Origin of the sequence: Ruegeria conchae (assembly GCF_000192475.1) — a bacterium.
GTDB classification, from domain to species: Bacteria; Pseudomonadota; Alphaproteobacteria; order Rhodobacterales; family Rhodobacteraceae; genus Ruegeria; species Ruegeria conchae.
This window is the reverse complement of sequence record NZ_AEYW01000007.1, coordinates 54703-167609: the sequence shown is the minus strand read 5'-3', so window position 1 is coordinate 167609 and position 112907 is coordinate 54703. Positions and strand designations below refer to the sequence as shown.

At 56.6% G+C, this 112907-nt stretch carries 116 protein-coding genes, 1 other RNA gene, 1 pseudogene and 1 riboswitch (2 of these 119 only partly in view); of the genes and pseudogenes, 50 read left to right on the top strand and 68 right to left on the bottom strand.

The genetic code is table 11. The features are described 5' to 3' along the window. The 3 genes from G7G_RS0109845 to G7G_RS0109835 all read right to left on the bottom strand — a co-directional run. Positions 1-416, bottom strand: partial view of a FixH family protein gene (locus tag G7G_RS0109845; RefSeq protein WP_010440969.1) — the 5' portion only. It extends 43 nt beyond the left edge of the window; only the first 416 of its 459 coding nucleotides appear in the window; it begins with the start codon at positions 414-416; its stop codon lies off the left edge, out of view. Between the two features lie 2 nt (positions 417-418). Next, positions 419-1846 carry a cytochrome c oxidase accessory protein CcoG gene (ccoG, locus tag G7G_RS0109840; protein WP_037321191.1) on the bottom strand — a complete coding sequence of 476 codons (1428 nt, stop codon included), beginning with the start codon at positions 1844-1846 and terminating at the stop codon, positions 419-421. A gap of 102 nt (positions 1847-1948) precedes the next feature. Then, complete coding sequence (locus G7G_RS0109835) at positions 1949-2824, bottom strand: LysR family transcriptional regulator (RefSeq protein ID WP_010440966.1); 876 nt, start codon at positions 2822-2824, stop codon at positions 1949-1951. Positions 2825-2924: 100 nt separating this feature from the next. Between G7G_RS0109835 and G7G_RS24380 the strand changes: the two genes are divergently transcribed. Beyond that, positions 2925-3083 (top strand): hypothetical protein, encoded by a 159-nt coding sequence (locus G7G_RS24380; protein ID WP_158005269.1) that lies wholly within the window; start codon positions 2925-2927, stop codon positions 3081-3083. Between the two features lie 152 nt (positions 3084-3235). Here the strand turns inward: G7G_RS24380 and ccoP are convergent, their stop codons facing one another. Genes ccoP through ccoN form a run of 4 tightly spaced genes read right to left on the bottom strand, consistent with a single transcriptional unit; the run spans position 3236 to position 6664 of the window. Continuing rightward, positions 3236-4099 carry a cytochrome-c oxidase, cbb3-type subunit III gene (gene ccoP, locus G7G_RS0109830; RefSeq protein WP_010440964.1) on the bottom strand — a complete coding sequence of 288 codons (864 nt, stop codon included), beginning with the start codon at positions 4097-4099 and terminating at the stop codon, positions 3236-3238. Next, entirely contained in the window at positions 4096-4302 is a 207-nt protein-coding gene (locus G7G_RS0109825; protein WP_010440962.1) for a CcoQ/FixQ family Cbb3-type cytochrome c oxidase assembly chaperone, read from the bottom strand. The genes ccoP and G7G_RS0109825 overlap by 4 nt, the downstream gene beginning before the upstream one ends. Before the next feature lie 11 nt (positions 4303-4313). Further along, entirely contained in the window at positions 4314-5042 is a 729-nt protein-coding gene (ccoO, locus tag G7G_RS0109820; RefSeq protein ID WP_010440960.1) for a cytochrome-c oxidase, cbb3-type subunit II, read from the bottom strand. Positions 5043-5056: 14 nt separating this feature from the next. Then, positions 5057-6664, bottom strand: a complete 1608-nt coding sequence (gene ccoN / locus G7G_RS0109815) for a cytochrome-c oxidase, cbb3-type subunit I (protein WP_010440957.1) — start codon at positions 6662-6664, stop codon at positions 5057-5059. A gap of 193 nt (positions 6665-6857) precedes the next feature. On the opposite strand from ccoN, the gene G7G_RS0109810 reads away from it, so the two are divergent. Next, positions 6858-7697 carry a universal stress protein gene (locus G7G_RS0109810; RefSeq protein ID WP_010440955.1) on the top strand — a complete coding sequence of 280 codons (840 nt, stop codon included), beginning with the start codon at positions 6858-6860 and terminating at the stop codon, positions 7695-7697. Between the two features lie 38 nt (positions 7698-7735). On the opposite strand, the gene G7G_RS0109805 is transcribed toward G7G_RS0109810, so the two are convergent. Continuing rightward, positions 7736-7990 (bottom strand): GlsB/YeaQ/YmgE family stress response membrane protein, encoded by a 255-nt coding sequence (locus tag G7G_RS0109805; protein ID WP_010440953.1) that lies wholly within the window; start codon positions 7988-7990, stop codon positions 7736-7738. Between the two features lie 45 nt (positions 7991-8035). Next, positions 8036-8779, bottom strand: coding sequence for a transcriptional regulator FnrL (fnrL, locus tag G7G_RS0109800; RefSeq protein ID WP_010440951.1), 744 nt, complete (start codon positions 8777-8779; stop codon positions 8036-8038). 61 nt (positions 8780-8840) lie between these two features. Here fnrL and hemN point away from each other — a divergent pair, with 61 nt between their 5' ends. Both hemN and G7G_RS0109790 read left to right on the top strand, forming a co-directional pair. Further along, entirely contained in the window at positions 8841-10196 is a 1356-nt protein-coding gene (hemN, locus tag G7G_RS0109795) for an oxygen-independent coproporphyrinogen III oxidase (protein ID WP_010440949.1), read from the top strand. 212 nt (positions 10197-10408) lie between these two features. After that, entirely contained in the window at positions 10409-12334 is a 1926-nt protein-coding gene (locus tag G7G_RS0109790; RefSeq protein WP_010440946.1) for an elongation factor G, read from the top strand. Between the two features lie 22 nt (positions 12335-12356). Here the strand turns inward: G7G_RS0109790 and G7G_RS0109785 are convergent, their stop codons facing one another. The 5 genes from G7G_RS0109785 to G7G_RS0109765 form a co-directional block, all read right to left on the bottom strand. Further along, complete coding sequence (locus tag G7G_RS0109785) at positions 12357-13934, bottom strand: ABC transporter ATP-binding protein (protein WP_010440943.1); 1578 nt, start codon at positions 13932-13934, stop codon at positions 12357-12359. Beyond that, the gene (locus tag G7G_RS0109780; RefSeq protein WP_010440942.1) at positions 13931-15037 is read right to left on the bottom strand and encodes an ABC transporter permease; all 1107 of its coding nucleotides are present in this window, start codon (positions 15035-15037) and stop codon (positions 13931-13933) included. The genes G7G_RS0109785 and G7G_RS0109780 overlap by 4 nt, the downstream gene beginning before the upstream one ends. Beyond that, positions 15038-16132, bottom strand: coding sequence for a microcin C ABC transporter permease YejB (locus G7G_RS0109775; RefSeq protein WP_010440940.1), 1095 nt, complete (start codon positions 16130-16132; stop codon positions 15038-15040). A gap of 1 nt (position 16133) precedes the next feature. Then, positions 16134-18041: an extracellular solute-binding protein gene (locus tag G7G_RS0109770; RefSeq protein ID WP_010440938.1), complete on the bottom strand. Its 1908-nt coding sequence runs from the start codon at positions 18039-18041 to the stop codon at positions 16134-16136. Between the two features lie 175 nt (positions 18042-18216). Beyond that, positions 18217-18726, bottom strand: coding sequence for a c-type cytochrome (locus G7G_RS0109765; RefSeq protein ID WP_029621890.1), 510 nt, complete (start codon positions 18724-18726; stop codon positions 18217-18219). A gap of 119 nt (positions 18727-18845) precedes the next feature. On the opposite strand from G7G_RS0109765, the gene G7G_RS0109760 reads away from it, so the two are divergent. Next, positions 18846-19679, top strand: coding sequence for a prephenate dehydratase (locus tag G7G_RS0109760; protein WP_010440934.1), 834 nt, complete (start codon positions 18846-18848; stop codon positions 19677-19679). A 13-nt stretch (positions 19680-19692) separates the two neighbouring features. On the opposite strand, the gene G7G_RS0109755 is transcribed toward G7G_RS0109760, so the two are convergent. Genes G7G_RS0109755 through nudC form a run of 4 tightly spaced genes read right to left on the bottom strand, consistent with a single transcriptional unit; the run spans position 19693 to position 22263 of the window. Continuing rightward, positions 19693-20235, bottom strand: a complete 543-nt coding sequence (locus tag G7G_RS0109755; RefSeq protein WP_010440932.1) for a chloramphenicol phosphotransferase CPT family protein — start codon at positions 20233-20235, stop codon at positions 19693-19695. Between the two features lie 37 nt (positions 20236-20272). Beyond that, positions 20273-20758 (bottom strand): GNAT family N-acetyltransferase, encoded by a 486-nt coding sequence (locus tag G7G_RS0109750; protein ID WP_010440930.1) that lies wholly within the window; start codon positions 20756-20758, stop codon positions 20273-20275. Between the two features lie 14 nt (positions 20759-20772). After that, a complete protein-coding gene (locus tag G7G_RS0109745; protein ID WP_010440928.1) occupies positions 20773-21240 on the bottom strand; it encodes an SRPBCC family protein in 468 nt (155 codons plus the stop codon). Positions 21241-21279: 39 nt separating this feature from the next. Continuing rightward, the gene (gene nudC, locus G7G_RS0109740; protein ID WP_010440927.1) at positions 21280-22263 is read right to left on the bottom strand and encodes an NAD(+) diphosphatase; all 984 of its coding nucleotides are present in this window, start codon (positions 22261-22263) and stop codon (positions 21280-21282) included. A gap of 137 nt (positions 22264-22400) precedes the next feature. Between nudC and G7G_RS0109735 the strand changes: the two genes are divergently transcribed. From G7G_RS0109735 to rsgA, 3 genes are all read left to right on the top strand, one after another. Beyond that, positions 22401-24317 (top strand): bifunctional 2',3'-cyclic-nucleotide 2'-phosphodiesterase/3'-nucleotidase, encoded by a 1917-nt coding sequence (locus G7G_RS0109735; RefSeq protein WP_375154075.1) that lies wholly within the window; start codon positions 22401-22403, stop codon positions 24315-24317. A gap of 39 nt (positions 24318-24356) precedes the next feature. Continuing rightward, positions 24357-24455, top strand: an RNA gene (gene ffs, locus G7G_RS23915) — signal recognition particle sRNA small type. A gap of 157 nt (positions 24456-24612) precedes the next feature. Continuing rightward, on the top strand, positions 24613-25641 hold the full coding sequence (gene rsgA, locus G7G_RS0109725) for a ribosome small subunit-dependent GTPase A (protein WP_010440921.1): 1029 nt from the start codon (positions 24613-24615) through the stop codon (positions 25639-25641). A gap of 34 nt (positions 25642-25675) precedes the next feature. On the opposite strand, the gene G7G_RS0109720 is transcribed toward rsgA, so the two are convergent. Beyond that, complete coding sequence (locus G7G_RS0109720; protein ID WP_010440919.1) at positions 25676-26533, bottom strand: alpha/beta hydrolase family protein; 858 nt, start codon at positions 26531-26533, stop codon at positions 25676-25678. A 121-nt stretch (positions 26534-26654) separates the two neighbouring features. Further along, positions 26655-26875: riboswitch (cobalamin riboswitch) on the top strand. Positions 26876-26962: 87 nt separating this feature from the next. Between G7G_RS0109720 and G7G_RS0109715 the strand changes: the two genes are divergently transcribed. Then, positions 26963-27370 carry a hypothetical protein gene (locus tag G7G_RS0109715; RefSeq protein WP_010440917.1) on the top strand — a complete coding sequence of 136 codons (408 nt, stop codon included), beginning with the start codon at positions 26963-26965 and terminating at the stop codon, positions 27368-27370. Between the two features lie 3 nt (positions 27371-27373). Here the strand turns inward: G7G_RS0109715 and G7G_RS0109710 are convergent, their stop codons facing one another. After that, positions 27374-27877, bottom strand: a complete 504-nt coding sequence (locus tag G7G_RS0109710) for a protein-tyrosine phosphatase family protein (RefSeq protein WP_010440915.1) — start codon at positions 27875-27877, stop codon at positions 27374-27376. 170 nt (positions 27878-28047) lie between these two features. Between G7G_RS0109710 and G7G_RS22890 the strand changes: the two are divergent. The 3 genes and pseudogenes from G7G_RS22890 (at position 28048) to recR (ending at position 31011) form a co-directional block, all read left to right on the top strand. After that, positions 28048-29807, top strand: a pseudogene (locus G7G_RS22890) (DNA polymerase III subunit gamma/tau). 201 nt (positions 29808-30008) lie between these two features. Then, positions 30009-30353, top strand: coding sequence for a YbaB/EbfC family nucleoid-associated protein (locus G7G_RS0109700; RefSeq protein ID WP_010440914.1), 345 nt, complete (start codon positions 30009-30011; stop codon positions 30351-30353). A 64-nt stretch (positions 30354-30417) separates the two neighbouring features. After that, complete coding sequence (gene recR / locus G7G_RS0109695) at positions 30418-31011, top strand: recombination mediator RecR (protein ID WP_010440911.1); 594 nt, start codon at positions 30418-30420, stop codon at positions 31009-31011. Between the two features lie 23 nt (positions 31012-31034). Here recR and G7G_RS0109690 read toward each other — a convergent pair whose 3' ends face one another. Then, the gene (locus G7G_RS0109690) at positions 31035-31517 is read right to left on the bottom strand and encodes an SRPBCC family protein (RefSeq protein ID WP_037321185.1); all 483 of its coding nucleotides are present in this window, start codon (positions 31515-31517) and stop codon (positions 31035-31037) included. 153 nt (positions 31518-31670) lie between these two features. Further along, positions 31671-31847, bottom strand: a complete 177-nt coding sequence (locus tag G7G_RS24660; RefSeq protein ID WP_010440907.1) for an ArsR/SmtB family transcription factor — start codon at positions 31845-31847, stop codon at positions 31671-31673. A 149-nt stretch (positions 31848-31996) separates the two neighbouring features. Between G7G_RS24660 and G7G_RS0109680 the strand changes: the two genes are divergently transcribed. Next, positions 31997-32485, top strand: coding sequence for a hypothetical protein (locus G7G_RS0109680; protein WP_010440905.1), 489 nt, complete (start codon positions 31997-31999; stop codon positions 32483-32485). On the opposite strand, the gene G7G_RS0109675 is transcribed toward G7G_RS0109680, so the two are convergent. Beyond that, positions 32482-33123, bottom strand: coding sequence for a ribonuclease T2 family protein (locus G7G_RS0109675; RefSeq protein ID WP_010440903.1), 642 nt, complete (start codon positions 33121-33123; stop codon positions 32482-32484). The two genes, G7G_RS0109680 and G7G_RS0109675, sit on opposite strands and share 4 nt — an antisense overlap. A gap of 130 nt (positions 33124-33253) precedes the next feature. Between G7G_RS0109675 and G7G_RS0109670 the strand changes: the two genes are divergently transcribed. Both G7G_RS0109670 and G7G_RS0109665 read left to right on the top strand, forming a co-directional pair. After that, on the top strand, positions 33254-34015 hold the full coding sequence (locus tag G7G_RS0109670; RefSeq protein ID WP_010440901.1) for a DUF1013 domain-containing protein: 762 nt from the start codon (positions 33254-33256) through the stop codon (positions 34013-34015). A gap of 54 nt (positions 34016-34069) precedes the next feature. Then, positions 34070-34459, top strand: coding sequence for a hypothetical protein (locus G7G_RS0109665; RefSeq protein ID WP_010440898.1), 390 nt, complete (start codon positions 34070-34072; stop codon positions 34457-34459). Between the two features lie 41 nt (positions 34460-34500). Here the strand turns inward: G7G_RS0109665 and G7G_RS0109660 are convergent, their stop codons facing one another. Next, positions 34501-35532, bottom strand: coding sequence for a permease (locus tag G7G_RS0109660; protein WP_010440895.1), 1032 nt, complete (start codon positions 35530-35532; stop codon positions 34501-34503). Beyond that, positions 35525-35833, bottom strand: coding sequence for an ArsR/SmtB family transcription factor (locus G7G_RS0109655; RefSeq protein WP_010440893.1), 309 nt, complete (start codon positions 35831-35833; stop codon positions 35525-35527). The genes G7G_RS0109660 and G7G_RS0109655 overlap by 8 nt, the downstream gene beginning before the upstream one ends. 125 nt (positions 35834-35958) lie before the next feature. Between G7G_RS0109655 and pdxR the strand changes: the two genes are divergently transcribed. From pdxR to G7G_RS0109630, 5 genes are all read left to right on the top strand, one after another. Then, entirely contained in the window at positions 35959-37419 is a 1461-nt protein-coding gene (gene pdxR / locus G7G_RS0109650) for a MocR-like pyridoxine biosynthesis transcription factor PdxR (protein WP_010440891.1), read from the top strand. Positions 37420-37543: 124 nt separating this feature from the next. Beyond that, a complete protein-coding gene (gene xsc, locus G7G_RS0109645) occupies positions 37544-39319 on the top strand; it encodes a sulfoacetaldehyde acetyltransferase (RefSeq protein WP_010440889.1) in 1776 nt (591 codons plus the stop codon). Positions 39320-39488: 169 nt separating this feature from the next. After that, positions 39489-42305 (top strand): molybdopterin oxidoreductase family protein, encoded by a 2817-nt coding sequence (locus G7G_RS0109640; protein WP_010440888.1) that lies wholly within the window; start codon positions 39489-39491, stop codon positions 42303-42305. Further along, positions 42302-43051 carry a 4Fe-4S dicluster domain-containing protein gene (locus G7G_RS0109635; protein ID WP_010440887.1) on the top strand — a complete coding sequence of 250 codons (750 nt, stop codon included), beginning with the start codon at positions 42302-42304 and terminating at the stop codon, positions 43049-43051. The genes G7G_RS0109640 and G7G_RS0109635 overlap by 4 nt, the downstream gene beginning before the upstream one ends. Beyond that, a complete protein-coding gene (locus G7G_RS0109630) occupies positions 43051-43938 on the top strand; it encodes a dimethyl sulfoxide reductase anchor subunit family protein (RefSeq protein ID WP_010440886.1) in 888 nt (295 codons plus the stop codon). The genes G7G_RS0109635 and G7G_RS0109630 overlap by 1 nt, the downstream gene beginning before the upstream one ends. A gap of 133 nt (positions 43939-44071) precedes the next feature. Here the strand turns inward: G7G_RS0109630 and dapA are convergent, their stop codons facing one another. Continuing rightward, positions 44072-44944 carry a 4-hydroxy-tetrahydrodipicolinate synthase gene (gene dapA / locus G7G_RS0109625; protein ID WP_010440885.1) on the bottom strand — a complete coding sequence of 291 codons (873 nt, stop codon included), beginning with the start codon at positions 44942-44944 and terminating at the stop codon, positions 44072-44074. Between the two features lie 122 nt (positions 44945-45066). On the opposite strand from dapA, the gene G7G_RS0109620 reads away from it, so the two are divergent. Continuing rightward, positions 45067-47040 carry a lytic transglycosylase domain-containing protein gene (locus G7G_RS0109620; protein ID WP_010440884.1) on the top strand — a complete coding sequence of 658 codons (1974 nt, stop codon included), beginning with the start codon at positions 45067-45069 and terminating at the stop codon, positions 47038-47040. Here G7G_RS0109620 and G7G_RS0109615 read toward each other — a convergent pair. Together G7G_RS0109615 and mnmC2 are read right to left on the bottom strand one after the other, a co-directional pair. After that, positions 47005-47883: a DMT family transporter gene (locus G7G_RS0109615; protein WP_010440883.1), complete on the bottom strand. Its 879-nt coding sequence runs from the start codon at positions 47881-47883 to the stop codon at positions 47005-47007. The genes G7G_RS0109620 and G7G_RS0109615 overlap by 36 nt on opposite strands. Then, positions 47880-48545, bottom strand: coding sequence for a tRNA (5-methylaminomethyl-2-thiouridine)(34)-methyltransferase MnmC2 (gene mnmC2, locus G7G_RS0109610; protein WP_010440882.1), 666 nt, complete (start codon positions 48543-48545; stop codon positions 47880-47882). Before mnmC2 ends, G7G_RS0109615 begins: the two co-directional genes overlap by 4 nt. A gap of 55 nt (positions 48546-48600) precedes the next feature. Here mnmC2 and G7G_RS0109605 point away from each other — a divergent pair, with 55 nt between their 5' ends. Both G7G_RS0109605 and G7G_RS0109600 read left to right on the top strand, forming a co-directional pair. After that, the gene (locus G7G_RS0109605; protein WP_010440881.1) at positions 48601-49635 is read left to right on the top strand and encodes an NAD(P)/FAD-dependent oxidoreductase; all 1035 of its coding nucleotides are present in this window, start codon (positions 48601-48603) and stop codon (positions 49633-49635) included. After that, on the top strand, positions 49632-50111 hold the full coding sequence (locus G7G_RS0109600) for a GNAT family N-acetyltransferase (RefSeq protein WP_010440880.1): 480 nt from the start codon (positions 49632-49634) through the stop codon (positions 50109-50111). The genes G7G_RS0109605 and G7G_RS0109600 overlap by 4 nt, the downstream gene beginning before the upstream one ends. 3 nt (positions 50112-50114) lie before the next feature. On the opposite strand, the gene G7G_RS0109595 is transcribed toward G7G_RS0109600, so the two are convergent. The 3 genes from G7G_RS0109595 to G7G_RS0109585 all read right to left on the bottom strand — a co-directional run bounded on the left by G7G_RS0109595 (position 50115) and on the right by G7G_RS0109585 (position 52236). Next, on the bottom strand, positions 50115-50657 hold the full coding sequence (locus G7G_RS0109595; RefSeq protein ID WP_010440878.1) for an NADPH-dependent FMN reductase: 543 nt from the start codon (positions 50655-50657) through the stop codon (positions 50115-50117). A 96-nt stretch (positions 50658-50753) separates the two neighbouring features. After that, complete coding sequence (locus G7G_RS0109590) at positions 50754-51425, bottom strand: YiaD family glycine zipper/OmpA-like lipoprotein (RefSeq protein WP_010440876.1); 672 nt, start codon at positions 51423-51425, stop codon at positions 50754-50756. A gap of 118 nt (positions 51426-51543) precedes the next feature. Continuing rightward, the gene (locus G7G_RS0109585) at positions 51544-52236 is read right to left on the bottom strand and encodes a helix-turn-helix transcriptional regulator (protein ID WP_010440874.1); all 693 of its coding nucleotides are present in this window, start codon (positions 52234-52236) and stop codon (positions 51544-51546) included. 104 nt (positions 52237-52340) lie between these two features. On the opposite strand from G7G_RS0109585, the gene G7G_RS0109580 reads away from it, so the two are divergent. After that, the gene (locus tag G7G_RS0109580) at positions 52341-52538 is read left to right on the top strand and encodes a hypothetical protein (RefSeq protein ID WP_010440872.1); all 198 of its coding nucleotides are present in this window, start codon (positions 52341-52343) and stop codon (positions 52536-52538) included. Here G7G_RS0109580 and G7G_RS0109575 read toward each other — a convergent pair. Beyond that, entirely contained in the window at positions 52535-53182 is a 648-nt protein-coding gene (locus G7G_RS0109575; RefSeq protein WP_010440870.1) for an RluA family pseudouridine synthase, read from the bottom strand. The two genes, G7G_RS0109580 and G7G_RS0109575, sit on opposite strands and share 4 nt — an antisense overlap. Before the next feature lie 97 nt (positions 53183-53279). Between G7G_RS0109575 and G7G_RS0109570 the strand changes: the two genes are divergently transcribed. After that, entirely contained in the window at positions 53280-53690 is a 411-nt protein-coding gene (locus G7G_RS0109570; RefSeq protein WP_010440868.1) for a nuclear transport factor 2 family protein, read from the top strand. A 77-nt stretch (positions 53691-53767) separates the two neighbouring features. Then, the gene (locus G7G_RS0109565) at positions 53768-54403 is read left to right on the top strand and encodes an SGNH/GDSL hydrolase family protein (RefSeq protein WP_238528780.1); all 636 of its coding nucleotides are present in this window, start codon (positions 53768-53770) and stop codon (positions 54401-54403) included. On the opposite strand, the gene rarD is transcribed toward G7G_RS0109565, so the two are convergent. The 9 genes from rarD to G7G_RS0109520 form a co-directional block, all read right to left on the bottom strand. Next, positions 54394-55299, bottom strand: a complete 906-nt coding sequence (gene rarD / locus G7G_RS0109560; RefSeq protein ID WP_010440863.1) for an EamA family transporter RarD — start codon at positions 55297-55299, stop codon at positions 54394-54396. The genes G7G_RS0109565 and rarD overlap by 10 nt on opposite strands. Before the next feature lie 160 nt (positions 55300-55459). Beyond that, positions 55460-57913: a GcvT family protein gene (locus G7G_RS0109555; RefSeq protein ID WP_010440862.1), complete on the bottom strand. Its 2454-nt coding sequence runs from the start codon at positions 57911-57913 to the stop codon at positions 55460-55462. A gap of 89 nt (positions 57914-58002) precedes the next feature. Then, the gene (locus G7G_RS0109550) at positions 58003-58983 is read right to left on the bottom strand and encodes a GlxA family transcriptional regulator (RefSeq protein ID WP_010440861.1); all 981 of its coding nucleotides are present in this window, start codon (positions 58981-58983) and stop codon (positions 58003-58005) included. A 9-nt stretch (positions 58984-58992) separates the two neighbouring features. Beyond that, the gene (locus tag G7G_RS0109545) at positions 58993-59886 is read right to left on the bottom strand and encodes a homocysteine S-methyltransferase family protein (RefSeq protein ID WP_010440859.1); all 894 of its coding nucleotides are present in this window, start codon (positions 59884-59886) and stop codon (positions 58993-58995) included. Between the two features lie 12 nt (positions 59887-59898). Beyond that, on the bottom strand, positions 59899-60945 hold the full coding sequence (locus G7G_RS0109540) for an alcohol dehydrogenase family protein (protein WP_010440857.1): 1047 nt from the start codon (positions 60943-60945) through the stop codon (positions 59899-59901). Between the two features lie 24 nt (positions 60946-60969). Then, entirely contained in the window at positions 60970-63417 is a 2448-nt protein-coding gene (locus G7G_RS0109535) for a GcvT family protein (protein ID WP_010440855.1), read from the bottom strand. A 15-nt stretch (positions 63418-63432) separates the two neighbouring features. Continuing rightward, positions 63433-63813: a GFA family protein gene (locus tag G7G_RS0109530; RefSeq protein ID WP_029621880.1), complete on the bottom strand. Its 381-nt coding sequence runs from the start codon at positions 63811-63813 to the stop codon at positions 63433-63435. A 4-nt stretch (positions 63814-63817) separates the two neighbouring features. Beyond that, positions 63818-64441, bottom strand: a complete 624-nt coding sequence (locus G7G_RS0109525) for a LysE family translocator (protein ID WP_010440850.1) — start codon at positions 64439-64441, stop codon at positions 63818-63820. Next, on the bottom strand, positions 64441-65010 hold the full coding sequence (locus G7G_RS0109520; RefSeq protein ID WP_010440848.1) for a helix-turn-helix domain-containing protein: 570 nt from the start codon (positions 65008-65010) through the stop codon (positions 64441-64443). Before G7G_RS0109520 ends, G7G_RS0109525 begins: the two co-directional genes overlap by 1 nt. A 117-nt stretch (positions 65011-65127) precedes the next feature. Between G7G_RS0109520 and G7G_RS22880 the strand changes: the two genes are divergently transcribed. Then, a complete protein-coding gene (locus G7G_RS22880; protein WP_010440845.1) occupies positions 65128-65412 on the top strand; it encodes a DUF1294 domain-containing protein in 285 nt (94 codons plus the stop codon). A gap of 10 nt (positions 65413-65422) precedes the next feature. Here the strand turns inward: G7G_RS22880 and G7G_RS0109510 are convergent, their stop codons facing one another. Further along, positions 65423-65875: a GAF domain-containing protein gene (locus G7G_RS0109510; protein ID WP_010440843.1), complete on the bottom strand. Its 453-nt coding sequence runs from the start codon at positions 65873-65875 to the stop codon at positions 65423-65425. Between the two features lie 75 nt (positions 65876-65950). Next, the gene (locus tag G7G_RS0109505) at positions 65951-67123 is read right to left on the bottom strand and encodes a thiolase family protein (protein WP_010440841.1); all 1173 of its coding nucleotides are present in this window, start codon (positions 67121-67123) and stop codon (positions 65951-65953) included. A 102-nt stretch (positions 67124-67225) separates the two neighbouring features. Here G7G_RS0109505 and G7G_RS0109500 point away from each other — a divergent pair, with 102 nt between their 5' ends. The 3 genes from G7G_RS0109500 (at position 67226) to G7G_RS0109490 (ending at position 69825) form a co-directional block, all read left to right on the top strand. Further along, positions 67226-67564 carry an STAS domain-containing protein gene (locus G7G_RS0109500; protein WP_010440839.1) on the top strand — a complete coding sequence of 113 codons (339 nt, stop codon included), beginning with the start codon at positions 67226-67228 and terminating at the stop codon, positions 67562-67564. A gap of 22 nt (positions 67565-67586) precedes the next feature. Next, on the top strand, positions 67587-68036 hold the full coding sequence (locus G7G_RS23910; RefSeq protein ID WP_010440837.1) for an ATP-binding protein: 450 nt from the start codon (positions 67587-67589) through the stop codon (positions 68034-68036). Positions 68037-68247: 211 nt separating this feature from the next. Next, positions 68248-69825: a gamma-glutamyltransferase family protein gene (locus tag G7G_RS0109490; protein WP_010440835.1), complete on the top strand. Its 1578-nt coding sequence runs from the start codon at positions 68248-68250 to the stop codon at positions 69823-69825. A 24-nt stretch (positions 69826-69849) separates the two neighbouring features. On the opposite strand, the gene hspQ is transcribed toward G7G_RS0109490, so the two are convergent. Beyond that, positions 69850-70176 (bottom strand): heat shock protein HspQ, encoded by a 327-nt coding sequence (gene hspQ, locus G7G_RS0109485; RefSeq protein WP_010440833.1) that lies wholly within the window; start codon positions 70174-70176, stop codon positions 69850-69852. An 80-nt stretch (positions 70177-70256) separates the two neighbouring features. On the opposite strand from hspQ, the gene G7G_RS0109480 reads away from it, so the two are divergent. Further along, positions 70257-71138 (top strand): AEC family transporter, encoded by an 882-nt coding sequence (locus tag G7G_RS0109480; protein ID WP_010440831.1) that lies wholly within the window; start codon positions 70257-70259, stop codon positions 71136-71138. A gap of 60 nt (positions 71139-71198) precedes the next feature. Continuing rightward, the gene (locus G7G_RS0109475) at positions 71199-71780 is read left to right on the top strand and encodes a transglycosylase SLT domain-containing protein (protein ID WP_010440829.1); all 582 of its coding nucleotides are present in this window, start codon (positions 71199-71201) and stop codon (positions 71778-71780) included. A 10-nt stretch (positions 71781-71790) separates the two neighbouring features. On the opposite strand, the gene G7G_RS0109470 is transcribed toward G7G_RS0109475, so the two are convergent. From G7G_RS0109470 to G7G_RS0109455, 4 genes are all read right to left on the bottom strand, one after another. Beyond that, the gene (locus G7G_RS0109470) at positions 71791-72387 is read right to left on the bottom strand and encodes a LolA family protein (protein WP_010440826.1); all 597 of its coding nucleotides are present in this window, start codon (positions 72385-72387) and stop codon (positions 71791-71793) included. 39 nt (positions 72388-72426) lie between these two features. After that, positions 72427-75318 (bottom strand): DNA translocase FtsK, encoded by a 2892-nt coding sequence (locus G7G_RS0109465; RefSeq protein ID WP_010440824.1) that lies wholly within the window; start codon positions 75316-75318, stop codon positions 72427-72429. A 14-nt stretch (positions 75319-75332) separates the two neighbouring features. Next, a complete protein-coding gene (locus G7G_RS0109460; protein WP_010440822.1) occupies positions 75333-76514 on the bottom strand; it encodes an aminotransferase class I/II-fold pyridoxal phosphate-dependent enzyme in 1182 nt (393 codons plus the stop codon). 108 nt (positions 76515-76622) lie between these two features. Beyond that, positions 76623-77951, bottom strand: a complete 1329-nt coding sequence (locus G7G_RS0109455) for an amidase (RefSeq protein WP_010440821.1) — start codon at positions 77949-77951, stop codon at positions 76623-76625. A gap of 87 nt (positions 77952-78038) precedes the next feature. On the opposite strand from G7G_RS0109455, the gene G7G_RS0109450 reads away from it, so the two are divergent. Beyond that, positions 78039-79265 (top strand): FAD-dependent monooxygenase, encoded by a 1227-nt coding sequence (locus G7G_RS0109450; RefSeq protein WP_010440819.1) that lies wholly within the window; start codon positions 78039-78041, stop codon positions 79263-79265. On the opposite strand, the gene G7G_RS0109445 is transcribed toward G7G_RS0109450, so the two are convergent. The 6 genes from G7G_RS0109445 to G7G_RS0109420 all read right to left on the bottom strand — a co-directional run bounded on the left by G7G_RS0109445 (position 79262) and on the right by G7G_RS0109420 (position 83363). Further along, a complete protein-coding gene (locus G7G_RS0109445; RefSeq protein WP_010440817.1) occupies positions 79262-79447 on the bottom strand; it encodes a Trm112 family protein in 186 nt (61 codons plus the stop codon). The genes G7G_RS0109450 and G7G_RS0109445 overlap by 4 nt on opposite strands. Continuing rightward, positions 79444-80085, bottom strand: coding sequence for an LON peptidase substrate-binding domain-containing protein (locus G7G_RS0109440; protein WP_010440815.1), 642 nt, complete (start codon positions 80083-80085; stop codon positions 79444-79446). Before G7G_RS0109440 ends, G7G_RS0109445 begins: the two co-directional genes overlap by 4 nt. A gap of 27 nt (positions 80086-80112) precedes the next feature. Then, complete coding sequence (locus G7G_RS0109435) at positions 80113-81030, bottom strand: thioredoxin family protein (protein WP_010440813.1); 918 nt, start codon at positions 81028-81030, stop codon at positions 80113-80115. 87 nt (positions 81031-81117) lie between these two features. Then, the gene (locus tag G7G_RS0109430) at positions 81118-81906 is read right to left on the bottom strand and encodes an exodeoxyribonuclease III (RefSeq protein WP_010440811.1); all 789 of its coding nucleotides are present in this window, start codon (positions 81904-81906) and stop codon (positions 81118-81120) included. 114 nt (positions 81907-82020) lie between these two features. Beyond that, complete coding sequence (locus G7G_RS0109425) at positions 82021-82512, bottom strand: GNAT family N-acetyltransferase (protein ID WP_010440809.1); 492 nt, start codon at positions 82510-82512, stop codon at positions 82021-82023. Positions 82513-82676: 164 nt separating this feature from the next. Further along, positions 82677-83363 (bottom strand): response regulator transcription factor, encoded by a 687-nt coding sequence (locus G7G_RS0109420; protein ID WP_008756096.1) that lies wholly within the window; start codon positions 83361-83363, stop codon positions 82677-82679. A 161-nt stretch (positions 83364-83524) separates the two neighbouring features. Here G7G_RS0109420 and ribA point away from each other — a divergent pair, with 161 nt between their 5' ends. Next, positions 83525-84619 (top strand): GTP cyclohydrolase II, encoded by a 1095-nt coding sequence (gene ribA / locus G7G_RS0109415; RefSeq protein WP_010440806.1) that lies wholly within the window; start codon positions 83525-83527, stop codon positions 84617-84619. Beyond that, a complete protein-coding gene (locus tag G7G_RS0109410) occupies positions 84616-85116 on the top strand; it encodes a L,D-transpeptidase family protein (RefSeq protein WP_029621876.1) in 501 nt (166 codons plus the stop codon). Before ribA ends, G7G_RS0109410 begins: the two co-directional genes overlap by 4 nt. On the opposite strand, the gene G7G_RS0109405 is transcribed toward G7G_RS0109410, so the two are convergent. Next, a complete protein-coding gene (locus G7G_RS0109405; RefSeq protein WP_010440803.1) occupies positions 85100-85759 on the bottom strand; it encodes a YggS family pyridoxal phosphate-dependent enzyme in 660 nt (219 codons plus the stop codon). The genes G7G_RS0109410 and G7G_RS0109405 overlap by 17 nt on opposite strands. 102 nt (positions 85760-85861) lie before the next feature. Continuing rightward, positions 85862-86869 carry a porin gene (locus G7G_RS0109400; protein ID WP_010440800.1) on the bottom strand — a complete coding sequence of 336 codons (1008 nt, stop codon included), beginning with the start codon at positions 86867-86869 and terminating at the stop codon, positions 85862-85864. Positions 86870-87151: 282 nt separating this feature from the next. Here G7G_RS0109400 and G7G_RS0109395 point away from each other — a divergent pair, with 282 nt between their 5' ends. From G7G_RS0109395 to holA, 4 genes are all read left to right on the top strand, one after another. After that, positions 87152-87640 carry a DUF3576 domain-containing protein gene (locus G7G_RS0109395; protein WP_010440798.1) on the top strand — a complete coding sequence of 163 codons (489 nt, stop codon included), beginning with the start codon at positions 87152-87154 and terminating at the stop codon, positions 87638-87640. 72 nt (positions 87641-87712) lie between these two features. After that, the gene (leuS, locus tag G7G_RS0109390) at positions 87713-90265 is read left to right on the top strand and encodes a leucine--tRNA ligase (RefSeq protein ID WP_010440797.1); all 2553 of its coding nucleotides are present in this window, start codon (positions 87713-87715) and stop codon (positions 90263-90265) included. Then, complete coding sequence (gene lptE / locus G7G_RS0109385; RefSeq protein WP_010440794.1) at positions 90252-90743, top strand: LPS assembly lipoprotein LptE; 492 nt, start codon at positions 90252-90254, stop codon at positions 90741-90743. Before leuS ends, lptE begins: the two co-directional genes overlap by 14 nt. After that, positions 90740-91768, top strand: a complete 1029-nt coding sequence (gene holA / locus G7G_RS0109380; protein WP_010440792.1) for a DNA polymerase III subunit delta — start codon at positions 90740-90742, stop codon at positions 91766-91768. Before lptE ends, holA begins: the two co-directional genes overlap by 4 nt. Positions 91769-91771: 3 nt before the next feature. Here the strand turns inward: holA and G7G_RS0109375 are convergent, their stop codons facing one another. Next, on the bottom strand, positions 91772-92950 hold the full coding sequence (locus tag G7G_RS0109375) for a TIGR03862 family flavoprotein (RefSeq protein WP_010440790.1): 1179 nt from the start codon (positions 92948-92950) through the stop codon (positions 91772-91774). 44 nt (positions 92951-92994) lie between these two features. Here G7G_RS0109375 and G7G_RS0109370 point away from each other — a divergent pair, with 44 nt between their 5' ends. Then, complete coding sequence (locus G7G_RS0109370; RefSeq protein ID WP_010440788.1) at positions 92995-93291, top strand: hypothetical protein; 297 nt, start codon at positions 92995-92997, stop codon at positions 93289-93291. Here the strand turns inward: G7G_RS0109370 and G7G_RS0109365 are convergent. From G7G_RS0109365 to G7G_RS0109355, 3 genes are read right to left on the bottom strand one after another with little or no spacing between them, the layout of a single operon-like run. Beyond that, complete coding sequence (locus G7G_RS0109365) at positions 93288-94022, bottom strand: VOC family protein (protein WP_238528779.1); 735 nt, start codon at positions 94020-94022, stop codon at positions 93288-93290. The genes G7G_RS0109370 and G7G_RS0109365 overlap by 4 nt on opposite strands. Before the next feature lie 2 nt (positions 94023-94024). Continuing rightward, a complete protein-coding gene (locus G7G_RS0109360) occupies positions 94025-94633 on the bottom strand; it encodes an enoyl-CoA hydratase/isomerase family protein (protein ID WP_010440785.1) in 609 nt (202 codons plus the stop codon). Further along, the gene (locus G7G_RS0109355) at positions 94630-95379 is read right to left on the bottom strand and encodes an SDR family oxidoreductase (protein WP_010440783.1); all 750 of its coding nucleotides are present in this window, start codon (positions 95377-95379) and stop codon (positions 94630-94632) included. Before G7G_RS0109355 ends, G7G_RS0109360 begins: the two co-directional genes overlap by 4 nt. A gap of 132 nt (positions 95380-95511) precedes the next feature. Here G7G_RS0109355 and G7G_RS0109350 point away from each other — a divergent pair, with 132 nt between their 5' ends. The 5 genes from G7G_RS0109350 (at position 95512) to lpxK (ending at position 101510) form a co-directional block, all read left to right on the top strand. Continuing rightward, on the top strand, positions 95512-97035 hold the full coding sequence (locus tag G7G_RS0109350; RefSeq protein WP_010440781.1) for a hypothetical protein: 1524 nt from the start codon (positions 95512-95514) through the stop codon (positions 97033-97035). Between the two features lie 124 nt (positions 97036-97159). Beyond that, positions 97160-98506: a TldD/PmbA family protein gene (locus G7G_RS0109345; RefSeq protein WP_010440779.1), complete on the top strand. Its 1347-nt coding sequence runs from the start codon at positions 97160-97162 to the stop codon at positions 98504-98506. Next, entirely contained in the window at positions 98493-99293 is an 801-nt protein-coding gene (locus G7G_RS0109340) for an inositol monophosphatase family protein (RefSeq protein WP_010440776.1), read from the top strand. Before G7G_RS0109345 ends, G7G_RS0109340 begins: the two co-directional genes overlap by 14 nt. Then, on the top strand, positions 99290-100525 hold the full coding sequence (locus tag G7G_RS0109335) for a 3-deoxy-D-manno-octulosonic acid transferase (RefSeq protein WP_037321171.1): 1236 nt from the start codon (positions 99290-99292) through the stop codon (positions 100523-100525). Before G7G_RS0109340 ends, G7G_RS0109335 begins: the two co-directional genes overlap by 4 nt. Further along, positions 100512-101510, top strand: coding sequence for a tetraacyldisaccharide 4'-kinase (gene lpxK / locus G7G_RS0109330; RefSeq protein WP_010440773.1), 999 nt, complete (start codon positions 100512-100514; stop codon positions 101508-101510). The genes G7G_RS0109335 and lpxK overlap by 14 nt, the downstream gene beginning before the upstream one ends. Before the next feature lie 38 nt (positions 101511-101548). On the opposite strand, the gene G7G_RS0109325 is transcribed toward lpxK, so the two are convergent. Continuing rightward, positions 101549-102214: a DsbA family protein gene (locus tag G7G_RS0109325; protein WP_010440771.1), complete on the bottom strand. Its 666-nt coding sequence runs from the start codon at positions 102212-102214 to the stop codon at positions 101549-101551. A 14-nt stretch (positions 102215-102228) separates the two neighbouring features. Beyond that, positions 102229-102735 carry a DUF721 domain-containing protein gene (locus G7G_RS0109320; protein WP_010440769.1) on the bottom strand — a complete coding sequence of 169 codons (507 nt, stop codon included), beginning with the start codon at positions 102733-102735 and terminating at the stop codon, positions 102229-102231. A 150-nt stretch (positions 102736-102885) separates the two neighbouring features. Here G7G_RS0109320 and G7G_RS0109315 point away from each other — a divergent pair, with 150 nt between their 5' ends. Both G7G_RS0109315 and G7G_RS0109310 read left to right on the top strand, forming a co-directional pair. Next, positions 102886-103872 carry an A/G-specific adenine glycosylase gene (locus tag G7G_RS0109315; protein ID WP_238528784.1) on the top strand — a complete coding sequence of 329 codons (987 nt, stop codon included), beginning with the start codon at positions 102886-102888 and terminating at the stop codon, positions 103870-103872. Positions 103873-103931: 59 nt separating this feature from the next. Continuing rightward, positions 103932-105068 (top strand): alkane 1-monooxygenase, encoded by a 1137-nt coding sequence (locus G7G_RS0109310; protein ID WP_010440765.1) that lies wholly within the window; start codon positions 103932-103934, stop codon positions 105066-105068. Positions 105069-105146: 78 nt separating this feature from the next. On the opposite strand, the gene G7G_RS0109305 is transcribed toward G7G_RS0109310, so the two are convergent. The 4 genes from G7G_RS0109305 to G7G_RS0109290 all read right to left on the bottom strand — a co-directional run bounded on the left by G7G_RS0109305 (position 105147) and on the right by G7G_RS0109290 (position 109091). Then, positions 105147-106535, bottom strand: coding sequence for an adenylate/guanylate cyclase domain-containing protein (locus tag G7G_RS0109305; protein ID WP_010440763.1), 1389 nt, complete (start codon positions 106533-106535; stop codon positions 105147-105149). Positions 106536-106674: 139 nt separating this feature from the next. Further along, positions 106675-107778, bottom strand: coding sequence for a site-specific DNA-methyltransferase (locus tag G7G_RS0109300; RefSeq protein WP_010440761.1), 1104 nt, complete (start codon positions 107776-107778; stop codon positions 106675-106677). A 105-nt stretch (positions 107779-107883) separates the two neighbouring features. Continuing rightward, positions 107884-108501, bottom strand: coding sequence for a ribonuclease HII (locus G7G_RS0109295; protein ID WP_029621872.1), 618 nt, complete (start codon positions 108499-108501; stop codon positions 107884-107886). 110 nt (positions 108502-108611) lie between these two features. Further along, on the bottom strand, positions 108612-109091 hold the full coding sequence (locus tag G7G_RS0109290) for a hypothetical protein (RefSeq protein ID WP_010440757.1): 480 nt from the start codon (positions 109089-109091) through the stop codon (positions 108612-108614). 176 nt (positions 109092-109267) lie between these two features. On the opposite strand from G7G_RS0109290, the gene G7G_RS0109285 reads away from it, so the two are divergent. The 3 genes from G7G_RS0109285 (at position 109268) to G7G_RS0109275 (ending at position 111878) form a co-directional block, all read left to right on the top strand. Beyond that, complete coding sequence (locus G7G_RS0109285; RefSeq protein WP_010440755.1) at positions 109268-109555, top strand: hypothetical protein; 288 nt, start codon at positions 109268-109270, stop codon at positions 109553-109555. Next, on the top strand, positions 109527-110228 hold the full coding sequence (locus tag G7G_RS0109280) for a winged helix-turn-helix domain-containing protein (protein ID WP_010440753.1): 702 nt from the start codon (positions 109527-109529) through the stop codon (positions 110226-110228). The genes G7G_RS0109285 and G7G_RS0109280 overlap by 29 nt, the downstream gene beginning before the upstream one ends. A gap of 90 nt (positions 110229-110318) precedes the next feature. Then, positions 110319-111878: a DUF427 domain-containing protein gene (locus tag G7G_RS0109275; protein WP_010440751.1), complete on the top strand. Its 1560-nt coding sequence runs from the start codon at positions 110319-110321 to the stop codon at positions 111876-111878. Between the two features lie 152 nt (positions 111879-112030). Here the strand turns inward: G7G_RS0109275 and G7G_RS0109270 are convergent, their stop codons facing one another. Beyond that, on the bottom strand, positions 112031-112828 hold the full coding sequence (locus G7G_RS0109270; protein WP_010440749.1) for a DUF1217 domain-containing protein: 798 nt from the start codon (positions 112826-112828) through the stop codon (positions 112031-112033). Next, a protein-coding gene (gene flbT, locus G7G_RS0109265) for a flagellar biosynthesis repressor FlbT (RefSeq protein ID WP_010440747.1) crosses the window boundary here: on the bottom strand, positions 112825-112907 show its 3' portion. 319 nt of this gene lie beyond the right edge of the window; the window shows 83 of its 402 coding nt (coding positions 320-402); its start codon lies beyond the right edge, outside the window; the stop codon is at positions 112825-112827. Before flbT ends, G7G_RS0109270 begins: the two co-directional genes overlap by 4 nt.

Below are 112907 nucleotides of genomic sequence, written 5' to 3'. Positions count from 1 at the left end.
CCGTCTTTCGCTTTTGCCACAAGGCGAATGTTCCAGTTACCTTTACCCAGCGCAGCTGGGGCGGCATAGGTGATGCCGTCAAAGGTGAAGTCAGGTGAGAAGTCATCTTTCACGTGGGTGGCGCGCCCGACGACGGCCTGCAATTCAGCCACCTCAACCGGTGAACCAGTCTGATCGGTGATGCGCAATACCAGCAATCCACCGACCAACTCAGCCTTGATATCCCAGCCCAGCGCCTGCTGTTCCTGCAAGCGTTCGTTGAACTCCTGGCTGGCAACATAGGAGTTCTTTACTTCCAACCCCGGGAACGTCTTTACCGCGCTGTAGGCCAGCACGAGGTTCACCGCGATGATCACGCCAAAGGCCGCGACAAATACCGCCAGTGCGTGTTTGCCAGTGAATTGACGCTCTGCCATTGTCAGTTTCCTCGCCCATTGAACGTGGTGTCTTTGTATGCGCGCTCACCACTTTCCAGATCTTCGACCCAGATGCGAACTGATGTGCTGTCAACCGCTGCGGGCCCGGTGTCTTTCGCTGCTGTAATATAAACGCGCGTCAATTGTGCCGTATCTGCCGTGACATTTACAGTGTCACCTTCGACGCCCTCGATTTCGACCTGCAGCGACGGATCACCGGCAAGCGACAGTTTAAAGGCCCGTTCCTCGCCATGCTTGTTACGCAGGCGTACGTCATAGGTATTGCGGATCGTACCATCGGAAAGGGTTACGAAAGTCGGGTTCCGTACCGGAGCCACAGTCAGGTCGATATCCGACCGGATGAACAGGGCGAAGAGCAAGGCGAAACCAACCAGCGACCACAAAGAGGTATAAAGGATCGTGCGCGGACGCAGGATGTGTTTCCACACATTCTTGGGCGGATGACCTTCGCGTTCACGCGTTTCGTCACTCAGCGCCATGTAATCGATCAGGCCACGTGGCTTGCCGATCTTGGCCATCATGTCGTCGCAGGCATCAATGCAAAGAGCGCAGGTGATGCATTCCAGCTGCTGACCGTCGCGGATATCGATCCCTACCGGACAGACATTGACGCAAGCCATACAATCGATGCAATCGCCCAGCTCGCTGTCAGCGGAGCGTTTGCCCTTGCCACGCGGTTCACCCCGCCATTCACGGTAGCCGACGACCAGGGTATCCTCGTCCATCATCGCGGCCTGAATGCGCGGCCATGGGCAGGCATAGATGCAGATTTGTTCGCGCGCGAAGCCTCCAAAGAAGAAGGTTGTACCAGTCAGGATCAGCATTGTCGTGTAAGCGACGGGATGCGCATTGCCGGTGACCAAATCACGCGCCAGTGTTGGGGCATCCGCAAAATAGAAAACCCACGCGCCGCCGGTTGCCAGCCCGATAAAGAACCAAACTAACCATTTGGTCAGTCGAAGACGCGCTTTGCGGAAATCCAGCTTCTTTTGGCGATGCAGGCGCAGACGCGCATTGCGGTCGCCTTCGATCCAGCGTTCAACAAGAATATAGAGGTCGGTCCACACAGTCTGAGGGCAAGCATATCCGCACCAAACCCGGCCCAACGCTGAGGTAAAAAGAAACAACCCCAATCCCGCCATAATCAAAAGCCCGGCAACGAAATAGAATTCGTGCGGCCAGATTTCGATCCAGAAGAAATAAAAACGTCGGTTCGCCAGATCGAGCAACACAGCCTGATCAGGAAGGCTTGGCCCTCGATCCCATCTGATCCACGGCGTTACATAGTAGATGCCCAGTGTCACCGCCATAATGATCCACTTAAGGTTCCGGAATGGACCGGATACCCGTCTTGGGAAAATTGGTTCTCTGGCGGCGTAAAGGCTGGGGGTCGGGTTGGAATCGCTCACAGGCTGGCTCCGGGACTGGCTCTTCTGAGTGTGCGTTCTTCCAGATCACAAGCATAGGGACTTTGACATGGGTCAAAACGCGCATCGTACAGATACCTTTTATCACGTTTCACGAGCTTGACGTCTAAGCCAGCCGGCAAAAGTTCTGACAGCAGGCCTAAGTGCCGAATTTGCCGTCACAATATGGTATCCGCGCGCATCGGGCTCAGCGTAGAGCTCCACAATGCGCCCAGCTTTGATGTCTTGCTCGACGAAATGTCGCACGGTCACCGTGACCCCCTGCCCGGCGCGCAAACCATCCAGAACCAGATTGCCAGGCAGCTGAGTCCGACCTGCACCGCGTTCTGGACCAACGCCGTGCTCGGCAAGCCAAGACGTTGCCTCGGTGGTGCCAACCTCTTCCAACCACGGCAGCTGCGCCAGCTCCGACGGGGTCAATGACGTCTTGCCCCCCAGAAGTTTCGGCGCGGCGACAATCACCACCGGCGATTGCAACAGCATTTCTGAATGTACCCCCGACCAACCTCCGGGGCCGTAGCGGATCGCAATGTCCACTCCGCCTGGGCGCAAATCAACCACTTCGGCGGACGGGTCGAGGATCAGATTCACCTCGGGGTGGGATTCGCGAAACACCGGAAGGCGTGGCATCAGCCATGAGGCCGCGAAAGAGGATGTCAGTGATACATGAACTGGGCGATCCAGGCCGGATCTGGCCAGATCGCCGACCGCAGCCTCGATCGCACCAAAGCCAAGTTGCAAGGCGCGGGCCAGATGCTCTCCGTCCGCTGTCAGCGTCAAGGCTTTGCCGCTGCGATCCAACAGGGCTGCGCCAAGATACTTTTCCAGCACGCGCAACTGCTGGCTAATGGCGGCATGACTGACGTTCAGCGCGGCCCCGGCTTCGACAACATTACGCTTCTCAGCAAAGGCAGCAAAAGCGCGCAGCGCGGCGAGTGGAGGAAGTTTGAGCCAATCCATATGTAATCCATACTTACATGTTGGAAAGGTTATTGAGTCGCATTTTCGGCATCAAAGGTCAATCTATTCGGCAGAAACAACGCCACATAGGAGGCAAGCCATGCTGACTGTATTTGCCCGATCTTTCATGAATGCGACCCGCATCGACGCTCCGCACATTCGAGAGGCTCCTAAGCCGGGTCTCCGTAAGCGCCGGTGGCTGCCCGAGAGTCATTGGTGGAGAGAAAGCCCGCGCGGGGTGGATCTGAACAACCTCTGATGGCGTCTTAGATCCCCACACTAGACCGCAGCCTGACGCGGCCCTATTGTTTGGAAAATCGGCACCGGCTGTTCTGGAAACGCGCGAACAGATTGAACAGCCGGTGCCTCAGCCTTCGGGCGGAATACCGCCCGGAGGTGTTCTTTTAGCCTCTACTGACCACCACCCAATTGGTGGACGTAGGACGTAACGGCGCGGATTTGCGCGTCAGTCAAACGATTTTCCCATGGGGGCATCACACCAAAGCGGCTGTAGGTGACCGTTTCAGTCAGAGCCTCTTCACTGCCACCATAAAGCCAGATCGCATCCGTCAGGTTTGGTGCACCTTGTGTGACGTCGCCTTTGCCATCCTCGCCGTGGCACGATGCACAGTTGTCCTCGAACACAACCTTGCCCGCCTGCGCCGCCGCATCGTCGGTCTGCGCATTTGTCAGAGACATGACGTATTGGACTACCTGAGTGATCTCGTCTTGCTCGAGGATCTCACCAAAGGCCGGCATCTCAGAATAGCGCGCATCGTCGCTTTCTTCGTTCCGGATACCATGGGCGATGGTGTACTCGATATCTTCGAGCGTACCACCCCACAGCCAGGCGTCATCCAGCAGGTTCGGGAAGCCCGGCGCGCCTTGCGCACCAGAGCCATGGCACTGCGCGCACCAGGTCCGGAACACGGCACCGCCAGAGTTCACAGCGTATTGCTGAAGCTCTGCATCCGCCGAAATCTGTTCCAGCGGTGTCTCCACCAGCTTGGCATTCCACGGCGCGTTCGCTTCTTCAAAAGCGACCATTTCTTGCTGCACCAGCTCGCGCGAAGACCAGCCCAATACACCGGCGGTTGCCGATTGAACCAGAGGCCACGCTGGATACATGATCGTATAGATCACGCCCCAGAGAATGGTCGCATAGAACGTCCACAGCCACCAACGCGGCATCGGGTTGTCGAACTCTTCGATACCGTCCCAGCTGTGACCTGTGGTATTCGGATCGCCCGGCTGTTTTTCAGGTGTTTTGCTCATTGCCGCGCCTCCTTGGATGTGGCGGGTTTGTCTTGCTGAGGGGCAGGGGCATCCACATGTCGGAACGGGATATTGGCCGTGTCCTTGTATTCCTTGCTGGCACCGGGGCGGAAAACCCAGATCACGATGCCCAGAAAGAACGTAAACAGCAGCAGCAGCATCCAGCTATCCGCAAACTGCCTTAGGAGAGTGTATTCTTCCATCTTATCCCTCCTTAGCGGCTTGCATCTGGCGTAAACGTCGAGAAGTCGACCAATGTACCCAGCATCTGCAGATAGGCGACCAACGCGTCAGTTTCCGTCAGTTCGGGCTGACCATCAAAGTTGCGCACGTTCACCTTGTCACCATAGCGCTCCAAAAGACCGTCGTAGTCGCTGTCCGGATCCGCCTGAGCACGGAAGTCTGCCAGCGCGTTCTCCAGCATCTCTTCAGTGTAAGGCGTGCCGACCATTGCGTTCGCGGCCATGACATCACCGATGTACTTACCGTCGATCTTGCGACGCTCGAGATAACCATACTTGGGCATCACCGATTCCGGGACCACCGATTGCGGATCACGCAGGTGATCAACTTGCCATTGATCCGAGTATCGGCCGCCGACGCGTGCCAGATCAGGTCCGGTACGCTTCGATCCCCACTGGAACGGATGGTCATACATCGACTCGGCCGCCAGAGAATAGTGGCCATAGCGTTCGACCTCGTCCCGCATCGGGCGGATCATTTGGCTGTGGCAGACATAGCATCCTTCTCGGATGTAGATGTCACGCCCCGCCAGTTCCAGAGGAGTGTAAGGGCGCATGCCCTCCACCTTCTCGATGGTGTTCTCAAGATAGAACAGAGGCGCGATTTGAACGATGCCACCGATAGTAACGACCAGGAAGCTGAAAATCAGCAGGAGAGTCGCGTTGGTCTCGAGGATCTTGTGTTTGTCGAGAATTGCCATTGCTCCGGCCCTCCTTATTCAGCCGGGACCGCGACGGTCAGGCTGGCCTCTTTGGCCGGTGCCTTCCGCACAGTCATCCACAGGTTGTAGCACATGATCAGCGAGCCAGCGAGGAACATCACCCCACCCAAACCACGTACGACGTACATTGGGAACTTGGCAGCCACGGTGTCAGCAAACGAATTCACCAGGAAGCCGTTGGCATCCACTTCACGCCACATCAGGCCTTCCATGATACCAGTGACCCACATCGACGCGGCGTAGAGCACGATACCGATTGTGGCGAGCCAGAAATGCCAGCTGACCATCTGCAGCGAATACAGGCGGTCCCGTTTCCACAGGACAGGCACCAGATAGTACAGCGCACCGAAGGTGATCATTCCGTTCCAGCCCAGCGCACCCGAGTGCACGTGACCAATAGTCCAGTCGGTGTAATGAGACAGGCTGTTCACAGCGCGGATCGACATCATCGGACCTTCGAAAGTGGACATGCCGTAGAAGCCGACTGAGATGACCATCATCCGGATCACAGGGTCTGTGCGCAGCTTGTCCCATGCGCCCGACAGGGTCATCAGACCGTTGATCATACCACCCCACGAAGGCATCCACAGGATCACCGAGAAAACCATGCCCAGCGTCGAGGCCCAATCCGGCAGCGCGGTATAGTGCAGGTGGTGCGGACCGGCCCAGATATACAGGAAGATCAGCGCCCAGAAGTGGATGATCGACAGTTTGTAGCTGAACACCGGACGCTCGGCTTGTTTCGGGATGAAGTAGTACATCATGCCCAGGAAGCCTGCGGTCAGGAAGAAGCCCACGGCGTTGTGGCCATACCACCATTGGATCATGGCGTCTTGGACACCTGACCAGACGATGACCGATTTCGAACCCCAGATGCTGACTGGAATGGTCATGTTATTGACCAGATGCAGCATGGCGACGGTCACGATGAATGCCAGATAGAACCAGTTGGCCACGTAGATGTGGGGTTCTTTCCGTTTGATGATTGTGCCCAGATAGACAGCCAGATAAGCAACCCAGACAACGGTCAGCCATAGGTCGACATACCATTCAGGCTCGGCGTATTCTTTCGACTGGGTTCCACCCAGCAAGTAACCGGTTGCGGCCAGAACGATAAACAGCTGATAGCCCCAGAACACGAACCAGGCCAGGTTTCCGCCCCACAGACGTGCGGCACTTGTGCGCTGTACGACATAGAACGAGGTTGCGATCAGCGCGTTACCACCAAAGGCGAAGATAACCGCCGACGTGTGTAATGGCCGCAAACGTCCAAAGTTCATATACCCTTGCGCCCATTCGAAGTTCAGCGACGGAAAGGCCAGCTGGAACGCAATGAAAGTCCCCGCAAGGAACCCGACCACACCCCAAAAGGCAGTTGCGATCACGCCATAGCGGATCACGCCATCCATATATTCCGCCGAGCGATCTACAAGAATATCTGGCTCATCGGTGTTTCTAAGCGTCCAAATGAACAATCCAGCAGCGATGATCATCACCAGAATTGCGTGCACCTGATACGCCAAATCCCGTGCATAATTGGACCCAATGGCTGCGAACAGCACAACCAGCCCAAGCACGATCAGCTTGATGTAATTTGACATATTGCGTCCCTTTGCCATGCCCCGCGCGATTCTTCATGCCACACGGAACCCTTTTGACTGCGTGTCGTAATGCAGTGATGCCAATTCTGCTGCTTTGATCTGTGTCAAGACAACCCCCTGTTTTCTGTGAGAGGTATTTTCCAGAGACAAACACACGTTCCGCATTAAGGAGCGCCGGAATAATGAGGTCGACATGGCATACAAATCCCTGCTTACGGTCATGACAGAAACCAAGATTTCCCAAACGGCTCTGGCACAGATGGTCGCCTTGGCCGACGGGCAAGACGCCCACGCCGAAGCGCTGTGCCTTGGGGTCGACCGCAGTCAGACCGGGTATTACTACGCCGGGGCCAATGCACTGATCCTGCAGGAAACCCTGAGTCGCGCAAATGCCGAGGCGGATGAAATCCTCAAATTTGCTCAGGACTATCTTGGCAAATCGGGGGTGCGTTGGTCGGCTGAAAATGGGGTAGCACAGATTGCCGATATTGGCCGACACGTCGCCCGCCGCGCCCGTTTTTCGGATCTTGTGATATTGCCGCGCCCATACGGAAAGGATCGCGACGCCGAGGCCGAACCGATTGTTGAGGCCGCCATGTTCGAAGGGCATGCCCCGGTATTGCTGGTACCGGATGAAATTGAGCCAATCTCCTCACCCAAAACCATAATGGTAGGCTGGAATGAAAGCATCGAAGCGATGCGCGCCATCCGCTGCGCCCTTCCCTTCCTGAAGCAGGCCGAGCTTACACGGATTGTCGTCATTGACCCGCCACGTCATGGGCCCGATCGCTCGGACCCTGGCGGGCTGTTGTCTCAAATGTTGGCGCGGCACGGTGTGAAATGCGAGATTGATGTGCTGAGCAAAACCATGACACGCGTTTCGGATATTCTTAATCGTCACGCCGCCGATACCGAGGCCGACATGATCGTAATGGGCGCCTACGGGCACTCGCGCTTTCGCGAGGCCATTCTGGGCGGTGCGACTCGGAACATGTTGGAACAATCCGAAGTGCCGGTCTTTCTGGCCCATTGATCAAATTGCAAAAACCGCCCTATCGGGGCGGTTTTTTCTCAAGCCTTGCGGATCAGGCCAATTAGGAACAGAAGAATCACTGCGCCGGCCGTCGCAAAGAAAATCGAAGAGAGCAGCCCACCACCGACGCCAAAGCCCAAAGCGGGAAAGATCGTGCCAGCCAAAAACGCGCCGACGACTCCGACGATGATGTTGCCGATCAGGCCGAACCCGCGTCCTTCCATGATCTTTCCGGACAGCCACCCGGCAATCGCGCCGATGAACAACATGGCCAATACACCGCTGAATTCCATTGTTGGCTCCTGTTTGTTTTGGGGCTTTAGTCAGATCATCGGATATCAGACCAGAAATCCGCCATCCGAATCGTCACCCGCCTCTTCCATCAAACGCCCCATATCTGGGATCGTGACATGGCGTTTGCTTTCCAACAAGATGACCTTGTCCTTCTTGAGGGCTGAGATTTGTCTGCTAACAGTCTCAAGTGTCAGGCCTAGGTAGTCTGCCATCGCCTCTCGTGTCAGAGGAAGGTCGAATACAATCGGGCCGACAGTGCCGGACGAATGAAGTGACGCGTCCCTACGCGCAATGATCGAGAGAAGGCTGGCAATCTTTTCCCGCGCCGTTTTCCGCCCAAGCACCAGCATCCATTCACGCGCGGCATCCAACTCGTCCAAAGTCATCTGCAACAGGCGCTGCGCGATATGCGGTGTCGTCACCATCAGTTCTTCAAAAGGTTTTTTCCGAAAGCAGCACATCACCAGATCGGTCGTCGCAACAACGTCATACGGCGCGTTTTCACGCCCGGGTCGGCCAACGAAATCACTAGGTAAGAGCAAGCCCACCATCTGTGTGCGCCCGTCTTCCATCGTCTGTGTCAGAGACGCAATTCCGGATACGACAGAACCGACAAAGTTCATCGGATCACCGGACCAGATGACTGTCTGCCCAGCCTCAAAGCTGCGGTAGTACTTGATGCTCTCAAGTTCTTCCAGCTCGTCCTTTTCACAATGCGCGCACACCGCGCGATGCCGTATCGGGCATTCTGCGCAATTTGTGTGGTCGAATTGGGCCTTGAGTGTCATTCGCGTTTCCATTTGATTTCGGTCAAAGTACCCTGGGCCCTCCCGCTATAGTCATATCGCCATGACACTGAAACCGCAATTGGCACGGCTTGGACTTTTTGACGCGAAAGTACCGCGTTACACAAGCTATCCCACAGCCCCCCACTTTAGCAATGACGTGGGGGCTGACTTGTTTGCCGACTGGATTTCCGGGATTGCCCCCGGCAGTTCGATCTCGCTTTATATCCACGTACCCTTCTGCCGCAGGCTATGCTGGTTCTGCGCCTGCCGGACACAAGGCACCCAAACGGATAACCCTGTTATTGCCTATGTTGACGTTCTGAAAGCCGAACTTGACCTGCTGGCCGCGCGTTTGCCCGAGAGAGTTACGCTGTCTCGGCTACATTGGGGTGGCGGCACGCCGACCCTGTTGAATGCGGACCTGATGCGCGAGTTGGCAGGACGGATTCTTGAAGTCGTTCCGCTGGGTCCAGATGCGGAATTCTCGGTTGAAATTGATCCGAATGAGATCGACGAAGCCAGATTGGATGCGCTGGCCGAGGCCGGGATGAACCGCGCCTCGATCGGCGTGCAGGATTTCGATGATGAAATCCAGAAAACCATAGGCCGCATTCAAAGCTACGATACCACTCGCAAAGCGGCCGAGATGATCCGCGCACGTGGAATTGCCAGCCTGAACGCGGATATCCTTTATGGTCTGCCTCATCAGACCAAAGCCCGCATGACCGAGAGCGTCCAAAAGCTGCTTTCCCTGAACCCGGATCGGGTCGCGCTTTATGGCTATGCTCATGTGCCCTGGATGGCCAAGCGCCAGCAACTGATTCCATCAGATGCGCTTCCCACGCCAGAGAAGCGACTGGAATTGTTCGAAACTGCCCGGCGACTGTTTCTGTGGGACAATTACGCTGAGATCGGGATCGACCACTTCGCGACCCAGGATGATGGGCTGACCCATGCGCTGCGTGCCGGTCGTCTGAAACGGAATTTCCAGGGTTACACGGACGATCAGGCCCCGATCCTGATTGGCTTGGGTGCCAGCTCAATCTCGCGGTTCCCGCAGGGATATGCACAGAATGCTCCGGCAACCTCAGCCCACACGAAGGCCATTCGCGAAGGGCGGTTCTCGACGTCGCGCGGGCACTTGTTCAAAGGTCAGGATATCCTGCGGTCGCGCCTGATCGAGGCACTGATGTGTGATTTCCAGATCAATTCGAACGAGATTCTGCGCGACTACGACATCTCAGCCGCTGAGCTGCACCAGATGTACGCCAAGGCAAATGCAGCCTTTGACGGACTGCTGCGCATTGATGAAAACGGCTTGTTCATCCCGCCCGAAGCGCGCGCTCTCACCCGCATGATCGCACGTAGCTTCGACGCATATGATCTGAGTAAGGCTGGGCATAGTTCCGCGATCTGAACACACTTCGGCAGGTCGTTTTTCGCGACCTGCCCTTCGAATCCAGCACGGGGGCTTGACGCATGCCTTCGGTTTTCTCCACACTCAAGGGGTGGAGAGGACCGCCTCTTCACAGCCTGAGGCAGGCAAACGCAGACAGTTCTTGCCGACGCGCATGCGTTCGACAGCCCTTTTCGTGCAGCCAAGTTGCAACTGAAACAGGGACAGCACTCATGCGCGTTTTCACCGTCCTCGGCCCCAGTCAATCGGGCAAATCCACCTTGGTCGAAGCGATCAGCCGCCTCGACGGGCGGCCTACAACATTCGATGTTTCCGGAACCGTGCATTTGCACGGTTTTTCTTATTTAGACGAACCGTGGTGCGCGGTGGACGTGGACGGAGGCGGCGATGCGCTGGCCTATGTCGGCCCGGCGATGGCCATTTCAGACGCAGCTGTGGTTGTGGTTCCCCCCGATCCAGACGCCGCAGTCCTTTGTGCCCCTTATCTGAGACTGGTTGAGGAAGCAGGTATTCCCAGTTTCCTCTTTATCAATCGCATGGACAGCCCCAATGGCCGCATACGCGACATCGTAGCAGCGCTTCAGACCTATTGCAGTCACCACATCGCTTTGCGTCAAGTTCCGATTCGCGAAGGAGAAGACATCATCGGGGCCGTCGACCTGATCTCGGAACGCGCGTGGAAGTATCAAGAAGGCCAGCCCTCAGCCTTGATCGAATTGCCGCAATCGGTGGAGGATCGCGAACAGGAAGCGCGCACCGAGTTGCTCGAGACCCTGTCAGATTTTGATGACCATTTGCTGGAGCAACTGATCGAAGATAAGCAGCCACCCAGCGAGGAGGTCTACGAGTTGGCCGCGCAGGTTTTGCAGAACCACCAGCTTATCCCCGCCTGCCTGGGTGCTGCCAGCCATGGCAATGGCCTGACGCGCCTGATGAAAGCACTGCGCCATGAGGCCCCGGAATTCAACATCGCAGCAGACAGGGACGAGGCCGAAGATTCAGCGCGCGCCATCGCAGGCTTTGCGGATGTGAAGAAGCATATTGGTAAGATCACCGTATTGCGCGGACTGGGCGATGGCGTCAAAGCGCACGAGCCTCTGGGCGGTGAAACCGTTGGGAACCTGACCACACTCGACGCCAAAACCCAGATCGGTGCTCTTGAGGCTGGACAGATTGGTCTGGCCGTCAAATCCGATCATCTCAACCCTGGTTTCATATATGACAGCGCTGCTGCTACACCGCTGCCGGAATGGGCCTCTTCGCATCCCGCTGCGCATCGTCAGGTTGTCTCACCCGCGCATGAACGCGACGATGTGCGTCTGTCGAACGCGCTGACCCGTTTGGTTGAAATCGATCCCGGACTGCATCTGGAACAGGACGAATTAAGCGGTCATTCCATTCTAAGTTCGCAAGGCCCACAACACATGCGCCGCGTGACAGCTAAACTAGACGAAGATTTTGGGATTGAGATTGAAGCCGAGGCCGCCGGAACCGCCTATCGCGAAACCATCCGCACCAAAGTCGATCATCGTCACCGCCACCGCAAGCAATCCGGTGGCGCAGGTCAATTTGCTGATGTGGTGATCTCAATCGCGCCGCTACCGCGCGGATCGGGGTTCCAGTTCGAAGAAGTAGTCAAGGGCGGGGCCGTACCCCGGAACTACATTCCTTCGGTTGAACACGGGGCCAAGGACGCACTGGTCGAAGGCCCTGAAGGTTTCCCTGTCGTGGACGTCAAGGTGACGCTCAGCGACGGCAAGCACCATAACGTGGACAGTTCGGACTATGCCTTCCGCACCGCTGGCAAGAACGCGGTGCGTGAAGCGCTGCCCGAGGCCAAACCCGTCGTCCTGCAACCAATCCTGAATGCCGAAATCCATCTGCCGTCAACCTTCGTCGGTGACCTGGTCCCCACGATCAGTTCTTTGCAGGGTCAAGTTCTAGGATTCGAGGGCAATCCGAACGCTTCGGGTTGGGAGATATTCAACGCGCAGCTTCCGGCCGTTGCCGAGGATGAACTGCACCGAACCCTTGCCAGCGCCACCCGTGGCACCGGTTGGGTCAAACTGCAGTTCGATCATTATGAAGAACTGCGCGGCCCTGTTCCTGCCTCTGCAAAGAACAAGGAAATGGCCTGAGGCTAGGGGGGCGGGCTGCTCGTCAGCCCGCTGCCGCGATCAATTCACGCGTGTAGTCGGTTTGGGCGTGTTCGAACAAATCCTCGGCTGCGCCCATCTCGACCACATCCCCGTTGCGCATGACGATGACGTTATGAGACATCGCGCGCACGACCTTCAGGTCGTGGCTGATGAACAGATAAGCCAGCCCGTACTTCCTTTGCAGGTCCCGCAACAGATCAACAATCTGCACCTGCACGGTCATGTCCAGCGCGCTGGTCGGTTCATCCAGAACCAGCAGCTTGGGCCGCAACACCATGGCGCGCGCGATGGCGATCCGCTGGCGTTGCCCGCCTGAAAACTCATGCGGGTAGCGGTCCATCGCGGCGGGGTCCAGCCCGACCTCGGTCATCACTTCGGCCACCAATTCACGCGGGGCACGATGGGGGTCGACATTGTGGATAGCCAACCCTTCGGCGATGATCTGCATACAGGTCATACGGGGGCTGAGGCTGCCAAACGGGTCCTGAAACACGATCTGCATATCTTTGCGCAGCCGTCTGAGTTCACGCGTTGACCAGCGGCGAACGTCCTGATCGCGGAAAGTGATCCCGCCCTCGGAGGCGATCAAACGCATCATGGCCAGGGCCAGTGTCGTCTTGCCCGACCCGCTCTCGCCTACGATTCCAAGCGTTTCCCCGGCGCGGACGCTGAGCGTCGCGTCATTGACGGCTTTTACATGCCCGACTGTACGTTTCAGGAACCCCCGTTGGATCGGAAACCAGACCTTCAGGTGATCGGTGCGCGCGACCTCTTCGGCATCAGCTGCCACCGGATCGGGGTGTCCTGACGGCTCAGCCGCCAGCAGCTTGCGCGTATAAGGATGCTGCGGGTTGTCGAAAATCTCGGAGGTTACGCCGGTTTCGACGATCTCACCACCCTTCATTACGCAGACCCGGTCTGCGATGCGCCGGACGATGCCAAGGTCATGGGTGATGAACAGCATTCCCATGTTTTCAGACTTTTGCAGTTCAGCCAGTAGTTCCAGAATCTGTGCCTGAATGGTCACATCCAGCGCGGTCGTTGGTTCATCTGCGATCAGAATGTCCGGCTTGTTGGCCAGCGCCATTGCGATCATCACGCGCTGACGCTGCCCACCCGACAGCTGATGCGGATAACTGTCCAAACGTTCTTCCGGGTCGCGGATGCCAACTTTGTTCAGCAGTTCAATAATCCGATTTCGCGCCGCATCACCAGCCAGCCCCTGGTGCAATGCTAGAGACTCGGTCATCTGCTTCTGGATCGTATGAAGCGGGTTGAGCGAGGTCATCGGCTCTTGGAAAATAAAGCTGATGTCGTTGCCACGCACTTCCATCAGCTTGTTCTCGGACGCGCCAATCATCTCTTGGCCGTCATAGGTGACCGAGCCTTCGACGATCGCACTATCGCCCAGCAGTGATACGGTGCTGAGAGCGGTCACAGACTTGCCTGAGCCCGATTCCCCTACCAGCGCTACTGTTTCACCCCGGTCCACGGTAAAGGACACACCTTTCACCGCAGCAGAAACCTGCCCGTCCTGCCGGAAGGAGACTTTGAGGTTGTTCACATCCAGCAGGCTCATGAGAAGGTCTTTCTGGGATCAAACGCATCGCGCACGCCTTCGAAAATGAAGACCAGCAGCGACAGCATGATGGCAAAGGTGAAAAAGGCGGTGAAGGCCAGCCACGGGGCCTGCAGGTTTTGTTTTGCCTGTAATGTGAGCTCTCCGAGCGATGGGGCCGAGGACGGAAGGCCGAAACCAAGGAAGTCCAGCGACGCCAGTCCGCCAATCGTGCCGGTCACGATGAACGGCATGAAGGTCAGCGTGGCAACCATCGCATTGGGCAGCATGTGGCGGAACATGATCGTCATGTTACCCACACCTAGCGCGCGCGCGGCACGAACATATTCCAGATTTCGAGCCCTCAGGAATTCAGCCCGTACAACGCCAACCAACCCGGTCCAACCGAAGAGAATCATCAGAGCCACCAACAACCAAAAACTTCGGCCGAGAATGGCAAACATGATGATAATCACATAGAGCGAGGGAGTTGATGACCAGATTTCAATAATCCGTTGAAAGATCAGATCGAGCCAGCCGCCAAAAAAGCCCTGAATGGCCCCTGCAAAGATGCCGATCAAACTGGCAGCCCCGGTCACAATTAGCGTGAACAGGATCGACAGGCGAAAGCCATAGATCACGCGGGCCAGCACATCTCGCTTGGTGTCATCCGTGCCCAGCAGGTTTTGACTATTGGGCGGCAGCGGTGCAGCACCCGGTCGGTCCACGCTGGTGTTGAAGGAATAAGGGATCAGTGGCCAGATAGCCCAGCCGCGCTCGAAGCCGTCCGCCTCGAATGTACCGGCTTTAATCTCTTCGATAATCCCTTCAGGATCATCGAAACACTGATCTAGCCCTCCGCTGTCGATCAGGCACATGACTTCGGGGTCGCGGTAGATCGCCTCGGTCTGGAAATCGCCACCGAATTCGGTCTCGGCGTAGAAGTTGAAGACCGGCGTGTAGAATTCGCCCCGGTACTTCACCAGGATCGGCTTATCGTTGGCGATGAACTCGGCAAACAGCGACAGGCCAAACAGGATCGAGAAGATGATCAGCGACCAGAAGGCACGGCCGTTACGCCGGAAATTGCGCCAGCGGCGCTGGTTAAGAGGGGAAAGTGCCAATTATCCCTCCCGCTTTTCAAAGTCGATGCGCGGGTCGACCAGAACGTACATTAGGTCGCTGATGATGCCGACAACCAGGCCCATCAGGCCAAAGATGAAGAGCGTGCCGAAAATCACCGGATAGTCGCGCGCCACTGCGGCCTCAAAGCCCAGTCGCCCAAGACCATCGAGCGAGAAAATGGTCTCGATGATGATCGAGCCACCAAAGAACACGCCGATGAACACTGCCGGAAACCCTGCAATCACGATCAGCATCGCGTTGCGGAAGACATGGCCGTACAGCACCTTGCGCTCGCTCAGACCCTTGGCGCGGGCGGTCATGACGTATTGCTTTTTGATCTCATCCAGGAACGAGTTCTTGGTCAGCAGTGTCAGCGTCGCGAAGGCCGAGATCGTCAGTGCGATGATCGGAAGCGCGATGTGCCAGAAATAGTCGGCGACTTTGCCAAGCAGGCTGAGGCTTTCCCAGTTGTCCGAGGTGAGCCCGCGCAGCGGGAATATCTGCCAATACGACCCACCGGCAAACAACACCAACAGCAGAATGGCAAACAGGAACCCGGGGATCGCATATGCCACAATGATCGCACCACTGGTCCAAGTGTCGAAACTTGACCCGTCTTTGATCGCCTTGCGGATACCCAGCGGGATCGAAACCAGATAGGCGATCAGGGTCGACCAAAGACCCAGCGATATCGACACGGGCATTTTTTCCAGCACCAGATCGATCACGCTAATCGAGCGGAAGTAGCTCTCACCAAAATCCAACGTCAGGTAATTGCCCATCATGCCTAGAAAACGTTCGAGTGGCGGTTTGTCGAATCCAAACTCTTTTTCCAGTTCAGCGATGAACTCAGGCGGCAACCCACGCGCACCGACGTATTTGTCGTCAAAGGAACCTCCAGCAGGTTCGGCGCCTGCCCCGGCATCGCCACCACCGGCGAATCCTGCAAAGACATCGCCCTGACCTTCGATCTGCGCAATGATCTGTTCGATCGGTCCGCCCGGCACAAATTGCACCAGCGTGAAATTGACGATCATGATGCCCAGAAGGGTCGGTATGACCAGCAATAGGCGTCTTAGAATATAGGCGCCCATTTTACCGCAGCGCGCCTTTGGCTTTCAGGTCAGCCTCTTTCTCAGGGTTGATCCACCAAAAATCGAGATACCCCAGCGAGAATGGAGGTAGATTTTCAGGATATTCATACATGTCGTAGTAAGCCGTCCAATAGTCCGCCACATACCCATCGGGTATGACAAAGAACTCATAGCGCAGCACACGGTCCAACGCCATCAATGCGGCATCCTGCTCTGCCTGATTTGTTGTATCAAAGGACGCTTCGATCACCGCGTCCACAAGAGGGCTGGCAAGACCCGCCGGATTGAACAGGCTGAATGCAGCCTCTTCCGATCCATACATCTGGCTTAGGCCGCCACCGGTGGATAGGAACGAGCCATATCGGTTCGAATACACCATGTCGTAATCCCGCTCACGACGCCGCAGCGTGAACTGAGAGGGGTCAACTTTCTCTGCAGAAGCATCCACACCAATTGACTGAAGGTTCTGGACGTAGGTCTCGATCATCGTCGAAGTCGAGGTGGGAATACTGGACGCGTAAGGAATATTCACTTTCAGCGTCTGCCCTTCGGAATTTCGGCGCAGATTGCCTTCACCGACCGGCCATCCGGCTTCATCCAGCAGTTTCGACGCTTTCCGCAGATTGCGACGGTCGTTCAGGCGGGCCGGGTTGGATTCATGAACAACAAGCGCGGGCTCGCTTAAGACTTCGGCCGGGACGACATCGCCCAGTGTTTCCAAGAACGCCAGTTCCGCGCCTTCTGGCGCACCTGTTGCCTCAAGATGAGTGCCTTGCACAAACGAATTGCGCGGCTTGTTCAGTCCGAACATCAGCGACTCATTTGCCCATTCGAAATTAAACGCCAGCGCTAGTGCTTTGCGCACATTCTTGTCGGCAAACTGCGGTTTTCCCAGATTGAATACAAACCCAGATGGTGTCGGAGGACTTCCATCAACGATCTCATCCTGCACAACATACCCTTCGTCGAGCTTCGGGAAATCGTAACTCGAGGCCCACTGCTTCGGATCACTTTCAACACGCATGGTGTACTCACCAGCTTTGAAACCTTCAAATGCGGCAGTTTGATCAGCGAAATATTCGATCCGAATGATGTCGTAATTGTTGCGACCCACATTGATCGGCAAGTCCTTGCCCCAATAGTCATCACGACGCTTGTAAACGATGCGGCGATTGATGTCGTAGCTGTCCAGCTTGTACGGGCCGGACCCTACCGCGACCTCAAGACGAGGTTCATCAAGACGGCGGTTTTCATCAGCTTCAAACCAAGCCTTCGAGAAGACCGGAGTTGAACCAACTGTTTCGATAAGCCCACGACGGGTGACATCCGGGCTGAAGGTAAATTTGACGGTGTGATCATCCAGCGCTTCGGCACCCGTGACCATCCGACCGACTGCCTGTGCATAAGATGGCAAGCCCTGCTTGATAAACAGGCGGTGGCTATAGACTACATCCTCGGCCGTCACTGGGGTTTCATCCCAGAACATCGCCTCGGGGCGCAAATGAAATATCACGTAGTTGCGGCCTTCGTCATACTCCATGCTTTCGGCGACAACGCCGTAGTATTGGCCAACACTGTCTGATGTGCTTTCGATCAGCGGGTCATATTGAATCGTCGTCAACGCGCCTGCGCGACCTTTTCGCGAGTAGGGGTTCAGGGAATCAAACGTACCTGATCCCGCCAGCGACAGCTCTCCACCTTTTGGCGCATCGGGATTGACATAATTCAAGTGCGGATAATCCGCCGGGTAATCCAGGTTTCCAAAGTAAGAATAGCCGTGGCTTCGCGTGATACCATCCTCGCTGGCGCTGGCTTGAATACCCCCGAAAACAACCGCTGCCGAAATTCCTAGCGCCGCAGTCCAAGAATGAATTCCAGTAAAGCGCATCGCGGGCAGAAGGGGTTTCATTGGGCTCGTCCTCTGAATAACTGTCATCTTCATTGTCGTGCCAGCCAGCTAAAGGTCCAGCACTGTCAGTTGCAAGTTTAGAATGCGTGAGCGCTTTGTGAAGTTTTTCTCACGTAAAAAATAAAAGCCGCTGCTTGGCGCAGCGGCTTTGAATTCTTGCGTAATGATCAAAAGATCAGTTGCCGATGGTCTGCAGGTAAGCAATCAAGTCGGCGCGATCCTGTGGTTTTTTCAGGCCAGCAAAGCTCATCGAGGTGCCCGAGATATAGCTGCTGGGTCGGGTCAGGAAGGCATCAAGCGCTTCAGGCGTCCAGTTGCCGCCATGCGCCTGCATAGCTGCAGAATAGCCGGTAAACCCTTTTGCCGAAGCTACAGGGCGATCTACGATAGCGTACAGGTACGGGCCAGTGCCGTTCGCGCCGTCTTCCAATTTGTGGCAAGCGGTGCATTTACGGAACACCCTTGCTCCTTTTTCAGGATCGGCTGCTGCCAGAATCTCTTCGAAGACCACCTCTTCACCGTCGGCACTTTCGCCCGAGCTTTCGGATTCGATAACGTAGGCAGCCTCGGCATGATGGCTATCACTGCTATAGAGGACATCCGCCCCCCATTTTGCCAGAAGCAGCACCAGGAAGGTGCCAAACAGGCCTGCTGCGGCCTTGGTAACTGTCATCGTGTCGAACATTGATCGCGAGTCCACTTTAGCTGTCTTCCGGGTGTCTAAGGCTTCCCCTGACAAGAGGCAAGGTATAGACACCGCGACTAAACGCCCAATTCAAGAACTTGTTGCACGGAAACGACCAAATGACCAATCGCATCGCATTTCAGGGAGAACCCGGCGCCTATAGCCACGAGGCTTGCCGCAACGCGCGCCCGGATATGGACGCACTGCCCTGCCGCACATTCGAAGATGTGATCGAATCGGTGCGTTCGGGAGAAGCTGATCTGGCAATGTTGCCGGTAGAAAACACCACCTATGGCCGCGTCGCGGATATCCACCGCCTGCTTCCCCATAGCGGGCTGCATATTATCGATGAGGCATTTGTGAGGGTGCATATCAATTTGCTTTCCGTACCAGGCGCCAAGTTGGAAGACGTCACCGAAGCGCATTCCCACCTTGTTTTGCTGCCACAATGTGCAGGATTTTTGCGAGAGCACGGAATTCGCGGACGGGTCAGCCCTGACAATGCCCGCGCCGCGCGAGAAGTTGCTGAGGCTGGCAACAAGCATTCCGCAGCTTTGGCCAGTGAACTGGCGGGCGAAATCTACGGCCTCAACGTATTAGCGCGACATATTGAAGATCAGGGAGATAATACGACCCGGTTTCTAGTGATGTCACGAGAGGTGGACGATTCGCGTCGTGGCGAACATGGGATGATCACCAGTTTCGTCTTTCAGGTCCGAAACATCCCGGCCGCGCTATACAAGGCAATGGGTGGATTTGCCACCAATGGCATCAACATGACCAAGCTGGAAAGCTACATGGTCGACGGCTCATTCACTGCGACGCAGTTCTATGCGGATATCGTAGGCCACCCGGATGATCGCAATGTAAAATTGGCGATGGATGAACTAGAGCATTTCACCACCAATGTTGAGGTGCTTGGCGTCTACCCGGCGGCGCAGCCCCGCGGGTAACATTTCGCTGTCGCTACCCCTCCTGCAGGGCAAACTCAGAGCTCCGCGTCCCATTGCGCCAAGCGTCGAGGATGAGATCGACATTCCCATCGATGTCATCCATCGAATTGACTTCCAGATCATAGACCCTGCCTATGTGAATGACCTGTTGGTCACTCACCGCGCTGCCTTGTTCGCGGTCACCGCGCGCCATTTCTCTTTTGATTAGGAGGTCGGTGGGGCAATGCACAGCCACAAACAATACATCATGACCTGCCAGATGCCGCTTTAGCATTTCTGCCCATTCAGGCGTATCCAGAATGTGTTCGATGATCAGATTGTTCCCTGCATTTGCATAGGCCGCCAAAGACGCATGGAAACCATCAAAGAACTTGCCACGCTCGATCGACCAATCGAATTCTCTGCTTTGAAAGCGCCGCATGGGCAGAACGTCAGAGTCCCGAAGATGATCAATCGAGATGTGCCAGAATGGCACCTCTGCCGCCCTTTGCCGTGCCTGTGCCAGTGTCGTTTTCCCACTGCTGGATGCGCCGTGAAGAAAGAAGATCTGCGACATGTTTTAGGACGGGCTTATCGTTTGGGTGTTGCCAGGCTCAGACTTTGGGAACATGAAAGATCTTGCATATTGCACCTTCCATCCGGCGATATTCTCGAAATCCCATGGCTTCATAATACCCAAGCCCCTCGGGATTGGCAGCCCCAATCGTCGCGTCGATAGCAGGTAAACCCTTATACCGAGCGGCCTCAAGCGTCGATTCAAATAGTGCCCGCCCCACACCGCGTCGCGCAGCAGACGGCCGAATATGTGTGCCGATGATGCCCCAGCCGACCGCAACCTCATAGGGGTTGTTTTCGGTGGCAAGTTTCAGCGATTGGAATCCCAAAATTTCTCCGTTTGGCGTGACAGCAACACTACACCGAATACGTTCGGGATCGCTGATGTAATGCCCCAAAGCAAAAGCAGCGTTGCTGTCTTTGCTTCGCTTACCGGCAGCCACGAGTTCGGTCAGCACCTTGGCAATTCCATCAGCATCAGCCTCAACAGCTTCGCGGATGATCGGTTGATCCAATCTACTCATCTACTCCCTCATATTCAGGCACCATGCAGGTGCCGTTCTTCCATGTCCCGCGCAAATTCGCTGAGCCGCGTATGAAACTGTCGGCGGAACCTGGATTGCCCGAGCTTCAAAGACTGTAGCAATAGCCGTGCGGGAAGGGTTTTTGCGCCCAGCGATGTCTCAATCCGCAAACGTGTCCGACGTTGAGACAGTGCCAAAAGCTCGACAACCGTATCACCGTTCATTCCCTTGCTACTGGATTGAAAGCGCATCAGAGACGGGCTGTCATATTCCGTCATCTCTATGGCAATCTGACGTGGTTTACCGCGTATCTTGAACTCGGTCTCCCATGCGGTTCCGGTCTGTGGCACCGCAGAATCGGCGATTCTCCTCACTTCAATCCCGCGCCGCAAGGCCATGCGTTCAAAGCGCTCGAAATCAGAAATCATGGTGAAGACCGTATCAATCGGAACTTCGATATCTTCCTGCGCTGAAAACTGCATGTTCGTTTTACTCTGCCCTTGATTGAGTCCAGTTTCTCGTCAGTCCAATGTGTCTGCAAGCCAGTGCTGCAACAAAAAATGTGCAATCGCGCCCTTTCGGGCTGGCAGGAGCTTGGGGTGGTCCCCGGCAAAGGCCTGCATCATCTCGGTCCGGGTGACCCACATCGCATCTTCGATTTCAACCGGGTCGATCTGAATATCGCGCGAAAGGGCTTCGCCTGCACAGCCAAACATCAGGGATGCAGGAAAGGGCCAAGGCTGGCTGGAAAGATAGCGCACCTCGCCCACGGGTACTCCGGCTTCTTCCATCACCTCGCGCCGTACTGCGGCTTCGAGCGTTTCGCCGGGTTCAACGAAGCCCGCCAAAAGTGAATACATCCCCTCGGGCCAGCCAGGAGAACGGCCCATAAGAACCGAATTTCTATGCGTTATCAGCATGATAACAACCGGATCTGTGCGCGGGAAATGCTGCCCGCCACAGGATGGGCAGCTGCGTTGCCATCCAGCTTGAACCATCTCACTATGTGCACCGCACTGGGCGCAAAACTGATGCGTTTCATGCCAGCCGATCACCGCCTTGGCGGTTGCTGCCAACTCTGCATCACGCGGATTCAGCCGTGCCATGATCCGGCGTAGCTCGACAAACACATGTCCTTTGGGCAGGTCGGGGTGCTGTTGTTCGCTACCATCCACAAACTCCCCGACGGCAGAGAGGTCGAGCCCCTCGGCCGCCCAATCAGATATATCCAAGGCAAACAGTGGCGATCCGTCGTCCATACACCCAAGCAAGACAGGCACTTCGATCACACCGCCCGGACCATTATTGAGAATATCGAGGGACATGGGAAGCAGCGCAAGCTGATCCACGGCGTCACCCCTAGCCAAAATTTTGCCGCGCCACAGCAGAACACATTTTGCTGACGGGTCAACTTGTGCCTGCGCCAATTTGTCCGCATCGCCTCGCAGCAATCCCGCCCGGTCCAGCCCAGAGCCGCCAAAAGTTACCTGTTCTGCGCGTTTCATGCCTGTCATTCCTGTATTTGCGCAAAGGGCTGCCATGTCTTGACCACCGGTGCAACGGGGTATTCACAGATCAATATTTCTTGCGCCGTCGAAAGACCGCAGCAATGCCTCGGAATTTGCACTAAATACAACTCATAGTGAAGTTTACGTTACACAATCATCCAGAAGTAAAAATATTGAAAGCCGAAGTTTTCCTGCCTCAAAATCGATATTCCAAAGGTCGCGCGCACATTCGGATCCTGGCGACCTCTGATCTTCATATGCACATGACGTCATACGACTATTATGCCGATCGCCCCAATCCTGATGTCGGACTCGCCCGCACCGCAAGCATGATCCGGGTCGCCCAAGAACAGGCGGAACGCAACGGGGCGCTGGTTTTGCTATTCGACAATGGCGATAGCCTGCAAGGTACCCCGTTTGGCGACTGGGCGGCCGAAGCCATGCCAGCCCAACACCCTTTGCCAAAGGCGTTCAATATCCTGGGGTATGATGCAGTCGGATTGGGCAACCACGATTTTGGATTTGGACTAAAGTTCATAAATCGCATCACAGGTCAGTTCGAGTGTCCGGTTGTTTGCAGCAACATGAAAAGCAACACCCCCGAACAGGGCTGGGTGTCCCAAGCAATTCTGCAGCGCACAATCAGTGTCGGTGGAGAAGATGTTCCTATTAGCATAGGTGTTCTTTCTGTCCTGCCACCTCAGACCGCCCGGTGGGAGGCGCATATGCTGCGGGATGACGTGCAAATTGCCGACATCCTAACCGCAGCACAACGTACAGCAGCAGAACTGCGCAAAGATGGATGCGATTTGATCGTCGCGCTGGCTCATTCAGGCCTCGGTTCGGCAGAGGCACAGCCAGAACTGGAAAATGCCGTTATTCCGCTTGCGGCCCTGACAGGCATTGATGCAATCGTTGCTGGCCATACACACCTGACTCTGCCGGGCGCGGCGCATGTCGGTTTGAAACGTGTCGACAGCAATCGCGGACTTGTAAATGGCAAACCGGTAGTGATGCCGGGTTGGGCAGGCTCACATCTCGGCCTCATTGATTTGACACTGGGTCGAGACATTGACGGCTGGCACATCGTCAAGAGCGAAGCCGAATTACGCGCAGTCAATCAAGCAAAATCGCCGGTGACCGATTGTCCCGAGTTGGCGCAGTTATTTGCCCAAGGCCACACAGCAACACGCGCCCGCGCGGCAAAGCCCGTCGGCAATGTCCCACACCCTTTACACAGCTATTTTTCGTTCTGCGCCCCTGATCGTGGATTGGCGCTTATCGCAACCGCTCAGGCTGCAGCGCTTCGACCGTACCTTATAAATACCGAGTGGGCAGACCATCCAGTCCTGTCAGCCGCCGCCCCGACCAAATTCGGAGGCCGCGCAGGCACTCGATATTATACCGATGTCTCGGCGGGAAGTATCTCGGTACGCAATGTGGCTGATCTGTGCGTGTTTCCAAACGAGTTGCGCGCCACCTTGATCACCGGGGAACAGGTTCGTGACTGGCTTGAGATGTCCGCCGGACTGTTCAATCAGCTTTCGCTGAATGATCCCGTCAACCTCATCGATCCTCTGCGGGCCGGGTATTATTTTGATGTACTGCATGGCGTGACCTGCCGGTTCGACCTGTCTCAACCCGCTCGTTTCGATGCAACCGGACGGATCACAGATCCCGGCCATAGCCGCGTTCGCGATCTTGCATTTCAAGGGCTGCCTGTCGCCCCCGATCAAAGGTTTGTTGTTGCACTCAACAATTATCGCGCCAGCGGGGGCGGTAATTTTCCTGTCGACTTTCAAGCAGATCAGATCAACCTGCCGTCGCTGCGCATTCACGAAATCCTGTGCGACTACATCGCGGGAAGATCGCCCGTAGACCCATTGGAACAAGCTCCTCAACCGTTTACTTTTGAGCCGACCCGAAGCCGTGGAGCAATTCTGACCACCGGTCCTGGCGCGGACAAATACCTGGAAGAATTGGCGGATTATGATCCCCAGATACTGCCCCGTGATACCGATGGGTTTATGCGTATTCATCTGACCTTCTGACGGGTTGCCATTTTACAGCCGGAGGCCTATATCGGTGTTCGAGAGGTTGGCGCGGGCGAGCGCCTCGCCAACCTGGTCAGGTCCGGAAGGAAGCAGCCACAACGAGCCCCGCTTGGGTCGATGTCCAACCTCTCACTTTGAACCCATTAGCCGTAGGAGGGCGTTTATGATTGTAGCAATGACCCTTCGGGCAGACAGGTTCTGATTCATTTTTCCAGCTGACTGCCTGAGTACCTCACCTGCGAATGCGCGTCCGCCATTCGACAGGATCGTTGTTTCTATCACAGGCAGACACATGTCACCTTCCTTATCGGACCTCGGATGGTCCTCTCACTTTGCAGCTCAGCATGCGGCTGAGCCCTCTCTTCTCCCCTTTCGCATCGCAGCTGTTCACCGGGATCGGTTGATCGGGTTGAGTCAAGAAGGCGAGACTCCCCTACTCTCCCCAGACCAATCGACTGGTGCTTTTGCCGTCGGAGATTGGGTACTGACCGATGAAAACAAACGCGTTCGCAGTGTTCTGGAACGGCGCAGCCTGCTGCAGCGCCGGGCCGCGGGCACAGGCGTCGCAGCACAGTTAATCGCGGCCAATGTGGATGTGCTGTTCATCGTCAGTTCCTGCAATGCCGACTTCAACCTGCCCCGACTAGAGCGCTATCTTGCGTTGGCCCATCAGGCAGGCAGCTATCCGGTGATCGTTCTGACCAAGTCGGACACCTGCGACAACGCAATTGCTTATGTCGAACAGGCCCAGTCACTGGCCCCGTTTCTGACAGTTTTGGCCGTAAATGCCTTGGATCAGTCCGATATCGAACAGGTCCTGTCGTGGTGCCCAAAGGGACAGACCAGCGCCCTGGTCGGATCGTCTGGCGTTGGCAAGACGACACTCGCCAACGGGATGACCGGGCAGGATCAAGCCACCGCAGGCATTCGCGAAGATGATGCGCGTGGCAGGCACACAACAACAGCGCGTGCGTTAAATCGAATGAGCAACGGAGGTTGGTTGATCGATACACCCGGTATGCGTGCGTTGCGCCTGCTGGACGCGCAAGAGGGTGTGGACGAGGTGTTCTCGGACATCTCGGACCTGAGCCTGAACTGTCGATTCTCTGATTGTCAGCACGACACCGAGCCCGGCTGTGCGATACAGGCTTCAATCGAATCCGGTGCACTTGATCCCGCACGGCTGGACCGATGGCGCAAGCTGCGTCGCGAAGATCAGCACAATTCGGCTTCGGTGGCACAGGCACGCGCACGCGATAAAGCGTTTGGAAAAATGGTGCGCAGCGTGATGCACGAGAAAAAATCCCGCAAGGGACTTTGACCATTCTGGGCACCGGTTACCGGTGCCCAGCAGTTCAGGCGATCAACCGGGGCCAGACGGCAGCGTTTCGCCGGGCAAACGCGCCGATATGGCCGACTTCAGATAACCCGAATTCATTTGCCGAAAGCGGATGGCGCCGCGCGCCAGAACCATAGAGATCGGCAAGCCGCCAAACCGCCTCGGGGGGCACAACCTGATCATCCTCAAAGGCGAATATGTCAACTTGCTTGCCCATGTCGGCCCAGCGGTTTGCCGGCAAGGTGTTTCCGATTTCGGGTACATAGCTTTGAGGCGCTGTGCACCATTTGCGCCATTGCCAGTAAACTTGGGAAGGCAGATTTGTTCCAAAACCCAAAGCCTTTCCAGGCAAATACCCGAGCGCATGTACCGCCAGGGGCGCATGACCGTACCAGAACAACGTCGCCAAAGCGCGGTAAGGCCAAGGATGATCCCTCAGCGTTACCAGGCCGGAACAGACACATATCATCCTGTCGATCTGATCGAAATCGGGTTGGACCGGACCAAACATCCCGCCCAAAGAATGCCCGATACTCCAAAGCTTGGCCTGTGGAAACCTCCGCCGCATTTCGGTCCGTGCAGCCGGAATGTCGATCAGCGCCCAATCCGCCATGGTGACACGCGATTGCTTTTGTGAGCCTGTCAGAGAGTGACCAAAATCCCTGTAGTCATAAGTCAGGCAGGCCATGCCGTGCGCTTCTGCAAGCCAACTTGCGAAATGTTGGTAGTAATCTCGGGGCACACCGGTTGCGCCGTTGATCACAACAACTTTGTCCGGTTTTGCGACTGGATGATAGAGCCGGGCCGACAGTATTGCCGGGCCGGACTGAAACTGAATGTCCTCGGTGACAACCGCTTGCTGTGTGTCCAACATGGTGCCCTCTGAAATCAACTGAACCGATCAGTTCACCCAAGGCGCGCCGAGTCAAGGTTGACGTGGCTAGACCGTGCGTCACATGCCATGATCAATCTTCTTGACACCCGAACGATTGTACCGCTAGCGATGACGTGATGGTTCTCGCGCCCAACCGGGCCGGGATGAAAAGGGAACACGGTGCGGTTCTGCCCGGATAAACCCGGAACGAACCCAGTCCGAGACTGCCCCCGCAACTGTAAGCGGAGAGCGATGTCGAAATGCCACTGGCCTTGAAGGCCGGGAAGGTCGGCAAAGCAATGACCCGCGAGTCAGGAGACCTGCCATCAAAACGAAACTGAAACTCGGGCGGGGTGTCCGGGCAGGGCAAGACCGCATGCATGCTGTCCCTCCTGATTGATGCCCCTGCCCTGCGCGGAGGGCGCATGAATGATCTGGAAGACCAACACGCATAAATTCTCGGCAACAATTTGCCAACGGACCGGGAAAAACTGCCCCGCTTTGGCACGAATGGCACGGGCACTGGCCAATTCGGTTGGAAAAGCTGGCCCCACGACCACCGCAGGATTCGGAATCGAAGGAAGCTGCGATCTGACTCATTGCACCAGTGGATGCACCGCCCGATTTCGCTCCGGTCCGGAAGAAACCCGAGTGTTCTGTGATGCCGATTCAGACGTCGCGATCGACCATCTGGACAGCTATGCAGACCTGATGTTTGGCACGGACTCGCGCCCCATCCCTGCAGGCACCTTGTCCCGACCGCCGTGCGCAATGCTGGAAGTGTTAGCCCTGAGCGGAAACACTCGGGCGCAGGCTGAATACCGTCCGTCGGCCTGATCGCTATTCGGCTACCAGGACACTGGCAGGCGCAGTCGCCCAGCGCAGCTGCGCGTCGGTTTCAACTGCACATGGGCGTAAGGCTCGCAACCTTTTCAATGCCTCGTCCGGGTGCTCTCCACACTCGACCATCAAGCGCAATACAGCCATACCAGAGCGGCCACATCCGCCTTTGCAGTGGATTAGTACTCGGCCTCCACCCGACAATGCGTGGCGAGCAGACTCGCTGGCATCCGCCCAGCGCATATCAATGTCGTTGCAGGGTATACCGTAATCCTCGACTGGCAGATGAACCCAGCGACAAGCGCGGCTGCGAACATCGGCCCCAAAATCCCTGGCGCCATCAAGGATCATCTCGACCTCAGTGGTCATTGACAGAATAAGGCCGGGCTTCCATCCGGTAACCGCATCAAGATCACCGGAATAGTCTCCTCCTCGCCCTGGCATTGAGGTTAACGCAAGCGAGCCCCCGCCCACTTGAAGTGCATGGATAACAATCTGAGCCATTCTACGCTCCCCCCGAAACGCTGATCAGAAAATCTTTCTGGCTGGTCTTAGACTGTACGATATTAACCGCGTCGGACGGCAATCCAAAATGAAAATCCTCGCGGCTTGCTGTGGACGCGGGCAGCGGGGGCCTCTACGCTGCGGCGTAATTCGAATCCGACAGAGCAGACATGACCGATACGCCAAGCCCCGCCTACCAGGTTCTTGCCCGCAAATACCGTCCTGAAACCTTTACCGATCTGGTCGGTCAGGACGCGATGGTACGCACACTGAAAAACGCGTTCGAGGCGGACCGGATCGCCCAGGCCTTTATCATGACCGGCATTCGTGGCACCGGTAAAACAACCACAGCCCGGATCATCGCGAAGGGGATGAATTGCATCGGGCCTGATGGCGAAGGTAAACCCACCACCGAACCCTGCGGTCAGTGCGAGCATTGCGTCGCCATCATGGAAGGCCGCCACGTTGATGTGATGGAGATGGATGCCGCCAGCCGGACTGGTGTGAACGACATCCGTGAAATCATCGACAGTGTCCGCTACCGTGCCGCCAGCGCACGCTACAAGATTTACATTATCGACGAGGTCCACATGCTCTCGACCAGCGCTTTCAACGCGCTGCTCAAGACGCTTGAGGAACCACCCGAGCATGTGAAATTCATCTTCGCCACGACCGAGATCCGCAAGGTCCCGGTCACGGTTTTGTCGCGCTGCCAACGTTTCGATTTGAGGCGGATCGAACCCGAAGATATGATCGGCCTGTTGCGCAAGATCGCTGAATCCGAGAAAGCGCAGATCGCCGATGACGCATTGGCGCTAATCACCCGAGCCGCCGAAGGATCTGCCCGTGACGCAACCTCGCTGTTGGATCAGGCGATTTCGCACGGTGCGGGTGAAACCAGCGCAGATCAGGTGCGCGCAATGCTTGGGCTGGCGGATCGGGGTCGAGTGCTGGATCTGATGGACATGATCCTGCGCGGTGATGCGGCCAGTGCTTTGACCGAACTTAGCGGACAATATGCAGAAGGTGCTGATCCTCTGGCAGTGCTCCGCGATCTGGCTGAGATCACCCATTGGGTTTCGGTGGTCAAAATCACCCCTGATGCCGCCGAAGATCCAACCGTTTCGCCTGACGAGCGCGCCCGAGGCCAACAGATGGCCGAAGCGCTGCCAATGCGTGTTCTGACCCGCATGTGGCAAATGCTGCTGAAAGCTCTGGAAGAGGTCTCGGCTGCACCCAACGCCATGATGGCCGCAGAAATGGCTGTGATCCGCCTGACCCATGTGGCCGACTTGCCAAGTCCGGAAGAACTGATCAAGCGCTTAAAGGATGCACCTCCCCCCCCAATCCCGGGCCGGGTTCGGGTATCGGAGTGCCAGGCCAGGCGAGCGCTGCGCCACAGGCCTCTGCCCGACCGGCCTATACCTCTTCGGCCATCGGTGGGAATGCAGGCGGACCGAGTGCAGCTCTGGCTCAGGACGTACAGGCAGCACTAGCGCGGTATCCCACTTTTGAACATGTGGTTGAATTAATCCGTACCAACCGGGATGTGAAACTGCTGGTCGAGGTCGAAAACGGGGTACGCCTCGTGTCGTACCAACCGGGACGGATCGAATTTACCCCGGCCGACAATGCCCCGACCGATCTGTCTCAACGGTTGGGTGCATCGCTGCAACGCTGGACGGGTAACCGTTGGGCAGTATCGATTGTCTCAGAAGGCGACGCTCCGACAATTGCGGAAGTTCGGGATGCTGCTGATCTGGCTCTCAAAGCCGAAGCGGAAAAGCATCCACTGGTGCAAGCGGTTCTGAGTCATTTCCCGAAAGCGCGGATCAAAAGCATCGAAACAGCCGAGCAACGCGCTGCTCAGGTCGAAACTGAAGCCCTGCCCGAAGTAGATGACGAATGGGATCCGTTCGAGGAAGACTGATCCTGTAAGCGATCTACTCAATCCAGCCAGGTGCTCCCGTGCCGCCACGGCTCCTCGGCTGACGCCGACGATCCTGCCCGGGCCAAACGGGAGGAAAGGTCTTGTCAAAGGTCTTGACGACGGGCGGGAGTGTCCTGACCTCTTGTGTCGCGCGGTTACGCTTCGTATCTAGGCCTCAAATCGAGTGACAGGAGATTACCGATGCTTAAAGGACTCGGCGGCCTGGGTGACATGGCCAAAATGATGAAATCTGCACAGGACTTGCAGACCAAGATGACCGAGATGCAGGAAGAGCTGAACAACCTGATGGTTGTCGGTGAATCCGGCGCCGGCCTGGTCAAAGCCACCGCAACCGCCAAGGGTGAGTTGAAAGGTCTGGATATTGACCCGTCGATCTTCAACAGCGATGACAAGGAAGTGGTCGAGGATCTCATCCTCGCTGCGATCAAGGACGCCCAGACCAAGGCGCAGGAGCGCTCGCAGGCTGAAATGGCCAAGCTGACCGAAAGCATGGGTCTGCCCGCAGACATCAAGCTGCCGTTCTGATGCACCTTCCTGACGGATCAATGGCCGGGGCTTACTTACCCGGCCTCTTTGCAGGAGCTTCGCGGTGAGTTCGAACAGCGACATCGACAATCTGATCGACCTTATGGCCAAGCTGCCCGGCCTCGGCCCTCGCTCGGCCCGACGCGCCGTCCTGCACCTGATCCGCAAACGCGCCCTGCTTCTAACGCCGCTTTCAGATGCCATGCAGCAGGTGGCTGTCACTGCCCGTGAATGCCTAAACTGCGGCAATGTGGGCACAACCGATATCTGCGACATCTGCAATAGCGAAGACCGTGCAACCGGGGAACTGTGCGTCGTAGAAGACGTCGCCGACCTCTGGGCGATGGAGCGCGCCGGGGTTTTCAAGGGTCGCTACCATGTTTTGGGCGGCACATTGTCAGCACTGGACGGTGTCGGTCCGGTTGAATTACGTATTCCTCGGCTAAAGGATCGGGTTCTGGCCGAGGGTATCACCGAGATCATCCTCGCCCTAAACGCCACCGTTGATGGCCAAACCACCGCGCATTACATCGCCGACCAACTAGATGGACAGGTCCGCCTGACTTCCCTAGCGCAGGGCGTCCCGATTGGAGGCGAGTTGGATTACTTGGACGATGGGACGATCACAGCAGCGCTTAGGGCAAGGAAGGAACTTTAGACCGTCAGACCAAGGCCGAAGCATCACCTTTCCTTGAGAACAGCATCCAGCTTCTCGAATGCTTGCTTCCATCCGCCTTCGCCTGCACTTCCGGCAGGCACACCCCGATGGACCATGGTCATGCGTGTCCTACCATCCTGTTCGAGAAGATCAATAATCACCTCGGTTAAGTCTGGGCTTCCCTCGGGCATCCCCATATCTTTTGGCGAAATAATATTTCCATCCTCGTCACACATGCTCTCGGTATAGACCAACCGGGACGGTTCTGAGATTTCTTTATATACGCCAGTAAACCACATCCTCATGGTGGTATCCGGCGTTTTCATTTCCATACAGACCTTTCGTATACCTCCGACACGCAAATCGATCTCTGCAGTTGGAACTGAGAACCCTTTGGGCCCATACCATTTCTGAAAAAGCGCCGGATCGGTCCACATACGCCAGACCCGGTTCGCCGGAGCCTGGAATTCCTGCACAATTCGCACCCAGTTTTCTGAGTCACTCATCATTCAAATCCTTTATTTCGCTAAGTAGTTTTTCCATCGCTTCAAACCGAACCTCCCAAATATGACGATATTGGTCAGTCCAGTTTGCAATCGATTCCAAAGGCTCCGGGTTTAGTCTGCAGGGTCGGAACTGAGCGTTTCTTGAACGCTCAATCAGCCCGGCCTCTTCCAAACACGAAGATGTTTAGAGATTGCCGGCATGCTTACATCGAACGGCTCGGCCAGTTCTTTTACTGTTGCTTCTCCTTGTGCCAATCGCGCCAGCATGGCGCGGCGCGCAGGGTGCGCAAGAGCGGCAAATGCAAAATCCAATTTTTTGTCGTCAGTCATAATCCCATTAATAAATCACATGGTTAATTAATCAACTGGTAAAATAAAAGGATGAACCACCCTGCAGTTTGAATCTCTCGAATTCTCTTTGGAAGAGAATGGTTTGCGGTTACTAAGGGTCAGTATCACTTGCGATTTGGAATGATCTGATGTCCCGACTTTTTGCCTTGACCCTGGCCGCCTTCAGCGCCACCGCCGCCCTGTCGCAGGAACTCATCGACAAAGGCTTCGTCGAGGGCTGGAACATCATGATGGACCCCAACCTCGGAAATGGGTGCCTGATCCAGACCGTGTATCAGGATCTCTCGGTGGTGCGGCTGGGCTATGACGCGCTGGACAATCGTGGGTATTTCACCGTTTACAACAAGGCTTGGGGCGACATCAAACCAGGGCAGAGCTATCCGATCCGGTTCGAGTTGGACGGCAAGAGCTTTGATGCCACCGCCATCGGGTTCAAACAGGATCGCGTGCCCGGCGCGACGGTGTTCTTTACCGACCGGAGCTTCGTCACCTCGATTGCGCAGAACAAGACCATGACCGTTTACAACCCAGAGGGTCAGACTGTCATGGCAATTGATCTGAAAGGCACGGCCAAAGCGCTGGAATATGCGCGCGATTGCCAGAACAAAAAGCTTTAACGAATCGGATCAAACACGGCGTCTTTGGCAGTGCAGTCGCGGATAACATCCCGGCCACATGGAACGGGCTTGAGATCGCGGGACAGGCACAGGCGGACCTCTTCGATATATCCCTGCTTGCAGGTGATCGAGATCATGTCTGGTTCCAGATTGGGGTTGGCCTTGAGAAATGCTTCTTCCACCACCGAAGCAGGCATTTTGACCGACGCATCGAGTTTACGAAACACGTCGGGTCGCGTGACGCCTTCATAGGCCTTTCGTGACAGCGCAAAATAGTCTGGCGCACTCAGACCCGAGCAGGTTCCGTGCTTTTTCCATTGATGCCATGCCAGCCCGGATGAGCCCTGAATGTCCTCCATTTCCCGTGTCATACGGCGTGATGGCGGAGCCTCAACCGTGCGGCAGTAAGAGGGCCAGCCCTGGTGATATTGCGGCCATAGCCCGTGCAGGATCCATCCGTGATCGTGCCGGGCATCGCATTGTTCCGATCCGCGCGCATCCCCCTCGCGGGCGCACCAGTTGGGTGACCAGCTAAGCGACAGGACATAGTAGTCGAATTCTCCCGCTTGCTCGCCATCGGCCAGCGCTGCCATCGCGCTGAAGAACCACAATACCAGCCCCAGAATACCTTGGCGCATTCGCCTCTTCCCTTCTTTAGTTGTCGCGACTATATAGGCCCCAAGTTCCCCGACAACGGAAACCTGCCCCAAAGCCTCGGGGCCGCCGCATTCCGGCGACGGGACAGATGTATTTATAGGAGACGGGCTGATGGCAAAACCGCTTATGGCCAAGGCAACCGCCGTATGGCTGGTGGACAACACCACGATCAGCTTCAAGCAGATCGCGGATTTCGTAGGGATGCACGAGCTTGAGGTGCAGGGCATCGCGGATGGTGATGTGGCTGCTGGTGTCAAAGGATTTGATCCGATTGCCAACAACCAGCTGACTCAGGAAGAGATTGATACAGCGCAGAACAATCCGCTGCACAAGCTGAAACTCAAATTCAACCCGGCGGCTTCAGGCGAAGAAAAACGCCGCGGCCCGCGCTACACGCCGCTCTCCAAGCGGCAGGACCGTCCGAACTCGATCCTGTGGCTAGTCAAGTTCCACCCGGAACTCAGCGATGGTCAGATCGCCAAGCTGGTTGGCACCACCAAGCCGACCATCCAGTCGATCCGCGAGCGGACGCACTGGAACATCTCGAACATGCAGCCGATCGATCCGGTTGCTCTGGGCCTGTGCAAACAGTCCGAACTGGATGCCATCGTGCAGAAGGCTGCGGCCAAGAAAGCTGCTGAAGGCGGCGTTATGAGCGATGATGAGCGTCGCAAGCTGGTGTCGACCGAGCAATCGCTGGAAATGGATTCTGCACCTAAGATCCCGACCGCGATTGAAGGCCTAGAGACGTTCTCGCTATCCGACGAGCCTGAAGACAAAGAAGACGATGAGCCAATCGTTGATGCCGATAGCTTCTTCAACCTGCCCAAAGGTGGCGGCGACGACGAAGACGAAGAAGATCTGCGCCCCTGACGCGCTCACGGCCCCGATATTCAATACTCGGGGCCACATTCCCAAGGGAAACTGATGCTTAGCATTCTGTCCGCAGTTTTTGGACCGCACCGCGCCGTATCGATCTATGTGTTCCTGAAATCCTGGTGGTTGGCGATCACCGGCGCCATCGCAATGATTGCCATCGTTGCAGGCTTATTGTTGCTGAATGACGACGGCAAGCACGAGCACGAAGCGTTTCTAACCGTTGCCGTTTTGTCAGCGACGCCGATTAATGGAGACCTCAAAAACGGGGTTATTGCATCGGTGCGCTTGCCTGATGGTTCGGCAACTTCGATTACGTCTACAGAAAGCCCTATCGCGCGTTCAGTGGGTACAGAGGCCTGCATAGAAAAACGTGTGTACGTGGCGAGCGGTGAGCCGCGATACAGGTTCAAGCTGCCGCGGTACTGCGAAGCAAGTTAGTAAAGCAAAACCGCCCGGTGTCTGCACCGGGCGGTTTTCATTCAAATCATCTGGAATGCGATGCCTGCGATGATGGCCCCACTGATGCCCAGCCCCAGATAGGTTGCAAATACGCGAGGTTTGACCAGCGACCACACCGCCGCCATTGCTGGGATTGAGCTGACGGCTCCAGCCACCATGAATGACATCGCAGCACCTGCGCTCATACCCTGTTCCATAAGGCCTGCCAGCAGCGGTGGCGCGACGTAAGAGTTCAGATAGGCCGGCATTCCGACCAATGCCGCTACAACGATGGGAACAACGCCTTCACCGCCGACGACTCTGGCAATCAGGTCCGCTGGAACATAGCTGACCAGCAGTGCTTCGAGCACGTAAGCAAAGGCCAGCCATTTCAGCAGGAATAAACCGTTGTGGACAAACTCAGCCCGAAAACGCGTGCGGCGTTCAGGCTCGTTCCAGAACTGCCATACGGGCTTGTCATCCTTCTTTGGTCCGCATCCACAGCATCCCGTTGGATTGTATTCGCGCAACGGCTGTGCGAAGGCACCACCTCTCATCAGGGCGCGTACGGCGAATCCACCGAACAGCCCCAAGGCAACGGCGGCCACGGCTTTGCCGATCGCAAACGGCCAGCCCAACGCACCAGCTGTGATAAGCAATGTCGGCGGGTCGATAAGCGGGGAACTGAGCCAGAATGCCATGACTGCCGACAAGGGCGCACCCAGGGCCAGCAATCCCGCGATGAACGGGATGACTTCGCAGGAACAAAAGGGCGCCAGTCCGCCAAACAAAGCTGCAAAAAAAATCATCCGCGTCTCACGCCCTTCAAACGCGCGGGCTACCATCACTTCAGCTCCGGTTGCCTTGAGGTAGGACAGCAGCAAAACGGCAAACAGGATGTATTGCCCTGTATGCGCAAGTGCCTTACCGGCAAATGTCACGATTTCGGCCCAGTTGCTTGGGTCAAGAACGGCCACCAGCACCAGGATGACCACGATCAGCGCCCACGGCGTTTTTATCAGACTGACCAGATTTCTCGCCGAGGGTTTGGGGTTTTGGGTCAACTCAGCCATCGTTCGCGGCCTTTCCCACCTCATCTGCACAGCACTCGCTGAGGATGAACTGTGCGAGATTTCTCAACTCATCAAAGCACGCCCGATTGATTGTAGTGCGCCCGATCTTTTCTTGTTCAACAACACCACCAGCAGCGAGAAACCGCAGATGATGCGCCAATGTCGACGGCGCGATGCCCGTACGAGACTGGATTTCTCCGACAGTCAGCCCGGTCTCGCCGGCACGCACCAACGTTTTCAGAACTTTCAGCCGGGCTTCGGACCCCATAGCCGAAAAACCGGCAGCGGCTTCTTCCCACACAAGTTTTCTCCATATAACTAGGTTTCTAGTTATATGGCTCAATAACCAACCAACGTCAACCAAACAGTTGCGAACGGTCATAAGTCCAGATTGCTTCCACCTTAAGTCCAGCCTATAACGACGCCATGGGCATTTCGGTCGACACGTTCTTTCTTGAGCGCAACGGGCAAGGCACGTTGCAGGCGCAGCTTCAGCAGCTGATCGCCGAAGGCATTCTTTCAGGGCGTTTTCATGTTGGTGAGAAACTGCCCTCGTCCCGCAAACTTGCGGCTCATCTGGGTGTCAGCCGGATTACCGTTACCCTTGCCTACACTGAGCTTCTGGCAAACGATTATCTGACCGCCAAAGGCCGGTCGGGATACTATGTGTCGGAAAACGCTCCGGTGCCGCCAACCTACGCCCCGGTTCGGCGTGATAACGAGAGTGTAGACTGGGACCGTGCCTTTGCCCGCCGTTTTTCGGATGGCGATGTATTGACCAAGCCCAGCAACTGGCGCGACTACCGCTATCCGTTCATCTATGGTCAGGTCGACAGAAAACTGTTCGACCACGCAAACTGGCGCCTCTGTGCAGTAAGGGCGCTTGGACACAAAGATTTCCATTCATTGACCGGGGACTATGTCGACCAGGATGATCCTCTGCTACTTGAATTCATTGCAAGACACACTCTGCCACGCAGAGGCATCGTGGCTCGGCCCGAGGAAATCCTGATCACTCTGGGTGCTCAGAACGCACTTTGGCTGGCCTCGCGCATTTTGCTAAACCGGAATCGAAGAGCCGCGATTGAGGATCCCTGCTATTACGCCTTGCGTGATCTTCTGATCCACTCAGACTGCCAGCTATCCTATCTGAAGGTTGATCGTGAGGGTTTGCTCCCAGATACGATACCGGATGATACTGACGTAATTTTCACCACTCCCAGCCACCAGTGCCCTACCACCGCAACGATGCCGGTTGATCGCCGCAATGCCCTGTTGAGCCGCGCCCGGGAATTGGACGCAATGATTGTCGAGGATGACTATGAGTTCGAGATGTCATTTCTGGGTGCACCGTCGCCAGCGCTGCGATCGATGGATCGGGACGGGCGGGTGATCTATGTAGGCAGCTTCTCAAAATCTCTGTTTCCGGGGCTTCGTCTGGGCTACATGGTCGGTTCCGAGCCCTTCATCCGCGAAGCCCGGGCACTCCGGTCACTCGTGCTGCGCCACCCTCCCGGCCACATGCAGCGCACAGCAGCCTATTTTCTGTCGCTCGGTCACTACGACGCGCAGATCAGACGGATGTCCAAAACACTGCAACGCCGACGAGAAGCAATTGAAGAAGCGATCAAGCAGTATGGCCTGACGGTGGCAGGTCGCGGCATGCTTGGCGGCTCTTCGATCTGGATGCAGGCACCAGAACGTATCGACACGACGAAACTGGCAAGCGATCTGCAGCGCCAAAGCGTCCACATTGAACCGGGCGAGCCCTTCTTTTCGGGCCCGAACCGACCGCAGAACTACTATCGATTGGGGTATTCTGCGATTTCGTCAGCGCGTATCGGACCCGGCATCCAGCAAATCGCTGAGACTATTCGTCAGTCTTGAGGCGTACTGGACCTAAGTCACCACCAGTTCTGGCCCTAACGCCACAGACACCCGTACGCCAAAACCGACCAGAAAACCGGGTCCCTAACCTCGGTCCCGCCATCTATGATCGGAGATTACGCAGATGAAGATGACCACCGAAGAAGCCTTTGTAAAAACCCTGCAGATGCATGGCATCGAACATGCGTTCGGAATCATCGGTTCTGCGATGATGCCAATTTCTGACATTTTTGAGAAAGCTGGTATCACTTTTTGGGATTGCGCGCACGAAGGTTCGGGCGGAATGATGGCTGATGGCTACACCCGCGCGACCGGCAAAATGTCGATGATGATCGCCCAGAACGGCCCCGGCATCACCAACTTTGTCACCGCTGTTAAGACTGCTTACTGGAACCACACCCCGCTGCTGCTGGTCACTCCGCAGGCCGCCAACAAGACCATGGGTCAGGGCGGTTTCCAGGAGATGGAGCAGATGCGCATGTTCGCCGACTGCGTTTGCTATCAGGAAGAAGTGCGTGACCCAAGCCGTATGGCCGAAGTGCTGAGCCGCGTCATCATGAACGCCAAACGCGCGTCGGCCCCTGCGCAGATAAACGTCCCGCGCGACTTCTTCACTCAGGTCATCGACATCGATTTGCCTGCTGTTGTTGAATTCGAGCTGCCTTCGGGTGGCGCAACGGCTGTGTCCGAAGCTGCCGCGCTGCTGTCGAACGCAAAGAACCCTGTCATCCTGAACGGTGCAGGCACAGTTCTGTCGAATGGTGGCATCGAAGCGTCGAAAGCACTGGCCGAGCGTCTGGACGCTCCGGTTTGCGTTGGTTACCAGCACAACGACGCCTTCCCCGGCTCGCACCCGCTTTTCGCTGGCCCGCTGGGCTATAACGGCTCGAAAGCCGGTATGCAGTTGATCAAGGAAGCAGACGTTGTTCTGTGCCTCGGCACCCGCCTGAACCCGTTCTCGACTCTGCCGGGTTACGGCATGGAGTACTGGCCGGCAGACGCGAAGATCATTCAGGTCGACATCAACCCTGACCGTATCGGCCTGACCAAGAAGGTCTCGGTTGGTATCGTGGGCGATGCGGCAACTGTTGCCACCAACATTCTGAATCAGCTGTCTGATACAGCCGGTGACGAAGGTCGTGATGCGCGCAAAGCGAAGATCGCAGAAACCAAATCGCGCTGGGCGCAAGAGCTGACCTCGATGGATCACGAGCAGGACGATCCGGGCACCACCTGGAACGAACGTGCCCGTGCTGCCAAGCCGGATTGGCTGAGCCCCCGTAAAGCATGGCGCGCAATCCAGTCCGCTCTGCCAAAAGAGGCGATCATCTCGTCCGACATCGGCAACAACTGCGCCATCGGCAACGCGTACCCTTCGTTCGAAGAAGGTCGCAAATATCTGGCCCCCGGCCTGTTCGGCCCCTGTGGCTATGGTCTGCCTTCGGTCATCGGCGCCAAGATCGGCTGCCCAGATGTACCTGTTGTCGGTTTCTCGGGTGATGGTGCCTTCGGCATCGCAGTCACCGAACTGACCGCCATCGGTCGCGAAGAATGGCCCGCCATCACCCAGGTTGTGTTCCGCAACTATCAGTGGGGTGCGGAAAAGCGCAACTCGACCCTGTGGTTCGATGACAACTTCGTCGGCACAGAGTTGGACACCAAAGTGTCTTATGCTGGCATCGCCAATGCGTGCGGCCTGAAAGGCGTCATCGCACGCACTCAGGACGAGTTAACCGCTGCACTGAGCCAGGCGATCGAAGACCAGAAGAACGGCATCACCACACTGATCGAAGCAATGATCAACCAGGAACTGGGTGAACCCTTCCGCCGTGACGCGATGAAGAAGCCAGTTGAAGTTGCCGGTATCGACGCGGCTGACATGCGACCACAGCAGGTTTGATCGCTGTAAAGTCAAAGTCCGGACCGGGTTCAACCGGTCCGTCAAACAAAAGCAGAGGAAGAGGCTTTCGCGCTCTCTTCCTCTGAGTGGTTAAGCCCGGCGTTCCTACGCTCCAGAGCGTCCAACACGCGCAGGCACCATGGCGATTCGCCACAGGGAGAGAGATAACGTGAACCAACAACCAAACCTCAACCTATCCCCGCCTGTGTCAGATGAGATTCGCCGCACCACCTGCTACATGTGCGCCTGCCGCTGCGGTATCAACGTGCACATGAAGGATGGAAAGGTCGCCTATATCGAAGGCAACCGGGATCATCCGGTGAACAAAGGGGTGCTTTGCGCCAAAGGCAGCGCAGGGATCATGCAGGTGAACGCACCGTCGCGGCTGCGCGCACCACTGAAACGGGTCGGGCCGCGCGGTTCGGGTGAGTTCGAGGAAATCAGCTGGGACGAGGCGCTGGAGATCGCTGTCGGTTGGCTGAAACCGATCCGCGAAGACAATCCCGAAAAACTGGCCTTTTTCACGGGCCGCGACCAAAGCCAGAGCTTCACCAGTTTCTGGGCGCAGAATTTCGGCACCTGTAACTATGCAGCCCATGGCGGGTTCTGCTCGGTCAACATGGCAGCAGGTGGCATCTACACGATGGGCGGCGCATTTTGGGAGTTTGGTCAACCTGATTGGGATCACACCAAGCTGTTCATGCTGTTCGGTGTGGCAGAAGACCACGACTCAAACCCCATCAAGATGGGAATTGGCAAAATCAAGGCCCGCGGCGCGCGTGTGATCGGGGTCAACCCAATCCGCAGTGGCTATAATGCCGTGGCAGATGACTGGGTTGGAATCACACCCGGAACCGACGGCCTGTTCATCATGTCGCTGATCCATGTGCTGATGAAGGCCGGTAAAATTGATCTGGATTACCTCAGCCGCTACACCAACGCACCGGTCTTGATCAACGCATCCGAAGGCCCGGAAAAAGGTCTGTTCCTGAAAGACGACGACGGCAAACCGCTGGTCATTGATCGCAAAACTGGCGAGCTGACTGCGTTCGACAAACCGGGCGTGCGGCCTGATCTCTCGGCAACCTACGAGAAAGATGGGGTCACGCACCGTCCGGTTTTCCACCAGATGGCCGAACGCTATCTGGCCGACGAATACGCACCCGAGGCAATCGCCGATAAATGCGGCGTACCTGCGACCCGTATTCGAGCGATCGCAGCCGAACTGGCCCGTGTGGCCTTTGATGAAGCCTTCGAACTGGACCATGAATGGACCGATTTCCGGGGCGAGAAACACTCGAAGATGATCGGTCGCCCTGTCGCGATGCACTCGATGCGCGGCGTCTCGGCCCACGCGAACGGTTTCCAGACCTGCCGCGCCCTGCATGTGTTGCAGATCCTGCTTGGAACAGTCGAAGTCCCCGGCGGCTTCCGCTTCAAACCACCATACCCCAAGCCGGTTGAGGCGCATCCGACCCCGCACTGTAAGGTGACGCCGAATACACCTCTGGACGGGCCGCATCTGGGATTTGTCCGCGGCCCCGAGCATCTCGCGCTTAAAGAAGATGGTAGCCCCGCCCGTATCGACAAAGCGTTTACATGGGAAAACCCAATGTCCAGCCATGGGCTGATGCATATGGTGATCTCGAACGCCCATGCGGGCGATCCCTACAAGATCGACACGCTGTTCATGTATATGGCCAACATGTCCTGGAATTCGACCATGAACACCAAAGGTGTCATGGAGATGCTGACGGACAAGGATGAGAACGGCGATTATGTGATTCCGCGCATCATCTATTCCGACGCCTACAGCTCGGAAATGGTGGCTTACGCTGACCTAATCCTGCCCGACACCACCTATCTGGAACGCCACGACTGTATCTCGCTGCTGGACCGCCCGATCTGCGAAGCCGAGGCCGCCGCAGATGCGATCCGCTGGCCCGTGATCGAACCCGACCGCGACGTGCGCGGCTTCCAGTCGGTTTTGATTGATCTCGCCAATCGCATGGGCCTGCCTGGCTTTACCAACGAAGACGGCAGCGCCAAGTGGACGGATTACGCCGACTACATTGTGAATCACGAGCGCAAACCTGGCATCGGGCCTTTGGCCGGTTTCCGGGGCGCAAACGGCGACAAGGAAGGCCGCGGCGAGGTCAATCCCGATCAGCTGAACCGCTACATCGAGAACGGTGGTTTCTATATCGCGCATATACCCGACGGTGCCGACTACTATAAGCCGTGGAACAATGCCTATCAGGATTGGGCTGTTGGCATGGGCATATATGACAGCCCGCAGCCTTATCTGTTCCAGCTCTATTCCGAACCCATGCGAAAGTTCCAGCTGGCAGCCGAAGGTCATGGCGAACGGCAACCACCCGAACACCTGCGCCAACGGATCAAGGACACGATGGACCCGCTGCCGATCTGGTACGAGACCGACCAGACCGGCAGTGAAGGCTTCACCGTCAACGCCCTGACGCAGCGCCCCATGGCGATGTACCACAGCTGGGGCACCCAAAACGCATGGCTGCGGCAATTGCACGGGCGTAACCCACTTTACGTCCCGACCAAGCTTATGCGTGAACATGGGCTGGAAGACGGCGACTGGGCCAAAGTCAGCTCTCCGCATGGTGAGATTACCGTGCCGGTCATGGAAATGGCAGCACTGAATGACAATACCGTGTGGACTTGGAACGCCATCGGAAAGCGCAAAGGCACTTGGGCACTTCAGGAAGATGCGCCTGAGGCCACAAAGGGTTTTCTGCTCAACCACTTGATCCACGAGTTGCTGCCACCGAAGGGTGACGGTCTGCGCTGGGCAAACTCTGATCCGATCACCGGTCAGGCTGCGTGGTTCGATCTGAAGGTAAAGATCGAAAAAGCCGCCGCTCCAAGCGACGCCGAAAGCCAACCCGAGTTCGATCCGATTAAATCCCCGGTTGGCACCGGCCCCAAAAACCTGGCGTGGAAGGTAGGAAAATGACCCGACTCCCCACATCTACCGACCGCAAAATGGGTCTTGTCATCGATTTGGACACCTGCGTCGGATGCCATGCCTGTGTGATCTCTTGCAAAGGCTGGAACACCGAAAATTATGGCGCACCTCTTTCCGATCAGGATGCGTATGGCGCAAACCCCTCGGGTACTTTCCTCAACCGCGTACATTCCTACGAGGTGCAGCCAGCGGAAGGGCACGCCCAACTGATCCACTTCCCCAAATCGTGCCTGCATTGCGAAGACGCGCCCTGCGTCACGGTCTGCCCAACTGGCGCCAGCTATAAGCGGGCTGAGGACGGTATCGTTCTCGTTAACGAAAGCGACTGTATCGGCTGTGGCCTTTGCGCCTGGTCATGCCCCTATGGTGCTCGCGAATTGGATCAAGCCGAAGGCGTGATGAAGAAATGCACCCTTTGCGTCGATCGGATCTACAACGAGAACCTGCCCGAAGTGGATCGTGTACCCTCTTGCGTGCGCACTTGCCCGGCGGGCGCGCGTCATTTTGGAGACCTCGGGGATCCCGACAGCGATGTTAGCAAGCTGGTCGCCGAACGCGACGGTATGGACCTGATGCCCGAAATGGGCACCAAACCCGTCAATAAATATCTGCCACCCCGACCCAAGGACAAGATTGAGGAGCAGATCGACATTCTGGCCCCTCTGCTGGCCCCGGTCGCCGAAGAGCCCAAGGGTTTTCTTGGCTGGCTCGACAAGACCCTGGAGAAGCTCTGATGCACCCGGCCCCTTCCGTTATCATCTTTACCACACTGTCCGGCCTCGGCTTTGGCCTGCTGTACTTTCTGGGCTTTGGCACCCCTGACGTCTCGGGCATCACCGCTTTCGTGTTCTTCGCCATCGCCTTTGCGCTGGCCATCGGTGGGCTGCTGGCCTCTACTTTCCACCTCGGCCACCCGGAAAGGGCATGGAAAGCCTTTAGCCAGTGGAAAACAAGTTGGCTCAGCCGAGAAGGCGTCTGCGCCGTTGCAGCTTTGTCGGTGATGGGGCTTTATGCCATCGGCGTGATATTCCTTGGGCAGCAGTGGACGCTTCTCGGGGTTGTCGGCTCCATCCTTAGTCTCGCAACGGTCTTCACGACCTCGATGATTTACACCCAGCTCAAAACCATCCCGCGCTGGAATATGTGGGCGACCCCGGCGATGTTCATCACTTTCAGCCTTGCCGGCGGCGCGTTGCTCGCTGGTGCGGAAAGTATTGCACCCACGCTGCTGGTCGTCGCCGCCATTGTGCAACTGATTTACTGGGTCATGGGCGACAATGCGTTTCAAAACGCTGGTACCGATCTGGGCACCGCAACCGGCCTTGGCAATCGTGGCACAGTGCGTGCGTTCGAGCCGCCACATACCGGTACAAACTATCTGCTGCGGGAATTCGTGCATGTGGTCGGGCGCAAACACGCGCAAAAGCTGCGGGCCATCTCTTTCGCGCTGGCCTTCGTATTGCCGATCCTGCTGCTTATCCTTCCAGCAGATGGCGTTGTCCTGAAACACATCCTGGCTTTGTTTGCTGTCATGTCACATCTGACCGGCGTCGCGGTTTCACGCTGGTTGTTCTTTGCGCAAGCAGAGCATGTGGTTGGGTTGTACTACGGCAAGCGCTGATGGGGGCTCTGCCCCCGTCGCGGCAAGCCGCGACTCCCCCCGAGATATTTTTAGCCAGATGAAGTTTGGATCCCGAATTGAAAAGGGCGGCACTCGATCTTCGAGGCCGCCCTTGCGATTCTGTATGTTGACTTCAGATTAGTCCAGCGTGCGCCATTGCGGCTTCGATAGTGGCTTTGGTGCTGTCTTCCAGATCGGTCAAAGGCGAACGCACTTCGGTGCTGCATAGGCCAAGTTTGTTGAGCGCGTATTTTGCGCCGACCAAGCCAGGCTCGATGAAGATCGCTTCGTGCAGCGGCATCAGCAGGTCCTGATAATCCAATGCTTTTGCATAATCGCCCGCCAACGTAGCCTGCTGGAATTCGGCACAGAGCTTCGGGGCCACGTTTGCGGTGACCGAGATGCAGCCCACTCCGCCATGAGCGTTGAAGCCAAGTGCTGTCGCGTCTTCCCCGGACAGCTGACAGAAATCGGCCCCGCAGCTCGCACGCTGCTGGCTGACGCGTGCAAGATCGCCGGTCGCGTCCTTGACCCCGACTATGCGGGGCAGTTTCGCCAGTTCGCCCATCGTTGCTGGGGTCATGTCGATGACCGAACGACCCGGGATGTTGTAGATGATGATCGGGATATCGGCGCTGTCATGCAGAGTTTGGAAATGCGCCAGCAGCCCTTTCTGGGTCGGCTTATTGTAATAGGGTGTTACAACCAGCGCCGCATCCGCACCAATTTTCTGTGCGAATTGAACGAACCGTATGGCCTCGACCGTGTTGTTGGACCCGGCACCAGCGATGACAGGTACGCGACCTGCGGCGGCTTTGACCACCTCGGCAATCACCGTTTCATGCTCTTCATGGCTGAGCGTCGGGCTTTCGCCGGTCGTACCAACCGGTACCAGTCCGGTCGAACCTTGCTGAATTTGCCATTCGACCAGGTGTTTGAGCGTATCCAGGTCCAACGCGCCGTTGCTGAACGGGGTGACCAGGGCTGGCATCGAGCCTTTAAACATGGAACGCTCCTTAGGTGTTTTTGCGCACCGGTCCGTCACGATTAAGGGTTTGTGAGTTGATCCCGGCGGCGCAAGGTTTATCCTGCATGGCTGTATCCTTGGTTTGTTGGGGAATGCAAGGGATGAGACGTATTCTGTCGCTTGGAATAGCGATGATTCTGGCGTTGGTGCTACAGCCGCAGGCCACTCGGGCGGATGCGACGCAGGATTTGCGCGCGGGGCTCTATGAGATGCGCAAGGGCGACTGGAATGCCGCGCTGCGCGTGGCAGGTCACCGTGGATCGGTGGCGCGGGACATCATTGTCTGGCATTGGTTGCGCGAGGGCTTTGGCAGCTCGGGTGACGTGCTGGTATTTCTGGAGCGGCGTCCGGATTGGCCCGGTCTGGCCTGGCTGCGCCGTAAGAGCGAGCCATCGTTCACCGCAGCCGATCCGGATCGGGTTCTGAATTTCTACGAGGGGATGCCTCCGCAAACCGCCGAAGGCGCGTTGAACTATGCCGTTGCATTGAAAAGCCAAGGCCGCAACGGTGAGGCCGAAGCCGACATCGTAACGGCGTGGCGGACAATGCCGATGGGGTCGAGTCTGCAAAAGAGCTACCTGGAGAACTTTAGCAAACTTCTGAAACCGCATCACGAGGCGCGGTTGGACCGAATGCTGTGGGACGGGCATTTGGTCAGTGCGGGGCAGATGCTGCCCCTTGTCGATGCCGACTATCGCAAACTGGCTGAGGCACGCATTGCTTTGCAAAAACGCGAGAATGGTGTGGACGGCAAGGTCGCCGCTGTACCCGGTTCGTTGGCCAAGGATCCTGGTCTGGCCTTTGATCGCTTCGTATGGCGGGATCGAAAGGAACTGGACGACAGTGCCATTGATCTGATGCTGGCGCGTTCCACCGGACCAAAGTCGCTGGGTGAGCCTGACAAATGGGCGGAAGGCCGGCGTCGACTGGCGCGGCTCGAGATGCGTACCGGAGATGCAGAGCGCGCCTATGCGATTGCTGCAAATCATCACATGACGCCTGAAATGGGCTATGGCTATGCAGATCTGGAATGGCTTTCCGGATTTCTGGCCCTGCGCAAACTGAATGATCCGGCCACAGCAGTACGGCATTTCCAGAATTTCTCGGGTGCCGTGCAATCGCCGATCTCGAAGGGTCGCGGTGGATATTGGTTGGGTCGTGCCTACGCGGCGCAAGGGGATGCGGACAAGGCGCACGAGGCTTATGCAGAAGGTGCGAACTATCAGACCTCGTTCTACGGATTGCTCGCTGCAGAGCAGATCGGCCGTCCGTTTGACAGCGAATTGGCTAGTCCACGCCGTGCACCGCATTGGAAACAGGCCGCGTTTGCGGAATCCAGCGTGCTTGAGGCTGGGTTGCTGTTGCTGCGCGCTGGCGAGGGTAACCTGTCTGAGCGTTTCCTGACCCATCTGGTGGAGAGCCTCGATCAAACGCAAGCCGCTCAGTTAGGTGATCTCGTAATCGAACTGAATGAACCGCATCTGGCCGTTATGATCGCCAAACGAGCTGCGACCACCGGCATGGTTTTGCCTGCCGCCTATTACCCGGTGCATCCGGTGGCTGATATGGGCCTGCCCATGGCGAAGGAGATGACACTTGCAATTGCCCGCCGTGAAAGCGAGTTCGATCCAGTTGTTATCAGCGGTGCGGGTGCGCGTGGCTTGATGCAGGTTATGCCAGCCACTGCCAAACTTGTGGCGCAAGATCTGGGCATACTGGGAGGGCACAAGACAGGGCGTCTGACCTCGGACTGGCAGTATAACGCCAAACTGGGGGCGAATTATCTTGCGACACTGGCCGAGGACTTTAACGGCAATGTTGTGATGATGGCGGCTGGATACAACGCCGGGCCAAGGCGTCCAATCTCGTGGATGGAACGCTACGGCGACCCGCGTCGGGGTCAGGTGGACGTGATCGACTGGATCGAAACCATCCCGTTCAAGGAAACGCGCAACTATGTGATGCGCGTCGCTGAAAGCCTACCGGTCTATCGCGCGCGGCTAGGTCAGCCAGCGCTCCCGGTGCCATTCTCACAGGAGCTAACCGGCTCGACTCTTTCGTCTTTCGCGCCATAGGGTGAACAGACCTGCGGCAATCACAATTGCTGCGCCCAGAACCACCTCAGGGCGCAGCGTTTCGTGGAAGATCGTGATGCCCAGAATGGCGCTCCACATCAGATGGAAATAGGCGAAAGGTTGCACTGCGCTGGCCTCGGCCATCTCATAGCATTTGATCAACAGCCAATGCCCCAGCGCGCCTGTGATGCAGAGCAGACCCATCCATAGCCAGTCGGTTCTGGCCATCGGCTCCCAGAACCAGACGCCAACAGCCGTCATTGCGACTGCGCCAGCCACGCCGGTCCAGAAAAAGCTGGTCGCGGTACTGTCCCGCCGCGCGGCGTACCTTGTCAGAAGGCCGTAAACCGCGAACATGAATGCCGAGATCAGCGGCACTACGGCCCAGGGGTTGAACACTCCTGCACCGGGCTGGAGGATTATCAGGACGCCGATGCAACCGACACCGATGGCGGCCCAGCGGCGCCAGCCGACCTTCTCTCCCAAAACAGGGCCGCTGAGGGCGGCGATCAACAGCGGATAACAAATGAAAACTGCCTGACTTTCGATCAGCCCCAGGATGGTGAAACTGAAAACTGCCACGCAAATCTCACCGGCCAGCAAAAGGCCACGGAAAATCTGCAGCCCGAGCTGCTCGGTTTTCGCCGCCGTCCGCAGTCCCCCGGCTGACCTTGCAGCCACGGCAATCACGAAAGCGGCGAAGAACCAATACCGGATCATCACAACCATGTAGGTGTTATAGGTGCCCGCCAGATGCCGTGAGATCCCGTCCTGTAACGCAAAGACAATCGTTGCTGCGATCATCAAGGCAATGCCAGCATTAACATTGTTTTTCTGGCTCATGTCTTCACCGCCCGCGTCATATGCCGCTTGCGACCAAAACCGGGGGTGCGTGTCACCTTGAACCCGGCATCAGACAAACCGCGACGCACAAAACCGGCGGCGGTATACGTTGCCGCAGTGCCATCTTGGGCCGTGTGATCAGCAACCTGCTGCATCAGGTCAGCGCCCCACAGTTCGGGGTTCTTGGCCGGTGAGAAGCCATCCAGAAACCACGCATCTGCAGTGTCATCCCAACTGGGCAATGTCTCACGCGCGTCTCCGACCATGACTTCAAAATGCAATGTGTCCAGCACACATTTCTGCCCATTCCAGGCATTCAGAAAGCGCTCAGCCCACGGCGCCACCTCGGGAAAGGCCGCCAAAGCGCGCGCCATATCATCGGGCGCCATCGGATAGGCTTCGAAACTCGTGAACCGAAGAGGCGTGGTCTGACCCGCTGCTTCCCAGGCCGACCAAACGGTCAGCAGGTTCAGCCCGGTGCCAAAGCCCAGCTCGGCGATATGAAATCCCGGTGCAAAGCGCGCAGGCAGGTCATTGCCCGCCAGAAACACATGTCGCGTTTCTTCCAACCCGTTTTGCAACGAGTAGTAGGGATCATCGAACCGATCAGAGACCGGAATCTGATCCTCTGTCCAAGTGAGTTCGGCACGCTGGTCTGCCATCGGGGAATCCTGTAGCTAAGCGGCGCGACACTGAACAAGGAAAAGGGGATTGGCAATGGTCGATGTGACGGTGCGCGGCGCAGGGATATTTGGCCTATCCATCGCCTGGACCTGCGCAAGACGCGGCGCCAAAGTCCAGATCGTTGATCCCATTGGCCCCGGGGCGGGCTCCAGTGGCGGCTTGGTCGGCGCGTTGGCCCCGCACGTCCCCGAAAACTGGAACGCTAAAAAAGCGTTTCAGTTCGAAAGCCTCATCATGGCCGAACCGTTCTGGAAGCATGTCGAGGCCACAGGCGGGGTGTCACCGGGATACGCGCGGCTTGGCAGGCTGCAACCCATTGCAGACGCTCGGACATTGGACTTGGCCCGCGCACGCGAACTAACGGCCAAGGAACTTTGGCAGGGACAGGCCGACTGGAACGTCAGAGCGTTGGAAGAGATCGGCGCGTGGTGCCCGCCCAGCCCGACAGGATTTGTTATTCATGATACGCTTAGTGCGCGCATGCACCCTCGGCGTGCCTGCGCCGCATTGGTTGCAGCGCTTGCGGTAATGGGAGTCGAGGTCACCACAAATGCCCCCGACAAAGGGCAAGTCGTCCACGCGACAGGGCTTGCAGGCCTGCAGGAACTCAGCGCAGCATTTGGCAAAACAGTCGGTAATGGCGTTAAGGGACAGGCGGCGCTACTGCGATTTGATGCGGGTGCCGTCCCGCAGCTGTTTGCTGATGCTATTCACTTTGTGCCCCATACGGATGGTACACTCGCCATCGGTTCAACGTCCGAGCGTGAGTATGATGACCCAACTAGCACGGATGCGGCATTGGAAGAGCTGCTGGATCGCGCGATGCGGGCAGTGCCGGTGCTGCACGGGGCCGAGGTGATTGAGCGTTGGGCCGGTGTTCGCCCGCGCAGCAAGAGCCGCGCGCCAATGCTGGGTGCACATCCGTTGCACAAAGGACAATTTATCGCAAATGGTGGTTTCAAAATCGGCTTTGGCATGGCCCCGAAGGTAGCTGAGGTCATCGCCGACCTGATTCTCGACAATCGCGATGCAGTTCCTGATGGTTTTCGCCCCGAGGCGTCGCTGTGAACACCGCATACTCTGAACCCACACGACTGAACCGCGACAGCCTTGTGCTGCCTGAGGTATTACGCCTGATCCGTGAAAGCTTTGCGTATATGGAAGGTCGTATTGATCCGCCTTCTTCAATGCACCGCCTAACTCTGGACAGTCTGCGCAGGCAGATCGATGAGGGCGAGATTTGGGTGATCGGAGACCGCCCCGATGCTGTTGTTTTTCTGACACCCAAACCGGGTCGATTATATCTTAGCAAACTGGCTGTAGACCTTCGGCAGCGCGATCGCGGTCTGGCCCGTACACTAATCGAACAAGCTCAGGTCCAAGCACGCAGGTACGGGCTTGATATACTGGAACTACAGTCCCGGGTTGAGCTTGTCGAAAACCACGCGACTTTTGCCCGGCTTGGATTCTCAAAGACCGGTGAGACGGCCCATCCGGGCTTTGATCGGCCGACCTCAATTACCATGCAAAAAAGGTTGGGCTGAAGTTCAAAACCCGGCTTCGGCCCGCAGCTTCTTCATCAGCGCGTTCAGTGTGTTTTCGTAGCGCTCATTAGACAATCGCCCTTCACTATCGAATTCGTTGGAACTGTCGGCCAAATGCAATTCAGGCCCCTGCAGAATGCGAGGCTGAAAAGGAACCATGAAAGCCCGTAGGATCATCTGAGCCCGCTCACCGCCGGCACGACCGGCCGCAGCAGACATGACTGCCACAGGCTTATCCATCCAAGGCTTGCCGCTGGTCCGGCTAACCCAATCCAGCGCGTTTTTCAGAACACCCGAGGGCCCCTTGTTGTATTCCGGCGTCGAAATGATCACCGCATGAGCCTGCGCAATCAGATCAGCCAACACATGTACCGCTTCGGGGATACCTTCACCAACCTCAACATCGCCGTCATAAAGAGGCAGATTCAAATCTGCCTCGATGAACGTACCGGCATCAAATAAACGCGCAGCCTCGCGAAGAAGTTTGCGATTGGTGGCATCTTTTCGCAGTGAGCCGGAAAGGCCAAGAAGGATCGGTTCGGACATGGGGAAACTCCGCTGTGGTGTTTCCCTCTTGTTAGACCGGGATGATCCTGAACCAAAGCCCACGTGACGCGCAGTCACTGTGCGCGAAACATCCGGTCAGGTATTGCCGCTGGGAACGACCACAATCTCAACCCGTCGGTTCTGGGCTTTTCCTTCCGGTGTCAGGTTCGACGCAATCGGATTGTTTTCACCCTGCCCCACGGTCGTGATGCGGGAAAAGCTGACACCGTTGGCCTGCAGAATATCGGCGACAGCATTCGCGCGACGCTCGGACAGACCCAGGTTGTATGACGCCTCTCCGTCACTGTCGGTATGACCGATAATCTGCACGTTCGAGTTCGGGTAGTTGACCAGGTTCTGCCCCACCTTCACCAGATCAGCGCGGAGGGCCGGACGCACGGTGGAGCTATCTGTGTCGAAGGTGATATCATTCGGTACTGTAACGATCAGGCGGTCACCCGCGTTGACGATAGTGATGCCGTCATTGGCCAGTTGTTGCCGCAACTCAGCCGCCTGCCGGTCAAGCTGGTTGCCGATCACGCCACCGCCTGCGGCACCGATCGCACCGCCGGCCAGCGCCCCCAGCAACGGATCTGAATCATTAGCGATTGCGCCCACACCCGCACCGATCAGACCCCCAAGCAATGCGCCTTGTTTCGCGTTCTTATTGGGATCTTCTTGCACGGTCAGAGTGCCGGGGTCGGTACACGCCGCCAAAAAAAACGCCGAACACAGCCCGGCTCTTAGTACAAATTTGGAAATCGTCATAAATTCACCTTCTGCTCACGTACCCGTTCACCGGGTTTGCCTCGTTGCGCGCAGTATAACATGGTGAGAACAATGGGCCTCAAGCAACAATTGGGTGAGATCGGCGAATACTCGCCATTTAGGCCGCTCCGACAGGGTCGCTCCAGTGATTTTGCTCCTGCCAGATCGCGCGCAATGGCTCTCCCTGCCCACAAAAGTGATCTTCCGTCAATTCGCAGGCCCAAATCCGATCGGTGCGGAAGTGGCGAAACCCATTTCTCAGTTCACACCAGGCGGCCAACATTGTGCATTCAATGTGGTAGATCAGGGCAACGGGTCGCACCGTTCGTTCGCTGCGTTCACCTTCCGAATTCACATAGGTGATGCGGATCTTTTGTTCAGCCCTGATCGCTTCTCGATAGTTTACGACTGGCACACACCCCTTTTCAGGATCATCCATAGGAGCCCCCCATGGAGCAACCTGCAGCCAATCCGTAGGCACCCGTAACGCTTCGATCTTGCGACACACCCTGTCTGCGGCTTGCTGCAAGGTGCTGTCGCCCGTACGCGCCAACATCGAAAGACCAACCCAAAGGGCCTCAACCTCTTCGGCGTCAAAATTCAGTGGCGGCAAATCATATCCCCGCCGCATCAGATATCCGACACCCGCCTCACCCTCGATAGGAGTGCGCTGCGCCTGCAACGCAGCAATATCACGATAGACAGTACGCACCGATACCTCGAGCTTTGCAGCCAGTGCATCAGCAGTCACAGGTGTCTCGGCAGCACGCAAAATCTGTATGATTTCGAACAGACGGGTTGAACGACGCATCAGAAGCTCCTTGCGATCTGCTGACAACTTAGCACACCCCACTGACAAGGTGGTGTCAGGAGTGTTGAGCGAAGATAGGTCAAACACCAATCAGGAGACTGCCCATGCCTTATCTCGACAATCACATCATGATGACTTTGAAGTTGGATCGCTGGTCTCAGGATCACGTATTACGCGGCTTCGAAATCGAGCGCGAGCTGGCTGCTGCCCGAGAATGCAAAGCCGCGCGACCCATCAAACGTACCAAGCGGTTTTCCTTAGGTAATCTGAAGATGTTGTGGACCAGCACCGCCGAAGTTTAGAACTCAGCTGGGGCGCGGAATTTCATTGATACACCGCCTTCTGGGTTTTTCAGTCGCAATTCTTCAGAATGCAGCATTAGCCTCGGAAAATCGCGCGCTGCGCCGTCCGCGTAAAATGGATCACCTAGGATCGGATGGCCCAGCGCCCGCATGTGTACACGCAATTGATGCGATCGCCCGGTTTTGGGAAACAGGCGGATACGGGTCGACTGACCTTCGTATTTCACAACACGCCATTCGGTGATCGCTGGCTTTCCCGTCTCGTGGCACACCATCTGGCGTGGGCGATTGGGCCAATCAACGATCAAAGGCAAATCCACAGTCCCCGTTTTCGCTTCGACCTGTCCCCAAACACGGGCGATATAGGTCTTACGGGTCTGACGGTTTTCAAACTGCAGCCCCAGATGCCGCTGCGCGTGCGGTGTCTGGGCAAAAACCATGACACCCGATGTGTCCCGATCCAAACGATGCACCAGCAGAGCCTGAGGGAACGCGGCCTGGACACGGGTCAGCAGGCAATCGGCCAGATGCTCCCCCCTTCCGGGCACAGACAGCAAACCCGATGGCTTGTTCACCACGATCAACTGTGTGTCTTCATACAGCACGTCCAGAGGTGTTTGCGGGGGATCATAGGTCTCGCTCATGCGCGCCTGCCTATCCCAGCCCGTCACCTCCCGCAACGTCGTCCTTGCTTGAACGAAACGGTTCAGCAACTCTCGGGTCAATAAGAAGGAAGATGGCATGCACCCGACGATCAAACGAATGCAGGACGTTGTCGCAAAAGGCGATGAAAGCCTGATCCGCGAATTGCTGGCAGAGGACGTGCGGTTTTTGCCCCCAACCTATTATAGCACCTGGACAGGGCGTGAACCGGTTGCGGCGGTTCTGGGTCATGTAGGTCAGGTATTCTCGGATTTTCGGTATCGCCGGATCATGGGTGACGGCAACGATTGGGCCTTAGAGTTTCAATGCAAGGTCGGAGATCTGGACGCAGTCGGAGTTGATTTGATCACTTTGAACACTGATGGCCTCATTCAAGATTTCGAAGTTGTCATGCGCCCCTACAAGACTGTCGGCGCCCTGCGTGAAGCCATGATGGCGCGGGTCATGAAAGATGCGCGTTTTCTGAAATTCAAGGATGCACTGAACTGAAGATGCCTTTCCCTGTTGCTGCGGACCAAATTCTCCGCGTCCCGTTATTGCCCGTACTGGCTGTTCAGGGCCACTCTGTGCGACGCAATGCTCGCTTGCTGCCTGAACCAGAAGGTCCTCGCGAAGGGCGTGAAGGGCGCGGTCCGCGATTGCGTTTGTTGATCGCCGGGGACAGCTCGGCTGCCGGTGTAGGCGCAGGTACGCAAAAACAGGCGCTGTCGGGGCAATTGGTCAGCCTACTGGCAAAACACCACACCGTAGAATGGCGGTTGGAAGCTACGACCGGATATACCACGCAAGATACAATCGACCGATTGCAGAGACTAAAAGACCAATTTGATGTGGTGGTGACGGCCCTTGGCGTGAATGACGTGACCCGTGCCGTGACCGCACAACGCTTTGAAGATCAGCAATCACGCCTTCTGGCCTTGCTGACCAGGCAAATCGGAGCCCGAAATGTAATCGTGACGGCCGTTCCCCAGATGGCGCGATTCCCAGCCTTGCCTCAGCCCTTGGCATGGGTGTTGGGGCGACAGGCCGCGCGGCTGGACCGAGGATTGCAAAAGGTGGCTGCTGGTTTCCCGCAGGTTTCCCATCTGTCATTGAATCTGCCCGACGATCCGTCCCTCGCCGCCCCGGATGGGTACCATCCAAGCCCTAAAACCTACGCGATCTGGGCTGCCGAAATCACTCGACTTATTCGTCAGGCCTGAGACCGTATCTGCCGGATCATCGGAATCGAATACACGACCAACCCAGACCAAATCAAAGGGAAGGCAATCATTCTTGCCTGGTCAATATGTTCTCCGAACAGGGTGATCGCAGTAATAAAGATCATAGTGGGCGCGATGTACTGCAATATGCCCATGGTCGACAGGCGCACCAGTTTTGCCCCGTTTGCATAGATCAACAAGGGTACGGCTGTTACGATACCCGCGCCTGCCAGCAACAAAGTGTCTGACGCAGCCGCCCCAAAATGCCCCGTTCCACTTGCGCCCAACCATGTAACATAGGCCAAAGCCGGGATAAGCAGGATCAGGACTTCAAGTAAAAATCCCTGATTGGGTCCAATCGGAAGAGAGCGTTTGAAGAATGCATAGAATCCCCAACTGACCATCAATCCCAAAGCAGCCCAAGGCAGGCTTCCGGCTTGAAACACTAGAACCAACACGCCCGATGCGGCCAGCCCGACTGCGACTAATTGTGTACGGGTTAAGGGTTCGCGTAGCAGGATCGCCCCGAGCGCAATACTGAACAAAGGATTCATATAGTAGCCAAGTGCCGCATCCAGCGCGTGGCCAGATGAAATCGCCCAAACATAAATCGCCCAGTTCACCGAAATCAAAGCCGCAGTCAGCGCTGCCATGCCCAACATCTTCGGATTGCGAAGTGCAGCTTTAAGATCACCGGTACGCCCAAGCGCAACCAACAGCAACCCAGCCACCGGAACCGACCAGATGACGCGATGTGCAACGACCTCTATCGGGCCGATATGTTCCATCGCCTTCATGTACAGCGGCAGGAAGCCCCAAAGGACATAGGCCAATACGGCCAGCACAAGCCCTTTGGGCGTATCCGTGTTGTTTGGCGTTACAGGGGTCTCTGCCACGATGGGTCTCCGACTGATACTGTATTTCTCTACGGCAAATCAGACGGGCTTGGGAACCATCAAAACTGTGAAGCCGGTCATCAGGAATCCTGATATGTTTCATCTGAAACAGGCAGGCCAAACAAACAATTCGGGGCGCCACAGCGCCCCGACAGTTTGGCTATACTTTTACGCGTTCGGACTTTGGGTCGTACATCGGTTTGAGCGATGCCTCAGCTTTCACTTTCACACCGCAAACGTCTATTTCATAGCTCGAAGCCAGAACATCTGCCGCTTTCTCGCTTTCGCAGGGTACATAACCCAGACCAATCGCGCCGCCGAGTGTATGCCCATAGTTGCCAGAACTGAGATACCCCACATATTCTCCATCGCGTATGATCGGCTCATTGTGGAACAACAGCGGCTCGGGGTCGGTCAGCTTGAACTGGACCAAACGGTTTTGAGGCCCGCTTTCTTTGCGGGCTATAACCGCCTCACGCCCAATGAAATCACCGCCCTTGTCCACTTTGACGGCAAAGCCCAACCCTGCATCGACCACGTGATCTTCACAGGTGATGTCATGGCCAAAATGGCGGAAGCCCTTCTCGATACGACAGCTGTCCATCATGTGCATACCACAAAGCTTCAGGCCTATATCCTGACCGGCCTCATGCAGCGTTTCGAACACGTGAACCGCCATGTCGGATGAAACATAGATCTCCCACCCAAGTTCGCCCACATATGTCACGCGGTGGGCACGGGCGAAGCCCATACCTATCTCAATCTCTTGCGCGGTGCCAAAGGGGTTGGTCGCGTTCGAGAAATCCGCTGGTGAAACCTTTTCCAGAAGTGCGCGGGCATTCGGCCCCATGACAGCCAGAACGCCTTCGCCTGAGGTGACATCCGTGACGACGACGTTGAAATTGCCGGCATGGCGCATCATCCAGGTCTGATCCGCCAGACGCGTCGCCGCTGGGGTGACGACCAGATAGGCGGTCTCGGTCAGGCGCGTGACGGTCACGTCGGCTTCGATACCACCAGCGCGGTTCAGGAACTGGGTATATACGATCTTACCATTGGGCACCGAATAATCGCCGCCACCAATATAGTTCATGAATTTCTCGGCATCCGGCCCTTCGACACGGATCTTACCGAAGGACGACATGTCGTACATGCCTACATTTTCGCGCACTGCGCGGTGTTCTGCGGCCGCGTTTTCAAACCAATTCTGGCGCTTCCAACTATATTGGTATTCACGTTCCTGTCCGTCATTGGCAAACCAGTTGGAGCGCTCCCACCCGGCAATTTCGCCCATGACCGCACCCTGTTCCAGCAGATGATGGTGAAATGGTGTCCGACGGACGCCCCGTGCAGTGGCTTTTTGGCGGTAGGGGTAGTGGTCAGCGTAAAGCAGGCCAAGCGTTTCTTTCGAACGTTCAAAGAGGTAATGTTTATTGCCCTGAAAGGGCTGCATGCGGCTGATGTCCACATCGCCCAGATCAAATGGCTTTTCACCCGTATCCATCCATTCGGCCAACGCCATACCGGCCCCGCCCGCCGACTGAATACCGATTGAGTTGAACCCGGCCGCGACCCAGACATTGTCCATCTCGGGTGCAAGGCCCAGATGATAGGCGTCGTCCGGTGTAAAGGATTCAGGACCATTGAAGAACGTGTGAATCCCGGCCTCGGCCAGCATTGGCATCCGATTGCAGGCTGCTTCGAGTATCGGTTCGAAATGGTCGAAATCTTCAGGCAATTGGTCAAATTCGAAACTGTCAGGGATGCCGTTCATTGCCCAGGGCTTGGCATTCGGCTCAAACGCGCCCAGCAGGATTTTCCCTGCATCCTCTTTGTAGTAGGCGCATTCGTCTGGCACGCGCAGCACGGGCAATTGGGTCAGACCGTCGATCCCCTCGGTGACGATATAGAAATGCTCGCAAGCGTGAAGCGGTACGTTCACACCTGCCATCTTGCCAACCTCGTGGCCCCACATCCCTGCGCAGTTCACCACCATGTCGCACTCGATATGGCCCGAAGCGCCGCCATCATCTGCGACCCAATCAACGCCCGTCACTTGACGGCCCTGCTTGACGATGTCGGTGACTTTCACACGTTCCTTGACGATACCTCCGCGCTGACGCGCGCCTTTGGCCAAAGCCAGAGCGATATTTGCCGGATCACCCTGCCCGTCCAATGGCAGGTAAACTGCCCCTTTAACCCCTTCCAGGTTCAGATGGGGATACAGCTCTTGCACACGGTCATTGCCGATCTCTTCGACCTCAACCCCGAAAGCGCGGGCCATAGCAGCCTGGCGATAAATCTCTTCCTTACGCTCGTCGGTCAAAGCGACCGTAATCGATCCACAGCGCTTGAACCCAGTGGCAACTCCGGTCTCTTCTTCAAGCGCGCCATATAGTTCCTGGCTGTACTTGGCCAGTTTGGTCATGTTCGCCGTCGCGCGCAGCTGCGCGATCAGTCCCGCCGCGTGCCATGTCGTACCGCTGGTCAGTTGCTTGCGCTCCAACAGAACGACATCGCCCCAACCTTTCTTGGTCAGATGATACGCAACCGAACATCCAATGACGCCGCCGCCGATGATGACCACTCGGGCCTTGGTGGGAAGATCAACCATCCTGACGTCTCCGCTGATTCAGGTTTTCTGTAAAATGCCACGAAGGATCGACAATAAAAGCATCAAAAGCGTCAGCTTAAATACAAAAATCACCGATATTCCGGGCGTCTTTTCTGGCGTCTCAGAACAAAAGGTGTGATGCCGAAAAAACTTTTGTAGACGGATGAAAATCCGTTTGGAAAACCGCAAACCAGCCCGATTTCCCGCACGCTCATCGTCGTATTCAGAAGCAGGTTGTTAGCTTTGGCCAGTCGCATTTCCCGGTAGAACCCGTTTGGCGTGGTTCCAAAAATTGCTTTGAATTTTCGCTCAAGAGAGCGGTTCGATACGTGCAATATGTCAACGATCTGTTTGATCGGCAGAGGTTCCTCGATGTTCGCCTGCATCAGCTTGATGCACTGGTCCAGTTTCTCATCACCAGTGGCCGTTGTCCGGGTGCCGGAAAAAGGTTGCATGGATGAAAAGTCACGGATGTTTTCATGCAGCATGATGTCGGCAACCGTCATCTTGGCCGCACCCGAGATATGCCGCCCGATCACGGCCAGCGCGATATCTGTGGTTGCCTCCATGCCAGCGCAAGTGACAACCGAACCTTGCTCGGTGGCGATAGATAGCTTGGCCTCAAACCGAGCTCCACGTTCGCGCAGGAAAGAGGCATTTTCCCAATGGGTTGCCATATGATCAGCGCTATTTTCGTCGATATACCGGCTTGCAGCTTCAGCCAACAAAAATACCTGGCCGCCCCGAAACGTATAGTCGCGCACGACACGTCCCAGAGAAAGTTCGGGCTGATCCGGGTCTGAGTTTCCGATCACAAACAGATAATTCGCATTCGGTTGCGCCGGAACTGTGTCGGTCGATACTGTCGCTCCGCTGCTGCTTTCCACCGGCCCTCCTTTTCGCGACCGATATGTGAACGTGAACGGCGGGTGGGCACACACACGGTTCGCCAAGCGCAAAACCTCAACCAGCGAGGCCAGTTCGAGCAATACGAAACCCGACGCAACCAGAATGTCAAAATGGTACTGGACGCGATCCTGCTGTTGGTCAGATTTGGTCCGGACAGGCATCTAGGTCCCTCAGACGATTTTGTGTCCGGCCGCACGTAAATTCTCGGCGAGGGTTTTGATGTGTTCCGGCCCGACTTCGCAGCAACCACCAACGATCGTAGCGCCCTGCGCCACCCAACCCATCGCGTGCCGTGCATAGGCATCGGGGCCCAGGTCATGGCGGCTTTCCAAGGCATCAACCGTTGGGGCATCTTCCAGAAAGCCTTCTTTGATGCCTGTAAAGCCGTTGGCATAGGCCCCGTACGGGCGATCCAACATTGCGATGACATCCAAAGCCGCCGGAATCGCTTCGGGGCGTGAACAGTTGATCAGCACCGCCTCGGGTGCATAGCGCGTAACAAGAGGGGCAATGTCCCCCAGTGGTTCGCCTGAACGCAGGCGGGTTCCGTCCTCGTCCATAACCGACAGGGCAAGCCAGACGGGTTTCCCACTGTTCTCTGTTCCGCGCAGCGCACCTTCGGCCTCCTGCACCGAGCATACTGTTTCGATCAGAAAAAAATCGACCCGGTCCGACATCATTGCAGCCAGCTCGGCGAATTTCGCGGCGGCATCTGCGGGGTCGGGGTTCAGATCGGGCCGATAGCTGGCCAATAACGGGCCAAGCGCGCCTGCGATCCGCCCACTGGTGCCACAGCGCGCCTGATCGGCCTGTGACAAGGCAGCGTCAATGAGATTGGGCATCTGATCTTCGATCCCCTCACGGACCAGGCGTGAGCGGTGTATGGCGTAGGTGTTTGTCGTAGCGATCGTTGCACCGCTGCGGAAATAGGCTGCGTGAACCTCCGCCACAAGTTCGGGTTTGTCGATCATCACGCGTGTTGACCAAAGTGGCGTCGGCTTGTCGCCGCTCAACTTCACCAACTCCTGCCCGATCGAACCATCCAAAAGCGTAATATCAGCCATTTATTCCCTCTTTCACGGCACCAGAACCAGCTTTCCGGGCAAAGTCTTGGACAGGAAATCCTCTTGCGCCTGAACAATGTCGCGCAACGGATAGGTCTTTGAGACCAAGGGCTTGATCCGACCTGCATTCATCATTGCAACAAGGCGGTCAAAAACGTCCGGTGGCTGATAGGTGCACCCATGGATCGTGATGTCGCGCAGATAGATATCCCGCAAATCCGCGCTGACAATGGGACCTGCGATCGCGCCTGCTACGGCATAGTGGCCGCCAGGTTTCAACGCAAGTATCAGGTCTGGCCAAGCCGGACCTCCGACCACGTCTATGACGACATCGAACATGTCTTCCGGCAAAGCCGCGTCGCGCTCAAAAGTCCCGATTGCGCCCTGTGACTTGACCACTTCAGACTTGGCGGCGTTGCTAACGCCCCAGACCGTCGCCCCGCGCAGCGCTGCAAGCTGGACGGCAGCAAGGCCCACACCGCCTGACGACCCGGTGATCAGCACTTTTTGACCTGCGATGACACCGGCACGAGTCAGCAGGCCTTCGGCCGTACCAAAAGCACAGGGAATCGCGGCAATTTCAACGTCAGACAAAGGCGAGTCAGTCACGTCGTACAGGTCATCACTTTCCATCAGGCAATATTGGGCAAAGGCCCCGTCAATTTCTGAACCGAGCACGATAAAGCCCTGTGGTCGGCCAGGAACCGGGCGCGGCAAATTGATCGGGCAAGTCACCCGCTGACCAGGCTTGAACGCCGCACCCGATCCAACCGCTTCGACAATTCCACAAAGATCGCCACCCTGGATCCGGGGAAAGTGCAGCGCACCTCCCCAACCACCTGCTTCGACCTGCTGATCGACCGCATCCGTTGCGCCCGTGACGTCCGAAGAATACCAACCGATCCGCGTATTAATGTCAGTGTTGTTCACCCCGGCAGCGGCAACGCGGATCAGGACCTGCCCCGGATCAGGGTTTGGAACTGGGATATCGTCCCGCCATTCCAACACCTCCGGTCCACCGTGGCCATTCAGATATACGCCTTGCATCTGCCGGGTCATTTGCGTTCCTTTCTATATAGGTGGTCAGGCCCTCAACCGTTCATTCGAAGGATCCCAAAGCGGTTGGTCTTCCTGCACAACAGCACGGCATTTTTGACCGTAGATTTCAACCTCCAGCTCAGTTCCTGGCACGGCCTGATCTGCACGCACCATGCCCAGCGCGACGGAAGCACCAATGCGGTACCCCCACGCACCAGAGGTCGTTTCACCCACGATCTCATCGCCGCTCCAGATGCAGGACATGTAAGGCGCATCGACCTCGCCTGCGTCCACGATCAGAGTGACAAAGGATTTCTTAACGCCTTGTTGCTTTTCGTTCTGAATGGCCGCTTTGCCAACAAAATCCTGCGGCTTGTCGAGTTTGACAAAACGACCCAAACCACCTTCAAGCAAAGAGTAATCCGTGCTCAGATCGCCCTTCCACGCGCGATAACCTTTCTCGATCCGCAAAGAGTTCAGCGCATACATGCCAAAGGGTTTGGCCCCGGCAGCCAGCACGGCTTCGTAGATGGCTGGCATCGCATCGTTTTCAGAGTGGATTTCCCAGCCCAACTCGCCTGCGAATGATACTCGGATCAGAAAGGCCTCCTGCCCGGCAACTTTGGCAAACTGATGGGTCAGCCAGCCTTGCTGCAGATCCGCATCCGTGATGCCGGACAACACATTCCGCGACATCGGCCCCGTTACGATCAGCGTATCGCGCTCGGTAGTAGTTTCGCGAACAGTCACACCTTCGGGCACCGAATTGCGGATTAGCTCTCCATCATGCCATTGCGCCGTCGCGGCGGTGATCAGGACGAAGTTATTCTCGGCCAGACGGATACAGGACAGTTCTGTCTGAATGCGCCCTCTTTCATCCGAGACATAGATCAGGTTCATGCGCCCGGCTTTGGGTATACCTCCGGTGCAGAAGCCCCGAAGCCAGTCATCCGCGCCATCCCCTTGGATCCAGAAGCGTGAGAAGCCCGGCAGATCCAGCACGCCGCAGTGATCGCGCACGGCTTCGCATTCTTCTTTGACCCGCTGTTCCCATGGGCCTGAACGTCCCCAGGTGTGGGTGGCTTCGAGAGAAGTATCGTCGCCCGGTTGCGCGAACCAGTTGGCGCGTTCCCAGCCGTTATATGCCCCCATGACACCGCCCAGTTCCTTGACCTTGGCGTGCACAGGCGAGAGTTTCTTGTCGCGCGCAGCGGGCCATTCGTGATGGGGGAAATGCATGGCGTATTCGTTGCCGTAGACCTCCATCCCTTTCTGATTGCAGTAATCCTGATCGGTGTAGTCGGTGTAACGACGTGGATCGACGGCCCACATGTCCCATTCGGTGTGACCATCGACGATCCATTCGGCCAGCACCTTGCCAGCGCCGCCACCTTGGGCGATGCCAAAGGTGAAGGTATGAGCCTCGAACGCGTTTGTCACACCCGGCATCGGGCCGATCAGCGGCAAGCCGTCTGGCGCGTAGGGGATTGGGCCATTGATGACGCGACCAACGCCCGAAGTGGTCATCAGCGGCACCCGCTCCATTGCATCTGTGACGATATCTTCGATGCGGTCCAGATCGTCGTTCCACAGTTGGAAGCTGAAATCCTCGGGCATCGGATCATCCTCGGTCATCCAGTGGCCCTTACAGTTGGGTTCGTAAGGTCCGAGGTTGAAGCCGTTCTTTTCCTGCCGCAGATAGTAGGAAATATCCACGTCACGTAGCAAAGGCAGCTTGCCGCCACTTTCTTTCGACCACGCTTCAATCTCGGGGATTTCGTCGGTCAACAGGTACTGGTGGCTCATCACCATTGCCGGGACGGTGCGGCCGCCGAAGGGTTTAAACCATTCCCCTACGCGCTGGGCATAGTAACCGGCGGCGTTCACCACATAGTCACAGGCAATGTCACCTTTTTCGGTATGCACGGTCCAAGTGCCATCATCATGCTGGGTCACATCGGTTGCCGGGCAGAAGCGGATGATCTTCTGCCCCATATCGCGTGCGCCCTTGGCCAGCGCCTGGGTCAGCTGTGCGGGGTCAATGTCGCCATCGGTCGGGTCATAGAGCACGCCTTCAAGATCATGAGTCTCAAGGAAGGGATAGCGTTCCTTGGCCTCCTCCGGCGTCCACATCTCCATCGGGATACCCTGATAGCGGCCCATGGACATGGCCCGCTCGAATTCCTGCATCCGTTCCTTGCTGTGCGCCAGTCGGATCGACCCAGAAACGTGGTAGTTCATCGGATAATCGACCTCGTCCGCGATGCGCGAATACAGCTCGGTCGAGTAGCGCTGCATGTTCATGATCGCCCACGAGGTCGAAAAGGTCGGCACGTTACCCGCTGCGTGCCATGTCGAGCCTGCCGTCAGCTCGTTCTTTTCCAACAGAACACAATCCGTCCAGCCCTTCTTGGCCAGATGATACAGCGATGAGCAGCCTACAACGCCACCGCCGATGATGACCACGCGGGCCTTGGTTGGAAAATCACTCATGTGTTTGGTTCCCTATTAGTGAGCCCGCTGGGGCAGGTCGTCTTTGATGTCATAGTAATCGCCCTTGTCCGCCACGAAGATGTGCTGGGCGAGTTTCAACCCGGTCGGCTCATCCAAAGAGCCCACGGAAATTGCGATCGTGTCCTCGTCATTGTGCTGCCAGAAGAGGAACGAGCCACAAGCGCGGCAGAAGCCGCGCTTGGCAATGTCAGAGGCGCGATACCAGCCCAGCGTTTCGCTGGCGGTAAAGTTGAGATTGTCCTGATGCGTGACGGTCGAGGCCCACAAATGCCCCGACTGTTTGCGGCACTGCCCGCAATGGCAGGCATTTGGTGGCGTGAGGTCTCCGTCAACAACAAAAGCGACCGCGCCGCAAAGGCAGGAACCGGTATGCATGTCTTTATCCCCTCGCTGTCGGCGTAGAGCTGGCCCCCAGCAAAACGCCATAGATGATGAAACAGGTCGCCATCACGCGGCGTACCCAGATATTGAACACCGCCCCCAGTGCGGCCTTGCCCATCAGTGCCCCCAGCAAGGTGAACCCGGTATAGCTGAGTGTCGTGATGACCAGTGCCGTCGGCATGATCACAGCCATCTGTTGCCAGATGGGTACATCCGGCTGCACAAATTGCGAAAACGCCGCGAGGTATCCGGCGACGCTTTTGGGGTTGATCGTGGCGACGGCCAACGCGTGAAAGTAAACATGCCGCGCTGGCCGCTCAGAAGCTGGAGCTGGCTTCGCAGCGTTCATCCAACCGCGAACGCCCATCCAGATCAGAAACCCGGCCCCGATCAACTTGGCGATAAAGAACCCCATTGGCGACGCGGCAATCAACGCAGTAATCCCCACTGCCGAGAGGATCAGGAACGCGCTTGCCTGTGTCAGAATGGCGAGTACGCCCAGCATAGCTTTGGTTAATGGCAGGCTCATACCATTTGAGATGCAGTTGACCGCATTCGGCCCCGGAGTGGTCACAAACACCACCCAGAACAGAGCGAATATGGTCCAGGCTTCAAAACTCATCAGTACACCGGAGGCGCAATGACCCAGATGGCCACCGCGGGTTCGTCAAAGGGGTTGGACCATGTGTAGGGTTCGTGCTTGATCCGGAAGCTGTCACCAGGACCAACCTGAAAACTGCGCGTACCAATCGTCAGTTCCAGACGGCCTGACACCATATAGCCGACTTCCTGTGTCGGCCGGTTTGCTGGCGTCTGCATCTGCGAATGCGGCTCGAATGTTGAATGCACCATCTCGAAATCGTCGGTCAGGTCGGGCGAAAGCAATTCTTCAATCAGACCTTCTTCACCCGAGCCCATCGGACGACGTGATCCGGCCCGCACGACATATCCCTGCTCATCCGCTGGGGCGGCAGAATGAGCAAACAGCATCGACATCGGCACGCCCAAACACTCGGCAATCTGTCGTAGATCCGAGATCGAAGGCTCGGACATGTCTCTTTCGACTTGGCTGAGCCAGCCTACGGACCGATCCAATCGATTAGCGATTTCTGTCAGCGTCAACCCGCGCGCCTTACGGAGCGCGCGCAGGTCGGCACCGAGTGTTGCGCTGTGGGGGGCCTGAGAGTTCAATTTGCGCTCCGAGTTAGCGTGAAATTTTTTCTTACTTTTTCACGGTGCCTCGAATCGGTGAAATTTCCAAGCATTTTTTCACTTGGGTCCGCAAAAATAGTTGGCTATGCACGGTCCATGTGGATTGCCGTAATCTATCTTTGGGCCATTAACGCCCTAACCATATTGATCTTTGGTTGGGACAAGTTGCGTGCACGCCGCAGAAAGCTGCGCATTCCTGAGCGGCGCTTGTTGTGGTTGGCAGCTCTCGGCGGCAGTCTGGCCGCGCTTCTTGGGCGCTGGATATTTGGACACAAGACACGCAAGCGTGGATTTTCCACGTGGCTTTATGCCATTACCGCGTGTCACGCCGGGCTTTGCTATCTGATCGTCTCTCACGACCTCGGGGCGCTATTGCAATAGATGCAGATTCCTAGCGCGCAAAAACACCCGCGAGAATGGAGCCAAGCGCAACCACATCATCCTCGGTAAACGCATCAGGTTGATCGCTGTCGATATCAAACACTGCGATAACGTCTCCGTTAGCGTCCCGCACGGGCAGCACCAACTCGGATCGTGTGGATGATGCACAGGCGATATGGCCCGGGAAGGCGTCGACATCCGGGACCAATTGAATCTGCCCTGTCCGGGCAGCCGCGCCACAAACGCCCCGTTCGAAAGGGATCACTAGGCAGCCGTGCCCACCTTGATAGGGTCCGATTTTCAACACCTCGGGCTCGGTCACGCGATAAAACCCTGTCCAGTCGAAACGGTCGTCAGAGTGATGCACTTCGCATGCCACCGTGGCCATCAGCGCAACCTCGTCGGTTTCACCTTCGGTCAAGGCGGCAATGGTTTTGGCGAGTGTGTCGTAATCGGCTGTCATGTTGATGGACCTTGCATCCGGGGAACTGCGGGCGCTGCCGCCAATTCCCCGAAGTATTTGCAAAAAGTCAAAGCGTCAAACGCGTTCTATTGCTATGGCCGTCCCTTCTCCGCCACCGATGCAGATTGCCGCGACACCGCGCTTGAGGTCCCGTTTCTCCAACGCGTTGAGCAGCGTGACCATGATCCGGGCCCCGGAGGCGCCAATCGGATGACCAAGCGCACATGCGCCGCCATTCACGTTCACGATCTCACGGGACAAGCCCATTTCGTGCATGAAGGCCATGGGCACAACAGCGAAGGCTTCGTTGACTTCCCACAGATCGACATCCTCTTTCTTCCAACCGATACGATCCAACAATTTCTGCGCGGCAGGGACCGGAGCAGTTGTGAACAACCCCGGCGCTTGAGCATGGCTGGCGTGACCAAGGATTCGCGCACGCACGGTCAGGTTCTGCTTTTCCGCCTCCTCAGCCGAAGCAAGCACAAGGGCGGCTGCACCATCCGAGATCGAAGAAGAATTGGCCGCCGTTACCGTTCCATCCTCGCGAAAGGCTGGTTTCAGCGTGGGTATCTTCTCGGGCCGCGCCGACTGTGGTTGCTCATCTGCATCCAGCACGACCTCTCCCTTGCGGGTTTGAATCGAGACCGAGGTAATCTCTTGATCAAAGGCATTATTTTCCTGCGCTGACAGAGCGTTCGAAAGCGATCGCAGAGCGTATTCGTCCTGCGCCTCGCGCGTGAACTGGTAGGATTCGGCGCAGTCTTCGGCGAACGTGCCCATGAGGCGGCCTTTGTCATAGGCGTCCTCAAGCCCGTCCAGAAACATGTGATCAACCACCTGCCCGTGCCCGATCCGTGCCCCACCGCGCATCTTGGGCAGAAGGTAGGGTGCATTAGTCATGCTCTCCATCCCGCCAGCGACCATTGTCTGAGTATGGCCCAAAGCGATCTGGTCAAACGCAATCATTGCGGCCTTCATGCCGGAGCCGCACATTTTGTTAAGCGTTGTGGCGGGCACCTCTTCACCCAAGCCCGCCGCAAATCCCGCTTGGCGCGCAGGGGCTTGGCCCTGACCCGCTGGAAGGACGCAGCCCATCAGCACTTCATCAACAGTATCGGCCCCTGCACCTTTCAACGCGGCACGGATTGCAGCACCACCCAAATCCGCCGCAGTGACGCCGTCAAACATTCCCTGAAATCCACCCATTGGCGTGCGTGCGGCCCCCGCGATCACAACTTCGTTCATCCGGAATCTCCTTCGTGCTTTCTCGACCATGGATACCGAATGGTAAGAATTACCGTCTAGCGTATTTCTACGATCAAATTGCAATACGAAGGGCGGTTGACCATGGGGCTCAGCAGCGGCACGACCGGCGAGACACAAGTAATATCCGTTCACTGCGACCGCATAGATGCCGCAAGGGCGATTCAATTCAAAGAAGCCATGCGGGCAGAAACACAAACCGGTGCGAAACGAATTGTTCTGGATTTGTCATCGGTAGAATTCATAGACTCCAGTGGCCTGGGGGCCATTGTCGCCTCAATGAAACAACTGGGCGACGGGCAACGCCTGGACTTGGCAGGACCCCGCCCGATTGTTGAAAAAGTGTTTCGTCTTACGCGTATGGATACCGTTTTCAGGTTGTTCGCTTCGCTGGATGAAGCGATATGCGCAGGGGCGGATTGACGACCGGCAGGAGTAAGTCGCTGTGGGCGCCAATTGCAAACAAGATTGTCTCAATTTGAGCTTTCCTGCGACCCAGGTTCAGGCCTCCGAAGGGATAGCTATTTTAAGTGCCCGACTGGAAAAACACGGCTTGCCGGAAAGTAAAGCTGACGATGTTAGAATTGCGCTCACCGAAGCCATAAACAATGTGGTTGAACACGCCTATGCCGAGATCTCCCCGACTGACATTAGAATTAATTGCTCTTTGTGCGCAAAAGAACTGATAGTCCAAATTTTTGACTCCGGCGATCCAATGCCCGGTTTGCGTGTGCCAAGCAGCCACCCGGCACCCGTCGACACAGATTTGGAGAACCTTCCTGAAGGCGGCTTTGGCTGGTACCTGATTCACCGACTTAGCAGCGACATTCAGTATGAGCGCAAAGACGGAGTTAATCTGCTCTACCTTCGCTTCAACTTTGACACGCCACACTGATCGGCACCAAATGGCCACAATAACGCCCAGATCGAACCATTGTCGCGCCGCAAACAAAGATCATAAACAAGGGGTAGCTCAGATAGCTTCCCTCGGCGCCTAGCGTCACAGCCCCCACCCAGTGAACGGCGCCGAGGAACCTCCTTCCTGAAATTGTTGGACAATTTTATCCCAAGCCCTAGTCTCGGCCTGACTACGGAAGAGGTACGCAATGCGCGATCTGCACAAGCCCGGACGGTCTGAAGTTCTGGCAACCGAAGGAATGTGTGCCACATCACATCCACTGGCCGCCAAAACAGCATTGGACATTCTTGAACAAGGCGGTAACGCGATGGATGCCGCCATTGCGGGTGCTGTGCTTCTGGGTATTTGCGAGCCACAGATGACCGGCTTAGGTGGCGATTGCTTTGTTCTGTATAACCGCGCAGGTGAAAACACGGTGCGTGCACTAAACGGCTCAGGTCGTGCCGCGACGGATGCTGATGCGGGGGCATTGCGTGATCGCGGACTAAGCTCCGTCCCTCTGACCAGCCCCGATGCGGTGACTATTCCTGGTGCCGTTGAGGCCTTTTGCCGATTGGCACAATCGGAGGGGCGATTGGGGCTGGAAGCGATCCTGCGACCGGCCATCCACTATGCTGAAATTGGCGTACCAGTTGCGCCGCGCGTAGCGTTTGATTGGCAAAACAGCGCCGCGACCCTGCAAGGTGCCGCACGGGATCACTATCTGAGGGATGGCAAACCCCTGCAAACCGGTCAGATTTTTCGGGCACCGGGCCAGGCAGAGGTACTGCGCCGTGTGGCACGACACGGGCATGACGCGTTTTATAACGGTGAGATTGCCGAAGACATGCTGGCGGTCTTATCAGAACTTGGAGGCACACACACAGTACAAGATTTCGCGGCGGTTCAGAGTGACGAAGCGTCGCCTGTTCGTGGAGATTACGCAGGTGTCGATCTGTACGAACATCCTCCAAACGGTCAGGGCGCCACCGCAATCCTTTTGCTAAACATCCTGAAACATTTTGATTTGGCAGCACTCGACCCATTGGGGGCCGAGCGGGTGCATATCGAGGCCGAGGCCACCAAACTGGCCTATGACGCCCGCAACCGGTTCATTGCCGACCCCGATCATAGCAGCCGGATGGCGCATTTCCTTGCCCCAGAAACCGCTGCAAGCCTGGCTGCCCTCATAGACCCGAAACGCGCTATGCCCGCAGCCGCCCCTCTGACTGAATCCGTGCACAAGGACACCGTCTATATCACTGTCGTTGACCGGGATCGCATGGCGGTTTCGCTGATCTATTCGATCTACCATGGGTTCGGCTCGGGCATTGCTTCCGAGAAGTTCGGAATATTGCTGCAGAACAGGGGGGCCGGGTTTAATCTTGAACCTGGACATCCGAATGAGTTGGCAGGTGGGAAGCGTCCTATGCACACCATCATTCCCGGCCTTTTGCGGGAAAATGGCCGGATAACGATGCCCTTTGGCGTCATGGGTGGTGCCTATCAACCGACCGGCCATGCCCGGCTTGTATCAAACCTGACGGATTTCAAGATGGAGATGCAGCAGGCCATTGACACCCCCCGCGCGTTTGCGGATGGAGGTGTATTAAAAATGGAACGCGGCTATTCTGACCCAATCAAACAACAATTATCCGATATGGGGCACATCATTGAGGTTCTGGAAACACCCCTCGGGGGCGCGCAAGCCATTCGAATCTGTGACACAGGCATCTTGATAGGGGCAAGTGACCCGCGTAAAGACGGCTGCGCCCTTGGATACTAAACACTTAGAATACAGCTACGGAATTCAGTTCAACTGAAAATGTAACGGGTATGATCCGTCCTGAAACGGGCCGAACATATTGGGGATGTCGGGGTGATCAACGGGCTCACCCGATTGGTCTTCGATCAGATTTTGTTCTGAAACATAAGCCACATAGAAGGATTGGTCGTTCTCAGCTAGCAGGTGATAGAACGGCTGATCTTTCAGAGGGCGGCTATCTTCGGGGATGGCTTGATACCATTCTTCTGAATTCGAAAATTCCGGATCGACATCAAAAATTACCCCTCGAAAAGGGTGTCTTTTATGTCGAACCACCTGTCCCAGGCGGTACTTGGCTTGTGTCTTTAACATTGTTTCGGCCCCCAAAGAGGTTACTACCTCTTTTCGGGCGGAAAAGCCAATCATTGAGTGGAAATTCGGGGAAACAGTCTGTGCACCTACTACTGACAGTGTTCGAAATCGTGGCCCCTGTGTTCCTTTTGGCTGGGATCGGGTTCGCATGGGTTAGGCTTGGATTTGAGTATCGGCTACAGTTTGTAACGCGTCTTGCGGTCACACTTGCGGTGCCCAGTCTGATTTTTGTCGCCCTGATGCAGACCAATATTCCCGGTGGGGATCTGACCCGGTTCACCATTGCGGCAATTGCGGCCCATATCGCGCTGGCAGCAGTGTTTTGGGCCTTTGTGCGATTGACCAGAATGGAGCAACGCACTTATCTGGCACCGCTTATCTTTGGAAATACCGGCAATCTTGGGCTACCGCTTTGCATATTTGCATTTGGTCAGGCAGGATTGGGTTATGCGGTGATATTTTTGGCAGTGACCGCTCTGTTCTCATTCACCTACGGAATCTATCTGGTCGCCGGGCGCGGAGCATTTGGCAAGGTTCTGCGCGAACCCATGGTTTGGGCCACGTTGCTGGGGGCCTTGTTTCTTTGGCGTGGGTGGCAAACACCTCTGTTTCTGACCAACACGCTGGAATTGCTGGGTCAGATGGCGATTCCGATGATGCTGATTACACTGGGCGTAGCGATTGCCCGACTGACAACCCAAAAATTGCAACAGGCGATTTGGCTTTCTCTGCTCAAGCTTTCTGTGTGCTTCGGGCTCGGCTGGGCTTTTGCCGCCGGTTTTGGGTTGGGGCCTGTGGCTTTTGGAGTGTTGGTCTTGCAGATGTGCACGCCGGTCGCCGTGACATCATACCTGCTGGCGGAAAGGTTCGAGGCTGATTCCGACGCCGTTGCCGGTATGGTTATGGTCTCGACGATGTTGTCTGTTGCAGCACTACCTCTAATTCTCGCTATTATTCTGTAACGATTGTGATTTCCAAAATGCTCAATCTGCGCTAGAATAAAGAAAAAAGGCACGAGGCACATGAGCAGATTTCTTTTCGTACTCTTCGGGGTGCTGCTTTTGGCATCCTGTGGTGGCGGGTCGAAGCAGCCGCCAAGCAGATTGAATGACGCGTGCAGCATTGCGCGCGAAAAGCCCGACTATATCAAGGCCTTCAAAAGCACCGAGCGCAAATGGGGCGTTCCGGTCCACGTTCAGATGGCGACAATTTACCAGGAAAGCCGGTATAGGCACGACGCACGCACCCCGCACAAATATGTGCTGGGTGTTATTCCGATGGGTCGTCAAAGCAGCGCCTACGGTTATGGCCAGGCGCTTGATGGCACCTGGGAGCAGTATCAGCGCGAAACCGGTAAACGCCGCGCCAAGCGGGATCGCATTCGCGATGCGTCAGATTTCATCGGCTGGTACATGAACAAAAGCTATGAGCGGAACGGCATCCACCCCAGCGACACACGCAACCAGTATCTGGCCTATCACGAAGGTCATACAGGTTACGCACGCGGCAGCTACAACAGCAAGTCATGGCTGCTGAATGTGGCGAGTGATGTGGACGCCCGCGCAGAGCTGTATCAGGCCCAGTTGGCGAATTGCCGATATTGAACCTGTCGGATCAGCGATCGCTTGACCCGATTCTGGCCTTGTTAGAAAACACATTTGAATCGAGGGTCCCACCCTCGATCAGAGGCCCAAGCAGAACGGTCGTCTGACTGCCTGCGTTGTCGTGTATCACCCATTTGCGCAGCTCAACCGGATCGGAAGTAAACATCAGTTCGATCCGGCCGCTTTCAGGGTTCTTGGGGTCCTGAGCCGTGACAATCGTAGCTGTTCCGTCAAAGTCGTGACCCACGACCATGTTGGCTTGTGCAAGATTGACATTGCGCGCCAAGACCAGAGACAGTGGGGTACGTTTCAAAGGGTACTGCTCGGGCGGTTGGTTCGATTTGGGGTCGAATATCTGCACTGTTCCGGCCCGTGCCAAAACCACCGCGTCATTTGGCGGATCATATTCAAACCGCATCTTACCCGGACGCTGCAACCACAGCTTTCCGGTGCTTAATGAGCCATCATCGTTTACTTGCGTGAACGTGGTCTGAACCGTTTTCAACTGATTCAGATAGTTAGAAATCTGCGACAGCGGCAGCTTGTCCGCCGCCCATGCGGCGGGTGCGGCCAGTGTCAGAGCAAGGGCAAAAGCAATCTGTTTCATACGCCCCAGATAAGCGTTCTGCCCTTGTTATTAAATATCCTATTGCTCGGGGACGAGGATTTCGCGTTTACCCACATGATTTGCCCCGGAAACAACGCCTTGATCCTCCATTTGCTCAACAAGCCGTGCCGCTTTGTTATAGCCAATGGCGAGTTTCCGCTGAATGTACGAGGTCGAGCATTTGCGATCCTTGATCACAATCGCCACCGCCTGATCATAAAGGGCGTCTTCACCGTTGGTGTTACCGCCAGTATTCAGACCCAGAACCGCGTCGATATTGTCGGCTTTGTCCTCGGCCGGACCTTCCAAAACGGTGCCGACATATTCCGGCGGGCCGAACTGCTTCAGGTGATTGACGATCTCTTCGACCTCTTCATCTGAGACAAACGGGCCGTGGCAACGGGTAATCTTGGCACCGCCAGCCATATACAGCATGTCGCCCTGCCCCAGCAGCTGTTCGGCGCCCATCTCGCCCAGAATGGTGCGACTGTCGACTTTCGAAGTTACCTGGAATGAAATCCGTGTCGGGAAGTTCGCTTTGATCGTGCCGGTGATCACATCGACCGAGGGGCGCTGCGTGGCCATGATCAGGTGAATACCTGAGGCACGCGCCATCTGCGCCAGACGCTGGATGCAGGCCTCAATTTCTTTACCTGCGACCATCATCAGGTCGGCCATCTCATCGACGATGACGACGATATAAGGCATTGCCTCAGGCGCGAATTCCTCGGTCTCGAACATCGGCTCACCGGTTTCATCGTCGAATCCGGTCTGGACCGTGCGGCTGAACATCTCTCCCTTGGCCAGCGCGTCCTTCACGCGGCCATTGTAGCCCGCGATGTTGCGCACACCCATCTTGGACATCTTGCGATAGCGATCCTCCATCTCGCCCACGACCCATTTTAAGGCCACGACCGCCTTTTTCGGGTCAGTCACAACGGGTGAGAGTAGATGCGGAATACCGTCATAAACGGACAGTTCCAACATCTTCGGGTCAATCATGATCAGGCGGCATTCATCCGGCGTCAGCTTATAAAGCAGCGACAGGATCATCGTGTTGATCGCTACCGACTTACCGGAACCGGTTGTACCAGCAATCAGTAGATGAGGCATCTTTGCGAGGTTCGCTACGACGGACTCACCGCCGATATCCTTACCTAACGCCAGTGGCAGGGCGTGATTGCCATCACCGAAATCACGGCTGGCGAGGATCTCGCGCAGCACCACCATCTCACGATTTTCATTCGGCAGTTCGATCCCAATGACCGAGCGCCCCGGCAGAGTCGACACCCGCGCCGACAAGGCCGACATCGAGCGCGCGATATCGTCCGCCAAACCAATCACGCGGCTGGCCTTCAGGCCCGGAGCCGGTTCAAGTTCGTACATGGTGACCACAGGGCCAGGGCGGACGCTGACGATCTCACCCTTGACGCCATAATCATCCAGTACGTTTTCCAGCATCCGCGCATTTTCCTCCAGCGCCTCATCACTCAGGTGATGACGCTGAATGCTGGCCGGGTTTGACAACAAGCCCAGCGGTGGCAGTTCGAAATCGGAATGCCGCTCCTCAAATGAAAGTGTCGGCTGCGCCTCGGCCTGTGCCCGGCGCGAAGGCGGCGGAGTGCGGCGAACCGGCTGAGCCACTACGGGCTTACGCGGTTCTGCCACCGGTATCTTAACCGCCTGCCGTGGTTGCGGCGCTTGTTCAGGGGCATCCTCAAACACTGCCTCGTCTTCATAGTCCGGTTCGGCCACAAAATCAGCCTGAGCCAAATAAGACGCCTCAGAACCAGCAGTCATCGGTGGTTCGGGGGGCAAACCGGCAGATGTCATCGGAGGCTCAGGTGGCAATTCATCTGCCACGCCAGAGTTCAATATCAGCGGATCCGGACCCCTACCCCGCCCTTTGGTCAATGGCAGACTCGGATCAGGTTCAGGCGTCAGCTCCCCTGCCGCGACCTTACGATTGCGTACCGCAGCCGAAATCTTGGACCGAATACGATCCTCGCCGGGCATATCGTAATAGCCTTCGACAGCGACGTTTTCGATCAACTCGGGTTCGGGCATCGGTTCGGGGCGGCGGATCAGCGATGGCATCCGCGCCAGAAGACCTGTCTTAGCTGCGGGCTCCTGAACTTCAGGCTCAGGGTCTTCAAAAACAGGATCTGCATAGGCCAGATCATCATCAAAATCCGCCTGCACCGCTACTGCGCGTTCTGCTTTACGCTCGGCCCACTGCGCTTTTCGATCGCGCGCGGCCTGCGCGGTCGCGGTCGCCCCTCGGCCCAGCGCATTCATCAGCAAGTCATAAGCCATGACCAGCCCCAACAAGAAGGCCCGGAAACCATTGCGCACATCGACTTTGGTAAAACCCAACACGAAAACGCCCAGCGCTAGCATCCCAACCGCCATCGCGAGCGACATCAGCTTGACAAGAAAATGTGAAGAGATCGGCAACAGCGTCAACAAAGCGCCCATCACCGTGTCACCAAACAGACCGCCCAGCCCATAGCTATGCGTAGCCCGCCACTCGACACCCGGCACCAGCGTCGCTGCGTATACGGCCAGAACTGCAATCCAGATCGGAGCGAAAATCAAACGGGCAATGGCGCGATCTTCGCCAAAATGACCAGCAAAGCGCACGCCCCAGGTGACCAATACCAGCGCGACACCCAGGCTGCCCCACCCCACGATCATGAACAACGGTGCGGCGATCGAGGCCCCGATGCGCCCCATCCAATTCTGCACAGGTGCGTCGGTTGAGACCATCCAGTTCGGATCGTCAGGCGTATAGGACCATACCATCGCGGCCGCTGCGAGCCCCAACAAGATCAGAGCGATCCCGATCAGTTCCTTACTGCGCCGTTCGATGGCGGCCTGCGTGGTGCTGTCCAGCAGCGGGTCACGGTTGCGCGCGTTCAATGATGCCATTTTGCCCTCGTACCTCACGAATAGATGCAGTCGCGGAGCGTGATCAGCCCGCGCTTCATCTCTGTTTTTGGAGCCACCATAGCGACCCTGATAAATTGCTCGCCCGGGTTTTGCCCCGGATCACCTTGGGAAAGATATGCGCCCGGCAGAACCCGAACGCCGGTTTCCTGCCAAAGCTTCAATGCGGTTTCTTCGCCGTTTTCGACCGGCAGCCACAGGAAGAACCCGGCCTCAGGCGGCATGTAACCCTGCACACCTGCAAAGACCTCATCCGCGATTGCGTATTTCTCCTGATAGAGAGCGCGGTTCTCCTGCACGTGCACCTCATCGGCCCAGACTTTGGCGGCGGCGGCCTGCAACGGTGCAGGCAAGGGTGCACCCGCATAGCTGCGCAACAGCTTGACCTGTTTTATTGTTTCAGGCCCACCCGCGATCAGCCCGGACCGCAATCCGGCCAGATTTGATCGCTTGGACAGTGAGTTGAACAGAGTAACCCGCTCGGGATCAGCACCCAGCTCCTGTGCAACGGTCAGCGCACCGACCGGAGCGGTGTCGCGGTAGATCTCGGAGTAACACTCATCGGCAAAGATGCGAAAATCGTATTTCTCGGCCAATTGGATCAGTTCAGCCCAATAGTCTCGCGATGCGACCGCCCCCTGAGGGTTCGCGGGTGAACAGATATAGGCGACGGCCGTGCGATTCATCACCTCTTCGGGCAAACTGGTGTAGTCCGGCAAATGGTCAGTTGCGGCGGTTGCGGACACAAAATAGGGCTGCGCTCCGACCGAGATCGAGGCGACCATGTAGACCTGATAAAACGGGTTAGGGCACAGAATGATCGGCTGCTGGCCATTCTTCTGTTCAGGGCACAGTGCCATCGCAGCATTGTACAACCCCTCGCGGGTGCCGTTCAGAGCCATCACATTGGTATCTGCTCCCATTGACACGCCATAGCGGCGGTTGACCCAGTCAGCGATTGCAGCGCGCAATTCGGGCGAGCCCTCGTTTGGCGGATAGCCTTGAAATCCGGCGGCGTTTTCCATGATCACGTCGGTTACCCAGGGCGGGAAATCGTGCTTGGGCTCGCCAATGGTCATGTGAACGATATCACCACCCGGTTGATGATGATCCAACAGGGCGCGCAGACGCGGGAATGCATATTCCGGTAGGTTCGAAAACCGCTCGGGGTAATTCATCATACTGCCTCAATATCGGGGTCATTTTGCGCCCCGTTTCTTGGCAGATTACAGATCGACCCGGGTCTCGTCCAGACAAAGAGGTTCCGAATCAGGGGATTGTGGCATTCAGGTCAAAGCACCTTCGGCGGCTGATCCGAGCCGTAACAGGGCCTCTTCCGACCCCGGATAGCCCAGCATCATCAGCCCGCAACCGGGTGTTCCCGTGGGCAAAGTCAACGCCGCAAGCCCCATCAGATTTCCAATCCTTGTGTTTCGGAGGGCCAAGAGATTTTCGGTGACATAGTAGTCATGATCATTCATCAGCCGGTCGAGATTGGGCGGTAGGATCGGCGCCGTCGGCGCAAGCACCGCGTCAAACCCGGCGGTCGCCGCGTCCCAGGCCTGACGGCAGGCAGTCAGCTTTGACCAGGCAGCCACGTAATCTGGGCCGGTATAGGCTTTGCCCATGCGGAACCGTTCCAGGATTTCGGGATACATCGCTTCAGGGTTCGCTTCGATCACGTCGCGCCACAGACCATAGGCTTCGGTCGTATAAAGCACACCTGACAGTCCCATCGCATCGTTCAACTCGGGCACTTCAAGCGGAACAATCTCGGCCCCGGCCTCTTTCAGACGCACTAGCGCCTCATCATAGGCCTTGGCAGGTGCCTCGCGCAGATCATCTTTGGCCACGTTCTGCAAATCAGCAAAGCGGCGACCTTTCAAAGAGGCCCCGCGCAGATCAGCCGGGGCTGTGCCCTCCAGTGCAGCCAGCATATGAGCGGCATCCTCAACAGACCTTGTCAAAGGCCCAACCGTATCGAATTTCAGGCAGAGCGGTACGACGCCTTCGAGGCTAACGCGCCCCGCCGTGGTTTTGAGCCCCACAAGATCGTTCCATGCAGAAGGAATGCGCACCGATCCACCCGTGTCTGATCCGATGCCACCAGCCGCAAGACCCCATGCCACCGAGGCCCCTGCCCCTGAGGATGAACCTCCGGGCACGGCCTCTTCGTCATTCACACACGGAGGTGTGGCCGTCACAGGGTTGAGGCCCAAACCCGAAAACGCCAATTCGCTCATATGCGTTTTGCCCAGACAGACCGTGCCCATTGCTGTCGCGTTCCGTACCACCTGCGCGTCAGATTCGGGAACGCGGCCTTTTAGCAGGGCCGAACCTGCCTCGGTTCCGACGCCTGCCGTGTCAAACAGGTCTTTCCAGCTGATCGGAACCCCATCCAGCAATGATCGACGCAGGCCAAGTTTGACCCGCTCTTGAGCTGCTTGTGCCTCGGCGCGGGCGCGGTCGTGGGTAACACAGGCGTAAATGCGATCGCGATGTGGATGGGCGTCAATCGCGCTCAGATATGTTTCGGTAAGTTCAACCGGATCGATCTGCCCCATTCCGATACCACGGCCCAAATCACATGCCGTCATGGTCAGCCAGTCTTGCATCCGGTCCCCTCCAGTTAATTCCGTGTCCGGACGGTAGCGACAGGACCGCACATGGACAATCCCGAATGGGCACGCATATTGCAGCACATGGAACACAGATCCGACATCCTGATTGTTGGCGGTGGCCTGAATGGCCCCGCTCTTGCGCTGGCGCTGGCTCAGACCGGGCATTCGGTCACCGTAGTTGATGCTCTGGCAGAGAAGGTGCGCAAGAACGCGGCCTTTGATGGGCGTGCTTACGCACTGGCGCTGGCCTCGCAACGTCTTCTGGACGCAATCGGCGTTTGGGAGAAGGTCGAAGAACATGCCCAGCCCATGCTCGAAATCAAGGTCACCGATGGCCATGCCGGTGCAGGACCCTCGCCATTTTTCATGCATTTCGATCATGCTGAGATCGAAGAAGGTCCAATGGGCTATATGGTCGAAGACCGTCACCTTCGGCGTGCCTTTCTGGAAGCCATGGCCGAACATGCCGGGATCACCGAAATCAGCGGCAAAACTGTTGTATCTCAGGACATCACAGCACTCGGAGCGACGCTGACGCTGGATGACGGTTCGACTCTGTCTGGCAATCTTTTGGTCGGTTGCGATGGTCGTCGCAGCGGGACTGCAGCGCGCGCTGGGATAAAGCGCACGGGATGGGACTATGGACAGACCGCTTTGGTTTGTGCCATAGAACACGAACTGCCCCATCACGGAATTGCCCATCAATTCTTCATGCCCCCCGGCCCGCTGGCGATTCTGCCTCTGACCGGCAACCGTAGTTCCATCGTGTGGAGCGAACGCAGTGAGACGGCAAAACAGATCAATGCCCTGCCCGAGGCAGACTATCTGCAGATCCTGCGCCCGCGCTTTGGCGATTTCCTTGGGGACATCCACCTGCAAGGCGACCGGTTCACATATCCGCTGAACCTGACAATTGCCAACTCCTTCATAGCAGATCGACTGGCCTTGGTCGGAGACGCCGCCCACGGCATGCACCCCATTGCTGGGCAAGGCCTGAACGCGGGACTGCGCGATGTGGGGGCCTTGGCCGAGGTCCTGACTCTTGCTGGACGACGTGGCGAAGATATCGGATCAACGCTGGTACTGGAGCGCTATCAGGAGTGGCGTCGGTTCGACACCGCCTCGCTCGCAATGGCGACGGATGTGTTCAACAAGCTGTTTTCAAACGACAACCCTCTGCTCCGCATGGGCCGGGATATCGGTATGGGCATTGTCGGATCTCTGCCCGGGCTGCGCCGGGGCTTTGTGCGCGAGGCAGCAGGTCTGACCGGTGATTTGCCGAAACTGCTGCAAGGGCGTCCGATTTAGTCCAGTTCGCGCGCCTCATCCACAAGCATCACTGGGATACCGTTGCGGATCGGGAAGGCTAGCCCGGCGGCTTTGGAAACGAGTTCCTGCCGCTCGGCATCATAGTGCAGCGTCGTGTGCGTCTGCGGACAAATCAACGCCTCAAGCATATGGCGATCAAATGCGTGTTCGGGTGTGCTCATTGCAGATGTTCCTCATTCGATCCGCCACGCATGGCGAACTCAATCAATGTCACCAAGGTCTCGCGCCGGGTACGCAGGCAGGGGGCTTCAAGCAGGGCCTGCTTCTCCTCAGGGTCAAATTCGAGCATCATCGACAGCGAATTGACCAAAAGCTCGTCGTCTGCGTCTTTCATCGTGTCCCAATCGGTCGACAACTGGCGCGATGAGAAAAACCGTTCCAGTAGTTTTAGGAACCTGTTTCGATCAAAACCATCATCCACTTCGGCCTTGCCCAGATCACGATCGAACCCATCCCAAGACACTGAGGCGCGCCGATACGGGGTGAAACTGTCCAATTCTGATTTGACCCTAAATCGCGATATACCAGTCAGAGTGATCAGATAGCGACCATCTTCAGTCTCGGAAAACTGCGTGATGCGGCCAGCGCAACCGATTTGATGCAGCTTGGTCTCGTCCCCCTGACAGGTGTTCGGCTGCACCATCCCGATCAGCCGCTCGGACGTTTTCAGAGCGTCATCCAGCATCTGGAGATAGCGCGGCTCAAAAATGTGCAGCGGTAGGCGCGAGCGCGGCAACAGCAGCGCTCCGGGCAGAGGAAACACAGACACCGTTTCCGGCAGATCAGCGGGGTGCATCATGTAGACGAGTGTAGCCCTGATCGGAATTTAGGCAAATATCATCGAGCTGAGCTTGCGCCGTCCGTTCAACACGATCGGATCATTGGGCTTGAGCGCATCGAAGATCGTGAAGAGCTGAGCCTTGGCCGCGCCCTCATTCCATTCGCGATCGCGGCGGAACAGTTCGAGCAATTGAGCGACCGCCTCTTCAACATCACCGTTGGCATGCAAGGCCTGCGCAAAATCAAATCGGGCTTGATGGTTGTCAGGTTCAGCCTCAACCGCCGCAGTCAATTCACCAACCGGCCCAGCATCCGCCGCCTGTTTAGCCAGTTCGAGCTGCGCATGGGCTGCTTCAACCTCGGGCGAAGTTGAAATCTCGGCCGGGGCACCGTTGAGGATGGCTTCAGCCTGATCAAGATCACCCAGCGCGATATGCGCCCGTACTAGCCCGCCATAAGCTGCAGCGTGGTTGGCATCCTCGCCCAGAATAGCCGCAAAGGTTTGCGCCGCGTCAACGGCCGCCCCTTCAGTCAACATTTCTTCTGCGGCCTGAACCGCATCGTCCAGCTGATTACCGGGGCTCTCACCACCTGCGGCTTCGATCACGCGATCAATAAATGCCTTGATCTCAGACCCCGGCAAGGCGCCTTGAAATCCGTCAATTGGTTGCCCCTTATGAAAGGCATAGACGGTCGGAATCGACTGCACACGCAACTGGCCCGCGATCATCTGAGCCTCATCCACGTTGATCTTGACCATCTTGACCGCGCCCTTGGCTGCGGTCACCGCCTCTTCCAGTGCCGGGCCTAGCGTTTTGCAAGGACCGCACCATGGAGCCCAGAAATCGACGATGATCGGCATCTCTTGCGAGGCTTCGACCACATCGGCCATGAAAGTGGCCTCGGTCCCATCCTTGATCAGATCAGTGGTATCAGGGCCGGCTGCGCCGTTCAAAAGATCCATGGTATTTACTCTCAGGTTCGTATTTGCGCTCTATATGCAGCCCCGCAGTTCAGAAACCAAGGGCTGAGTCGAGCGTTTTTACATCAATCAGACGTCGAATGTCGCAAAAACCGGCGCATGATCGCTTGGTTTCTCCCATCCACGCGCATCGCGCAAAACTCGGCTGGAATGGCCAGCGTTCGAGATATCAGGCGTGGCCCAGACATGATCCAGCCTGCGCCCCTTATCTGCCGCGTCCCAATCCCGCGCCCGGTAGGACCACCAGCTATAAAGCTGCCCTTCGGGGATATCCTGCCGGGTAATATCGACCCAGCCACCCGCATCCTGCGTCTCGGCCAGCGCTTCAACTTCGATCGGCGTATGCGAAACCACCTTGAGCAGTTGTTTGTGCGACCAGACATCATCTTCGCGCGGGGCAATATTTAAATCGCCAACCAGTATGGACTTTTCCGGCTTCTCGGCATGGAACCAGTCCCGCATATCGGTCAGGTAGTCCAGTTTCTGACCAAACTTCTCATTCATCTTGCGATCCGGGACGTCACCCCCGGCAGGAACATAGAAATTGTGGATAGTCACACCATTTTCCAACCGGCCCGCAATATGCCGCGCATGGCCCAGACCCGCGAAATCCTTGTCGCCTACTTCCTCGAGCGGCAGCCGGGACAGGATGGCGACACCGTTGTAGCCTTTCTGCCCCCGCGCGATCATATGCGTGTAGCCTAGCTCGGCGAAGCCCTCGGTCGGAATCTTGTCGACCGGCGACTTGCATTCCTGCAAACACAGCACATCCGGCGCTTCTTCCTGCAGCAATTTCAGCACGATAGGCTCTCGCAGGCGGACCGAGTTGATGTTCCATGTGGCAAGGGTAAAGGGCATATCGGAAAGTTCCTTTGTCTCGATCTGCGCAGGTTAGCGCGCGACTGTGAGCGGCGCCATGGGAAAAGACCGACAAATCAGATCCTATTGCCCGAAACGGCATGTGTCGGGCTTTCAGCCCGTTTTAATACGATACTTTCTGAACTTCGCACCCTCATACTCGATTTCACCGATATAGTGGGCACCCAACCGTGCCAAAGCCCCCGATTTCCGACGCGATAGAGGCAGTAAAAACGTCACGAACGGGATGCGCGTGTCCGCAATAGCAAATTCAATTGCCTGTCGCGTGATCCGCGAGCCTAATCCAAAACATTCAGGCCTCAGAACCAAACCATAGTCCCACTCGTCGCCTTCTTTTTGGAACCCACCCCAACCTATATATGTATCGCCCTGCAATATTGCCCAATGCCCAAGCCCGTCACGCACCCAGTACTCTTCCTTGACCTGAACAAATTGGTCGACGGCTGCGTTGTCCCATCCGCTTGTTAACAGAGGCAAATGTTCAGCCAAGCGAGGATCAGACATGTGCGAAAGAATATCTTGCGGATCAACCTCGGGTAGGCGTGTAAAGGTCAGTTTCATCTCAATCTCTGATCGTGACAGCATAGTAGAATTCAGGCGATCAATTGGCTGAGCGTTAAAAAAAGCCGGGCCATGAGGCCCGGCAGTCCAACAGGGAGGTGCATGTCATAACCCGGACATGCGCGGGTTGGGAGTAATCTAAAGATACCTACAGGGTATCACTTTGATCCAAGTCAATCCACCATTAGTCAAGCAACAAGGCGATATCCGCCCGATTCTGTGACCAAAAGGCGCGCATTTGACGGGTCGGGTTCGATCTTCTGACGAAGACGGTAGATGTGTGTTTCCAATGTGTGCGTCGTAACACCGGCGTTATAACCCCACACTTCGTGCAGCAGGACATCGCGCGCGACAACGCCATCGGTCGACCGATAGAGAAACTTGAGAATGTTCGTCTCTTTCTCAGTCAGTCGGATCTTGCGATCATCTTCGGTCATCAGCATCTTCATCGCTGGCTTGAAGGTATAGGGACCAAGAACAAATACTGCATCCTCGGATTGTTCGTGTTGACGCAGTTGGGCCCGAATGCGTGCCAAAAGAACCGGGAATTTGAAAGGCTTGCTGACATAGTCATTTGCACCTGCATCCAGGCCAAGGATCGTATCGGCATCACTGTCGTGCCCGGTCAGCATCAGTACAGGGCTTTTGACACCTTGCTTGCGCATCAGGCGGCACAGCTCGCGGCCATCGGTATCGGGCAGGCCGACATCTAGAATAACCAGATCGTAAATCGCTTCGCGTGCACGCTCCATTGCGGACTGACCATCTGATGCTTCGAACACATCAAAATCTTCAGTCATCACGAGTTGCTCACTGAGCGCTTCGCGCAGATCTTCGTCATCATCCACCAGCAGGATTTTCTTGAGCTGAGCCATGTCCGGTCCTCCTAAGCCTTTTCCATCACTTGCGTACGGAGAATGCAATCAGCAAGATATACTGCAGTCGCCTCACGGCCTCGTGTCTGTCGCATAGGAATTGTTTCACATTTCCCATTGATCGGGGTAGGAGAAAGACAAATCGTTATAGGGTAACATACATGAGTCTCGTCCCCAACATAACTGAACTGCTGGCGCGGGCGCGGGCGGACCTGCGAATGGGTGTTCCTGTCGTTCTAACGGATGAACTCGGTTTCGGTGCTCTCGCTTTCGCCACGGAAACGCTGAGCCCGCAGAGACTGGCAGACTTGCGTACCCTTGGTGGAGAACCGGTTGTGGCCATTACAATGCGGCGCGCCGAAACACTAAAAGCGCGCGCGTATGACGGCGATCTGGCCCGGGTCATGATTCCAGCGGATGCCGAGCTAAGCTGGGTCCAGGCAGTCGCAGACCCCTCGGACGATCTGAACGCGCCCATGAAAGGGCCGCTGATGACCCAGCGGCAGGGCAGCGCAAATTTGCACCGGATCGCGATTGCGTTGGCCAAATCGGCCCAACTGCTACCCGCGACTGTGGTCGTCCCCATCAATGAAAGCCATGAGTTTGCAGCAACGCACGGGCTGACCCGTATCGATCATGCACGCGCGGCACCACATCTGACCGATCGAAGCGCGTTGCATCCTGTCGTCGCCGCGCGTCTCCCGATGGAAGTGTCAGAGGCTGGTCGCCTGCACGTATTCCGCCCTGAAGACGGCGGAGAGGAACACTACGCCATTGAGATCGGACGTCCGGACCGAGACGAACCCGTCCTCGCTCGGCTGCATTCAGCCTGTTTTACCGGTGATCTTATGGGCAGCCTGAAATGCGACTGCGGTCCGCAATTGCGCGGAGCTCTAACTCAGATGGGCGCCGAAGGTGCGGGGGTACTGCTCTATCTGAATCAGGAAGGCCGCGGCATTGGGCTCGCCAACAAGATGCGCGCCTATTTTTTACAAGATCAGGGCTTTGATACGGTTGAAGCCAATCATCGATTGGGTTTCGAAGATGACGAGCGGGATTTTAGACTGGGGTCTGACATCCTGAAGTCTCTGGGGTTCAGTTCGGTGCGTCTGCTAACCAACAACCCCGCTAAGATCGCGATGATGGAGCGAACCGGAATCGCCGTCACTGAACGCGTTCCGCTGAAGGTGGGCGAAACCGATTTCAACCGCTCATATCTTGCAACCAAAGCGGCGAAATCGGGTCATTTACTGTGACACCACGCGATCTGGTTCTAACACCTCGGGGCATACGGTTTCTGGGGCGCATGTTCCCCTGTGCGATAGGCAGGGGATCTTTGAGTCGAACCAAACGGGAAGGTGATGGGGCTACACCTGTGGGCGCACATCATATTGTCGGGATGCTCTACCGCGCTGACCGAATGTCGCGGCCCGCTTCTTGGGCGCGCCCTATCGGAACAAACGATTTATGGTCAGACGACGTAGAAGACACCGCCTATAATCATCTGGTTCATGCGCCTCACGGCTACAGCCACGAAAAACTGCGTCGTCCCGATCCGTTGTACGATCTGATACTTATAACCGACTGGAATTACCCAGACTCGATACCCGGTCAAGGTTCGGCCATATTCCTGCATCAGTGGCGACGACCGCGCTATCCCACAGAAGGCTGCATCGCCTTCCGGCGCGACCATCTACGATGGATCGCGCGGCAGATTGCACCGGGTAATCGGCTGATCATTCCTCAGGCTTAACGCGCGCACCAAAGATGGCTGATCCGACGCGAACGTGAGTCGCGCCCAAGGCAATTGCGGATTCGAAATCGCTGCTCATCCCCATCGATAACCCGTCCAACCCGTTCCTTTCGGCTATTTTTGCCAAAAGCGCGAAGTGCAGCGCGGGTTCTTCTTCGACCGGTGGTATGCACATCAATCCACGAAGGGGCAAGTCAAGGCCCCGGCATTCAGCGATAAAGGTATCCGCATCAAGTGGAAGTACGCCTGCCTTCTGATCCTCTTCTCCCGTATTGACCTGAATGAACAGATCCGGGCACTTGCCCATTTCTTGCGCCAATCTCGCCAGTGTTTTCGCAAGCTTTGGCCGATCTACCGAATGGATCGCATCGCAAAGCTCAATCGCCTGCCGCGCCTTGTTGGTCTGCAGCGGTCCGATCAAATGCAAATCGACATCTGGATAACTTTCCCGGAACGCGGGCCATTTGCCCGCTGCCTCCTGAACCCGGTTCTCTCCAAAACACCGATGGCCCTGTTGCAAAACGGCTTCGACCCGATCGTTGGGTTGAACCTTGGAAACCGCGATCAACTTTACAGACCCAGTGGCGCGCCCGGATGCGGATTCCGCTTTTGCGATACGGTCGGTGATATCTTGCAGCGACATGGGGCCTCTCATTTTGCGTTTGCTGCAGCAAAACATCATGTAGACAAAAAAGAAAAGGGCAGGTCCGAAGACCTGCCCTTAAACCTTGCGGTTCAAATCAACTTAGAAGTTGAAGTTGACACCGAAGTCTGCGCGAACGCGGCTGTCGCCGTCACCAGCTTTGGTGTTGCCCAGACCACCTTTCAGCGACACACCGCCACCCAGGTCATGGATGAAGCCGATGCCGTACTGCTGGGTGTCGTCGTCTGCGCTACCGTCACCGTAAGCAGCGGTCAGAGTGGTTGCCGCGCCCAGGTTATAGGCCAGCGAGAAACCATACGCGGTGCCGTTCAGGTTATCTGCTGCAACGTCATCGTCAGCTACAAACAGGGTACCGTTGAAGTCGCCGAAGTCAGCGCCCAAGGTCAGTACGGTCAGAGTGTCTTTCTCACCACCGAACGGACGGTCGGTCTGACCATAGGCCAGAGCGGCTGTGACGTTGCCGAAGGTGTAAGTTGCACTGATATCCCAGCGGTCGCCGCTGTCGGTGTCTGCACCGGCAGTTGCAGTTTCAGCAAAAGTGGCTTGGTCATACGACGCGCCAAAGGCGAAATCGCCAACTGCGTACTGGAAGAACACAGCGTTCGAACCTGCGCCGGTCGACGAGAATGCCAGGAAGCTGTAGTCAACAGCAGCATACTGACCGATGAAGAATTCCAGACCAGGCTCGTTACCGTAGTAGTTTGCCAGGTTGTCGAAGGCACCCGATACGTTGCCCGCGTCAACACGCAGACCGCCGTAGATTGCCGAGAAGCGCGCGCCGCTCAGCTGAGCTGTGCCTGCTTCGCCGTTGCCGGCGTTTTCGTCAGCTTGCAGACGAACACGAGCCGAGAACTCAACACCACCGTCGGTTTCTGCGGTGCCGTCGATGTTCAGACGGAAACGCGAGATCAGGATTGTGTTGTCGGTGTCAACGCCAGAAGCGGTGCCGCCATCAATCGAATCAACGGTGCCGGTACGGTCTTCCAGGTAACCAATACCAAAGCGGCCATAACCGCTGAATTTAACGTCGGCCGCTGCAACACTTGCGGTTGCGATCAGAGCGGTCGATGCGAAGAGAACTTTTTTCATCTTGTTTCCCTCGGTTTCAAAGATATTTCTACTCGACACATGCAAAGCACGTGTCTCAGCACGGACATCGTTTCGCTTTTTTTACCCCGGTTGCGCAAGCTTGGCATAAACGCCTTGCCGTCATTCAGATCGAATTGGTGCAAGGATGCCACAGTCGATTTTCCGCCAGGTCCTGCGGGCAACTCACGCCCATATGTAAAGAATAGGCTTGTTGCAGCACCACTCCTTGTCTAGGAGTGACATTCAAACAGTACAAAACAAGTAAAACAGGACCTTCCAACGATGCGCCTGATAACGATTCTGGGTTTGATCATGGTGACGGCGACTGTCTCTGCCTGTAGTCGCGGGCGACTGCCGCCAGGAGACGCCAGCGTTTTGACCGTTGATGGCAGCTCGTCAGAAGAGCGCGAGCTGAATGATCCGAATCGTACAACGATATGGGACATCTTCGGCCCGGACACATCCGAGCAGGTAACGCAGGTAAACCGCTATCTTTGGGCCGCGTCACTGGATGTGCTGAATTTCCTGCCCATTGAAGAGGTTGATCCGTTTACAGGTGTGATCGTTACCGGTTACGGAAGGCCGCCCGGCGGCGGGCGGTCGTATCGCGCAACGGTACATATTAGTGATCCAGCGCTCGAGGCGCGCTCACTTTCTGTTGCGCTTCAAACCAGTGGCGGTTCCCCGGTCAGTGCGGCAACCTCTCGCGCGGTTGAGGATGCAATCCTATCCCGGGCCCGTCAGCTACGGATTGCTGACAACAAGTTCTAGCAACCCGCAAGAAATCACAATAATACAACGCCGGGTTCATACCCGGCGTTTTCATTCACGAAGGACCGCACCATGTCGCGCTACTCGGCCAACGAAATCGAAGCAAAATGGCAAGAGGCCTGGGACAAGGCCGGAATCTTCACCGCCAACCACAAGGCGGACAAGCCGAAATACTACGTGCTTGAAATGTTCCCCTATCCCTCAGGCCGCATTCATATGGGGCATGTGCGCAACTATACGATGGGCGACGTGATCGCGCGGCATAAACTGGCGACCGGACATAACGTGCTACATCCGATGGGCTGGGATGCCTTCGGAATGCCAGCCGAAAATGCCGCGATGGCAATCGGCGGCCACCCTAAAGACTGGACCTACGGCAACATCGCCGACATGCGCGGTCAGATGAAACCGCTGGGCCTGTCGATCGATTGGTCCCGTGAATTTGCCACCTGTGATCCGGAATACTACGGCCAACAGCAAGCGCTGTTTCTAGATATGCTTGAGGCCGGTCTTGTCTACCGCAAGAACGCCGTAGTGAACTGGGACCCGGTCGACATGACCGTTTTGGCCAATGAACAAGTAGAAAACGGCCGTGGCTGGCGTTCGGGTGCATTGGTGGAGCGTCGGGAGCTGACTCAGTGGTTTTTCAAGATCTCGGATTATTCCGAGGAGTTACTCGACGCGCTGGACACGCTGGATAACTGGCCCGCCAAGGTGCGCCTGATGCAAGAAAACTGGATCGGCAAGTCGCGCGGCCTTCAGTTTGGGTTCGAACGAACCGATGGCAAAGAGCCTATCACCGTCTATACGACTCGTCCCGACACGCTGCTGGGGGCATCTTTTGTTGGCATCTCGCCTGACCACCCGATCGCCAAGCAGCTCGAGGCCGAAAACCCCGAAGTTGCTGAATTTGTTGCCGAATGCCGCAAGGGTGGCACCACCGAAGAAGCCATCGAAACGGCCGAAAAGCTGGGTTACGATACCGGCATCCGCGTCAAGCACCCTTTGGACCCGAACTGGGAGCTGCCGGTTTGGATCGCCAACTTCATCCTCATGGACTATGGCACCGGCGCGATCTTCGCCTGCCCCGCCCATGACCAGCGCGATCTGGATTTCTGCCGCAAATACGACCTGCCGGTGATCGACACGTTCTTCGCACTGGACAGTGACACACCGGTCGACAAAATCGCCTTTGTACCGCCTAAGACCGAAAAGGTCCGCTGGGTGAACCATTTTGCCGGTCTGACCGAGGCGACCGGTGATGAGGCGATCAACGCGACGGTCGATTTCGCCGAAAAGGCAGGATGGGGTGAAGGCGTCACTAAGTACCGCCTGCGCGACTGGGGTCTGAGCCGTCAGCGGTATTGGGGTTGTCCGATTCCCGTTGTCCATTGCGACAAATGCGGCACCGTGCCAGAGAAGAAAGAGAATCTGCCGATTCAGCTGCCCTATGACGGTGGCAACGGCGAACCAATCGACTTTTCGATCCCGGGCAACCCGCTGGACCGTCACCCCAACTGGCGTGACACCCCTTGCCCGTCCTGCGGCGCACCGGCCAAGCGCGAAACCGACACGATGGACACGTTCGTCGATTCGTCGTGGTATTTCGCCCGTTTCACTGCGCCGCGCGCGGAATCGCCTACCGATCTTGCCGAAGCCGAGTATTGGATGAACGTCGACCAGTATATCGGTGGGATCGAACACGCGATTCTGCACCTGCTCTATTCCCGTTTCTTCGCGCGGGCGATGAACATCACTGGCCACCTGCCGAAAAAAGCCATCGAGCCCTTCAATGCGCTGTTCACGCAAGGCATGGTCACGCACGAGATCTACCAGACGCGCGATGCCAAGGGCCGACCGGTCTACCACCTGCCCGAGGATGTGACCGACGGCAAATTGGCCGACGGCACCGAGGTAGAGATCATCCCCTCGGCCAAGATGTCGAAATCCAAGAAAAACGTGGTTGATCCGGTAAGCATCATCTCGGCCTTCGGTGCCGATACCGCGCGCTGGTTCGTGCTGTCCGATTCGCCACCCGAACGCGACGTGGAATGGACCGCGTCCGGCGCTGAAGCCGCGTTCAAGCACCTGAGCCGGGTGCACCGGATCGCATCGGAAATCGTCGGGTCGGACGTGGCCGCCAATGCCGAGGACGAAGCGCTACTGCGCGAGATGCACAAAGCCATTCACGATGTGTCAGGCGGCATCGAATCCTTCGGCTTCAACGCCTCCATCGCCAAGCTTTATGCTTTCACCAACACGCTGGCGAAATCAAAGGCGGGCACCGCAGCCAAGCGCGAGGCCGCAAAAACGCTGGCACAGCTTATGTCGCCCATGACCCCTCATCTGTCAGAAGAGCTTTGGCAGATGCTGGACGGCGAAGGTTTGGTCGCAACAGCACCGTGGCCTGTGGCCGATGAGGCGATGCTGGTTGATGACACCATCACCCTGCCCATTCAGATCAACGGCAAGCGCCGTGCAGAAATCAGCGTTCCGAAAGACATGGACAAGGCAGAGGTTGAAAAAATCGCGCTCAGCACCGAAGCTGTGCAAAAGGCGCTGGATGGCGCTGCTCCGAGAAAAGTAATCGTTGTTCCGGGCCGAATCGTAAATGTCGTCGTTTGATCGCAGAACCTTGCTGTTGATGCCGCTAGCGCTTGCCGCTTGCGGGTTCGAGCCGGTCTATGCACCCGGTGGATCAGGCTCGGCTCTGGATGGCAAGGTTGAGGTATCAGCACCGAATACGGTCGAAAGTTTTCTGCTGGTACAGAATCTTGAGCGTAAATTGGGCCGAAGCGCGACCTCCGGCAATGAATACAAACTAGATGTCGTGGTTTCGACGGTCACCCGCCGAGCCTCAATCACGACGGCAAATGAAACCAATCGCTACACGATTGATGGCAATGCCAGATACGAGTTGAAGTCCAACGCGACCGGGCAGGTCCTTGCCTCTGGACAGGTCACAGATTTCGTCGGTTATTCTGCCGCTGGCTCGACCGTCTCAACATTGGCTGATGAACGCGACGCGACCGAGCGATTGATGGTGATACTGGCCGATCAGATCGTGAATCGTCTATATGCCACACCGGGCCTGTCCGCATGAAGCTGAGCCCGCGCGAGGCTGACGGATATTTTGCCAAGCCGGATGAGGGCAAAGCGGGTTTGCTGATCTACGGCGCGGACGCCATGCGGGTTGCCCTGAAACGCCAACAGGTACTGGCCGCCCTGCTTGGACCCGGCGCGGAAGAAGAAATGCGCCTGACCCGAATCCCCGGAAGCGAGCTGCGCAGCGACCCGGCCTTGTTGCTGGACGCAGTAAAGGCGGTCGGGTTTTTTCCCGGACCCCGCGCGGTATTTGTCGAAGACACGACAGATGTGGCAGCGCCCGCGATTCTTGCCGCTTTGGAAGACTGGGATCATGGCGACGCACAAATTGTTGTAACCGCTGGTCAGCTCAAACCCAGCTCAAAAATCCGCAAAGCGTTTGAGGCGAACCCGGCAGCGTACGCCGTTGGTATCTATGATGATCCACCCTCTCGGGCCGAGGTGGAACGAATTCTAGCGCAAGCCGGATTACAGAATATTCCGCGTGATTCGATGTCGGCCCTCAGCGAGCTCGCCATGGCGCTGAGCCCCGGCGATTTCACGCAAACCGTTGAGAAACTGTCGCTTTACAAGCGTGGCGACACAAGCGAACTGATCATAGAAGATATCGAGGCATGCGCGCCACGGTCGACTGAGGCCGCACTGGATGATGTGTTGAACGTTGTCGCCGAAGGCCGTGCACAAGAGATCGGGCCATTGATCCGGCGGTTGCAGGCGCAGGGCACCAATGCGGTAACCTTGTGTATCGGTGCCACGCGACATTTCCGAACTCTCTATGCCTGTGCGTCAGATCCAGGCGGAGCGGCACAGGGAATCGGCAAATTGCGCCCTCCGGTCTATGGCAAACGGCGCGATCGGATCTTACGGCAAGCCCAGGGTTGGGGGGCACAGAAATTGCAGACCGCATTAACGGTTCTGACCGATACTGACCTGTCCTTGCGCTCGGCTGGCCAAACCGCACCAGCAATGGCGCTGGTGGAGAGGGCCATGATCCGCTTGGCGATGCTGGCCAGATCCGGCTGAAGCCTAGCGGTTCAACCATTCAACTGCCGACTGCCCAGCCCATCGACCCGTCGCCAGACAGCCGGTCAGAAGATAACCGCCAGTTGGTGCTTCCCAATCCAGCATCTCGCCTGCACAGAAGACGCCAGGCAAGGCGGTCAGCATTAGGCCTTCATTCACCGAATGACGCTCAATACCACCTGCAGTCGAGATCGCTTCATCCATCGGGCGCAGGCCAGAATGGTGTAAAGGCAGGTTCTTCAGGGTCTCGACCCAATGCGATGGTGCCAAATCGCTACCTTTGGTCATTTCATGAAACAAAGCGACCTTCTGCGAAGACAGGCGCAAACCATTTTTCAACCAATGCGACAGGGTCGCCTTGGGTTTCTTCGCACTCAATCGCTCATGCAGCGCATCTTTCGAAATATCCGGAACCAGATCCACAAATAGTGGCGTGCCATTCCGAAGTGCCGGCGTCAGAGAATACAGGCCCCCACCTTCCAAGCCCTTTGCGGAAATCGTCGCCTCACCTCGACTTTGAAATTGACCTGCCCACCATCTCACCGACTTTAGGGCTGCACCAAAATGAGGCTGCATGTACGGGCTCCAATCGACTGAAAGAGCCGCATTAGCGGGTGCGAACGGGGCCACGCTGACACCTTGTTCTACAAGCCAAGGTGCCCATGCCCCATCCGATCCAAGCCGCGCCCAACTGGCACCGCCGAGCGCTAATATTGTCGCGTCTGGGGTGCAATACTGTGCCCCAATGGGCGTTTCAAACACCAACGCACCATTTTGCCAACCTTTCCAGCGCCATCGGGTTTTGATCTCGACACCAGCCCGATCAAGTCGGGACAACCACGCCCGCAATAAGGGCGATGCCTTCATCGCTTTGGGAAATACACGGCCAGTTGAACCTGTGAAAAGCTTTTGCCCCAGACCACCGGCCCAAGACATGACCGCCTGCGCGTCAAACGCTTGGATCATCGGATGCAGCCAGTTCGCAGCTTCCCCATATGCGGAAATAAGAGTCTCAAAGGGTTCGTCTTTGGTCAGGTTCAGCCCAGACTTTCCTGCCATCAAAAATTTGCGCGCCACCGAAGGTTTCGCTTCGGCCACAAGAACCTCATGCCCTGCAGCAGCAAGTTGCTCGGCAGCAATCAATCCCGCTGGTCCTGCTCCTATGACAACGGTTTGCGCCATTGTGTCCCTCTTGCCCAATGCACGCTTCGGCGCAAAGTTAGGTCATGGCAAATTCTGATCCGATCTGCCCGCTCTGTAACCGCCCGATCCCTGAAGGGGGTGGTAGCCTGCACCATCTGATCCCAAAGCTCAAAGGAGGCAAGGGCGGGCCAATCGTTTTATTGCATCAGATCTGTCACAAAGAAGTACATGCAACACTCACCGAGGCCGAATTGGCGCGCGACTACAACACGGTCGATTCGCTGCGCACGCACCCAAGGCTGGAAAAGTTTCTGGATTGGGTGCGTAAACGCCCACCGGGTTTTCGTTCAAAGGTGCCCGGTAAACGGCGTGGACGTTAACCACCCGGAAGCCATGGATCACCAAACGCATCCTCTTGTGGATCTGCCAATCCTTCGACCTCAATCCCAAGATAATCCGGCACCGGCGCAAACCGAGCACTTGGGATATGTTGGAACTCCAACGTCGTGTAGGGGCGCTTCCACAGCCATTCGCGATTCTCGACTGCCCAGAGATCGGGGTTAGGAGGCGCGTCGGCTGTAAACGCATAGAAATGCAGATCAAAGCCGTAAGGTTCGACATCTTGCATAGATAGCAAAGTCATTCTCTGGGATCGGCAAAACGCATCTTCAGCGGCGATGTCACCAGTCCGCAAGGTGATCTGACCAATGTGGGCCTCGGCAAATGGGGTGTCCGGGCTGGCGGCTTCGTCGGGTCGGTTACCCTCGAAATCATGCTGCAGCAGTTCGATAACAAACCCCTCGGGATCACTCAGATGGCACATGTAGCCAATGTCCAAAAACTGTCCCGGCGCGCTGACCGCGATACCCTTCTGGTGCAGGATGTCCGCTGCAAGATCAACATTCGGCAGCGTGATCCCAATCTTCCAATAGCGTTGACCACGGTCGTGGCGGTAGCCGCCGCCACCCGGCATCAGTAAAAGATCGGCATCCAAGCCGGGGTATCCCACGCGGCGATTGGCACCTTCGGCCTGAACCGACATACCAAGCGCATCACGATAGAACGCGGCCAACCCATCCGGATCTGTCACTCGCAAGCGCAGTGCAGCCATTCTCATGGGCACAATCCGGCGATACCAGCTGCAATTGCTGGGTCAGCAGACAGACTGTCTGCTACCAACTCCCGCGCGGTGGGCATCAGTAGATCGGCCTCGACAACCCGATCAACCAACCCAAAGTTGTACGCTTCTTCGGCCGAGATCTTTTGCCCGGCCATCAAGATCATTTTAGTTCTGGATGGGCCAATCAAAGCGGCCATCCGTTTCGGATCAGAGGGTTGCGGCAAAAAACCCAGCTTCATGACTGGATAGAAAAACTTGGCTGACGGAACTGTGATACGCAGATCACAGGCCAGAACCATACCGTTGGCCCCACCCGCCAGCGTGCCATTGAGCGCCGCCACCGTCAGGCAGGGCAACGCAGCAATCGCACCCGAAAGTCGTTCCCACAGATCTGAGGTTGCAAGTCCCGCCCGCGCTTCCTCGAGATCTGCACCTGCGCTGAAAACCCGGCCTACGCCGGTCAAGATCAACGCGCGGGCCTCAGTTGCGGTCTCTGCGATGTGGACCAATTCACCCAGCATCGCTGAAGTCAGTGCATTGGCCTTTTCCGGGTTGTTCAACGTGACCGTCCACAACCCGTCTTCTTGGGTCAGATCAATCACGTCAGACCAACTCGTTTGCGAATTTCTTCATTGCGCAGCGATATCTCGGTCCCCAAAAACTCATCCGCATCCGCCGAACACATCCACATCAACGCCCGAGCCGGCCAATCTGCGGGGATATGATCGTCCCAATCCAGCTGGCTGACCGGGTTGATACCGCTGGCCTTGATCACCCGCTGCATATCGGTGGCCACGGTCCCCGGCGACAAGCCCATGGCGCGGATGCCATGATGCGCCTCTTCCAAATGCACGCATTCCGTTAACATCTTGGCACCAGCTTTGGAGGCGCAATAGTGGCTCCAGGCTTCCACCGGATTAGACGCCGCGCCGGACGAGACGGTCAAAACCGTGCCCCCGCCTGACGCCCGCATGATGGGCAAAGCCGCGCGCATTCCATAGAAGATACCTTTTAGATTGATATCGATCGCATGGCTCCAAGCCTGTGTATCCGCGTTCGACAGATGAAAAATCGGATCGATCACACCCGCGTTCCCGATCAGCACGTCCAGCGCACCAAACCGATCAATGCAGTCGGCAACTGTCTGTTCTACCTGCGCAAAATCGCTGACATCGCAAGCCAATGCGATCACATTTTCACCCAGCGCCGCAGCCAGCGCTTCGATCTGATCACGGCTGCGCGCGACCAGAGCCACATGGGCCCCGGCTGCGGCAAAAACGCGCCCGGCTTCTGCGCCGATACCTCGGCTGGCCCCAGTGATCAGTACAGTTTTCCCTTGCATATGCATCGCTTAAATCCCTGCATTTGAAATTGTCTTAACTCGTACCCCGCAAATGGGGAATTGGTCCACCCCTTCCCCCTTGACGCTGATCGCTACAGGCACGACGATGCCGTCAAATTGATCAAGAAGGGTTCTCTTATGACTGTTTTCCTTCGCCGCAGCTGCGGTGCAGCTTTGGCATATGCCGTTGCCACAAACGGCGCATTTGCAGATGTAACAGCCGATGATGTCTGGTCCGACTGGCAGGCCTATCTGGGCGGGATGGGCTATGACGTAACGGGTGAGCAGAGCGTATCGGGCAGCGTCACAACCATCTCGAACATGACGATGGCAATGGCGATTCCGGATACCGAAGGCACATTTGATATGGTCATCCCCGAGATGACGCTGACCGAGAATGGCGACGGCACTGTCAATATCGGGTTCCCTGCCAGCTTTCCAATGACAATTTCGGGTGAGGCTGAGGGGGAGACATTCTCGGCCGATCTGGTCTATTCTCATGACGCTCTGGAAATGGTCGTGTCGGGTACTCCCGAAAATATGACTTACGACTATACGGCGAACAGCCTGTCTCTGACGCTGGACTCGATGGAATTCGACGGTGAGACTGCGCCAGATGACATGTTGGCCCTGAATGTCCAGATGAACGATATTGCTGGCGCTTCCCGGATGGAAATCAACGAGAAGCGCAATATAGAGCAGCAACTTACCGCTGGCAGTCTGTCCTATGACGTCGCCTTTAACGAGCCTGATAGCGAAGATACGGGCCGGATCAGCGGCAAGCTTGATGACCTGAAATTTAACGGTGATACAATCATCCCACCCGGCATGGATGTCGCAAGTATTGAAGACATCTATAAGGCAGGGTTTGCCGCGTCAGGGACCTTTACCTATGCCTCGGGTAGCACCGAAATGGCGGGTACATCCGAGGGCGAACCGTTTTCGCTGAGCAGCAGTTCCGAGGGTGGCAGATTTACCGGCAGCATCGATGCCCAGAGACTTGTTTACGATCTTGCGCAGAACGGCACGAAGCTGGCGGTCACAACGGCCGACCTGCCGTTCCCGATCGAAATGGCAATGGCCAATGCCGGGCTGAAATTTGAGTTCCCCGTTCAGGCGTCGGAAGAGATCCAGCCCTTCGGGTTTGGTATAAACCTGACCGATTTCACCATGTCCGACATTTTGTGGAGCATGTTTGACCCTGCAGGCGCGCTGCCCCGTGATCCGGCAACCATTGCGTTGGATACGACCGGCACCGCCAAGGTTCTGGTTGATTTCATGGACCCAGAAGCAGTGGAAGAGCTTGAGACATCTGATGTGGTTCCGGGCGAGTTGCATTCAATGAAGATCAACGAACTGCTTGTGTCGCTGGTCGGGGCAGAGTTGACCGGGAACGGAGACTTCACGTTCGACAATTCCAACACCGAAGAGTTTGATGGTCTACCCGCCCCGTCGGGCGTCGCCAATCTGAAACTTGTTGGGGCAAATGCTCTGCTCGACAAGCTGATCGGCATGGGCTTTGTCTCGGAAAACGATGCGCTGGGTGCCCGTATGATGATGGGTCTGATGGCTGTTCCAGGCGAAGAACCCGACACGTTGAATTCGAAAATTGAGTTCACCGAGGACGGACAGATTCTGGCCAACGGTCAGCGTATCAAGTGATCAACATATGGGAAAGGCCGCAATCGTGGCCTTTCCCGCCTGAGGCACATTACGCTATTGTGCTGCAGGCCTTGCGGGACGAACGATCCGAGGCTAGGTCCAGTATAACCAGACCGGAGGCCTCATGACCCGAACACCTCAGAACATCAGCGACGAACTGCTGGACGCAGCCCGCAGGGCTGGCGCCGAGGCGGCCGATGCCATTGTTATTGATGGATCATCCGTTTCTGTAGAGGTGCGTGGTGGTGCGCTGGAACATGCCGAACGCTCGGAAGCAACCGATCTGGGGCTGCGGGTTTTTCTGGGCAAGCGTCAGGCGATCGTTTCCAGTTCAGACAGCCGTCCCGAGACCCTCAAAGCGATGGCCGAAAGGGCTGTTGCCATGGCCCGGGAAGCCCCGGAGGATCCGTTTACCGGTTTGGCTGAACCCGACCAGTTGATCACCGACTGGGACATGGATGCACTGGAACTTTTTGACACGGCCCCTGAACCCAGCGCCGAAGCTCTGATGCAGGACGCGTTGGCTGCCGAAGCAGCGGCGTTGGAAGTGGCGGGCGTATCGCAGGTTTCTGACGCGGCGTCGGCTTATGGCACTCACCGGGTTCATCTTGCTGCGACAAACGGCTTTTCGGGTGGCTACATGCGCAGCAGCCGTTCAACCTCATGCGTTGCCATATCCGGCGAGGGCACAGGGATGGAACGTGACTATGACGGTGACAGCCGTACCTTTCAGTCAGATCTGCGCGGTCCGGCCGAGATCGGCCGAACAGCAGGTGAGCGCGCGGTTCAGATCGTCGGTGCGCGCAAACCGCAGACCGGCAGTTTCCCTGTCGTCTTCGACGAGCGTATTTCTTCGTCCCTGATCGGCCATCTGCTGGCGGCCAGCAATGGCGCCGCTATTGCACGCGGAGCCTCTTGGCTGAAGGAAAGCCTAGGGCAGCAGGTTCTGCCGTCACACCTGTCGCTGATCGAAGACCCACATCGCCCGCGCATCTCCGGCTCGCGCCCATTTGACGCCGAAGGCCTGGCAACACACAGGCGAGCTATCGTTGAGGATGGTGTGCTGACTGGATGGACGCTGGATTTGTCCAGCGCGCGCAAACTGGAAATGAGCTCTACCGGGAACGCCGCGCGCGGCGTATCCGGGCCACCCTCACCCAGCAACTGGAACCTTAGCCTGACGCCGGGCGACAAAACACGTGCTGATTTATTGCGCGATATGGGGACAGGGCTTTTGGTTACGTCGATGATTGGCTCGACCATCAACCCCAATACCGGCGACTATTCCCGCGGGGCCTCGGGTTTTTGGGTCGAAAACGGTGAGATCACGCACCCTGTCAACGAATGCACCATCGCGGGCAATCTGCGCGACATGTTAATGCGCATCATTCCTGCAAACGATGCGCGCGTTTACTTGTCGCGCGTTGTACCCTCGCTGCTGATCGAAGGGATGACCCTTGCCGGCAACTGACCTGTCCCTGCTGATCGACGCCGCACTTGAAGCCGGAAATATCGCCACGCGCTATTCTGGCCCTCAGGCCCAGCGCTGGGACAAACCCGAAGGCGCAGGACCGGTTACCGAAGCAGATTTGGCCGTCAATGCAATGCTCGAGCGTGAACTGCAGGCTGCCCGCCCAGACTATGGCTGGCTCAGCGAAGAAACCGAGGATTCACCTGATCGCCTGACCCGTAATCGGGTCTTTGTCATTGACCCCATCGATGGCACCCGCAGTTTTGCCGAAGGATCACGCACCTGGGCGCATTCGCTGGCCGTGACTGAGCAGGGGGAAGTAACGGCAGCGGTCATTTATCTGCCAATGCGTGATCTGCTTTATGCCGCCGCGAAAGAGCAAGGCGCAACGCTGAATGGCAGACCCATATACGTTTCTGGGCGGGTGCAGCTGTCCGAAGCTGAGATTCTGGCCGCAAAACCTAATCTTGATCCGCGCCATTGGCTATCTGAGGCTGTCCCGGAATTTCGCCGAGTGTACCGGCCGTCACTCGCTTATCGGATGGCATTGGTTGCACAAGGACGGTTCGACGGAATGCTGACCCTGCGCCCCAGTTGGGAATGGGATATCGCCGCCGGTGATCTTATCCTGCGTGAGGCGGGTGGACGCTGTACAGATCGGTTGGGGCATCCTTTACGGTTCAATAATGCTCACCCTCGCCTGAATGGCGTTGTAGCGGCGGGCTCAGAGGTACATGAAAATCTTCGTTCCAGATTGGACCCGCGCGGGATCGGCATCTCTGCATGAGTAAACCACGATCTCTCAGCCTGGCGGCCTATCGGGTCCTTTCTTGGGGTGTTCCCAAGAACACCAGTTTTGCAGGTATAGCGCGTCCCGAGGGAGAAGTTTTATGGGTGCATGTCAGCACACCATACCGGCTACGCGCTGTTGATGATTTCTGTCGCCGCTTGATGTCTGCGCGACCGGGTTTGTCGCTGCTTCTAACAGCGCCTCCCGACGCCGATTTCGGAGAATGGGAAGAGTGCAGCTGCCAAATTCTAAAGCTCCCGGCCGAACACACCGGTGCCGCACGAGCTTTCCTGGACCATTGGCGCCCCGATATGGGACTTTGGTTCGGCGGTGGATTAATGCCAAACATCATTACCCGTGCGCAGGAACGGTCAATCCCGCTCGTACTGCTTGAGGCATTAGTTGAAGTGAAGACGGCACGAGGTGGGCGTTGGCTCCCGGATATTACCCGTTATACGCTGGATTGCTTTATGACCATCCTCACCACAAATGATGAAACAGCACGCCAAATCCGGAGGCTGGGGGTCAATTCGGCAAAAATTTCGGTCGAACCTCCTCTTCATATCAGCCCCAACCCAACCCCTTGGCCCGAGGATGAATTGATCGAGACCAACCACATTCTGGCCGGTCGGCCAGTTTGGCTGGCCGCATGGGTTCAGGCCAAGGAGTTTATTTCGGTACTCAGTGCACATCGCCAGGCACTACGATTGTTGCCGCGTCTTGCTATGGTTCTGCACGTGGCCGATGCATCCGAGGCCGCGCCATTGTACAAACGTTTAGAGGCGATGGACTTGCGATGCGCTAATTGGGACGAAGGTCATGCCATTGAGGATACAACGCAAGTCATCGTGTCGTCAGAACCCGAAGATCTGGGCCTTTGGCATCGTGTTTCAGCCGTGACATTCATGGGCAGTTCGTTAGAACGCAACGCAGGTGGTCAAGACCCGTTGATTGCAGTCGCGTTGGGATCGGCGGTGATTAATGGTCCGCATGTCGGCAATTACCAGGTCCTTTATGATAGGTTGAACCAAGCCAACGCCGCCCTAACCATAAAGTCAGCGACTGAGTTGGGCGATGGCGTAGTCGAGTTGCTGGCCCCGGACCGCACCGCAGACATGGCATTGGCCGGTTGGCAGATTGTAACCGAAGGCGCGCCACAGGCGGATCAACTGATCGACATGGTGCAAGACACGCTGGACCGGTGGAGGGCCCACCATGCGCGCCCCTGATTTTTGGAATTCGGCCCCCGATCAGTTGAACTTGCGGGCCAGATTACTTGCACCACTCGGCCGCATCTACGCGTCCGCGACAGCCCGCCGCGTGGCGAGCGGGCAGAGCCTCTCACCCGGGGTACCGGTAATCTGCGTCGGCAACCTGAACGCGGGCGGCACCGGCAAAACGCCAACCGTAGTATGGGTACTGGATTGTCTGAGGGGCATCTGGCACCAACCTCATGTTGTCACCCGCGGACATGGTGGATCTCTGGAAGGCCCGGTGCAGGTTGACCCGCGGAAACACACCGCGGCGCAGGTGGGCGACGAACCCCTTTTGTTGGCTGCATTCGCCGAAGTCTGGGTTGCAAAGGATCGTGCCGCCGGAGCACAGGCTGCCGCAGCTGCAGGCGCGACCGCTATTGTACTGGATGACGGATTTCAAAATCCCTCGGTCAACAAAGACTTTTCGATCATCGTGGTGGATGCCGCGCGGGGATTTGGCAACGGGCTGTGCCTTCCTGCCGGACCCTTGCGAGAACCCGTGGAAGCGGGGTTGAAGCGGACTGATCTTGTATTGTCCCTTGGCGATTCCGAGGCGCAATCGATTTTTGCTGAAAGATGGAGCCACGCCCTTTCGGTGCCCCACGCCACGGGTGAGATGCGACCGCTGCAAACCGGGATGGACTGGAGCGATACCTCTGTTCTGGCATTTGCGGGCATCGGATACCCCGAAAAGTTTTTTGAAACTCTGCGGCAACTAGGTGCAAAACTGCTGCGCGCCGAAGCTTTGGACGATCACCAACCGCTGACAACCGCCCTTATGAGCCGCTTGGAGAAGGACTCTAAAGCGTTGAGCGCCCAATTGGTTACAACCGAGAAGGACGCCGTGCGCTTACCTGCGGCGTTCCGAAGTAAGGTCCTTACACTTCCGGTTCGGCTACACATCAATCAGGATGAAATGGTCAAAGCGATGTTAACCAAAGTCGCACCCTCACCCTGAACGAATGGCCAGCCCGATACAGGCTGGCCCAACAGGGATTAGCTGCCCAGCTCGTCTTCGATCAACTTCTTGAAGTCGTCATAAGACTGGTTATCAACCTTCTTGCCATTCACGATGAAAGAGGGTGTCGCCTGAATTCCATCACGTTCAGCGTTCTCTTGGTACCAGGCTACCAACGTCTGCGCGCGGGTGCCGTCCTGCAAGCAGGCTTCAAGTTGATCATTGTCGATACCTGCTAGACGACCAATCTTGCGCAGCTCCTCAACGATTTCGGTGGGACCTCCGGCGCGAGTCCATTCAGACTGACCTTCATACAGCAGATCGGTAATGCCAAAGAACTTCTCGGGGCTCGCACACCGCGCCACCATCGATGCCCAAAGGCCATAGCGGTCGAAATACACCTCGCGGTAGGTGAACTTGACCTTGCCCGTGTCGATGAAGTCCTTCTTGAGCTGCTTATACGCGCCCTGATGAAAGTTCGCGCAGTGCGGACAAGTGTATGATGCATATTCGATGATCTCGACTGGCGCGTCTTCCGCCCCCTGCACCATCTCAACGATGGTTGACGTGTCCAGATCCGCCTCTTGCGCCTCGGCGGTACCGACAAGCGGGTTAGAAGGGATCGTATTACTCGACGTTGTCAGCCAATAGCCGCCAGCGGCTACGGCGACAGCCGCACATATTACGGTTGCAATCCGGCTCATTCCTCAGCCCTTTCTTAGCGTTTCTGTCTGGATAAAACGTTGCGGCCCAAACGTTCAAGGGCTGCACGCAAATCTTCATCATGAACTGCGCGCGACACATTGTCGGCCTCAGCTGCGACTTCTGGTGAAACAACAGGTTTTGTCTGTTTCGGTTTATGATCGAAACTCGCCTGCCCCTCGGCAAACCCGGTCGGCGCGGTCTGGGTGATACGTACCCGATTAATCGCGTTGTAACCATAGACGGCATTCACTTTGTCACGGAGCTGCTCTTTCTGCATCTCCAGCATTGGAGCCTGCGGCCCGGTTGTCAGCACCGTCAGCGTCGCCCCAAATCCGCCCTTGGCGTATCCTACATTCACCGGCCGGGCGATCGACGCGATGTCCTGGCCCACAATCTCGGCCCAATGAGTCAAAAGGCGCGAGACGGCAAAACCCCGGCTTTCCCCGGCCTGCCTGATCCGGTCATTCAGCAAAGTGGCGGTACGCTTGAACCCGCGGGTCGAAGAACGTCTGCGTTGCATCTGGTTTCCAACTCTTGCGCGGCTATTGTAATAAGCTGCGACCTGTGCGCCAGTGAAACCCGACAGGGAGTTACATAAAACTTGCGTGACTGCACCGAAATCGACCTGAGCAAGACGCTGTTGGACTGGTACGACCGCCACGCGCGGGAAATGCCGTGGCGGATTGGCCCGGTGGATCGCGCCGCCGGTGTCATGCCTGATCCCTATCGGGTCTGGCTTTCCGAAGTTATGCTACAGCAGACCACCGTAGCCGCTGTGCGCGACTATTTCATCAGATTCACCACCCGTTGGCCCACTGTCAAAGCCTTGGCACAGGCCCAAGACGATCAGGTCATGGGCGAGTGGGCTGGCCTTGGCTATTACGCCCGCGCGCGCAACTTATTGAAATGCGCGCGCGTTGTCGCTGCTGAGTATGATGGTCAATTCCCCGAGAGATACGACGAATTACTGACACTGCCGGGAGTTGGGCCCTACACCGCTGCTGCTATTGCAGCGATTGCATTTGATCAATCCGAAACTGTTTTGGACGGCAACGTCGAACGAGTCATGGCGCGGTTATATGACATTCACGATCCCCTACCTGGTTCAAAACCCCTGTTGAAAGAAAAGGCCGCGTCACTGACACCACCTCTGCGGCCCGGGGATCATGCTCAGGCGGTTATGGATTTAGGCGCGACGATCTGCACTCCTAAATCTCCAGCCTGCGGGATTTGTCCACTCTATGCGCCCTGTCTGGCGCGGGCTGCGGGTACGCAGACAGAATTACCGCAAAAAACACCCAAAAAACCGAAACCAACACGGTTGGGTCATATCTATATTGCCCAACGCAGAGATGGTGCTCTGCTATTGGAACGCCGCCCCGACAAAGGCCTGCTGGGCGGCATGTTGGGCTGGCCCGGCTCGGACTGGTCCGACGCGCCTGTAGAAAATCCTCCGTTCCCGGCGCGTTGGCAAGAAATACCGGGCGAAGTGCGGCACACTTTCACCCATTTTCACCTGATCCTGCGTATCTGGACGACCAAACTGCCCGATGGGTTTACTCCGGATGATTTTGTGATCATGGACAAACACCAGTTCAAACCCAGCGACTTACCCACCGTTATGCGCAAGGGGTTCGATCTCTGGCGCGGCCAATAGACCGCTGTGCAAAACATAAAGAGCGGTCTACTGTTCGGGCAACGCTTTGGAGCCCCAAGATGATTGCATCTGACACCCTCTCTCGCTGGCAATCTGCCGTTCCATTTTGGGTCTCATACCTGCTGGTCCCACTCATTTGGATGACCTCCTTCGCTGGTGGTTGGTGGGTCTTGATTGTGCCTCTTTCAACTTGGTGGGCCTTTGCTGTGCTGGATCAACTGACGGGGCTTAACTTGGAAAATGCCGACCCGGATGCGCCAGATGAAGAGCTGGACTGGTATATTTGGCTGACCAAAGCATGGGCTCCGGTGCAGTTCCTCACGCTTTACGGACTGATCTGGTACACGACCCGCGCAACGGGACTGACCACAATCGAAAAAATTGGCGTATTCTTCGGCATGGGCGTTATTTCAGGCACGATCGGAATCAATTACAGCCACGAGTTGATGCACCAGAAAGGCAAGCTGGAACGATGGCTGGGTGATATCCTGCTGTCGATGGTGCTTTACTCCCATTTCCGGTCGGAACATCTGCTGGTCCACCACCGCTATGTTGGCACCCCACGCGACCCTGTGACCGCACGCTACAACGAAGGCTTCCACCGTTTCTATCCGCGCGTCCTGCGCCAAAGTCTGAAATCGGCGTTTCACGCGGAAGCGAACAAACTGGCCCGCAAAGACCGCCCCTGGACAGCTTCCACGAACCCCTTCTGGCGGTATTGGGCCTTGCAATCGACCATGCTGCTTCTGGCGTATCTGCTCGGAGGATGGGCCGGGATAGGCTTATTCCTGCTGCAGGCAGGTACCGCGATCTGGCAGCTAGAATTGGTCAACTATGTCGAACATTACGGCCTGACGCGAAAATACCTGGGGGACGGTAAGTACGAACACGTCCACCCGCGCCACTCGTGGAACGCGTCGCATAAAGCGTCGAACTGGCTACTTATCAACCTGCAACGCCATTCGGATCACCATTACAAACCAAGCCGCAGGTTCCCTTTGCTGCAACACCATTCTCAGGACGCCGCCCCGCAACTGCCATATGGGTATCCGGTCATGACAATTGCTGCGATGATCCCACCATTGTGGCGACGCATCATGAACCCCAAGGTCCGAGCGTGGCGACGTCAATACTATCCCGAGATCGCCGACTGGCAGCCCTATAACAAGGCGCAGAACCCTCTGCCTCGCACCTAACCGCAGCACGCGCCAGCGTGCTCCCCCGCCCAACAGGAAGGATCGCATCTTTGATGCGGTTCTGACAGGCGGGAGCCCCTATTTTTGGAGCACCCAAAAATCCATCGGGGCGGCGACACCTCGCACCGTCTGATCCGGCCGCTGTTCAAATCCTGCCATCAAGTCTTCTGAGTTCGGTGTTTCTTGCAACGCTTGGGCGCGCAATGCATCGCTGACAATTATGCGGGCAGCGCATTCGCGCGTCATTGCCTCAAGCTTTGCAGCAACATTTACCGCATCGCCTATCACGGCGAACTCCAGCCGGTTCGCTCCGATATCACCCAGGACAACTGAGCCATAATGAACCCCTACTCCGATCTGGATCTCTGCCTCACCGGCGCGTTTGCGATCAATATTCCAGCGGTCGATCATATCGACCATCGACCGGGCACAAGCCAATGCATTGCTCGCATCCAATTCACCCGGCAGCGGTGTGCCAAACGTAGCCATCAATCCGTCTCCAAGATACTTGTCTAGCGTTCCATGGTGGCGAAACACCTCTGTCTCCATCCGCGCGTGGAACCCGCGCAACACCTCGATGACCTCATACGGATCGCGCCCTGCAGAAAACTTGGTGAACCCAACGATGTCGATGAAAAGAACCGCAATGTCTTCTTTGCGGACTTGCTTCAAAGGCTCATCGTTCTGGCTCAGCTCATCAACCACATTCGGAGAGAAATAGCGCGACAAGTTCGCGCGCTCACGTTCAAGCCCGGCATTCGACATCAACAAGCGATTGAGGCGCCGCATCGAAACACCAAGCGTCACTGCAACCATGACAAAAACAATCACCTGCTGAATACGAAGCGTCGGCATGAAACTGTTGGGATCCATGAATTCTGCGACGTCTGGATAACCTGCCAAGGCCTCGGATACACGCTCGCTGATCCCCGGTATCGGCGTGGAGACCCACCATGCGATAACCCAACCTGCTGTCCACATGAATGCCGTCCAAGTACCAATCGCGATGACGGTACGCCAGGAATAGGCAAGAGTTCCTGCAGCCAGAATGATGAAGAAATACTGGAAGTTGTCGAACCGATACTGCATTGCCAGCGGCCGCACGTCGTCGCTGAACGGGTTAGGAACGATCATACCCAATGTCATGATCAGCAGATCAATGAAGATCAAAAATAGCTCTGTTCGGGATTGACCAACGCGCCCCGCACGTCGGATCAGCCAACCATTGGCGCAGATCAGCAACAGAATGAAATGGTACCAGAGAACCTCCCAGTGGGGATTCAGGTAAATCAGCAATAGTGCCGTAAAGGCCATTGCGATCCAACGCGCCCGAACTGCAAGCTCCAAACCCTCACGCTTATTTCGCTCCAGCGCAGCTTCGGTGTACTTGTTGTCTAGGTCATAATTGTCCGGCTGCGTGAAGAACAGTCTGCTCAGACGAGATTGACTGGCGGTTGTCTCGGTCATTGCATCGGTCTCCCATATGCGCGGTCAGGGGCTACCCTATGCAATCATCCTATAGAAGAAAACAAAAGACCCCGCCAAAACGGCGGGGCAAGGCTTAGTGCCTTGTGTCAGGCCACAGGCACCGGCGGTATTGAGTAAATCAGCTATGCATCTCTGATCGGATCTGCTGACGCAGCACATCAATCGGCACAGTCTTGCCATCGCGTTTGAAGCACCAGTAAGTCCAGCCATTGCAGGACGGCGCGTTTTCAAGATGCGCCCCCACTTGATGGATCGAGCCCTTGACGTTGTCGCCTACCAACGTCCCATCCGCGCGTACCTTGGCCTTGTGGCGCTGGTTCATGGAATAAAGCTCCTCACCCGGACGCAGCATGCCGCGTTCGACCAATTGGCCAAAGGGCACGCGCGGCTCGGCGCGTTTGCTGGCGCTGACTTCCAGCGCCTCGCGGTCGAATTTACGGACCTTGGCGATGCGCTTTTCAGCTACCTCGCGATAGCTTTCTTCGCGCTCGATACCGATGAACTCACGCCCCAGCATTTTCGCAACAGCACCTGTGGTGCCAGTGCCAAAAAAAGGATCCAGCACAACGTCACCCGGATTAGTCGAGCCAATCAAAACACGATGCAGCAGTGATTCCGGTTTCTGTGTCGGATGCGCCTTGTCGCCATTTTCATCCTTCAAGCGCTCGTGCCCGGTGCAGATCGGCAGCACCCAATCGCTGCGCATCTGTACGCCTTCATTCAGCGCTTTCAGCGCTTCGTAGTTAAACGTGTATTTCGCACCCTCACGTTTGGAGGCCCAGATCATCGTCTCATGCGCATTGGTGAAGCGCTTGCCGCGGAAATTCGGCATCGGGTTCGATTTTCGCCAAACCACATCATTCAGAATCCAATAGCCAGCATCCTGCAGGGCGGAACCCACGCGGAAAATGTTGTGATAAGACCCAATCACCCAGATCGCACCATTGGGTTTCAGCAAACGATGCGCCGCTTTCAGCCAACCACGCGTGAACTGGTCGTAGGCGCCAAAGCTTGAGAATTGATCCCAGTGATCATCGACCGCATCGACTTGAGAGTTATCGGGCCGGTGCAACTGGCCTTTCAACTGCAGATTATACGGGGGGTCCGCAAAAATCAGGTCAACCGACGCCTCGGGCAGACTGTTCATCGCCTCGATGCAGTCCCCGGATAGAATCGTGTTTAAAGGGAGCGCGGTTGCGCCCTTCGTCTTGATTGTGGTCATATCACTGCCTCAGTTCCACGGCGCTTTTGCGCTCATTTGGTTGAGACAAGGATGAGTCAAAGATGATTCGCCGTCAATTTCTTTTTTGAATCAGCAACTTACAATTTACTCTTGATACAAGATATTGTGGACCGGTTTGAACGAACGTCTATGGTGTGGGGTCACCCCGAGATTTCGCAGCGCCTCGCGGTGCTGTTTTGTCGGATATCCGGCATTTGCCTCCCACCCGTAGCCGGGATGCTGTTGCGCCAAATCCACCATCAATTGATCACGCCAGATTTTCGCAATGATCGACGCTGCCGCAATCGACATCGATCGAGCGTCACCCTTCACCACGGCTTGCGAGGGTAGTTTCATCCCGCGCGGAATCATATTCCCATCGATCAGCAGAAAATCCGGTGCCGGGTCGAGCGCCGCGACCGCACGCACCATCGCTAGATGAGAGGCGCGTAGGATGTTGTGCTCATCTATCTCGGCAACTGTGGCTTCGGCCACCGCGACCTCTGCCCGATTGCGCAATGACTCATCCAAACCAACGCGACGTTTGGCCGTCAGTTTTTTGGAATCGTTCAGCCCGTCCGGAATATCCTGCGGATTCAATACCACCGCTGCCGCAACAACAGGCCCGGCCAATGGACCACGCCCAACCTCATCCACCCCGGCAATTCGGGTGTATCCGCGCGCTAGCAAAGCCCGTTCGAGTTCGAAATCAGGTGTCGTCATACCATTGGCAAACCGCGTTTCCTTGCCGGGCGCAAGAAAAAAGAAGAGGGCAGCTTGCGCCACCCTCTCCCGCGTGGCGCTTCTATGGCGCCACTCCTGCTCGAAACCGGTTACTGGTAAACGACGCGGTATCCTTTCTGGCGCAGGCAGGCGGGTTCGTATGCCCGTTTTACCCTTTTACCATTCCAGAAACCAACCTTGCATTGGTGTGGCAGGCTATCGGCATGTTTATAGTGCTTCTTCAGGCAGTTCGGCCCAAGCAGCGGACGCTTTTTCGAGTAGGCATTAAACGTACGCAGGCAACGTTGCGGCAAGTCATAACGAGCAACCCGCTTTGGCAGCGGGCGAACAGCATGTTTTTTCCTAGCCTTTTCCGCCTTGGCTTCAGCCTTCTTATGACGCTTGCGGCGCTCGGCCTCTTCGTCACGCTTCTTCTCTTGATGGTAGTGATTGACCGCCGCACCAATGATCGCGATTGCAGCCAGTCCTCCGAGAATATCCCTGGTATCTGCTGCCCGTGCCTGTGACGCTGAGATCCCGGTGATGGCAACGGCGACGGCTATGATCAGAGCAATAAATTTCCGGTGCATGATACGTGTCCTTTCGGATGATGGGGCAGGCCCGTGACGGACCGCGAAACTGATAACCCGACACTGCGACCACCCCCTCCAGACAAGCAATAACGGCAATCTGTTATCCAATATCAGCACCGCAAACCCCCTGAGGTTATTGAATATCCGCCCAACCCATGCGCAGGATGCAGCCCATGAAACAGATCCTCTCTTCTCTGGCTCTGACGGCCCTGATATCGGTTGGGTCGCAGGCCATCGCGGCAGATTGCTATGCCGACTACAAAGCCAAGCAGGACAATCCCTTGCGCCTGCACTATGGCGTCATGCAGGTCTCAAGCTGCGATAAGGGCTCGGCCCAGAACGAAGTCGCAAAGCGGCTGAAATCAAACGGCTGGACCCTGCTGAACGTGATGACCGTTTTTGAGGCGAATGGACTGGATCAAAGGAAGGCCAATGCCGGAAAATACTATCTCCGTTACTGAAGCGCGTCGCTCGGGGGTTCGGCTGGTTGGTCTGGGGATAGCGGCAGTCGTCGCGATCCTGGTGACTGCAGCGGTTTTCCTATTCTGGACGCTACCGGATGCGAACGCTTTCAACGCGCGTGTCGAGCGGTTGTTTGTCGAGTCTGACCTGACCTCACAATCCGAAATCCGCCTGCTGGAAATATTGGCCCAATCCGGCACAGCATTCGCCGATACGCTGTCCAGCTATCGCATGGTGATCTTCGTGCTGCTGGTCTTTGCCAGCGCCATGCTGATTACCGCGTTGGTGTTTCTGGTGATGCTAGTCCTGCTGAATCGCCGCATGGCGCAGATTGAGCGGACCGGGATTCAGGTGACCTCGCTGCTGATCAGCCGCGAGGAAAACACGGTTTACCTCAACAACATGGATTTCAGGCTAACTCCCGCAGCAATGGAAACCCTGTCGGTATTAGCCGAATCCCGGCTGGATGACGAAGTTCTGTCCGGAGCGCAGATCGAAGCCATGATTTCAGGGCGGAACGTGGTCGATTGCGAAGAAGCCGCTGGGGCCACCCGTATCAAACGCCTAAGGGACGCACTCGGCAATCAGATGGTCAGTGAATTGCTGGTGAAAAACATCGCCAAAAAAGGCTACATGTTGTCGATCGAAAAAGACGTAATTCAGATGGTCTGACTGCTTCACCGCGGTAAAATCTGTGTGCGCATCTTGGAATCGTCACCCTGAAGGCCCATCATATAAGGGCTTGGCCAGGGGAGGTTGCAGATGAACGTCCATGCCACACCAAATGTCAAAGGCTATGGTATTTCGGTTGAACCGTTAAAAGGGCGGATTGCGATCTACCGTGGTGATATCCTGCTCGCCGAAAGTCATAACGCCAAGGTCATGTATGAAACGCGGCTGCCCCCTTCGGTTTACATCCCGCGTGAAGACCTGTGCGTCGAACTCAGCCCCGAGACTGAGTTGCAAACATTCTGTCCGTTCAAGGGCACCGCAACCTATCACGACATCAGCCTGCCGGAAGAGCACCTGAGTAACTCGATCTGGGCCTATGAAGATGCCTTTCCCGAAAGCGCAGCCATTCAAGGACATATCGGCTTTATGCCCAACACGGCGACGCGGATCGACCTTGGAGAAAACCAACTTCGGCAACCCGATGACGGCAATATCAGCGGGCCTTTGATCGACTGGTTGATGCGCGGAGCGTCGGATATCGCAACACCCGATGCTTTCACCAAAGCACTGGCCGAGAAAATGCTGGAACACGGCATCGCAATACAACGCCTTAGCATCCTGGTCTGGTCGCTGCACCCTTTGATCGCAGGCAAACACTACATCTGGGAAAAGGACACGGCCGAGATTTCGACCCACACCCCGACCTACGAGATCCACGATCACCCTGCCTTTACCAATAGCCCCCTGCGCCACGTCTCAAACGGACTGGGCGGCGTGCGTCAACGCCTGAACAACGACAATCCGCATAACAGTTTTCCGATCATCGAAGATCTGCGCGCGAAAGGGGCAACAGACTATGTTGCCATGCCACTACCCTTTTCAGATGGGCGAATAAACGTCCTGACCCTGACCAGTGATCACCCAGATGGATTCACAACAGAAAACCTTGGCCTGGTTTTTGAGTGCTCTTCCGTAATCGCGCGCTTCTACGAGGTCTTCATGCAGCGCGAAAACGCCCAGGTTTTGCTTGAAACCTATGTTGGAAAACGATCGGGCGCTCGGGTTTTGGGCGGTGAAATCCGCCGAGGTGATGGTGATGATATAGATGCGGCTATTATGTTTTGCGATCTGCGCAACTCAACCGCGCTCGAAGAGACGTTGGGCCGCGATGAATACATCGATTTGTTGAACGCGTTCTTCGAAACAGTATCGGGGATCGTGCACGACCATGATGGAGAAGTGTTGAAATTCATCGGCGACGCGGTATTGGCTGTTTTCCCGGCGGGTGACGACGCCGCTAAAGCCCGGACCAACGCGCAGCTATCGGCGATTGAGATCGTCGAGAAACTGGCTGAGCTTCGCAACGGCGAAAATGATTATCATTGCGACTGCTCAATCGGCGTCGCCTATGGTCGTGTTACTTACGGCAATGTAGGCTCACAAGAGCGGCTGGATTTCACAGTGATCGGACAAGCGGCGAATATCGCCGCCAGACTAGGGGAATATGGCAAAACAGCCGGTCACAGAATCGTTGTATCCCACGATATCGAGCCCGCCTGTAAACAGGCCATCCCGTTAGGAGAGATCAAGCTGCATAACGTTTCGCAACCGATTAGTTCTTTTGCACTGCAAGCTTCTGCAGATATCTAACCGGATACTTAAATTGTTAGCGGATACGACGCGTCGAAAGATCTGAACACCTAGTTGCCGAAGCCAGGTCTTTACCACACTCGAATTCACGCTTCAGAGCTTTGGCGATTTCTGACCCAGATCGAACTCCGTCCGACATCCGGAGTTTAGTATCAAAACCCGCCACCCAGCAGGATCAACGCCGTCTGCGCAGGAGAAGTTACACTCTGGAATTGCGCGATCTGGCTGCGGGCCAGATAGGTATCCGTCAAAATTTCGACGGCTTCTATGTCCGTAAATTGCGCCAGATCCGAGGATCCGGTGGCGCGTTGCAACCGATCCTTAAAGACTTCAAGTTGTTTGTCTAAATCCAACTGTGCAAATGATCTGGGCAGGCCTAATGCCGTTTCCATCATGTTGCGCAATGGTGGCAATCCCATAAGGTCGAACCATTTTCTGTTCTCACTACCACCTTGTTGAGCTATCTCGCGCAAGGCATGCTGCGTGAATAGTGCGATACGCACCGATTCATCGGATTCACCAACCGATATTTCGAACCGGGCGGCCATATTATCTTCGGCGATCTTCTCCATCGCGCTGACCAAACCCGTCTTTGGAATCTCACCCGGCCCCAATCCAAAAGCTTTTGCAAAGTCACGATATCGGTTGTCAGCCAACCTGTTCGCCAATGCATCCTCCGCCTGAGTACCGTCCGACAGGATCTTTTGTATAAAAAACCGATTGTTCAGATCATCTTCGAGGCCAAAGGCACCCAAGGCGATCTGTAGTAAGCGACGATCAGCAACCAGATCTTCAGCCGAGCGAACATTTCCTATGTTTTTCAGAAAATACGCTGTCTCACGCTCATTAATCGACGAGTTTGAAAAACTTTGCAGTTGCGCGTCATACGTCCGCTGAAGAATTCGCCAGCCCACAATTCCACCGGTGGGTACGACCGGTTGAAAGGTCATTGCTCATACGCCATCAACCGCTCTTCTCGCGGTAATAGAGAGCGCAACGCTTTTAGGCACTTATAGTATTGCTCGGCCA

Bases quoted from the DNA above. Each gene is read 5' to 3' on its own strand.
- G7G_RS0109305 (WP_010440763.1), bottom strand. From the start codon at position 106,535: ATGACCGAGACAACCGCCAGTCAATCTCGTCTGAGCAGACTGTTCTTC.
- nudC (WP_010440927.1), bottom strand. From the start codon at position 22,263: ATGAAACGCGCAGAACAGGTAACTTTTGGCGGCTCTGGGCTGGACCGG.
- G7G_RS0109395 (WP_010440798.1), top strand. From the start codon at position 87,152: ATGCGCCTGATAACGATTCTGGGTTTGATCATGGTGACGGCGACTGTC.
- G7G_RS0109575 (WP_010440870.1), bottom strand. From the start codon at position 53,182: ATGAGCGAGACCTATGATCCCCCGCAAACACCTCTGGACGTGCTGTAT.
- G7G_RS22880 (WP_010440845.1), top strand. From the start codon at position 65,128: ATGTGGATTGCCGTAATCTATCTTTGGGCCATTAACGCCCTAACCATA.
- G7G_RS0109315 (WP_238528784.1), top strand. From the start codon at position 102,886: ATGCCGTGGCGGATTGGCCCGGTGGATCGCGCCGCCGGTGTCATGCCT.
- G7G_RS0109615 (WP_010440883.1), bottom strand. From the start codon at position 47,883: ATGAGCCAGAAAAACAATGTTAATGCTGGCATTGCCTTGATGATCGCA.
- G7G_RS0109635 (WP_010440887.1), top strand. From the start codon at position 42,302: ATGACCCGACTCCCCACATCTACCGACCGCAAAATGGGTCTTGTCATC.
- G7G_RS0109465 (WP_010440824.1), bottom strand. From the start codon at position 75,318: ATGGCATCATTGAACGCGCGCAACCGTGACCCGCTGCTGGACAGCACC.
- ccoP (WP_010440964.1), bottom strand. From the start codon at position 4,099: ATGAGCAAAACACCTGAAAAACAGCCGGGCGATCCGAATACCACAGGT.
- dapA (WP_010440885.1), bottom strand. From the start codon at position 44,944: ATGTTTAAAGGCTCGATGCCAGCCCTGGTCACCCCGTTCAGCAACGGC.
- G7G_RS0109270 (WP_010440749.1), bottom strand. From the start codon at position 112,828: ATGACCTTTCAACCGGTCGTACCCACCGGTGGAATTGTGGGCTGGCGA.
- G7G_RS0109455 (WP_010440821.1), bottom strand. From the start codon at position 77,951: ATGCAAGACTGGCTGACCATGACGGCATGTGATTTGGGCCGTGGTATC.
- G7G_RS0109680 (WP_010440905.1), top strand. From the start codon at position 31,997: ATGTCCCGACTTTTTGCCTTGACCCTGGCCGCCTTCAGCGCCACCGCC.
- G7G_RS0109630 (WP_010440886.1), top strand. From the start codon at position 43,051: ATGCACCCGGCCCCTTCCGTTATCATCTTTACCACACTGTCCGGCCTC.
- G7G_RS0109310 (WP_010440765.1), top strand. From the start codon at position 103,932: ATGATTGCATCTGACACCCTCTCTCGCTGGCAATCTGCCGTTCCATTT.
- leuS (WP_010440797.1), top strand. From the start codon at position 87,713: ATGTCGCGCTACTCGGCCAACGAAATCGAAGCAAAATGGCAAGAGGCC.
- G7G_RS0109755 (WP_010440932.1), bottom strand. From the start codon at position 20,235: ATGTCGCAGATCTTCTTTCTTCACGGCGCATCCAGCAGTGGGAAAACG.
- xsc (WP_010440889.1), top strand. From the start codon at position 37,544: ATGAAGATGACCACCGAAGAAGCCTTTGTAAAAACCCTGCAGATGCAT.
- G7G_RS0109580 (WP_010440872.1), top strand. From the start codon at position 52,341: ATGCCTTATCTCGACAATCACATCATGATGACTTTGAAGTTGGATCGC.
- G7G_RS0109475 (WP_010440829.1), top strand. From the start codon at position 71,199: ATGAGCAGATTTCTTTTCGTACTCTTCGGGGTGCTGCTTTTGGCATCC.
- lpxK (WP_010440773.1), top strand. From the start codon at position 100,512: ATGCGCGCCCCTGATTTTTGGAATTCGGCCCCCGATCAGTTGAACTTG.
- G7G_RS0109435 (WP_010440813.1), bottom strand. From the start codon at position 81,030: ATGGATCTTTTGAACGGCGCAGCCGGCCCTGATACCACTGATCTGATC.
- G7G_RS0109375 (WP_010440790.1), bottom strand. From the start codon at position 92,950: ATGGCGCAAACCGTTGTCATAGGAGCAGGACCAGCGGGATTGATTGCT.
- G7G_RS0109355 (WP_010440783.1), bottom strand. From the start codon at position 95,379: ATGCATATGCAAGGGAAAACTGTACTGATCACTGGGGCCAGCCGAGGT.
- G7G_RS0109750 (WP_010440930.1), bottom strand. From the start codon at position 20,758: ATGAGTAGATTGGATCAACCGATCATCCGCGAAGCTGTTGAGGCTGAT.
- G7G_RS0109555 (WP_010440862.1), bottom strand. From the start codon at position 57,913: ATGGTTGATCTTCCCACCAAGGCCCGAGTGGTCATCATCGGCGGCGGC.
- G7G_RS24660 (WP_010440907.1), bottom strand. From the start codon at position 31,847: ATGACTGACGACAAAAAATTGGATTTTGCATTTGCCGCTCTTGCGCAC.
- ccoO (WP_010440960.1), bottom strand. From the start codon at position 5,042: ATGGCAATTCTCGACAAACACAAGATCCTCGAGACCAACGCGACTCTC.
- G7G_RS0109280 (WP_010440753.1), top strand. From the start codon at position 109,527: ATGCCGGAAAATACTATCTCCGTTACTGAAGCGCGTCGCTCGGGGGTT.
- G7G_RS0109420 (WP_008756096.1), bottom strand. From the start codon at position 83,363: ATGGCTCAGCTCAAGAAAATCCTGCTGGTGGATGATGACGAAGATCTG.
- G7G_RS0109445 (WP_010440817.1), bottom strand. From the start codon at position 79,447: ATGAGCACACCCGAACACGCATTTGATCGCCATATGCTTGAGGCGTTG.
- G7G_RS0109325 (WP_010440771.1), bottom strand. From the start codon at position 102,214: ATGAGCCGGATTGCAACCGTAATATGTGCGGCTGTCGCCGTAGCCGCT.
- ccoN (WP_010440957.1), bottom strand. From the start codon at position 6,664: ATGTCAAATTACATCAAGCTGATCGTGCTTGGGCTGGTTGTGCTGTTC.
- G7G_RS0109370 (WP_010440788.1), top strand. From the start codon at position 92,995: ATGGCAAATTCTGATCCGATCTGCCCGCTCTGTAACCGCCCGATCCCT.
- G7G_RS0109545 (WP_010440859.1), bottom strand. From the start codon at position 59,886: ATGGCTGATATTACGCTTTTGGATGGTTCGATCGGGCAGGAGTTGGTG.
- G7G_RS0109590 (WP_010440876.1), bottom strand. From the start codon at position 51,425: ATGACGATTTCCAAATTTGTACTAAGAGCCGGGCTGTGTTCGGCGTTT.
- pdxR (WP_010440891.1), top strand. From the start codon at position 35,959: ATGGGCATTTCGGTCGACACGTTCTTTCTTGAGCGCAACGGGCAAGGC.
- G7G_RS0109675 (WP_010440903.1), bottom strand. From the start codon at position 33,123: ATGCGCCAAGGTATTCTGGGGCTGGTATTGTGGTTCTTCAGCGCGATG.
- G7G_RS0109765 (WP_029621890.1), bottom strand. From the start codon at position 18,726: ATGTTCGACACGATGACAGTTACCAAGGCCGCAGCAGGCCTGTTTGGC.
- G7G_RS0109710 (WP_010440915.1), bottom strand. From the start codon at position 27,877: ATGGCTCAGATTGTTATCCATGCACTTCAAGTGGGCGGGGGCTCGCTT.
- G7G_RS0109665 (WP_010440898.1), top strand. From the start codon at position 34,070: ATGCTTAGCATTCTGTCCGCAGTTTTTGGACCGCACCGCGCCGTATCG.
- G7G_RS0109700 (WP_010440914.1), top strand. From the start codon at position 30,009: ATGCTTAAAGGACTCGGCGGCCTGGGTGACATGGCCAAAATGATGAAA.
- G7G_RS0109570 (WP_010440868.1), top strand. From the start codon at position 53,280: ATGCACCCGACGATCAAACGAATGCAGGACGTTGTCGCAAAAGGCGAT.
- G7G_RS0109300 (WP_010440761.1), bottom strand. From the start codon at position 107,778: ATGACCACAATCAAGACGAAGGGCGCAACCGCGCTCCCTTTAAACACG.
- G7G_RS0109790 (WP_010440946.1), top strand. From the start codon at position 10,409: ATGCGCGTTTTCACCGTCCTCGGCCCCAGTCAATCGGGCAAATCCACC.
- G7G_RS0109345 (WP_010440779.1), top strand. From the start codon at position 97,160: ATGACCCGAACACCTCAGAACATCAGCGACGAACTGCTGGACGCAGCC.
- G7G_RS0109535 (WP_010440855.1), bottom strand. From the start codon at position 63,417: ATGAGTGATTTTCCAACCAAGGCCCGCGTGGTCATCATCGGCGGTGGC.
- holA (WP_010440792.1), top strand. From the start codon at position 90,740: ATGAAGCTGAGCCCGCGCGAGGCTGACGGATATTTTGCCAAGCCGGAT.
- G7G_RS0109400 (WP_010440800.1), bottom strand. From the start codon at position 86,869: ATGAAAAAAGTTCTCTTCGCATCGACCGCTCTGATCGCAACCGCAAGT.
- G7G_RS0109440 (WP_010440815.1), bottom strand. From the start codon at position 80,085: ATGATGCACCCCGCTGATCTGCCGGAAACGGTGTCTGTGTTTCCTCTG.
- G7G_RS0109585 (WP_010440874.1), bottom strand. From the start codon at position 52,236: ATGCGTCGTTCAACCCGTCTGTTCGAAATCATACAGATTTTGCGTGCT.
- G7G_RS0109365 (WP_238528779.1), bottom strand. From the start codon at position 94,022: ATGGCTGCACTGCGCTTGCGAGTGACAGATCCGGATGGGTTGGCCGCG.
- G7G_RS0109540 (WP_010440857.1), bottom strand. From the start codon at position 60,945: ATGACCCGGCAGATGCAAGGCGTATATCTGAATGGCCACGGTGGACCG.
- G7G_RS0109595 (WP_010440878.1), bottom strand. From the start codon at position 50,657: ATGTCCGAACCGATCCTTCTTGGCCTTTCCGGCTCACTGCGAAAAGAT.
- G7G_RS0109775 (WP_010440940.1), bottom strand. From the start codon at position 16,132: ATGGGCGCCTATATTCTAAGACGCCTATTGCTGGTCATACCGACCCTT.
- G7G_RS0109335 (WP_037321171.1), top strand. From the start codon at position 99,290: ATGAGTAAACCACGATCTCTCAGCCTGGCGGCCTATCGGGTCCTTTCT.
- G7G_RS0109525 (WP_010440850.1), bottom strand. From the start codon at position 64,441: ATGAGTTTTGAAGCCTGGACCATATTCGCTCTGTTCTGGGTGGTGTTT.
- G7G_RS0109785 (WP_010440943.1), bottom strand. From the start codon at position 13,934: ATGAGCCTGCTGGATGTGAACAACCTCAAAGTCTCCTTCCGGCAGGAC.
- G7G_RS0109460 (WP_010440822.1), bottom strand. From the start codon at position 76,514: ATGAATTACCCCGAGCGGTTTTCGAACCTACCGGAATATGCATTCCCG.
- lptE (WP_010440794.1), top strand. From the start codon at position 90,252: ATGTCGTCGTTTGATCGCAGAACCTTGCTGTTGATGCCGCTAGCGCTT.
- G7G_RS0109505 (WP_010440841.1), bottom strand. From the start codon at position 67,123: ATGAACGAAGTTGTGATCGCGGGGGCCGCACGCACGCCAATGGGTGGA.
- mnmC2 (WP_010440882.1), bottom strand. From the start codon at position 48,545: ATGGCAGACCAGCGTGCCGAACTCACTTGGACAGAGGATCAGATTCCG.
- G7G_RS0109760 (WP_010440934.1), top strand. From the start codon at position 18,846: ATGACCAATCGCATCGCATTTCAGGGAGAACCCGGCGCCTATAGCCAC.
- G7G_RS0109320 (WP_010440769.1), bottom strand. From the start codon at position 102,735: ATGCAACGCAGACGTTCTTCGACCCGCGGGTTCAAGCGTACCGCCACT.
- G7G_RS0109620 (WP_010440884.1), top strand. From the start codon at position 45,067: ATGAGACGTATTCTGTCGCTTGGAATAGCGATGATTCTGGCGTTGGTG.
- G7G_RS0109490 (WP_010440835.1), top strand. From the start codon at position 68,248: ATGCGCGATCTGCACAAGCCCGGACGGTCTGAAGTTCTGGCAACCGAA.
- G7G_RS0109350 (WP_010440781.1), top strand. From the start codon at position 95,512: ATGACTGTTTTCCTTCGCCGCAGCTGCGGTGCAGCTTTGGCATATGCC.
- ribA (WP_010440806.1), top strand. From the start codon at position 83,525: ATGAGTCTCGTCCCCAACATAACTGAACTGCTGGCGCGGGCGCGGGCG.
- G7G_RS0109825 (WP_010440962.1), bottom strand. From the start codon at position 4,302: ATGGAAGAATACACTCTCCTAAGGCAGTTTGCGGATAGCTGGATGCTG.
- G7G_RS0109670 (WP_010440901.1), top strand. From the start codon at position 33,254: ATGGCAAAACCGCTTATGGCCAAGGCAACCGCCGTATGGCTGGTGGAC.
- G7G_RS0109530 (WP_029621880.1), bottom strand. From the start codon at position 63,813: ATGCATACCGGTTCCTGCCTTTGCGGCGCGGTCGCTTTTGTTGTTGAC.
- G7G_RS0109660 (WP_010440895.1), bottom strand. From the start codon at position 35,532: ATGGCTGAGTTGACCCAAAACCCCAAACCCTCGGCGAGAAATCTGGTC.
- G7G_RS0109450 (WP_010440819.1), top strand. From the start codon at position 78,039: ATGGAACACAGATCCGACATCCTGATTGTTGGCGGTGGCCTGAATGGC.
- G7G_RS24380 (WP_158005269.1), top strand. From the start codon at position 2,925: ATGCTGACTGTATTTGCCCGATCTTTCATGAATGCGACCCGCATCGAC.
- G7G_RS0109290 (WP_010440757.1), bottom strand. From the start codon at position 109,091: ATGCACCGGAAATTTATTGCTCTGATCATAGCCGTCGCCGTTGCCATC.
- G7G_RS0109770 (WP_010440938.1), bottom strand. From the start codon at position 18,041: ATGAAACCCCTTCTGCCCGCGATGCGCTTTACTGGAATTCATTCTTGG.
- G7G_RS0109295 (WP_029621872.1), bottom strand. From the start codon at position 108,501: ATGACGACACCTGATTTCGAACTCGAACGGGCTTTGCTAGCGCGCGGA.
- G7G_RS0109690 (WP_037321185.1), bottom strand. From the start codon at position 31,517: ATGAGTGACTCAGAAAACTGGGTGCGAATTGTGCAGGAATTCCAGGCT.
- G7G_RS0109605 (WP_010440881.1), top strand. From the start codon at position 48,601: ATGGTCGATGTGACGGTGCGCGGCGCAGGGATATTTGGCCTATCCATC.
- rsgA (WP_010440921.1), top strand. From the start codon at position 24,613: ATGTCACCTTCCTTATCGGACCTCGGATGGTCCTCTCACTTTGCAGCT.
- G7G_RS0109720 (WP_010440919.1), bottom strand. From the start codon at position 26,533: ATGTTGGACACACAGCAAGCGGTTGTCACCGAGGACATTCAGTTTCAG.
- G7G_RS0109745 (WP_010440928.1), bottom strand. From the start codon at position 21,240: ATGCAGTTTTCAGCGCAGGAAGATATCGAAGTTCCGATTGATACGGTC.
- G7G_RS0109715 (WP_010440917.1), top strand. From the start codon at position 26,963: ATGATCTGGAAGACCAACACGCATAAATTCTCGGCAACAATTTGCCAA.
- G7G_RS0109405 (WP_010440803.1), bottom strand. From the start codon at position 85,759: ATGTCGCTGCAAGATATCACCGACCGTATCGCAAAAGCGGAATCCGCA.
- G7G_RS0109425 (WP_010440809.1), bottom strand. From the start codon at position 82,512: ATGCTGTCACGATCAGAGATTGAGATGAAACTGACCTTTACACGCCTA.
- G7G_RS0109430 (WP_010440811.1), bottom strand. From the start codon at position 81,906: ATGCCCTTTACCCTTGCCACATGGAACATCAACTCGGTCCGCCTGCGA.
- G7G_RS0109285 (WP_010440755.1), top strand. From the start codon at position 109,268: ATGAAACAGATCCTCTCTTCTCTGGCTCTGACGGCCCTGATATCGGTT.
- G7G_RS0109275 (WP_010440751.1), top strand. From the start codon at position 110,319: ATGAACGTCCATGCCACACCAAATGTCAAAGGCTATGGTATTTCGGTT.
- G7G_RS0109470 (WP_010440826.1), bottom strand. From the start codon at position 72,387: ATGAAACAGATTGCTTTTGCCCTTGCTCTGACACTGGCCGCACCCGCC.
- G7G_RS0109500 (WP_010440839.1), top strand. From the start codon at position 67,226: ATGGGGCTCAGCAGCGGCACGACCGGCGAGACACAAGTAATATCCGTT.
- G7G_RS0109510 (WP_010440843.1), bottom strand. From the start codon at position 65,875: ATGACAGCCGATTACGACACACTCGCCAAAACCATTGCCGCCTTGACC.
- fnrL (WP_010440951.1), bottom strand. From the start codon at position 8,779: ATGACACTCAAGGCCCAATTCGACCACACAAATTGCGCAGAATGCCCG.
- hemN (WP_010440949.1), top strand. From the start codon at position 8,841: ATGACACTGAAACCGCAATTGGCACGGCTTGGACTTTTTGACGCGAAA.
- G7G_RS0109835 (WP_010440966.1), bottom strand. From the start codon at position 2,824: ATGGATTGGCTCAAACTTCCTCCACTCGCCGCGCTGCGCGCTTTTGCT.
- G7G_RS0109805 (WP_010440953.1), bottom strand. From the start codon at position 7,990: ATGGAATTCAGCGGTGTATTGGCCATGTTGTTCATCGGCGCGATTGCC.
- hspQ (WP_010440833.1), bottom strand. From the start codon at position 70,176: ATGTTAAAGACACAAGCCAAGTACCGCCTGGGACAGGTGGTTCGACAT.
- G7G_RS0109810 (WP_010440955.1), top strand. From the start codon at position 6,858: ATGGCATACAAATCCCTGCTTACGGTCATGACAGAAACCAAGATTTCC.
- G7G_RS0109550 (WP_010440861.1), bottom strand. From the start codon at position 58,983: ATGCCTGTCCGGACCAAATCTGACCAACAGCAGGATCGCGTCCAGTAC.